The 96,370-nt window shown below is 71.1% G+C and carries 96 protein-coding genes and 4 tRNA genes; 42 read left to right on the plus strand and 58 right to left on the minus strand.

Annotated elements, in window-relative coordinates; genetic code table 11:
- Nucleotides 1-22: 22 nt before the first annotated feature.
- Nucleotides 23-1,288 (minus strand): ABC transporter substrate-binding protein, encoded by a 1,266-nt coding sequence (locus ACQXVK_RS16060; RefSeq protein ID WP_402268687.1) that lies wholly within the window; start codon nucleotides 1,286-1,288, stop codon nucleotides 23-25.
- Nucleotides 1,289-1,337: 49 nt separating this feature from the next.
- A complete protein-coding gene (locus ACQXVK_RS16065) occupies nucleotides 1,338-2,396 on the minus strand; it encodes a carbohydrate kinase family protein (protein ID WP_430854242.1) in 1,059 nt (352 codons plus the stop codon).
- Nucleotides 2,397-2,459: 63 nt separating this feature from the next.
- Here ACQXVK_RS16065 and ACQXVK_RS16070 point away from each other — a divergent pair, with 63 nt between their 5' ends.
- From ACQXVK_RS16070 to msrA, 13 genes are all read left to right on the plus strand, one after another.
- Nucleotides 2,460-3,215, plus strand: coding sequence for a DeoR/GlpR family DNA-binding transcription regulator (locus ACQXVK_RS16070; protein ID WP_031261630.1), 756 nt, complete (start codon nucleotides 2,460-2,462; stop codon nucleotides 3,213-3,215).
- Complete coding sequence (locus tag ACQXVK_RS16075) at nucleotides 3,212-4,552, plus strand: 6-phospho-beta-glucosidase (RefSeq protein ID WP_430854243.1); 1,341 nt, start codon at nucleotides 3,212-3,214, stop codon at nucleotides 4,550-4,552. Before ACQXVK_RS16070 ends, ACQXVK_RS16075 begins: the two co-directional genes overlap by 4 nt.
- A 67-nt stretch (nucleotides 4,553-4,619) precedes the next feature.
- Entirely contained in the window at nucleotides 4,620-7,706 is a 3,087-nt protein-coding gene (locus tag ACQXVK_RS16080) for an alpha-mannosidase (RefSeq protein WP_430854244.1), read from the plus strand.
- A 230-nt stretch (nucleotides 7,707-7,936) separates the two neighbouring features.
- Nucleotides 7,937-8,989: a BLUF domain-containing protein gene (locus tag ACQXVK_RS16085; protein WP_430854245.1), complete on the plus strand. Its 1,053-nt coding sequence runs from the start codon at nucleotides 7,937-7,939 to the stop codon at nucleotides 8,987-8,989.
- Between the two features lie 23 nt (nucleotides 8,990-9,012).
- On the plus strand, nucleotides 9,013-9,834 hold the full coding sequence (locus ACQXVK_RS16090; protein ID WP_430854246.1) for an aldo/keto reductase: 822 nt from the start codon (nucleotides 9,013-9,015) through the stop codon (nucleotides 9,832-9,834).
- Nucleotides 9,835-10,048: 214 nt separating this feature from the next.
- A complete protein-coding gene (locus tag ACQXVK_RS16095) occupies nucleotides 10,049-11,641 on the plus strand; it encodes an amino acid permease (protein ID WP_430854247.1) in 1,593 nt (530 codons plus the stop codon).
- A 79-nt stretch (nucleotides 11,642-11,720) separates the two neighbouring features.
- Nucleotides 11,721-12,560: an urea amidolyase associated protein UAAP1 gene (locus ACQXVK_RS16100; RefSeq protein ID WP_430854248.1), complete on the plus strand. Its 840-nt coding sequence runs from the start codon at nucleotides 11,721-11,723 to the stop codon at nucleotides 12,558-12,560.
- Nucleotides 12,560-13,255, plus strand: coding sequence for an urea amidolyase associated protein UAAP2 (locus ACQXVK_RS16105; RefSeq protein ID WP_430854249.1), 696 nt, complete (start codon nucleotides 12,560-12,562; stop codon nucleotides 13,253-13,255). The genes ACQXVK_RS16100 and ACQXVK_RS16105 overlap by 1 nt, the downstream gene beginning before the upstream one ends.
- Entirely contained in the window at nucleotides 13,252-16,926 is a 3,675-nt protein-coding gene (uca, locus tag ACQXVK_RS16110; RefSeq protein WP_430854250.1) for an urea carboxylase, read from the plus strand. The genes ACQXVK_RS16105 and uca overlap by 4 nt, the downstream gene beginning before the upstream one ends.
- Nucleotides 16,927-16,934: 8 nt before the next feature.
- The gene (gene atzF, locus ACQXVK_RS16115) at nucleotides 16,935-18,704 is read left to right on the plus strand and encodes an allophanate hydrolase (protein WP_430854251.1); all 1,770 of its coding nucleotides are present in this window, start codon (nucleotides 16,935-16,937) and stop codon (nucleotides 18,702-18,704) included.
- Nucleotides 18,705-18,727: 23 nt separating this feature from the next.
- Complete coding sequence (locus ACQXVK_RS16120) at nucleotides 18,728-19,420, plus strand: helix-turn-helix domain-containing protein (protein ID WP_430854252.1); 693 nt, start codon at nucleotides 18,728-18,730, stop codon at nucleotides 19,418-19,420.
- A gap of 57 nt (nucleotides 19,421-19,477) precedes the next feature.
- Entirely contained in the window at nucleotides 19,478-20,092 is a 615-nt protein-coding gene (locus ACQXVK_RS16125) for a biotin transporter BioY (protein ID WP_430854253.1), read from the plus strand.
- Between the two features lie 116 nt (nucleotides 20,093-20,208).
- On the plus strand, nucleotides 20,209-20,730 hold the full coding sequence (gene msrA, locus ACQXVK_RS16130) for a peptide-methionine (S)-S-oxide reductase MsrA (protein ID WP_430854254.1): 522 nt from the start codon (nucleotides 20,209-20,211) through the stop codon (nucleotides 20,728-20,730).
- 98 nt (nucleotides 20,731-20,828) lie between these two features.
- On the opposite strand, the gene ACQXVK_RS16135 is transcribed toward msrA, so the two are convergent.
- The 17 genes from ACQXVK_RS16135 to ACQXVK_RS16215 form a co-directional block, all read right to left on the minus strand.
- Complete coding sequence (locus ACQXVK_RS16135) at nucleotides 20,829-21,188, minus strand: UBP-type zinc finger domain-containing protein (protein WP_430854255.1); 360 nt, start codon at nucleotides 21,186-21,188, stop codon at nucleotides 20,829-20,831.
- Nucleotides 21,189-21,207: 19 nt separating this feature from the next.
- Nucleotides 21,208-22,209 (minus strand): aldo/keto reductase, encoded by a 1,002-nt coding sequence (locus tag ACQXVK_RS16140; RefSeq protein ID WP_022907646.1) that lies wholly within the window; start codon nucleotides 22,207-22,209, stop codon nucleotides 21,208-21,210.
- Nucleotides 22,210-22,401: 192 nt separating this feature from the next.
- Complete coding sequence (locus ACQXVK_RS16145) at nucleotides 22,402-23,409, minus strand: TerC family protein (protein ID WP_022907645.1); 1,008 nt, start codon at nucleotides 23,407-23,409, stop codon at nucleotides 22,402-22,404.
- A 78-nt stretch (nucleotides 23,410-23,487) separates the two neighbouring features.
- Nucleotides 23,488-24,510: a LacI family DNA-binding transcriptional regulator gene (locus ACQXVK_RS16150; protein WP_402268647.1), complete on the minus strand. Its 1,023-nt coding sequence runs from the start codon at nucleotides 24,508-24,510 to the stop codon at nucleotides 23,488-23,490.
- A gap of 59 nt (nucleotides 24,511-24,569) precedes the next feature.
- A complete protein-coding gene (locus ACQXVK_RS16155; RefSeq protein ID WP_430854256.1) occupies nucleotides 24,570-25,502 on the minus strand; it encodes a glycoside hydrolase family 43 protein in 933 nt (310 codons plus the stop codon).
- Between the two features lie 26 nt (nucleotides 25,503-25,528).
- Nucleotides 25,529-26,494: a hypothetical protein gene (locus ACQXVK_RS16160; protein ID WP_402268641.1), complete on the minus strand. Its 966-nt coding sequence runs from the start codon at nucleotides 26,492-26,494 to the stop codon at nucleotides 25,529-25,531.
- On the minus strand, nucleotides 26,491-27,309 hold the full coding sequence (locus ACQXVK_RS16165; RefSeq protein ID WP_402268638.1) for a carbohydrate ABC transporter permease: 819 nt from the start codon (nucleotides 27,307-27,309) through the stop codon (nucleotides 26,491-26,493). The genes ACQXVK_RS16160 and ACQXVK_RS16165 overlap by 4 nt, the downstream gene beginning before the upstream one ends.
- Complete coding sequence (locus ACQXVK_RS16170; protein ID WP_416393580.1) at nucleotides 27,306-28,262, minus strand: carbohydrate ABC transporter permease; 957 nt, start codon at nucleotides 28,260-28,262, stop codon at nucleotides 27,306-27,308. The genes ACQXVK_RS16165 and ACQXVK_RS16170 overlap by 4 nt, the downstream gene beginning before the upstream one ends.
- A gap of 61 nt (nucleotides 28,263-28,323) precedes the next feature.
- Nucleotides 28,324-29,595, minus strand: a complete 1,272-nt coding sequence (locus ACQXVK_RS16175; RefSeq protein WP_416393578.1) for an ABC transporter substrate-binding protein — start codon at nucleotides 29,593-29,595, stop codon at nucleotides 28,324-28,326.
- 45 nt (nucleotides 29,596-29,640) lie between these two features.
- Nucleotides 29,641-30,492: a family 43 glycosylhydrolase gene (locus ACQXVK_RS16180; RefSeq protein WP_430854257.1), complete on the minus strand. Its 852-nt coding sequence runs from the start codon at nucleotides 30,490-30,492 to the stop codon at nucleotides 29,641-29,643.
- Nucleotides 30,493-31,193: 701 nt separating this feature from the next.
- Nucleotides 31,194-31,997, minus strand: coding sequence for an Asp23/Gls24 family envelope stress response protein (locus tag ACQXVK_RS16185; RefSeq protein WP_430854258.1), 804 nt, complete (start codon nucleotides 31,995-31,997; stop codon nucleotides 31,194-31,196).
- A 70-nt stretch (nucleotides 31,998-32,067) separates the two neighbouring features.
- A complete protein-coding gene (locus tag ACQXVK_RS16190; RefSeq protein WP_402268624.1) occupies nucleotides 32,068-32,238 on the minus strand; it encodes a CsbD family protein in 171 nt (56 codons plus the stop codon).
- Between the two features lie 114 nt (nucleotides 32,239-32,352).
- Nucleotides 32,353-32,916: a hypothetical protein gene (locus ACQXVK_RS16195; RefSeq protein ID WP_430854259.1), complete on the minus strand. Its 564-nt coding sequence runs from the start codon at nucleotides 32,914-32,916 to the stop codon at nucleotides 32,353-32,355.
- Entirely contained in the window at nucleotides 32,913-33,488 is a 576-nt protein-coding gene (locus ACQXVK_RS16200; protein WP_430854260.1) for a hypothetical protein, read from the minus strand. The genes ACQXVK_RS16195 and ACQXVK_RS16200 overlap by 4 nt, the downstream gene beginning before the upstream one ends.
- A gap of 12 nt (nucleotides 33,489-33,500) precedes the next feature.
- On the minus strand, nucleotides 33,501-33,815 hold the full coding sequence (locus ACQXVK_RS16205; protein ID WP_416393568.1) for a hypothetical protein: 315 nt from the start codon (nucleotides 33,813-33,815) through the stop codon (nucleotides 33,501-33,503).
- Entirely contained in the window at nucleotides 33,812-34,003 is a 192-nt protein-coding gene (locus ACQXVK_RS16210; protein WP_022907639.1) for a DUF2273 domain-containing protein, read from the minus strand. The genes ACQXVK_RS16205 and ACQXVK_RS16210 overlap by 4 nt, the downstream gene beginning before the upstream one ends.
- Entirely contained in the window at nucleotides 33,996-34,448 is a 453-nt protein-coding gene (locus tag ACQXVK_RS16215) for an Asp23/Gls24 family envelope stress response protein (RefSeq protein ID WP_430854261.1), read from the minus strand. Before ACQXVK_RS16215 ends, ACQXVK_RS16210 begins: the two co-directional genes overlap by 8 nt.
- 546 nt (nucleotides 34,449-34,994) lie before the next feature.
- Here ACQXVK_RS16215 and ACQXVK_RS16220 point away from each other — a divergent pair.
- From ACQXVK_RS16220 to ACQXVK_RS16230, 3 genes are all read left to right on the plus strand, one after another.
- Nucleotides 34,995-35,774 (plus strand): alpha/beta fold hydrolase, encoded by a 780-nt coding sequence (locus ACQXVK_RS16220; RefSeq protein ID WP_430854262.1) that lies wholly within the window; start codon nucleotides 34,995-34,997, stop codon nucleotides 35,772-35,774.
- Between the two features lie 247 nt (nucleotides 35,775-36,021).
- Nucleotides 36,022-36,210 carry a hypothetical protein gene (locus tag ACQXVK_RS16225; RefSeq protein WP_430854263.1) on the plus strand — a complete coding sequence of 63 codons (189 nt, stop codon included), beginning with the start codon at nucleotides 36,022-36,024 and terminating at the stop codon, nucleotides 36,208-36,210.
- A gap of 5 nt (nucleotides 36,211-36,215) precedes the next feature.
- A complete protein-coding gene (locus ACQXVK_RS16230) occupies nucleotides 36,216-36,677 on the plus strand; it encodes a hypothetical protein (RefSeq protein WP_430854264.1) in 462 nt (153 codons plus the stop codon).
- A gap of 138 nt (nucleotides 36,678-36,815) precedes the next feature.
- Here the strand turns inward: ACQXVK_RS16230 and ACQXVK_RS16235 are convergent, their stop codons facing one another.
- Genes ACQXVK_RS16235 through hisD form a run of 6 tightly spaced genes read right to left on the minus strand, consistent with a single transcriptional unit; the run spans nucleotide 36,816 to nucleotide 43,772 of the window.
- Nucleotides 36,816-38,471 carry a glycoside hydrolase family 13 protein gene (locus ACQXVK_RS16235; protein WP_430854265.1) on the minus strand — a complete coding sequence of 552 codons (1,656 nt, stop codon included), beginning with the start codon at nucleotides 38,469-38,471 and terminating at the stop codon, nucleotides 36,816-36,818.
- Nucleotides 38,468-39,304, minus strand: a complete 837-nt coding sequence (locus tag ACQXVK_RS16240) for a nitrilase-related carbon-nitrogen hydrolase (protein ID WP_430854266.1) — start codon at nucleotides 39,302-39,304, stop codon at nucleotides 38,468-38,470. The genes ACQXVK_RS16235 and ACQXVK_RS16240 overlap by 4 nt, the downstream gene beginning before the upstream one ends.
- Nucleotides 39,301-40,125 (minus strand): carbohydrate ABC transporter permease, encoded by an 825-nt coding sequence (locus ACQXVK_RS16245; protein ID WP_430854267.1) that lies wholly within the window; start codon nucleotides 40,123-40,125, stop codon nucleotides 39,301-39,303. The genes ACQXVK_RS16240 and ACQXVK_RS16245 overlap by 4 nt, the downstream gene beginning before the upstream one ends.
- The gene (locus ACQXVK_RS16250) at nucleotides 40,122-41,078 is read right to left on the minus strand and encodes a carbohydrate ABC transporter permease (RefSeq protein ID WP_430854268.1); all 957 of its coding nucleotides are present in this window, start codon (nucleotides 41,076-41,078) and stop codon (nucleotides 40,122-40,124) included. Before ACQXVK_RS16250 ends, ACQXVK_RS16245 begins: the two co-directional genes overlap by 4 nt.
- A gap of 1 nt (nucleotide 41,079) precedes the next feature.
- Entirely contained in the window at nucleotides 41,080-42,414 is a 1,335-nt protein-coding gene (locus tag ACQXVK_RS16255; RefSeq protein WP_430854269.1) for an ABC transporter substrate-binding protein, read from the minus strand.
- Between the two features lie 2 nt (nucleotides 42,415-42,416).
- On the minus strand, nucleotides 42,417-43,772 hold the full coding sequence (gene hisD, locus ACQXVK_RS16260; protein WP_430854270.1) for a histidinol dehydrogenase: 1,356 nt from the start codon (nucleotides 43,770-43,772) through the stop codon (nucleotides 42,417-42,419).
- 72 nt (nucleotides 43,773-43,844) lie between these two features.
- Here hisD and ACQXVK_RS16265 point away from each other — a divergent pair, with 72 nt between their 5' ends.
- Together ACQXVK_RS16265 and ACQXVK_RS16270 are read left to right on the plus strand one after the other, a co-directional pair.
- Nucleotides 43,845-44,738, plus strand: a complete 894-nt coding sequence (locus tag ACQXVK_RS16265; RefSeq protein ID WP_430854271.1) for a LysR family transcriptional regulator — start codon at nucleotides 43,845-43,847, stop codon at nucleotides 44,736-44,738.
- Entirely contained in the window at nucleotides 44,735-45,631 is an 897-nt protein-coding gene (locus tag ACQXVK_RS16270; protein WP_430854272.1) for a nuclease-related domain-containing protein, read from the plus strand. Before ACQXVK_RS16265 ends, ACQXVK_RS16270 begins: the two co-directional genes overlap by 4 nt.
- A 292-nt stretch (nucleotides 45,632-45,923) precedes the next feature.
- Here ACQXVK_RS16270 and ACQXVK_RS16275 read toward each other — a convergent pair whose 3' ends face one another.
- The 4 genes from ACQXVK_RS16275 to ACQXVK_RS16290 all read right to left on the minus strand — a co-directional run bounded on the left by ACQXVK_RS16275 (nucleotide 45,924) and on the right by ACQXVK_RS16290 (nucleotide 48,165).
- Nucleotides 45,924-46,544 (minus strand): zinc finger domain-containing protein, encoded by a 621-nt coding sequence (locus ACQXVK_RS16275; RefSeq protein ID WP_430854273.1) that lies wholly within the window; start codon nucleotides 46,542-46,544, stop codon nucleotides 45,924-45,926.
- 52 nt (nucleotides 46,545-46,596) lie between these two features.
- A complete protein-coding gene (locus ACQXVK_RS16280; protein WP_430854274.1) occupies nucleotides 46,597-46,833 on the minus strand; it encodes a hypothetical protein in 237 nt (78 codons plus the stop codon).
- A gap of 589 nt (nucleotides 46,834-47,422) precedes the next feature.
- Entirely contained in the window at nucleotides 47,423-47,959 is a 537-nt protein-coding gene (locus ACQXVK_RS16285; RefSeq protein WP_430854275.1) for a hypothetical protein, read from the minus strand.
- Between the two features lie 62 nt (nucleotides 47,960-48,021).
- The gene (locus ACQXVK_RS16290) at nucleotides 48,022-48,165 is read right to left on the minus strand and encodes a hypothetical protein (RefSeq protein ID WP_171898811.1); all 144 of its coding nucleotides are present in this window, start codon (nucleotides 48,163-48,165) and stop codon (nucleotides 48,022-48,024) included.
- A gap of 1,194 nt (nucleotides 48,166-49,359) precedes the next feature.
- On the opposite strand from ACQXVK_RS16290, the gene ACQXVK_RS16295 reads away from it, so the two are divergent.
- On the plus strand, nucleotides 49,360-49,617 hold the full coding sequence (locus ACQXVK_RS16295) for a hypothetical protein (protein WP_430854276.1): 258 nt from the start codon (nucleotides 49,360-49,362) through the stop codon (nucleotides 49,615-49,617).
- A 153-nt stretch (nucleotides 49,618-49,770) separates the two neighbouring features.
- On the opposite strand, the gene ACQXVK_RS16300 is transcribed toward ACQXVK_RS16295, so the two are convergent.
- Nucleotides 49,771-49,860 (minus strand) — tRNA-Ser (locus ACQXVK_RS16300).
- Nucleotides 49,861-50,002: 142 nt separating this feature from the next.
- Between ACQXVK_RS16300 and ACQXVK_RS16305 the strand changes: the two genes are divergently transcribed.
- A complete protein-coding gene (locus ACQXVK_RS16305) occupies nucleotides 50,003-50,992 on the plus strand; it encodes an SGNH/GDSL hydrolase family protein (protein WP_430854277.1) in 990 nt (329 codons plus the stop codon).
- A gap of 10 nt (nucleotides 50,993-51,002) precedes the next feature.
- Nucleotides 51,003-52,364: a DNA repair protein RadA gene (gene radA, locus ACQXVK_RS16310; RefSeq protein WP_430854278.1), complete on the plus strand. Its 1,362-nt coding sequence runs from the start codon at nucleotides 51,003-51,005 to the stop codon at nucleotides 52,362-52,364.
- 201 nt (nucleotides 52,365-52,565) lie between these two features.
- Here the strand turns inward: radA and ACQXVK_RS16315 are convergent, their stop codons facing one another.
- Nucleotides 52,566-52,949, minus strand: a complete 384-nt coding sequence (locus ACQXVK_RS16315; protein ID WP_022907630.1) for an SseB family protein — start codon at nucleotides 52,947-52,949, stop codon at nucleotides 52,566-52,568.
- Between the two features lie 270 nt (nucleotides 52,950-53,219).
- Here ACQXVK_RS16315 and cspE point away from each other — a divergent pair, with 270 nt between their 5' ends.
- Nucleotides 53,220-53,462 (plus strand): transcription antiterminator/RNA stability regulator CspE, encoded by a 243-nt coding sequence (gene cspE / locus ACQXVK_RS16320; RefSeq protein ID WP_402268558.1) that lies wholly within the window; start codon nucleotides 53,220-53,222, stop codon nucleotides 53,460-53,462.
- Between the two features lie 183 nt (nucleotides 53,463-53,645).
- On the opposite strand, the gene ACQXVK_RS16325 is transcribed toward cspE, so the two are convergent.
- Nucleotides 53,646-54,338, minus strand: a complete 693-nt coding sequence (locus ACQXVK_RS16325; RefSeq protein ID WP_430854279.1) for a hypothetical protein — start codon at nucleotides 54,336-54,338, stop codon at nucleotides 53,646-53,648.
- 64 nt (nucleotides 54,339-54,402) lie between these two features.
- A complete protein-coding gene (locus tag ACQXVK_RS16330; RefSeq protein ID WP_022907627.1) occupies nucleotides 54,403-54,945 on the minus strand; it encodes an amino-acid N-acetyltransferase in 543 nt (180 codons plus the stop codon).
- A gap of 73 nt (nucleotides 54,946-55,018) precedes the next feature.
- On the opposite strand from ACQXVK_RS16330, the gene ACQXVK_RS16335 reads away from it, so the two are divergent.
- The 5 genes from ACQXVK_RS16335 (at nucleotide 55,019) to ACQXVK_RS16355 (ending at nucleotide 58,610) form a co-directional block, all read left to right on the plus strand.
- Nucleotides 55,019-55,471: an SRPBCC family protein gene (locus tag ACQXVK_RS16335; RefSeq protein WP_022907626.1), complete on the plus strand. Its 453-nt coding sequence runs from the start codon at nucleotides 55,019-55,021 to the stop codon at nucleotides 55,469-55,471.
- 238 nt (nucleotides 55,472-55,709) lie between these two features.
- Nucleotides 55,710-56,153 carry a hypothetical protein gene (locus tag ACQXVK_RS16340; protein ID WP_022907625.1) on the plus strand — a complete coding sequence of 148 codons (444 nt, stop codon included), beginning with the start codon at nucleotides 55,710-55,712 and terminating at the stop codon, nucleotides 56,151-56,153.
- Nucleotides 56,150-56,608 (plus strand): hypothetical protein, encoded by a 459-nt coding sequence (locus ACQXVK_RS16345; RefSeq protein WP_022907624.1) that lies wholly within the window; start codon nucleotides 56,150-56,152, stop codon nucleotides 56,606-56,608. Before ACQXVK_RS16340 ends, ACQXVK_RS16345 begins: the two co-directional genes overlap by 4 nt.
- Nucleotides 56,605-57,555 carry a hypothetical protein gene (locus ACQXVK_RS16350; RefSeq protein ID WP_430854280.1) on the plus strand — a complete coding sequence of 317 codons (951 nt, stop codon included), beginning with the start codon at nucleotides 56,605-56,607 and terminating at the stop codon, nucleotides 57,553-57,555. The genes ACQXVK_RS16345 and ACQXVK_RS16350 overlap by 4 nt, the downstream gene beginning before the upstream one ends.
- A complete protein-coding gene (locus tag ACQXVK_RS16355) occupies nucleotides 57,552-58,610 on the plus strand; it encodes a hypothetical protein (RefSeq protein WP_430854281.1) in 1,059 nt (352 codons plus the stop codon). The genes ACQXVK_RS16350 and ACQXVK_RS16355 overlap by 4 nt, the downstream gene beginning before the upstream one ends.
- A gap of 282 nt (nucleotides 58,611-58,892) precedes the next feature.
- On the opposite strand, the gene ACQXVK_RS16360 is transcribed toward ACQXVK_RS16355, so the two are convergent.
- Nucleotides 58,893-61,409: an ATP-dependent Clp protease ATP-binding subunit gene (locus ACQXVK_RS16360; protein WP_022907623.1), complete on the minus strand. Its 2,517-nt coding sequence runs from the start codon at nucleotides 61,407-61,409 to the stop codon at nucleotides 58,893-58,895.
- Between the two features lie 222 nt (nucleotides 61,410-61,631).
- Here ACQXVK_RS16360 and ACQXVK_RS16365 point away from each other — a divergent pair, with 222 nt between their 5' ends.
- Nucleotides 61,632-62,564, plus strand: coding sequence for an NAD(+)/NADH kinase (locus ACQXVK_RS16365; protein WP_416393457.1), 933 nt, complete (start codon nucleotides 61,632-61,634; stop codon nucleotides 62,562-62,564).
- 167 nt (nucleotides 62,565-62,731) lie between these two features.
- Here the strand turns inward: ACQXVK_RS16365 and ACQXVK_RS16370 are convergent, their stop codons facing one another.
- The 16 genes from ACQXVK_RS16370 to tilS all read right to left on the minus strand — a co-directional run bounded on the left by ACQXVK_RS16370 (nucleotide 62,732) and on the right by tilS (nucleotide 77,164).
- Nucleotides 62,732-63,802, minus strand: a complete 1,071-nt coding sequence (locus ACQXVK_RS16370) for a sigma-70 family RNA polymerase sigma factor (RefSeq protein ID WP_416393456.1) — start codon at nucleotides 63,800-63,802, stop codon at nucleotides 62,732-62,734.
- Nucleotides 63,803-64,143: 341 nt separating this feature from the next.
- Nucleotides 64,144-64,311, minus strand: a complete 168-nt coding sequence (locus ACQXVK_RS16375) for a hypothetical protein (RefSeq protein WP_022907621.1) — start codon at nucleotides 64,309-64,311, stop codon at nucleotides 64,144-64,146.
- Between the two features lie 63 nt (nucleotides 64,312-64,374).
- Complete coding sequence (locus ACQXVK_RS16380; RefSeq protein ID WP_430854282.1) at nucleotides 64,375-64,617, minus strand: hypothetical protein; 243 nt, start codon at nucleotides 64,615-64,617, stop codon at nucleotides 64,375-64,377.
- A 63-nt stretch (nucleotides 64,618-64,680) separates the two neighbouring features.
- A complete protein-coding gene (locus ACQXVK_RS16385) occupies nucleotides 64,681-64,884 on the minus strand; it encodes a hypothetical protein (protein ID WP_031262806.1) in 204 nt (67 codons plus the stop codon).
- A 98-nt stretch (nucleotides 64,885-64,982) separates the two neighbouring features.
- A complete protein-coding gene (gene fdhA, locus ACQXVK_RS16390; protein ID WP_430854283.1) occupies nucleotides 64,983-66,203 on the minus strand; it encodes a formaldehyde dehydrogenase, glutathione-independent in 1,221 nt (406 codons plus the stop codon).
- 149 nt (nucleotides 66,204-66,352) lie between these two features.
- A complete protein-coding gene (gene lysS / locus ACQXVK_RS16395) occupies nucleotides 66,353-67,873 on the minus strand; it encodes a lysine--tRNA ligase (RefSeq protein ID WP_430854284.1) in 1,521 nt (506 codons plus the stop codon).
- A gap of 55 nt (nucleotides 67,874-67,928) precedes the next feature.
- Nucleotides 67,929-68,621, minus strand: a complete 693-nt coding sequence (locus ACQXVK_RS16400; RefSeq protein WP_402268516.1) for a Rossmann-like and DUF2520 domain-containing protein — start codon at nucleotides 68,619-68,621, stop codon at nucleotides 67,929-67,931.
- Nucleotides 68,618-70,432 (minus strand): PH domain-containing protein, encoded by a 1,815-nt coding sequence (locus ACQXVK_RS16405; RefSeq protein WP_430854285.1) that lies wholly within the window; start codon nucleotides 70,430-70,432, stop codon nucleotides 68,618-68,620. The genes ACQXVK_RS16400 and ACQXVK_RS16405 overlap by 4 nt, the downstream gene beginning before the upstream one ends.
- Before the next feature lie 8 nt (nucleotides 70,433-70,440).
- Nucleotides 70,441-70,962, minus strand: coding sequence for a PH domain-containing protein (locus ACQXVK_RS16410; protein ID WP_430854286.1), 522 nt, complete (start codon nucleotides 70,960-70,962; stop codon nucleotides 70,441-70,443).
- 90 nt (nucleotides 70,963-71,052) lie between these two features.
- Nucleotides 71,053-71,544: a DUF3180 domain-containing protein gene (locus ACQXVK_RS16415; RefSeq protein ID WP_022907613.1), complete on the minus strand. Its 492-nt coding sequence runs from the start codon at nucleotides 71,542-71,544 to the stop codon at nucleotides 71,053-71,055.
- Nucleotides 71,541-72,101: a 2-amino-4-hydroxy-6-hydroxymethyldihydropteridine diphosphokinase gene (gene folK / locus ACQXVK_RS16420; protein WP_430854287.1), complete on the minus strand. Its 561-nt coding sequence runs from the start codon at nucleotides 72,099-72,101 to the stop codon at nucleotides 71,541-71,543. The genes ACQXVK_RS16415 and folK overlap by 4 nt, the downstream gene beginning before the upstream one ends.
- Nucleotides 72,098-72,499: a dihydroneopterin aldolase gene (folB, locus tag ACQXVK_RS16425; protein ID WP_430854288.1), complete on the minus strand. Its 402-nt coding sequence runs from the start codon at nucleotides 72,497-72,499 to the stop codon at nucleotides 72,098-72,100. The genes folK and folB overlap by 4 nt, the downstream gene beginning before the upstream one ends.
- Complete coding sequence (gene folP / locus ACQXVK_RS16430; RefSeq protein ID WP_402268501.1) at nucleotides 72,496-73,470, minus strand: dihydropteroate synthase; 975 nt, start codon at nucleotides 73,468-73,470, stop codon at nucleotides 72,496-72,498. The genes folB and folP overlap by 4 nt, the downstream gene beginning before the upstream one ends.
- A 6-nt stretch (nucleotides 73,471-73,476) precedes the next feature.
- Nucleotides 73,477-75,462 (minus strand): ATP-dependent zinc metalloprotease FtsH, encoded by a 1,986-nt coding sequence (gene ftsH, locus ACQXVK_RS16435; protein WP_430854289.1) that lies wholly within the window; start codon nucleotides 75,460-75,462, stop codon nucleotides 73,477-73,479.
- 121 nt (nucleotides 75,463-75,583) lie between these two features.
- Nucleotides 75,584-76,135, minus strand: a complete 552-nt coding sequence (hpt, locus tag ACQXVK_RS16440) for a hypoxanthine phosphoribosyltransferase (RefSeq protein ID WP_070417327.1) — start codon at nucleotides 76,133-76,135, stop codon at nucleotides 75,584-75,586.
- A gap of 9 nt (nucleotides 76,136-76,144) precedes the next feature.
- Nucleotides 76,145-77,164 (minus strand): tRNA lysidine(34) synthetase TilS, encoded by a 1,020-nt coding sequence (tilS, locus tag ACQXVK_RS16445; RefSeq protein WP_402268496.1) that lies wholly within the window; start codon nucleotides 77,162-77,164, stop codon nucleotides 76,145-76,147.
- A gap of 50 nt (nucleotides 77,165-77,214) precedes the next feature.
- Between tilS and ACQXVK_RS16450 the strand changes: the two genes are divergently transcribed.
- Nucleotides 77,215-77,706, plus strand: a complete 492-nt coding sequence (locus ACQXVK_RS16450; protein ID WP_070417329.1) for an inorganic diphosphatase — start codon at nucleotides 77,215-77,217, stop codon at nucleotides 77,704-77,706.
- 80 nt (nucleotides 77,707-77,786) lie between these two features.
- On the opposite strand, the gene ACQXVK_RS16455 is transcribed toward ACQXVK_RS16450, so the two are convergent.
- Both ACQXVK_RS16455 and ACQXVK_RS16460 read right to left on the minus strand, forming a co-directional pair.
- Nucleotides 77,787-79,205: an NlpC/P60 family protein gene (locus ACQXVK_RS16455; protein WP_430854290.1), complete on the minus strand. Its 1,419-nt coding sequence runs from the start codon at nucleotides 79,203-79,205 to the stop codon at nucleotides 77,787-77,789.
- Nucleotides 79,206-79,238: 33 nt separating this feature from the next.
- Complete coding sequence (locus tag ACQXVK_RS16460; protein ID WP_430854291.1) at nucleotides 79,239-80,510, minus strand: M23 family metallopeptidase; 1,272 nt, start codon at nucleotides 80,508-80,510, stop codon at nucleotides 79,239-79,241.
- 301 nt (nucleotides 80,511-80,811) lie between these two features.
- On the opposite strand from ACQXVK_RS16460, the gene ACQXVK_RS16465 reads away from it, so the two are divergent.
- The 3 genes from ACQXVK_RS16465 to ACQXVK_RS16475 all read left to right on the plus strand — a co-directional run bounded on the left by ACQXVK_RS16465 (nucleotide 80,812) and on the right by ACQXVK_RS16475 (nucleotide 81,092).
- Nucleotides 80,812-80,884, plus strand: a tRNA-Glu gene (locus ACQXVK_RS16465).
- 57 nt (nucleotides 80,885-80,941) lie between these two features.
- Nucleotides 80,942-81,018: transfer RNA gene (locus tag ACQXVK_RS16470), tRNA-Asp, on the plus strand.
- A 1-nt stretch (nucleotide 81,019) separates the two neighbouring features.
- Nucleotides 81,020-81,092: transfer RNA gene (locus ACQXVK_RS16475), tRNA-Phe, on the plus strand.
- Nucleotides 81,093-81,221: 129 nt separating this feature from the next.
- On the opposite strand, the gene ACQXVK_RS16480 is transcribed toward ACQXVK_RS16475, so the two are convergent.
- Nucleotides 81,222-82,232 (minus strand): aldo/keto reductase family protein, encoded by a 1,011-nt coding sequence (locus tag ACQXVK_RS16480; RefSeq protein WP_430854292.1) that lies wholly within the window; start codon nucleotides 82,230-82,232, stop codon nucleotides 81,222-81,224.
- Between the two features lie 258 nt (nucleotides 82,233-82,490).
- Between ACQXVK_RS16480 and ACQXVK_RS16485 the strand changes: the two genes are divergently transcribed.
- Nucleotides 82,491-83,072, plus strand: a complete 582-nt coding sequence (locus tag ACQXVK_RS16485; protein ID WP_430854293.1) for a hypothetical protein — start codon at nucleotides 82,491-82,493, stop codon at nucleotides 83,070-83,072.
- Between the two features lie 57 nt (nucleotides 83,073-83,129).
- Nucleotides 83,130-84,122: an NAD-dependent epimerase/dehydratase family protein gene (locus ACQXVK_RS16490; protein WP_430854294.1), complete on the plus strand. Its 993-nt coding sequence runs from the start codon at nucleotides 83,130-83,132 to the stop codon at nucleotides 84,120-84,122.
- Between the two features lie 133 nt (nucleotides 84,123-84,255).
- On the opposite strand, the gene rocD is transcribed toward ACQXVK_RS16490, so the two are convergent.
- Both rocD and ddaH read right to left on the minus strand, forming a co-directional pair.
- A complete protein-coding gene (rocD, locus tag ACQXVK_RS16495; protein WP_430854295.1) occupies nucleotides 84,256-85,479 on the minus strand; it encodes an ornithine--oxo-acid transaminase in 1,224 nt (407 codons plus the stop codon).
- Nucleotides 85,479-86,372, minus strand: coding sequence for a dimethylargininase (gene ddaH / locus ACQXVK_RS16500; protein WP_022907604.1), 894 nt, complete (start codon nucleotides 86,370-86,372; stop codon nucleotides 85,479-85,481). The genes rocD and ddaH overlap by 1 nt, the downstream gene beginning before the upstream one ends.
- 238 nt (nucleotides 86,373-86,610) lie before the next feature.
- On the opposite strand from ddaH, the gene ACQXVK_RS16505 reads away from it, so the two are divergent.
- The 4 genes from ACQXVK_RS16505 to ACQXVK_RS16520 are packed head-to-tail and all read left to right on the plus strand — an operon-like array spanning nucleotide 86,611 to nucleotide 89,037.
- Nucleotides 86,611-87,048: an Lrp/AsnC family transcriptional regulator gene (locus tag ACQXVK_RS16505; protein ID WP_022907603.1), complete on the plus strand. Its 438-nt coding sequence runs from the start codon at nucleotides 86,611-86,613 to the stop codon at nucleotides 87,046-87,048.
- Between the two features lie 10 nt (nucleotides 87,049-87,058).
- Nucleotides 87,059-87,442: a hypothetical protein gene (locus tag ACQXVK_RS16510; protein ID WP_148286984.1), complete on the plus strand. Its 384-nt coding sequence runs from the start codon at nucleotides 87,059-87,061 to the stop codon at nucleotides 87,440-87,442.
- Between the two features lie 3 nt (nucleotides 87,443-87,445).
- The gene (locus ACQXVK_RS16515; protein WP_430854296.1) at nucleotides 87,446-88,279 is read left to right on the plus strand and encodes a nitroreductase family protein; all 834 of its coding nucleotides are present in this window, start codon (nucleotides 87,446-87,448) and stop codon (nucleotides 88,277-88,279) included.
- Entirely contained in the window at nucleotides 88,276-89,037 is a 762-nt protein-coding gene (locus ACQXVK_RS16520) for a YqjF family protein (protein ID WP_430854297.1), read from the plus strand. Before ACQXVK_RS16515 ends, ACQXVK_RS16520 begins: the two co-directional genes overlap by 4 nt.
- On the opposite strand, the gene ACQXVK_RS16525 is transcribed toward ACQXVK_RS16520, so the two are convergent.
- Complete coding sequence (locus tag ACQXVK_RS16525; protein WP_022907599.1) at nucleotides 89,009-89,659, minus strand: hypothetical protein; 651 nt, start codon at nucleotides 89,657-89,659, stop codon at nucleotides 89,009-89,011. The two genes, ACQXVK_RS16520 and ACQXVK_RS16525, sit on opposite strands and share 29 nt — an antisense overlap.
- A gap of 93 nt (nucleotides 89,660-89,752) precedes the next feature.
- On the opposite strand from ACQXVK_RS16525, the gene ACQXVK_RS16530 reads away from it, so the two are divergent.
- The 3 genes from ACQXVK_RS16530 (at nucleotide 89,753) to ACQXVK_RS16540 (ending at nucleotide 91,377) form a co-directional block, all read left to right on the plus strand.
- The gene (locus ACQXVK_RS16530; protein WP_430854298.1) at nucleotides 89,753-90,751 is read left to right on the plus strand and encodes an SDR family oxidoreductase; all 999 of its coding nucleotides are present in this window, start codon (nucleotides 89,753-89,755) and stop codon (nucleotides 90,749-90,751) included.
- On the plus strand, nucleotides 90,748-91,110 hold the full coding sequence (locus tag ACQXVK_RS16535) for a hypothetical protein (protein WP_430854299.1): 363 nt from the start codon (nucleotides 90,748-90,750) through the stop codon (nucleotides 91,108-91,110). The genes ACQXVK_RS16530 and ACQXVK_RS16535 overlap by 4 nt, the downstream gene beginning before the upstream one ends.
- A 69-nt stretch (nucleotides 91,111-91,179) precedes the next feature.
- Entirely contained in the window at nucleotides 91,180-91,377 is a 198-nt protein-coding gene (locus tag ACQXVK_RS16540; RefSeq protein WP_022907596.1) for a hypothetical protein, read from the plus strand.
- 58 nt (nucleotides 91,378-91,435) lie between these two features.
- Here ACQXVK_RS16540 and ACQXVK_RS16545 read toward each other — a convergent pair whose 3' ends face one another.
- On the minus strand, nucleotides 91,436-92,167 hold the full coding sequence (locus ACQXVK_RS16545) for a tyrosine-protein phosphatase (RefSeq protein WP_430854300.1): 732 nt from the start codon (nucleotides 92,165-92,167) through the stop codon (nucleotides 91,436-91,438).
- Nucleotides 92,160-95,729: a proline dehydrogenase family protein gene (locus ACQXVK_RS16550; protein ID WP_430854301.1), complete on the minus strand. Its 3,570-nt coding sequence runs from the start codon at nucleotides 95,727-95,729 to the stop codon at nucleotides 92,160-92,162. Before ACQXVK_RS16550 ends, ACQXVK_RS16545 begins: the two co-directional genes overlap by 8 nt.
- Before the next feature lie 117 nt (nucleotides 95,730-95,846).
- Between ACQXVK_RS16550 and ACQXVK_RS16555 the strand changes: the two genes are divergently transcribed.
- On the plus strand, nucleotides 95,847-96,323 hold the full coding sequence (locus tag ACQXVK_RS16555; RefSeq protein ID WP_022907594.1) for a MarR family winged helix-turn-helix transcriptional regulator: 477 nt from the start codon (nucleotides 95,847-95,849) through the stop codon (nucleotides 96,321-96,323).
- The last annotated feature ends 47 nt before the right edge of the window (nucleotides 96,324-96,370 follow it).

The raw sequence follows: 96,370 nt of genomic DNA on the forward strand, positions 1-96,370 counted from the left end.
AGCGACGGTGCGACGGAGGCGGTCACTTCGCCGATTCCAACGCCGACTTCGCGGCCTGCACGGCGTCGGACCAGGCCTTGTCGGGGTCCTTGCCGGTCTGGACGTTCGTCAGTTCCGTCAGGTACGGGGCGGACACCTGCGCGTCGTAGGGGCTGGTGTACCTCGTCGGCATCGACTCGATGGACTTCTGGAAGACCGAGACGGTGTCCTGTCCACCGAAGAACGCGTCGCCCTTGGTGAGCGCCGACTCGTCGAGCGCCTTCGACGACGAGGGGAAGTTGCCGACCTGGCTGTACGTCGTGGCCTGCGCCGACGGTGCGACCAGGGCCTCGATCACCTTGAGGGCGGCCTTCTTGTCGGACGTCGCCGCGGGGATCGTGAGGAACGACCCACCGGCGTTGCCGGGGCCGCCGGGGGTCGCGGTGACGCGCCACTTGCCGGACGTGTCCGGTGCGGCGCTCTTGATGTCGCCGGCGTGCCACGCAGCGCCGATGACGGTGGGGAGCTTGCCCTGGTTGACGGCCGATGCCCAGTCGGGGCTGCCGTCCTCGATGTTCGCGACGATGCCGGCCCGCTCCGCCGTCACCGCGCGCTCCCACGCCTGCTTGACCGTGCTGTCGTCGCCCAGGAACTTTCCGGTCTTGCTCACGAAGCCGCTGTCGGCCTGCGCCATCGACCAGCTGAAGACGTCACCGGCGGAGACCTCGAGGGACGCACCCGTCTTGGCCTTCAGCTCCTTGCCGAACGCGAAGTACTTGTCCCAGGTGCTCGTGGCGTCCGCGACCGCGGCGGGCTCGCTCGGCAGGCCGGCCTCGGCCAGCACGTCCTCGCGGTAGAACAGGGCGGACGGACCGATGTCCGTCGGGATGCCGATGAGCTTGCCGTCCGACGTCGTGGCCTCGGCGAGCTTCCACTTCGGGAACTGGGCGAGGTAGGACGCGGGCACCAGCGACTTCAGGTCCGTGAAGAGGCTGGACTGCTGCAGGAAGTACGGCATGTCCTCGCCCTTGACGCCCGTGATCGAGGGGACGTTCGTCTTGCCGGTGAAGGTCGTCACCAGCTTCTGCTTGAAGTCGCCGCCGATGACGTTGACCTGCAGCTTGTCCGAGGCGAACTCCTTCTTCGCGCTCGAGACGACCGAGTCGCCGAGTGCGCCGGGCCACAGCCAGGCGGTGAGCTTGCCGTCGGACGCGGACGATCCGGCGGAGCAGCCGGTGAGGACGAGTGCCGCGGCGACCGCGGTGGCGAGGACCGCGGCGGTGCGGCGTCGCTTCGTGGGGGTGCGCATGGGTTCTCCTGGGTTCGGGTGGCGATCGGGGAAGTGGTGCGGTGGGACGTCAGGGTCTGGGATCCGCCGGACCGGCGGTGGCGGCCTGGAGGAACGTGGGGAGGAAGTCGTACCGGTGCGGTTGGGCCGCGGTCGGGTTGGCGGCGAGCCACGGCAGGAGTTCGTCCCGCCGCGGAGCGGTGGACGCCCCGCCGGGTCGGGAGACCGTGATCGCGGCGACGAGCGCCGCGAGGTCGACGCGTTCCCGGAGCGGTCGGTCCTCGAGGGAGGCGACGGCGAGCGCGGCACAGAACACGTCGCCGGCGCCGGTCGCGTCGACCGCCCGGACGCGCACGCCGGGGACGACGACCTCGTCGCCTGAGGCCGAGTCGACGGCGACCACGCCGTCCGCGCCGCACGTGACGACGCTGAGCGGGACGCGCTCGGCGAGGAGCCGCGCAGCGCGGACAGGGTCGTCGGTCCGTGTGTACGCCATGGCCTCGCGGTCGTTCGGGGTGAACGCGTGGGCACCGTCGATCGCGTCGAGCACCGCGGGGTCCCATGCGCCGGACGCGTCCCACCCGACGTCGGCGAACACCCGCTGCCCCCGGTCGGCGCTCGTGCGCACCCACTCCGCGGTGGACTCGTCGACGTGCAGCGCCGCGACACGACCGCCGGTCGCCGGGAGGATGTCCGGGAGGGCGACGGGCGACTCGGTTCCGCCCGTCACGATCGCCCGGTCCCCGTCGTAGCCGAGGCACGCGCTCACCGGGATCGACCACCCCGGGATGCGGGCGAGCAGGGCGGTGCCGATGCCTTCGCGGGCGAGCGCGGCACGGCAGAGGCCGCTGAGCTCGTCGTCGCCCACAGCGGCTGCGACGTCGGTGGACGCGCCGAGACGGGCCGCGGCGATCGCGAAGTTGGCGATGCCGCCGGGCGTCCACGCGAAGTGGGGCGTCCAGTGCTCCTGGCCGAGCACCGGACCGTGCGGCAGGTCGGCGAACACGGCGTCGAAGAACAGCATCCCGGCGACGAGCACGTCAGCATCGGTGCTCGGTGTCGGTCGGTCGTCCATCGCTGCCTCCATCGGTCGGCGTGTGAGGAAGTTGTAACACAGATCGATCGACATCGCGCATCTTTTTGTTTGAAAAGGTTTGCATCTTGATCGAATTTGATCGCTATGCTGATCGGTATGAAGGACATCCGTGATCTCGCCATCCTCGATCGCCTCCGTGCCGACCGCGCGGCCTCGGTGACCGACCTCGCCGAGGCCACCGGATCGAGCGTCGCGACGATCCGCCGCGACCTGCAGCGCCTCGACGACGCCGGTCTGCTGCGCCGCACCCGTGGCGGTGCGGTGCTCGCCGACGGACACGAGGGCGATGCCCCCTTCCCCGAGGTGGAGACGGTGCACCGCGACGAGAAGCTCCGCATCGCGACCGCGGCGGCCGACCTCGTCGAGGACGGCCACACCGTCGTGCTCGACATCGGCACCACGGTGCTGCAGCTCGCGACCCTGCTGCGCGGGCGTCCGGTGACCGTCATCACGGCGAACATGGCCGTGTTCGAGGTCCTCAAGGACGACCCCGAGGTCCACCTCGTCCTCCTGCCCGGCGACTACGACGCGGTGTACCACTGCGTCTCGGGCCACCTGACCACCGACTCGCTCCGGCTCATCCGCGCCGACCACGCCTTCCTCGGCGTCAGCGGGATCTCGGCGAGCGGCGACCTCCGCGACACCACGATCGCGCAGGTCCCCATCAAGCAGGCGATCGCCACCGCGTGCGACGAGGTCACCGTCCTCGCCGACAGCAGCAAGTTCCCCGGCACCGGGGCTGCGCGGATCGACCTGCCGTCATCGATCGTGCGGGTCGTCACCGACGCCGAACCGCCGGTCCCGGTCGCCGCGGCGTTCGCAGCCCACGGCGTGGAGGTCCTCGTCGCATGAAGCTCGTCATGATCGGCGGTGGCGGCTTCCGCACACCGCTCGTGTACTCCGCACTGCTCCGCGACCACGCCGACGGGCGGGTCACCCAGGTCGCGCTCGTCGACGTCGACGTCGACCGGCTGCGCACGATGGCGCGGATCCTCGCCGACCAGGCCGAGGGCGTCGCGGACGCGCCGGCGATCAGCGTGCACACCGACGTCGAGGAAGCCCTGCCCGGGGCCGACTTCGTGTTCTCCGCGATCCGGGTCGCCGGGATGGAGGGCCGCGCGACCGACGAGCGCATCGGGCAGTCGCACGGCGTCATCGGGCAGGAGACCGTCGGGTTCGGCGGCATCTCCTACGCCCTCCGCACGCTGCCCACCGTGATGGCGTTGGCGCACACGATCAAGCGACTCGCCCCAGACGCGTGGGTGATCAACTTCACGAACCCGGCCGGTGTGGTGACCGAGGCCATGTCGACGGTGCTCGGCGAGCGGGTCATCGGGATCTGCGACTCCCCCATCGGGCTCGCACGTCGGGCACTCGGCACCCTCGGCATCCAGCACGGCCCGGACGTCGAACTCGAGTACGCCGGCCTGAACCACCTCGGCTGGCTCACCGCGGTCCGCGTGGACGGCGTGGACCGGCTCCCGGAGGTCCTCGCCGACGCGGACCGGATCGAGTCCTTCGAGGAGGGCAAGCTGTTCGGGGCGGAGTGGATCCAGGCCCTCGGTGCCCTGCCGAACGAGTACCTGCACTACTACGCCTACCGACGCGACGTCCTGCAGGCCGACCAGTACGCGCCGCACACCCGGGCGCGCTACCTCGTCGAGCAGCAGGACCGGTTCTGGGTGGACGCCGCCTCGAGCAGCCGTCCGTTCCACACCTGGCAGGAGTGCCGGCACGAGCGTGAGTCGACGTACATGGCGACGAACCGCGACTCGGCCGGCATGGGCGAGCGGGACGTCGAGGACATGACCTCCGGCGGCTACGAGGACGTCGCGCTGTCCCTGATGCGGGGCATCGCGTACGACCAGCGCGCGCGGCTCATCCTGAACGTCCGGAACGCCGGTGCCCTCGCCGGGGTGGACGACGACGCCGTGGTGGAGATCCCGTGCATCGTCGACGCGACCGGTGCACACCCGATCCCCGGCGCCCGGGTGCCCGACTTCGGGCTCGGGACGGTCACCACGGTCAAGTACGTCGAACGACAGACGATCCAGGCGGCACTGCACGCCGACCGGGCCGCGGCGCTCCGCGCCCTCGCGCACCACCCGCTCGTCGACTCCGTCCGCGTCGCCCGTGCGCTGCTCGACGACGCACGGTCCTCGTTCCCGCACCTCGCCTACCTGTCCTGACCCGCGCCTCCCGGCCGACGGCGCACAGCGCTGCCGCCGCCGGCCGGCCCGTCCCGAAAGCACAGCCATGCACCAGAACCAGAAGCTCGTCGAGGCGCGCATCGAGCGCGTCCTGAACGAGCGCATCGTCCCCGCCGTGTACCAGGCACGCACCCCGGTCACCCTCGCCGCCTGGCAGGTGCCGGACGAGCCCGTGCCCGCCGCCGAGGCGCTGGCGGCCGAGTACCGTCCCTTCACGGTCGGCGACCAGTGGGGTCGGGCCTGGTCGACCTGGTGGTTCGAGGTCACCGGCACCGTCCCCGCCGAGTGGGCCGGCCGGACCGTCGAGCTCCTCGTCGACCCAGGGCTCCAGGGCGACTGGCCCGGCAACCAGGCCGAGGGGCTCCTGCACACCCCGGACGGCACCCCGGTCAAGGGCATCCACCCGCGCAACCACTACCTGCGCATCGCCGACCAGGCCGACGGTGGCGAGCAGGTCCACCTGTTCCTCGAGGCGGCCGCGAACCCGGACATCCTCGTCAACGAGTTCGTCCCGACGGCGTACGGCTCGAAGCGGACCGCGCCCGAGACCCCGATCTACACGTTCCGGACCGCCGAGCTCGCGGTGTTCGAACCCGAGGTCTGGGCCCTGCGCTTCGACGTCGAAGTGCTGTTCCAGATGGTCAAGGAGCTGCCGGAGACCGACCCGCGTCGACACGAGGTGCTCCGCGACCTCGAACGCGCGATGGACGTCCTGGCGCTCGACGACATCGTCGGCACCGCCGCCGCGGCCCGCGCCGAGCTCGCCGGGGCCCTCGCCAGCCCGGCGAACCCGTCCGCGCACCGGCTGAGCGGCATCGGCCACGCGCACATCGACAGCGCCTGGCTCTGGCCGATCCGCGAGACGAAGCGCAAGACCGGTCGGACGTTCTCGAACGTGCTCGCCCTGGCCGAGCAGTACCCCGACCTCCGGTTCGCCGCGTCGAGCGCGCAGCAGTACGCGTGGGTCAAGGAGCGCTACCCGGCGGTGTTCGAGGGGATCAAGGCCGCGATCGCCCGCGGACAGTGGATCGTCGTCGGCTCGCAGTGGATCGAGCCGGACGGCAACCTGCCCGGCGGCGAGGCCATGGTCCGGCAGATCACGCAGGGCCTCCGGTTCTTCGCCGACGAGCTCGGCGCCGACACCCACGGCATCTGGCTGCCGGACTCGTTCGGCTACACCGCAGCGTTCCCGCAGATCGCGAAGCTCGCCGGCCTCGACTGGTTCCTCACGCAGAAGCTGTCCTGGAACCAGACGAACACGTTCCCGCACCACACGTTCTGGTGGGAGGGCATCGACGGCTCCCGGATCTTCACGCACTTCCCGCCGATCGACACCTACAACTCGACGCTCGAGGGCGAGGAACTGCACCACGCCGTCCGGCAGTTCCGCGAGAAGGGCGCCGCGACGACGTCGCTCGTGCCGTTCGGCTACGGCGACGGCGGCGGCGGTCCGATCCGCGAGATGATGGAGCGGCAGCGCCGGGTCGAGTCGCTCGAGGGCTCGCCCCGCGTCGAGATCGAGCACCCGGACGACTTCTTCGCCCGGGCGCGCGACGAGTACCAGGACGCCCCCGTCTGGGTCGGCGAGCTGTACCTCGAGCTGCACCGCGGCACGTTCACGTCGCACGCCCGCGAGAAGCGCGGCAACCGCAGGGCCGAGCACCTGCTCCGCGAGGCCGAGCTGTGGTGGACGGCAGCGGCGCTGCAGGGCGCCGAGTACCCGTACGCGTGCCTCGACGAGCTCTGGCAGGCGACGCTGCTGCAGCAGTTCCACGACATCCTGCCCGGCTCCTCCATCCGCTGGGTGCACGAGGAGAACGAGGAGAGCTACCGGCGGAACCACGCCGAGATCGAACAGCTCATCGCCCGCGCGCTCACGCACCTCGGTGCGACCGGTGTGGTCGCGAACGCCGCTGACCACGATCGACACGAGCTCGTCGTCGACGACGACGGCACGCCGATCGGCGTCGTCGAGGCACGGGCGCACGCGCTCTCCCCGCTCACCGTCGTGGCACCGACGAACCCCGTCCGAGCGACGACGGACGCCGGCGGCACGGTCCTCGACAACGGCCGTGTCCGCGTCCACGTCGACCACGACGGGCTCGTGGACTCCATCCGCGACCTGGCGAACGACCGGGAACTCGTGCCGGCGGACCGCAGCGCGAACCTGCTGCACCTGCACGAGGACCTGCCGAACGCCTGGGACGCGTGGGACATCGACGCGCACTACCGGCACTCGGTGGTCGAGCTCCGCGGCGCCGAGTCCGTCGAGCTCGTCACCGACGGCGACCTCCGCGCGACCGTCCGGGTCCGCCGGCGCTTCGGCGCCTCCGAGCTCGTGCAGACGATCGCGGTGCACGCCGACGACGTGCGGGTGCACCTCGGCGTCGAGGTCGAGTGGCAGGAGCGCGAGAAGCTGCTGAAGGCCTCGCTGCCGTTCGTCGTGCACGCCCAGCACCACAGCGCCGAGATCCAGTTCGGGCACCTCCGTCGGCCGACGCACACGAACACCTCGTGGGACGACGCCCGCTTCGAGGTCATGGCCCACCGCTGGGTGCACGTCGAGGAGCCGGGCTACGGCATCGGGGTCACGAACGCCGGCACCTACGGCCACGACGTCACCAGGCGGATCGGGTCGACCGGCGAGGTCGAGACCGAGGTCCGGCTCAGCCTGGTGCGCGGGGCGCAGTCCCCGGACCCGGAACAGGACCTCGGCCACCACACCTTCTCGTACGCCGTGCACCCCGGCGCGGACCTCGACGACGTCGTCGCGAGCGGGTACGACGAGAACCTGCCGCTCCGCGCGGTGTCCGGCGAGACGGCCGCGACGACCGCGCTGCCAGCACCGGCCGTGTCCTCGTCGTCCGGCGTGCGGGTCGAGTCGGTCAAGCTCGCCGACGACCGCTCGGGCGACGTGGTCGTCCGGCTGTACGAGGCGCTCGGCGCCCGGACCGACACCGTGCTGGCGCTGCGGATCGACGCCGCGTCCGTCGAGCAGGTCGACCTCCGCGAGCGCCCGATCGACGACGCACCGCGGTCCGCCCGGCACTTCGCCTGGGACGGGGGTGGGTCGGTCGCGCTCGGCCTGCGCCCGTTCCAGGTGGTGACGCTCCGGATCCGGCCGCGTCGCTGACGTGGCCGGAGACCCACGGGAGGCGCTCGGCGGTCCGCCACGCGTCTCCCGTGGGTCGACCCCTCCGGCGGTCGGGACGAGGTGCTTCGGTGTCCCCCGAACGACGGCCAGAGAAGGCGGGCGCGGAGACCTACGCTGGGGAACGCACCCGCCGGCCTCTCCGGACACCGCTCGGTGCATGCCCCACGACCTGGCGAGCCCGACGCCGCCCAGCACGAAGGAGACGACCCGTGCGGTCACTCGTCTACACCAGCACACAGACCCGGCCGATCACCGATGCCGAACTCGCCCAGATCCTCGCGGTCGGTCGCGAGAAGAACTCCGCGCTCGGCATCACCGGGATGCTCGCGCACAAGGACGACAACTGCATCGGGATCATCGAGGGTGAGGACGACGTCGTGCACGCCCGCTTCGAGCAGGTCCGGATCGACCCACGGCACACGAACGTCCAGGTCCTCCTCGACGAACCCGTGCAGCAGCGGTCGTTCCCGGACTGGTCGATGGCGTTCCAGCCGCTCGATCCCCTCGTGCACGGCGTCCCCGGGTTCTCGGACCTCTTCCGGCCCGGCCGTCCCGCCGACCCTCGGTTCGGTGCCTCCCGCGCTCGCAACCTCCTCGACTGGTTCCGGATGCACCCGCTCGCGCCCCTCACGAACCAGCGGACGGCCGACGCCGAGGTGCCCCGCACGCGCGCCGTCAACGGCGCGATCACGGCGCTGCGCCACCGCGGCGTCGTCCAGTTCACACTGGGGTCGGCCGCGACGTGGGCAGAGATGCCCGTCGACGAGATCCGGACGCTGTTCCCGACCGAGCGCGCACTCCTCGCGGCGACCGTCGAGCGGTGGACCCGGGCGATCGCCGGCCCGTTGGAGCCGCTCGCCTCCGAGAAGGGCACGGTCGCCTACCTGCACGCGCTGCTCGTCGCCCACGCGGAGGAGCCCGCCCTCATGGAGCTGCTCGCTTCCAGTCTCGCCTCCGCGGCCGACCCGAACGTCGACGGCGCGGACTACTACCGGTCCGCCTACCGTCAGTTCCGGGACCGGATCCGGACCGGCCTCGAGACGGACGTGCGTGCCGGCCGCGAGCCCGGCACGATGGACCCGATCCGCGGAGCCGAGCAGTTGCTCGCGCTCTACGACGGTGTCCGACTCCAGGCGCTGCTCACGACGGACACCGACGTCGTCGAGGCGTTCGACCGCGCCGCCGTCCGGATGCGACGCGGCTGGGCCGAACAGTACGAGCAGCCCCGCTACTGGGACATCCCCGTCATCACCCGCCCCTGACCGCGCGGCGTACTGTCCGGTCCATGCCCGCTCTCATCGACACGTTCACCCTGTCCAACGGCCTGCACATCCCGAAGATCGGCTTCGGCACCTGGCAGATCCCGTCCGGCGCCGACGCCTACGACGCCACGAAGGCCGCGCTCGACGCCGGCTACCGACACATCGACACCGCCCTGGCCTACGGCAACGAGGCCAGCGTCGGCGAGGCCGTCCGCGACAGCGGCATCCCGCGCGACGAGCTCTTCGTCACCACGAAGCTGCCAGCCGAGGTGAAGACCGCGTCCGGTGCCCGCGAGGCCTTCGAGGAGTCCAGCCGCAACCTCGACCTCGGTCACGTCGACCTGTACCTGATCCACGCGCCGTGGCCCTGGAGCGACATGGGCTCCGACCACCGGGACGGCAACGTCGAGGTGTGGAAGGTGTTCGAGGAGCTGTACGACGCCGGACGCACGAAGAGCATCGGTGTCTCGAACTTCGCCGTCGCCGACCTCGAGGACCTGCTCGGCCGCACCGACGTCGTCCCGCACGCCAACCAGATCCGCTGGTTCATCGGGAACACGCAGGCCGAGACCACCGCGTTCGACCGCGAGCACGACATCCTCACCGAGGGGTACTCGCCGCTCGCCACCGGTGGACTGCTCGACAACGAGCAGATCGCCGAGATCGCGGCGAAGTACGACAGGAGCGTCGCCCAGGTCGCGATCCGCTACCTGCTCGAGCAGGACGTGCTGCCGCTGCCGAAGTCGACCACGCCGTCGCGCATCGCCGCGAACGCGGACGTGGACTTCGTGCTGTCGGCCGAGGACGTCGCGGCGCTCGACGCGCTCGAGGGCACGACCGACTGACCCGCCCTCGTTCACGCGACCACATGACGAAACGGGAGGCCCGTGGCGGATCCGCCACGGGCCTCCCGTCGGTCGTCGCCGTCGCGCAACGTTTACATGCCGACGACCTGCGACACGAGACCGAAACAGCCGGGCAACGGGGACGACACAGCAGCGCAGAACACTGGTCGCACTACCTGTCACCCGACAGGTACTCCGCGAAAGGTCTGCAGCCATGCGCTCTCCCGAAGCACCGCTCCACGCACCCCGCGCCACGTCCAGCGTCGATGCCCAGGGCCTCGCCCGGCTCGGCTACGAGCAGGAACTCCACCGCGGGGTCGGCTCGTTCTCGTCCTTCGCCGCCGGGTTCTCCTTCGTCTCCATCCTCACCACGGTCTTCCAGCTCTTCGGGCTCGGGTTCGGACTCGGGGGCGCGGCGTTCTTCTGGGCGTGGCCGCTGGTCTTCGGCGGCCAGCTGCTCGTGGCGCTGAACTTCGCCCAGCTCGCCGCACGCTGGCCGATCTCCGGCGCGATCTTCCAGTGGTCGAGTCGGCTCGCCGGGCCGCGGTTCGGCTGGTTCACCGGCTGGACGATGATCATCGGGCAGGTCCTCACCGTCGCGGTGGCGGCCATCGCGGTGCAGGCCGTGCTCCCGGCGATCTGGAGCGGCTTCCAGATCGTGGGCGGTGCCGGTGCCGACCCGTCGCTGGCGTCCTCGACGGGGGCCGCCAACGCGGTCGTGCTCGGGCTGGTCATGCTCGCCGTGACGACGATCGTCAACATCCTCAGCGTGCGGCTGATGGCCCGGGTGACGAGCTTCGGTGTGCTCGTCGAGATCGTCGGCGTCGTCGTGCTCATCGTCGCGCTGTTCCTGCTGCCGCACCGCTCCCCGACCGTGGTGTTCACGACCGAGGGGTACGCCGGCCCGACGAACGAGCCGTACGTCTGGGCCTTCCTGGCGTCGTCGCTGATGGCCGCGTACGTCATGGTCGGCTTCGACTCGGCGGGCGAGCTCGCCGAGGAGACGCACAACCCCCGGCGGACCACCCCGAAGACGATCATCCGCGCCCTGACGGTGTCGGGTCTCGGCGGCGGGCTGCTCATCATCGGTGCGCTCATCGCGGCGCCGAGCCTGACCGATGGCAAGCTCGCCACGCAGGGCCTCGCCTGGGTGATCACCTCGGCGCTCGGCGACGTGTTCGGCCGGCTGCTCCTCTGCACCGTGGCGGTCGCCGTGTTCGCGTGCACCCTGGCGGTGCAGACCGCCGGTGCCCGCATGGTCTTCTCGATGGCGCGTGAGCAGGCGCTGCCCTTCCACCGCACGCTCGCCCGCGTCTCGCCCCGCACGGGCACCCCGATCGCGGCGTCGATCGTCGTCGGGGTCGGCGCCGGGCTCGCCCTCGCTGTGAACATCGGGCAGTCCGCGATCTTCACCGCCCTCTCCAGCCTCTGCATCGCGATGCTCTACCTGGCGTACCTCGGCGTGACGGGCCCGCTGCTCGTCCAGCGCATCCGCCTCCGCCGCACCGGGCTGCCGACCGGGGTGGACGAGGACGGCCGGCCGCTCTTCACGCTCGGCCGGTGGGGCATCCCGCTGAACGCCCTCGCCGTCGCGTTCCAGATCGGCATGGCGGTCAACCTGATCTGGCCCCGCCCGGAGATCTACGACCTCACCGGGCACTCCTGGTGGCTGCAGTACAGCGCGCTGCTGTTCATCGGCGGCGTCCTCGTCGTCGGGTGGGCGTGGTCGTCGTGGCGGCACCGCGCACACGGGCCGATCACCCTCGCCGAGGTGCCGCACACCGCGCCGACCCCCGTCGAGGCCTGACCCCGGCGCCACCGGCGACCCCGCACTGCCTGCACCGCCAGCACCACCCGCTCCACCCGCTCCACCGGAAGGAACCACCGTGCGTGACCTGCACCAGACCGACAGCGTGATCGCCTCGCGATCGGACGCCCGCGCCCAGGGCGGTGCGACCTCCGACTGGATGCCGTACCTGCCCGCGTCGTCGTCGCCGTTCGCCCCAGCGGGCGTCGACCCGGCCGGTCTGGTGTGGGCCGAGACCGTGGCACCGGGCGGGTACACGCACAAGGTGCTCGCCCGGGGGACGCGGATCCGCTTCGACGACCCGACGGGTGACGCGTGCGCGAACGTGCTCGTGTACAACGCGCTCGAGCCGTGGGAGCGCCTCAACGTCGCGGACACGCAGAAGATCCCGTGGCAGGCGTACCTCGGCCAGGGCTCCCCGCTCCTCAGCGGCGACGGGCGGGTCCTGGCGAGCATCGTCGAGGACACCTCCGGCCACCACGACGCGTTCTGCGGCACGAGCACCGACGCCGGGAACGAGCGGAAGTACGGCGACGCAGCACCGGAGGGCCCGAGCCCGAGCGGGCGGTCGCTCCTCGCGAAGGCGGCGGCGAAGCACGGCCTGTCGAAGCGGGACCTCCCGCCGAGCGTCTCGTTCTTCCGGGGTGTCCGCGTCGAGGCGGACGGCACGCTGACGCCCACGGGGAGCGCCGGACCGGACCGACACGTCACCCTCGTCGCCGAACTGCCGCTCCTCGTCCTCGTCGCGAACGTGCCGCACCCGATCGACCCGCGACCCGACTACACGGTCGGTCCCCTGCGCGTGCACGCCTGGCGCGGCGCCCCGACGACCGCTGCCGACGAGCGCTTCACCGCGACGCCGGAGCTGCACCGCGCCTACCTGAACTCCATCGACTACGCGGAAGCACGAGGCTGCTGATGACCATCGCCACCACGACCTCCACCGTCCCGGTCGGCGCGGTCCACGCGCCGGACGTCCCCCTCGACCGGAGCGGCTCCCTCGTCGCCGGCACCGTCGTCCGCGACGACGACGTGGCCCCGCTCGCACCGTGGTCCGCCGTGGTCCGCGCGGGCGAGGTGCTCACGATCGTCGACGTCGGCGGCAACCAGAGCGCCGACTGCCTGGTCTACGACGCGCACGACCCCGACGAGCGCTACAGCGTTCCGGACACCCTCGCGGCGCAGGGCAACGCCTACGTCCGGACCGGCACCGTCCTCATGTCGAACGAGGGCCGCCCGCTGATGACCGTCGTCGGCAACGAGATCGACCGGCAGGACACCATCGGCGGCGCGTGCTCGAAGGAGTCGAACACGCTCCGCTACGGCCACCACACACAGTTCCAGCACGGCTGCCGCGAGAACTTCCTCGCCGAGGCCGGACGGCACGGCCTCGGCGCCCGGGACATCGTGTCGAACCTCAACTGGTTCATGAACGTCCCGGTCGAGGCCGACGGGGCGCTCGGCATCGTCGACGGCATGAGTGCCCCCGGCAAGCGCGTCGCCGTCCGTGCCGAGCGGGACGTCCTGGTGATCGTCTCGAACTGCCCGCAGATGAACAACCCGTGCAACGACTTCTCCTGCACCCCGCTGCGCATGATCGTGGTCCAGCCGTGACCGCCGCGCCCGACCCCACCGGGACCGACACCGTGACTCCCCCGCTCTCCACCGACACCGTCCTCGTCGCCAACCGCGGCGAGATCGCCCGCCGCGTGATCCGCTCCGCCAAGGCGCTCGGCATGCGCACCGTCGCCGTCTACTCGGACGCCGACCGCGCCGCCCCGCACGTCCGCGAGGCCGACGTCGCCGTCCGGCTCGGCCCGGCCCCGGCGCGCGAGTCGTACCTGCGGATCGACGCCGTCGTCCAGGCCGCGATCGACACCGGCGCGGGACTCGTGCACCCGGGCTACGGGTTCCTGTCCGAGAACACCGAGTTCGCCGCGGCGTGCGAGGCCGCCGGCATCCGCTTCGTCGGCCCGACCGCCGACCAGATCGTCCGGTTCGGCGCGAAGCACACCGCCCGCGAGCTCGCCGCGGCCGCCGGCGTCCCGATGCTCGCCGGCACCGGGCTGCTGGACAGCGTCGAGGACGCCGTCCTGCAGGCGGAGCGCATCGGCCTGCCGGTCATGCTCAAGGCCACCGGTGGCGGCGGCGGGATCGGCATGCAGGCGTGCGCGACGCTCGACGAGGTCCGCGAGGCGTACGCGAGCGTCGAGCGCACCGCGTCGGCCGCCTTCGGCTCGGCCGGGATCTTCCTCGAACGGCTCGTCCGGCCGGCCCGCCACGTCGAGGTCCAGCTCTTCGGCGACGGCGAGGGCCGCGTCGCCGTGATCGGCGACCGCGACTGCTCGCTCCAGCGCCGCAACCAGAAGGTCATCGAGGAGGCCCCGGCCCCGGCGCTCCCCCGCCGGGTCCGGGAGGAACTGCACGCGTCCGCCCGTCGGCTCGCCGAGAGCGTCGGGTACCGCAGCGCAGGGACGGTCGAGTTCGTCTACGACCCGGTCCGCGAGGAGGCGTCCTTCCTCGAGGTGAACACGCGGCTGCAGGTCGAGCACCCGGTGACCGAGGAGGTCTTCGGCGTCGACCTCGTCGAGCTCATGCTGCGCCTGGCCCGGGACGGGGCGGCCGGCATCGACGACGACGTCTTCGACCGCGCGTGGACCCCGACCGGGTTCGCCGTCGAGGCCCGCGTCTACGCCGAGGACCCGGCGAAGGGGTCCCTGCCGTCGAGCGGCCTCGTGACGCAGGCGGTGTTCCCCGAGCGTGACGGCGTCCGCGTCGACGGCTGGGTGGAGACCGGCTCCGAGGTCTCCGCCTTCTACGACCCGATGCTCGCGAAGGTCATCGCCACCGGCGAGACCCGGGACGACGCACTCGACCTGCTCCGGGACGCCCTCGCCGACACCCGAGTCGACGGCATCGTGACGAACGCCGGGCTGCTCCGCTCCCTCACGGATGACCTCGAGCTCCGGACCGCGACGCACTCCACCTCGACGCTCGACGAGACCGAGGACCCGGACCCCCGGATCGACGTCGTCGCCCCCGGCACCATGACCATGATCCAGGACCTGCCCGGCCGGGTGGGGTACTGGCAGGTGGGCGTCCCGCCGAGCGGCCCGTTCGACGCGGCGTCGTTCGCCGAGGCGAACCTCGTGGTCGGCAACCCCGAGGGTGCTCCGGCGCTCGAGGTCACCGCCACGGGCCCGACGCTCCGCTTCTCGGCGAGCGCCGTCGTCGCGGTCACGGGCGCACCGCTGCCGGTCCTGCTCGACGGCGAGCCCCTGGCGCTGTGGGAGCCGATCGAGGTGCAGGCGGGTCAGACCCTCGCGCTCGGCACGGCTGCCGGACCGGGACTCCGGAGCTACCTGGCGGTCCGCGGCGGCTTCGACGTCCCGACGTACCTCGGCTCCACCGCGACCTTCACGCTCGGCGGGTTCGGCGGTCACGCCGGTCGTGCCCTGCTCGCCGGTGACGTCCTGCGTCCCGGTTCCCCGGACTCGGACGTCCCGCACCCGGCCTTCCCCGCCGGTAGCCGGCTCGGCCTGGTCGGCGGTCCGACCCCCGCCGACCGGCGGACCGCGCTCACCGACACGTGGGAGGTCGCCGTCACCGAGGGGCCGCACGCGGCGCCGGACTTCTTCACCCGCGCCGACCTCGACGTGTTCTACGCCACCGACTACGTCGTGCACCACAACTCCGCCCGCACCGGCATCCGGCTGATCGGTCCCCGGCCCGGCTGGGCTCGGACCGACGGCGGCGAGGCGGGACTGCACCCGTCGAACATCCACGACACCCCGTACGCGGTGGGTGCGATCGACTTCACCGGGGACACCCCGATCGTCCTCGGGCCGGACGGCCCCTCGCTCGGCGGCTTCGTCTGTCCGGCGGTGGTCGCCAGCGGCGACCTGTGGAAGCTCGGCCAGCTCCGACCGGGTGACACCGTGCGGTTCGTCCCCGTGCGCGAGGCCCACGCGGCCGCGCTCGAGGCGAACCGCGCCTCACGGACCGTCCCCCGCACCGGCGGCGACGGCGACGACGGGGTGATCGCGCGTCTGGACGCGACCGACGCCCGCCCGGGCGTCGCGTACCGACGCGACGGCGACGACAACGTCCTCGTCGAGTACGGCGACATGACGCTCGACATCGCGCTGCGGATGCGCGTGCACGCGCTCATGACGAAGCTGCAGGAGGAGGCGCCCCGCGGCGTCCTCGACATCACCCCCGGCATCCGTTCGCTGCAGGTGCACACCGACGCGAGCGTGCTGAAGGCGAGCACGATGGCCGGCCTCCTCCGCGAGCTCGAGGACGAGATCCCGCCGACCGACCAGCTCGTCGTGCCGTCCCGCACCGTGAAGCTGCCGCTGTCGTGGGACGATCCCGCGACCCGGCTGGCGATCGAGCGGTACATGGCGGGGGTCCGCGACGACGCGCCGTGGACCCCGTGGAACATCGAGTTCATCCGGCGGATCAACGGGCTCGACAGCGTCGACGACGTGTTCCGCACGGTCTTCGACGCGAGCTACCTCGTGCTCGGGCTCGGCGACGTGTACCTCGGTGCGCCGGTCGCCACGCCGCTCGACCCCCGGCACCGCCTCGTCACCACGAAGTACAACCCGGCACGCACCTGGACGGCCGAGAACTCGGTCGGGATCGGCGGCGCGTACCTGTGCATCTACGGCATGGAGGGGCCGGGCGGGTACCAGTTCGTCGGCCGCACCGTGCAGATCTGGAACCGGTTCCGCCGCGGCGGCCTGTTCCAGGAGGACCCGTGGGCGCTCCGCTTCTTCGACCGCATCGAGTGGTACCCGGTCTCCGCCGAGGAGCTCCTCGACCTGCGCGCCGAGACCGACGCGGGACGCGGGGACTTCGAGACCGTCGACGGCGAGTTCTCGATCGCGTCCTACAACCGGTTCCTCAGCGACAACGCCGGGTCGATCGCCGACTTCCGGGCGCAGCAGGCCCGCGCGTTCGACGAGGAGAAGGAGCGGTGGCGGGCATCGGGCGAGTTCGACGTCCGTGACGAACCCGCCGTGGTGCTGCCGGACGAGGTCGTCCTGCCGGCCGGTGCGACCGCGGTGACGGCGCCGTTCACGTCGACCGTGTGGCAGGTGGACGTCCGGCCGGGCGACCGGGTGGACGAGGGCCAGAAGCTGCTCGCGGTGGAGGCGATGAAGATGGAGTCGATGGTGCACGCACCGGTGGAGGGGCACGTGTTGGAGGTCTACATCAAGCCGGGCGACCAGGTCGCACCCGGGCAGGTCCTCGCCGCGATCGGAGCCGCAGCGTGAGCGGCGGCGTGAGCAGCGTCCGGGACGGCGCGGGCCGCGGTGGCGACCACGCGGTCGCCCGCGTGCACGCCGCCTTCGACCGGATCGACGCGGTCGACCGTCCCGAGGTGTGGATCACCCTGCGCGACCGGGCCGACGTGGTCGCCGAGGCATCGGCCGTCGATCCGGCCCTGCCGCTCGCCGGCATGCTCTTCGCCGTCAAGGACAACATCGACGTCGCCGGGCTCCCCACCACCGCCGCCGCGCGCTCCTTCGCGTCCACACCCACCGCGGACGCCACCGCCGTCGCACGACTCCGGGCTGCCGGGGCGGTCGTCGTCGGCAAGACCAACCTCGACCAGTTCGCGACCGGCCTCGTCGGCACCCGGTCGCCCTTCGGCGCCGTTCGGAACGCCTGGGACCCCACCCGGATCTCCGGCGGGTCCTCGAGCGGGTCCGCCACCGCCGTCGCACTCGGGACGGTCGACTTCGCGCTCGGCACCGACACCGCCGGCTCCGGACGCGTCCCGGCAGCGCTGAACCACATCGTCGGGGTGAAGCCCACGAAGGGGCTCGTCCCGAACACCGGCGTCGTCCCCGCCTGCCGGTCGCAGGACTGTGTGACGGTGTTCGCCCGCTCGCTCGACCTCGCCCGGACCGTGGCCGAGCTGATGGCGGGGCCGGACGGCTCCGACCCGCTCGCCCGGCCGGACGCCGCACTGGCCGACGGCTCCCTCGTGGTCCTGCCCCCGGTGCCGCGCATCGCGGTGCCGCTGCCGACGCAGCTCGAGGGCCTCGCGCCCGGGTGGGCGGCGGCGTTCGACCGTGCCGTCGACCGGTTCCGCGCCCTCGGGCACGAGGTCGTCGAGGTCGACATCGCCCCGCTCCTCGACGCCGCGACGCTCCTGTACGACGGCGCGTTCGTCGCCGAGCGGTACGCGGCGGTCGGGGCCCACATCGAGGCGAACCGTGACCGGATCGGCGAGGACCTCGACCCCACGGTGGCCGCGATCGTCCTCGGCGGCGCGACGCCGACGGCCGCGGCGCTCTTCGCCGACCAGGAGCGCCTCGACGCCCTCGGTGCCAGGGGCCGCACGCTGCTCGACGGCACGACGGCGCTCCTCACCCCCACCACCACCTGGCACCCGACCCTCGACGAGGTCGCTGCGGACCCGGTCGGTGCGAACAGCCGGATGGGCCGGTACACGAACTTCGCGAACCTGCTGGACATGGCGTCCCTCGCGGTGCCGGCCGGATTCGTGGACGGGCTGCCGTTCGGCGTCATGCTGACCGGACCGGCGTTCACCGACCGCCGTCTGGCGGCACTCGCCGCGGCCTTCGCCGCCCCGACCGTCGACCTCCTCGTCGTCGGCGCGCACCTGCGGGACCAGCCGTTGAACGGCCAGCTGGTCGCCGCCGGCGGCACGTTCGTCCGCGCGGCGCGCACCGCCCCCGACTACCGGCTGTACGCCCTCGACACCGTGCCGCCCAAGCCGGGGCTGGTGCGGTCGGGCACCGGTGCTGCGGGCGGAGTGCGGTCGGAGGACGGCAGCGCGGCACCGTCCGGGATCGCCGGTGAGGTCTGGCGGCTGCCGGCCGCCGGCTTCGGCACGTTCGTCGCGGCGCTCCCCGCACCGATGGCGATCGGCTCCGTGACGCTCGACGACGGATCGGACGTCACCGGCTTCACGGTCGAGGCGCACGCCGTCGCGGGTGCCGAGGACATCACGCACCACGGCGGCTGGCGTGCGTACCGCGAGCTGGTGGCCCGGGAGCACACGGCCCGGGAGCACGCGTGACGGCCGGCTGCGAGGATGGGGCCATGTCCTCCGACGACCGGCCCACCCGACTCGGCAGGCCACGAGCGGTCCCGGACACCGCGTCCGGGCTGAGCCCCCGCGACCAGATCCTGGACGCCGCCGCGGCGCTGTTCGTCGAGAACGGCTTCAGCGCCACCTCGACCCGGGCGATCGCGGAGCGGGTCGGCATCCGACAGGCCTCGCTGTACTACCACTTCGCCGGCAAGGACGAGGTGCTCGTCGAGCTGCTCACGACCTCGGTCCGCCCGAGCCTCGACGTGGTCCGCGGCCTCGAGGAGCGGGTCCCCGGGAGCGTCTCCGCCGCCGGCGCCCTCGCCGCCCTGGTCCTCATCGACATCGACACGCTCGCACGGACGCCCCACAACATCGGCACGCTCTACATGCTCCCCGAGGTGCAGGGGGACCGGTACGCCGGCTTCCGCGCCGACCGGCAGGAGCTGCAGGACACCTACGGGCGGCTCGGTGCCCGGGCGGCGAGTGAGGACGTCCGGCGATCGGTCACGGCCGAGCGTCTGGGCGGCGTCCTCATCCAGCTCGCCGAGACGGTCATCCAGCTCCGCCGCACCCGCGACGTGGACGACCAGGACCGCGAGCTGCTCACCGACACCTGCCTCCGCGCGTGCGGGCTCGGCCCCGATGCCGTCGCCGCCGCACGCCGGGACGCCGACGCGCTGCTCGCCGCAGCCGCCGTCTGACCCCGCCAGACCGCACCCGATCCCCGACCCGCCGACCCGCTCCCCGAGGACCCGATCATGACCGCCAACGCCCCCGCACCCGTGCCGACCACCGCCCTGCGCCCGTTCGCCGACGTCCTGCTCCCCCGGACCGCGCTGGTCAGCACCGCGCTCGTCGTCGGTGGCGCGGTGCTGACCGCCGGCGCCGCCCAGGTGTCCGTCCCGCTCTGGCCGGTGCCGATCACCGGGCAGACCCTCGCCGTCCTCCTCGTCGGGAGCGCGCTCGGTTCCCGTCGCGGCGCCCTGTCGATGCTCGTCTACGCGCTGCTCGGCGTCGTCGGTCTGCCCGTCTTCGCCGAGGGCGCCGCCGGACCGGGCGTCCTGCTCGGCCCGACCGGCGGCTACGTCGTCGGGTTCATCGCCGCCGCGGCACTCGTCGGACGGATCGCCGAGCGCTTCGGCGGCCGCCGGTTCACCGCGGCGCTGCTGTCCTTCGTGCTCGGCACCGTCGTCACGTTCGGCGCCGGCACGGCCTGGCTCGCGATCGCCCTCGGACTCGACCTGCAGCACGCCCTCGCGTACGGCCTGTACCCGTTCGTCATCGGCGAGCTGGCCAAGGCCATGATCGGCGCCGGTGTGGTCGCCCTCGGCTGGCACGCGGCGGGCCGTCGTCGCGACGCGGACCAGCGCTGATCGCGCGGTCGCGTCGCGGACCAGCGCTCCGTGCACGGCGGGAACAGACCACACCCCTCGCCGGTTGCACCACACGGTGCCGCAGCCAGCGGTACTCCCGACACCAGGAGGCCACCATGACCACCACCGAAACCGCCATCCTCGCCGGCGGGTGTTTCTGGGGAGCGCAGCAGCTCCTCCGTCGCCGTCCCGGTGTGATCAGCACGCGCGTCGGCTACTCCGGCGGCGACACCCCGAACGCCACCTACCGCAACCACGGCGACCACGCCGAGGCGGTCGAGATCGTCTTCGACCCGGCCCAGATCTCCTACCGCGAGCTGCTCGAGTTCTTCTTCCAGATCCACGACCCGTCGACGAAGGACCGCCAGGGCAACGACGTCGGCCGTGCCTACCGCTCGGCCGTGTTCCCCACGTCCGACGAGCAGCGCCAGGTCGCCCTCGACACCATCGCCGACGTGGACGCCTCCGGCATCTGGCCGGGCAAGGTCGTCACCGAGGTCGAGCCGGCCGGTGACTTCTGGGAGGCCGAGGAGGAGCACCAGGACTACCTCGAGAAGCACCCGCACGGGTACACGTGCCACTTCGTGCGCCCGGGCTGGACGCTCCCGCGCCGCGACGAGACGGCCGCAGCGGTCTGATCGTCGCGGTCACGCTGATCGCGTGACCACGTGCAAGACAGGAGGCGCGGTGCCGGCTGGCACCGCGCCTTCCGTGTGTCCCGCTCGCGTCGACGGCCCTAGCGCGACCCGCCGAGCCGTTCCAACCAGTCCGCGGGCAGGCGGTCCGCCGGCCCGGGGACCGACTGGTCCACGGGGTGGCTCGTCGGCGCCTGGAGCTCGACGCCCTCGAACGTGGACCGGTCGCGGTAGTCGTACGCCCACGTCTCACCGGGCTCGTAGCTCTGGATGACCGCGTGTCCGGTCGCCTCCCAGTGCCGGGTGGCGTGGGTGTCCAGCGAGTCGTCGCAGCACCCGACGTGGCCGCACGCGGCACACCGGCGCAGGTGCACCCACCAGGACCCGGTGGCGTCGCACTCGACGCACCCGTCGCCGCTGGGCGCGACCAGGAGGTGGATCATCTCGCTGTCGTCGGTCATGTCGCTCATCCTGCCCGGCTCAGCCGCGCGGCACCAGGGCCTCGATCGCTGCGAGCTCCTCGTCCGTCAGCGGCGCACCCTCGAGCGCGTCGAGCGTCCCGTCGAGCTGTCGGACGCTCGACGCCCCGACGAGCGCGGACGTGACCGCCGGCTGCCGGAGCACCCACGTGATCGCGAGCTGCGCGAGCGTCTGCCCGCGCGACACGGCGATCTCGTTCAGGGCCCGCGCCGTCGTCAGGTACGCGTCGTCGATGCGGTCTGCGCCGAACCACCGGCCCTCGGCCGCACGCGACCCGACCGGCACCGAGCCGTCGAGGTAGCGGTCCGTCAGCAGCCCACCGGCCAGCGGGGAGAACACGATCGCGCCGGTCCCCAGACGGAGCAGCTCGTCGAAGAGGCCGTCCTCGGGCGCGCGGTCGAACATGTTGTAGCGCGGCTGGTGGATGAGCAGGTGGATGTTCTCGGCGGCGAGCGCCTCGGCCGCGGCGGCCGTCTGCGCCGGGTCGTGGTTCGAGATGCCGGCGTAGAGCGCCTTGCCGGACCGGACCGCGGTCACGAGGGCGCTGACGGTCTCCTCGATCGGCGTCTCGGGGTCCGGCCGGTGCGAGTAGAAGACGTCGACGTACTCGAGCCCGAGCCGTCCGAGGGACTGGTCGAGTGACGCCAGCATGGACTTCCGGGAGCCCCAGTTGCCGTACGGGCCGGGCCACATGTCGTAGCCGGCCTTGGTGGACACCACGAGCTCGTCGCGGAACGGGCGGAGGTCCGACGCGAGGATGCGACCGAACTGCTCCTCGGCGGCTCCGGGCGGCGGGCCGTAGTTGTTCGCCAGGTCGAAGTGGGTGATCCCGCGGTCGAACGCGTGCAGCACGATGTCGCGCTGCGTCGTGAGCGCCCGGTCGGTGCCGAAGTTGTTCCACAGCCCGAGGGAGATCCGGGGCAGCAGCAACCCGCTCCTCCCCACGCGCTGGTACGGCAGCCGCTCGTAGCGGTCGTCGGCGGGGCGGTGGACGTCAGGCATCGTTGCTCGATCCGGTTCGTGACGGTGGGGGTGATGGGTCCGGGATCGACGCTAGCGGACCGCGGACGCGACCCGGTGACGGCCCCGACCCGGTGACGGACGGGAGGGACGGTGCGGGCCCGACCCGCGCCTCCCGTCCGTCACGTGGTGCGTCCACCGCCGGACGCGCGCCGTCCGCGCGGTCGGGGACCGCTAGGCCGTTCCGGCGTCGCGGGAGACCTCGTCGTGCGCGTCGTCCTCGCGGCGGATCCGCAGCAGGCTGGCGCCGGTCGCCACGCCCATCGCCACGACGATCACGAGCAGCGACACCACCGTGCCGATCTCTGGCGCCCACTCCACGTGCTCGCCGCCGTTGATGAAGGGCAGCTCGTTGCCGTGCAGGGCGTGCAGCACGAGCTTCACGCCGATGAACGCGAGGATCGCCGCGATCCCGTACTTGAGGTAGACCAGCCGCTCGAGCAGCCCGCCGAGCAGGAAGTACAGCTGCCGCAGGCCCATCAGGGCGAAGACGTTCGCGGTGAACACGATGAACGCGCTCTCGGTGATGCCGAAGATCGCCGGGATCGAGTCGAGGGCGAACAGCAGGTCGGTCGTCCCGATCGCGATGAGGACCACCAGCAGCGGGGTGAAGTGCCGTGCGCCGTCCTGCACGACGCGGAACTTCATGCCGTCGTACGTGTCCGTGATGCGCACGCGCTTCCGGAGCAGCCGCACGATGAGGCTGTCCTTGTCGTCGTCCTCGTCCTCGCCGCGGAGCTGCTGGATCGCCGTCCAGATCAGCCATGCGCCGAAGAGGTAGAAGATCCACGAGAAGTCCTCGATCAGCCGGGCGCCGAGCAGGATGAAGACGCCGCGCAGGACCAGCGCGATGATGATGCCGAGCATGAGCACCTCCTGCTGGATCGTCTTCGGCACGGAGAACCGGGCCATGAGGATCACGAACACGAAGAGGTTGTCGATGCTCAGGCTGTACTCGGTGAGCCAGCCCGCGAGGAACTGCCCCGCTGACTCCCCGCCGGCGAAGACGAACATCGCGACGGCGAACAGGAGCGCGAGGCCCACGTAGAGGCCCACCCACACGCCGGACTCCTTGAGCGTCGGCACGTGGGGACGCCGGGCCACGACGAGCAGGTCGGCGAGCAGGATCGCCACGATGACGATCAGGGAGCCGACTTCGAACACGGCCGGGAGCTCGAGCATCCGGGGCCTTTCCTGGTTGTGCGGGAGGGGAGCCCGTCAAGCCTCGCACGCCGGGAGCACCGGGGTTCTCCGGCGGCGTCAGGTCGAGTCGCGGACGACCAGACGCGCCGGGCTCGTGAACTCGACGCGGGCGCGGTCGTCGCCGGCGATGCGCGCCACCAGCAGGTCGACCGCGGTGCGGGCCATCAGGTCGTGGTCCGGGTCGATGCTGGTGAGGGACGGCGTCGTGTAGTCGGCCTCCTCGACGTCGTCGAAGCCGATGACCTTCACCTGCCCCGGGACGTCCACGCCCGCGTCCGCGAGGCCGCGCAGCGCACCGATGGCAACCGTGTCCGTGATGCAGAAGACCCCGTCGAACTCGGTCTCGGCGGCGAGCAGCTGTGCCACCCCCGCTCGTCCGCCCGCCATCGTGAAGTCCGCTATCCGCACGTGGCGGCGGGGATCGAGGGTCAGGCCGGCGTCCTGCAGGGCCTGTCGGTAGCCGACCGCACGGAGCGCGGACACCGAGATCTCGTCGTCGCCGTCGTCACCGTCGAGGAAGGCGATCCGTCGGCATCCGCGCTCGATGAGGTGTTCGACGGCGATGCGCCCACCGTCCTGGTTCGCCATCGCGACGTGGTCGACCGGTCCGTCGAAGATCCGCTCGCCCAGGATGACGACCGGCTGGTCGACCCGGAGCAGGTCAGCGTCGGCCGGACCGAGGCCGACGGTGCTGAGGATGAGCCCGTCGTACATGCGGTTCCGTGAGCGCCCCAGGGCGTCGATCTCCCCCGAGCGCTGGGCCCCGGTCTGCTCGATCAGCACCTGGAGGTTGTGCCGGGCCGCCTCACGGATGATCCGGGCGGCGAGCTGCCCCCAGTACGGACGGTCGATCTCGGCGACCGCGAGTCCGATGGTCGACGTCCGACCGGCACGCAGGTTCCGGGCGGCGACGTTCACCCGGTACCCGAGGTCGTCCATCGCCCGGACCACCTTCGCCCGGGTCGACGGTCGGACGTGCGGACGGTCGTTGATGACGTTCGACACCGTCATCGCGGACACCCCGGCCGTGCGCGCCACGTCCTGGATGGTCACCACGTCGTCCTCCTCGTCCGGGTCCATCTTGGCGCAGTCGACCGGGACCGTGGCGACGTGGCGCCCGGTCGTGTCCGTCCGACCCGTCAGCCGGCCGCGGCGATCCCGAACGCGTCGACGAGCCGGTCGAGCTCGTGCTGGTCGATCGACAGGACGGAACCGTGCTTCACCCCGGGCGGCAGGACGGTCCCCGGGACGTGCTCCCAGCGGCCTCGGGCGGGGTCGTGGGACCGGAAGAGCTGGTACCCGCGGAAGGTGAACTCGTCGATGAAGAGCCACGCGCCGTCGCCGACCGGGTCCGCGAACACCGCCGGGCCCTCGCCACGCCGGAGCACCCCGGCGCCGATCCGGTCGACGACGTCGGTGAAGCAGGGATCGTCCCGCACGCTCCCGGACTCCTGCCGCACGAACTGCACCGCCCGCGCGGGATCATCCGTTCGGGCGTCCGCAGCGAACCGCTGCACCGACCCGCCCAGCTGCAGGAACGCGACGTCGATGACGTCGTGTCCGGGGTCGAGGTAGACCTCGGCGGGCTCGAAGGACCGGAAGTCCCGGGTGCGGGCGACGAACATGCGCTGGTGGGTCGCCGTCGTCCGGTCGCTGCCGGCCGGGTGGACCGACGACGCGAAGTACACCTGCCAGGAGCCGTCCGGGAGCGGGTACGCCTTCGGTGCCCACGCGTTGCCGGCGCCCGGGACGGCGATCGGGACGAGGTCCGGTCCGGTCCAGTCCACGAGGTCGACGCTCTCCCAGACGAGGACACCGGTGGACCCGTGGCGGACCGCCCGGTCCCAGTCGGCGGCGTCGGTGGTCCGGAGGTCCGTCGCGATGAGGACGAACCGCGCACCGTCGCGGACGAGGAACGGGTCGCGGGCACCGTGCTCGCCGACGGTGCTCGCGAGGATCGGTCGCCACCCGGCGAGGGGATGCCAGTGGGTCGGCTCGTCACCGATCGCCACCGCGAAGCGCACCTGTTCGTTGCCGTCGCGGTGGTCGTCGTCGTCGGTGAACGATGCCATGAGCCATCCGGCGTGCCGTCGGCCGGTCATGCCGCGCTCCCGGCGACGACGGCGTCGCGCGTCGGTCGGGGCACGCCGCGGTCGACCATGCCGGCGAGCGGGTGTGCGCCCACGTCGTCCCGGTCGACCACGAGGACGTCCGACTCGACGCGGACCGATGCGAAGTGGACCGCGCTCTCCCGCGTCCCCGGTCCGCCGGGGTGGGTGAAGTAGACCAGCACGCCGTGCGGCTGACCCGACGCCGCGACGACGACCGAGGCGTGGTGGCCGATCTCGGTGTCGTCCGGTGCGCGGCCGGGACGGTCGAGCACGAGTCCTCCGCCGGTCGACTGGCGAGTCCACTGCCGCGCGTCGGGCGAGCGGTGGACGGCGAGTCCACGCCACTCGTCGGTGACCATCCACCACCACCGACCGAGCCGGAACACCACGGGGCCCTCGTGCGGCGGTGTGGCCGGGACCGCGACGCCCTCGTGCGTCCAGGAGACGAGGTCGGCGCTGCTCGCGACGACCGTGCAGCTGCCCCGGTGTTCGTCCTTGGCCCACAGCCGCCACCGTCCGTCGTCGCACCGCGCCACGCAGGCGTCGATGACCCGGTCGGATCGGAGGTCGACCGTGCCCACACGTTCCCACCGCTCGAGGTCACCGCTCCGGAACTCGACCACGTGCCCGGACGCACCGTCCCAGGAGGACGGCACGCCGTCGACCACGGTGAGGAACATCCGCCACCCGTCGTCGACGCGGACCACCTCGGGCGCCCAGCAGGTGTCGGCATCGGGCAGCCCGTGTGCCGCACCACGCTCCGACCAGGTCGCGCCGTCGTCGTCGCTCGTCGCGATGCCGATGCTGCTCCCGTGCACCCACCGGACGCCGGGTCCGTCGTCGTGCGGACGACGGAGCGTCGTGAACATCCACCACTGGCCGGTCGACGGGTCGTGCACCAGGGTCGGGTCGGTCGCACCGGACTGCGGTGTCCGGAGGATCCCGGCGCTCATCCCTTCGTCGCTCCGGCCACGAGCCCGCTCACGATCTGCCGCTGGGCGACGACGAAGAAGACGACCATCGGGATGAGCACGATCACGCTCAGCGTCATGAAGACCGGCCAGTTCGTCGTGAACTGCCCCACCGCCGAGTACACCTGCAAGACGAGCGTCTGCTTCTGCGGCGAGTTGATGAAGACGTTCGGCGTGATGAAGTCGTTCCAGACCCACATGGTCTGGAAGACCCCGACCGTCACGAGGATCGGACGGATCAGCGGCAGGACGACTGACCAGTACACCCGGAACGCACCCGCACCGTCGATCCGCGCCGCCTCGAAGAGCTCCGTCGGGATGGTGCGCATGTACCCGATGATGAGGAAGTAACAGAAGATCGCGCCCGCGGCGTACATCACGACGAGCCCGTTGAGCGAGTCGACGAGCCCGGCGCCGGCGAGCATCCGGTAGAGCGGGATGAGCGTGGCCTGCCCAGGGACGAGGAACGCGATGACGAGGACCACCCCGACCACCGTGGTGAGGCGACCGCGGCCGACCAGGACCCCGAAGGCCGCCATCGACCCGATCAGGAGCATCACAGCGATCGACGCGACGGTGACGTAGAGCGTGTTGACGAACGACTGCACGATCGGCAGGGTCTGGAAGACGGTCACGTAGTTGGACAGGTCGAACGAGCTCGGGAGTGCGAGCGGGCTCTGTGCCGTCTGCTGCTGCGTCTTCAGGGTGTTGACGAGGATGTAGTAGAACGGCAGTGCCACGACGGCCGCGATGGGGATCATCACGACGCTGAGGACGATGCCTCTGCTCTGCTTCACGAGAACCGTGCCTCCAGACGGCGCGAGACAGCGAGCTGCGCCACGATGATGATGCCGACGGCGAGCAGGAACAGGACGCTGAGCGCCGACGCCCGACCGATGTCGGACTGCGCGATCCCGTTCTCGATGATCGCCTGGGTGAGGGTCCGCGTCGCGAACCCCGGCCCGCCCTTCGTCAGGGTGAAGGGCAGGTCGTAGACCTTGAGGCCACCGGTGAGCAGGAGCAGCGAGCTCACCGAGACGGCCGGGGTCAGCAGCGGGAGTGTCAGGTAGCGGAACTCCTGCAGACGACCGGCTCCGTCGATCTTCGCCGCCTCGAACAGGTCCGAGGGCATCGCCTGCAGGTAGGCCAGGTACAGCACGGCGTGCCAGCCGACCTGTGCCCAGACCGCGACGATGATCACGCTGAGCTGCGCCAGGGTCTCGTCGGACAACCACGGGATCGGAGCGGCACCGAAGGCACCGATGATCGAGTTGATCACGCCCGAGCCGAGCGGGTTGAAGATGAAGCCCCAGACGAGGCCGAGGATCGCGACGCTCGGCACCGCCGGGAAGAAGAACACCGAGCGCACGAAGTTGCGGCCGAAGAACCGTCGGTTGAGGACCAGCGCGAGCGGGATCGCCAGCACCGTGACGACGACCGTCGTCGCCACCGCGTAGAGCAGCGTGAAGCCGAGGGCCTGCACCATCGACGAGTCGTTCCAGATGCTGACGTAGTTCTTCAGCCCGACGAAGCTCGGGTTCTGGACGTAACCGTTGTAGTCGGTGAAGCTGTACCAGATCGACTGGCACATCGGCACCGCGTACAGCACGACGAAGACGAGGATGATCGGGAGCACGAACCACGTGCTCTCCATCCGGGTGAGGGCTCGCCGGAACCACCGACCGGTACGGACCGACGGGGCGGCCGAGCGGGTCTCGCGTGGCTGCGCGAGCGTTGTGACGTTGACCATGGGTACCTTCCCGAGTCGAGCCGGTGCGCGGGGCGGCCGGTCGGCCACCCCGCGCGGTCGGCTACTTGACGCTCTGCAGTTTCTGGTCGAGTCCTTCGGTCACGTCCTTCGGCGAGATCTTGCCGGCGATCAGCTGCTGCAGCAGTGCGGTCGCCTGCGTCGACATCACGTCGCTGTGGTCTGGCCAGCTGACGGCGGGCAGGTAGAAGTCGCCCTTCCGCACGGCCGAGGTCATCTGGTCCAGCGAGGCGTCGAGCTTCGGTTGGAAGTCGGCGGTCGTCGTGATCGCGGCCGTCTGCTTCTGGAAGACCTCCACGCCCTCCTTGCTCTGCAGGAACGAGACGAACTTCTCCGCGGCGACCGGATCCTTCGCCTTCGCGTTGATCGCGTAGCCGGGAGCCACGGCACCCGCCCAGTACGCCGTGCCGTCGGGGGTCGGCACCGGCCAGTACTCGAGGTCGAGGTCCGGCGCGGACTGCTGGATCCCGCCGAGCGCCCACGACCCGGTCCCGATCATGGCGACCTTGCCCTGCTCGAACTGCTGCGTCACCTGGTCACCGGTGAGACCGGCGACGCTCCGCGACTCCAGCCCCTGGTCGAAGAGCTCGCTCCACGCCTTCACGCTCGGCGTCCACGTCTTCTCGAACGTGGTCTTCCCGGACCAGATCTGGTCGTCCATCTTCCCGCCGAGGGAGGCGTTCTCCGCGCCGACGAGGGCCGCGAGCGACACCGGCATGCCGTCGCCGCCCTCGTAGAACGGGGTGATCCCGGCTGCCTTGAGCTTCTTGCAGAGCGCGAGGAAGTCGTCCCACGTGGCCGGGGCCGAGGTCGCGCCGACCTTCGCGAGCAGCTGCTTGTTCACGAGCAGGCCGCCGCCCCACGACGACGTCGCGGCACCGTAGAGCTTGCCGTCCTTCGTGTAGGTGGCCTTCGCCGCGTCGGCGAGGTTGCCGGTCCAGGACTCCTTGCTGAGGTCCTTCGCGAAGCCGCCGTTCATGATCTGCGTCTTGTTCTCCGCAGTGATGATGAAGACGTCCGGTGCGGTGCCCGAGCCGAGCAAGGTCTGGAGCTTCTGGATGTACTGCGGGACCGGGGGCGCGTAGGACAGGTTCGCCGTGTACCCGGGGTTGGCCTTCTCGAACGCTGCGACGACCGGCTTCATCGTCGCGGCGTTGTCCCACGACAGGAAGGTGACGGTCTTCGAGCCGGAGTCGGCGCTGCTCCCGGCGGAGCAGCCGGTCAGGGCCGCGGTGACGGCGCCGACGGCGAGCATCGCCGTGATGCTCCGCCGGAGCGCCCGGCGGCGGGGGTGTGTGCGGTGGACGAGCGTCATTGCTGCATCTCTCTTTCGTGTGGTGTTCGGGGCTGGAGCAGGACGTCAGACGAGCTCGATCGCTCGGCGTGACGGCGTGACCGGGACGAGGGAGCGGTCGTCCGCGTGGCGGAGTTCGTCGATGACGATCTCCCGGTGGAACCCGTCACCGTCCGGGACGGCGAAGCGGTGGTAGGCGATGATCCAGTCGTCGGAACCGGGCAGACGGAGGATCGTGTGGTGACCGGTCGCGAACACGCCGTCCGTCGGCGACTGCTCGAGCAGGACGCCGCCGTCGGTCCACGGGCCGTGCGCCGACGGTCCGGACGCCCACCGCACCCGGTAGTCCGGGTCCCTGGTGTCGTTCTCGGACCAGCTCAGGTAGTAGTGGTCGCCGCGCCGGTGGAGGTGCGCCGCCTCGCGGAAGGACGGGATCTGCCACGTGACGACCGAGTCCTCGACGATGCTCAGCCCGTCGTCGGCGAGCCGCGCGATGTTCGCGGCACCGTTCCCCCAGAGCAGGTAGGTCGTCCCGTCGTGGTCGACGAAGACGGACGGGTCGATCGCCCGCCCGGGGTACCGGCCCGCCGGGACGATCGGCTCACCGGCGTCCTCGAACGGCCCCAGCGGAGTCGGCGCGGACGCCACCCCGATGTTGTCCTCGGCCGAGAAGTACAGCAGGTAGCGGTCACCGGCGACGTGGGCCGCGGGCGCCCACGCCCGGCTCGACGCCCACCGGACGTCGGTGCCGAGCCGGAGGACCTCGCCGCGGTCGTCCCAGCGGAGCAGGTCGGTGGAGGTGAACACCCGGAACGCGTCGGCGCCCCAGTCCGGCTCGCCGTCCGTCGTCGGGTACAGGTGGAAGACGCCATCGACCACCAGGAGGGCCGGGTCGGCGAAGTAACGGGAGGGAGCCACGGTGCGTCCTCGTCATCGACGGTGATCGCAGAAACTCGGCGTTGCGAGTATCTGTATCGATACAGAAGTGTATCGATACAGATGATGCACGCCCAGTGCTCCGAGCGCAAGACCCTCCGTCGAGATCGGGCCGCGACGGGCTGGGCTGCGGCCCGTCGGAGGCGCGTGGTCACCCCGTCAGGACACGCTCCGCGCGGGTGCGTCGGCACGCTCGGCGCGGCATCGCTGCGCGGCCGGCCGTCGGACGGCCAGGAGGCGCGCACCACTTCCCGAGGCGGCGCCGGATCGCCGTGGGCGCCGGTCCGGCGCGACCGGTCGGGGTGCCAGGCGGGCACCTCGCGGTCTCCGAGCAGCGAGTGCTCCTGACGGGCCACTCAGGGCGGTGGAGCCGACCCGTCCGGTGCCGCGACGGACGGGGCGGAGGATGCCGTGCCTCCCGGCCATGGGCGCGGTCTCCTCGGGGTGGTCACTCCGCACGGCAGGAACCTACCGCAGTGGCGGAACGACCCACCGAGGCATCGGGTCTCGAGCCACCGCACGCCGACCGACGATCGCCGATCGCCGGCCCACGCGGTGAGTCCCTCTCCCGGACACAGAAGCGCCCCCGGCGGGAGCCAGGGGCGCTTCTGTCGGATCGGACCCGTCCACACCGGAGGCCGACCGCCGCGGTGTGCCGACGTGGACCGCCCCGCGGGACGAGGTCAGTTCCGGGCCTCGCCGTGGGACTCGGCATCCTCCCGGAGCGCTTCTGCGGCACGCTCGTCCACAGCGGCGTCCAGCGCAGCACCCGCGGCCTCGGTCGCGTCATCGCCCGCGGCGGAAGCGGCTCCACGAGCACGATCGGCACCGTCCCGGGCACGGTCTGCGGCCTCGGCGGCGCCGTCGCGGACTCGATCCGTGGCGTCGGCCACGGCCTCGCGCGCGGCGTCCGTGGCGTCACCGGCACGGTCGACCGCGCGGGACGCGGCATCGCGAGCCCGTTCGGCGGCGTCGGCCGCGCTCTCCTCGACGTGAGCAGCGGCCTCGGAAGCCGCGGTGCGGACCCGGTCCACCGCGTCCTTCCCGGACTCGACCGCCCTGTCGAGGGCGCTGGGCTCGTCGTCGAAGGGTCCGTGGACGTCGAGCACGCGCACGTCGACCGAGACGACGTCGAAGTTCAGCTGCGCAACCGCCTCACGCACCTGTCGGCGGACCTCGTCGGCGACCTGGACCACGGGCTCGGGGTACTCCACGACGATCGAGACGACGACGTCGAGCTCGCCGTCGGTCTCGTCGACCTGCACCCCGGTCGTCCCGGCGGAACGGCCGAACCGGGCGCGGACCGTGTCGGCGGCGCGGGCCAGGAGGTTGCCGAGGTGGTGCACACCGTGGACGCCGAGGGCGGTCTCGGCGGCCGTCCGCGCAGCGATGGTGACGGGCGAGGCGTCCGCGGGCAGGGGCTCGGTGAGCTCCTCGGGCAGGGGCACCTCGATGATCTGCGTCCTCGCGTTCGGGTCGTGCTGCATGACTTCCTCCTTGCTCCGGGACGACGGACGCCGCCCACCGTGGGCGGGCGGCGTCCGGGTCCGAGACGGGTTACTTGAAGACGTCCTTGACGTCCTCGCCGGCCTTCTTGGCGCTGGCTGCGGCCTGGTCCTTCTGACCCTCGGCGACCTTCTGGTCGTCGTCGGTCGCCTTGCCGACGGCCTCCTTGGCCTTGCCTGCGAGGTCCTGCGCGGCGTTCTTGATCTTGTCGTCGAGACCCATGACGGGCTCCTCTCGCTCGTTCGGGCGTCAGCCCGGTTGGTTGGTGGTCGCTGGTGCTGCCGGGAGGCGCGGTGCGCCTCCCGGGGTCCAGTCTCGTCGTGCAGACGGCCGGGTCTACTGCACCCGGGTCGACTTCGCGAGGACGGCGCGGGTGCCGCCGGTGAGGTGGACCAGGACCGGCACCTGCCGGCCGAGGGTGCGGTCCAGGACACCGATGGCGTGGTCGACGGCGTCGATGACACTCACCGCGTCGCCACCGCGACGGACGTTGACGCGGATCCGGGCGGCGCGTTGGCGCTTGACCAGGAACGTGTCGACCTTCGCGCCGACGACGTCGCGGACACCGTCGAGCTCGTGGTCGATGACGTCACGGACGAGCGCGACGTTGATCGTCACCTCGTCGTCGCCGGAGCGTTCGCGGACCGCGACGCTCGTGCCGCCTCGGCCGCGGGTGAACACCCACAGCAGCGCCAGGACGATCACGAGGACGCAGGCGCCGGCGACGATCCACAGCGACGCCGCCGGGACGGTGACCTTCGACGGGAACGTCAGGTACGGTGCGAGGGCATCGCGGACCGCGGGCAGGACGCCCGCGCCGACGGCGAGGCCGATGATCACGGCGACCAGCCCGAGGACGAGCAGGATGATCCTGTTCAGGGTGCGGTTGCTCTTGGTCATGCGAGGGTTCCCTTCTGCTCCACGCGGACCGTGACGCGCTTGCCGAACCGGGTGTCGAGGCGGCCGAGCCGCTCCTCGACCGCCGACCGGACCGCGGCCTGGTCGACGGGGATCCCGGACAGGGGCACGAGCCGCACCTCCGACGAACGGCCACGGGCCGACGCCTTCGCGTGGTCCTCGGGCAGCCCCGCAGCCAGGGCGGCGGCGTTCGCGGCGGTCGAGGCGAGGATGGCGGTGTCGATCACGACGGCACCCCGGTCGTGTAGGACCGCGGATCGCGGCTGCCGACCGGGCTTCAGCGCCAGGACGATGAGCACGACGCCCAGGACGACGAGCACGACCGCGATCGCCTCGGCGATCGCCACGAACGCGCCGTCGGGCTTCAGGGCCGCGTCGACGACGGTCTGCGGGTCCGCGAGCAGCGGCGCGGAACCGACTGCCCGGAGGACCGACTCGGTGCCGATCCAGGCCGCGACGAGCGCCAGGACGACGAGCGCCACCGCGACGGCACCCGACCGTGACCGGTGGATGCTCCGACGCTGGATGCGTCGTTCGAGCGAAGTCGTGCTCATGTCTTCCTCCTCTTACCGGACCCGGCCGTCGTGCTCGTGCACGATGCCGGTGAGTTCGATGTGGGCGCTGCCGACCCGACGGCCGGACAGCTCGCCGACCCGCTCGCGAACGCGTTCGGCGACGGCGACGGCCGAGCCGAGGACGTCCTGCTGCGCGCGGATCGGGCCGGTGACCTGCAGTGCGACGGCGCCCGCGTGGTCACCGAGCTGCACGCGGACCCGCCGGGCGGGCGCGCCGAGCCGTTCGGCTGCGACGGCCCGCGCCAGCGAGTTCAGCGCGCGAGCGGAGATCTCCACGCGGCCCGGCACGTCCGGGCCGCCGGTCACCGGGAGCTCCGACGTCCGGTCAGCACGTCGGTCAGGGCACCACGGTCGATCTTGCCGGACGAGATCGCGGCCACGAGGGCACCGATCGCGCCGAACACGATCACCAGGACGAAGCCCCAGAAACCGAATTGGAGTGCGACGACGGCGAGGATGGCCCCGATGAGGGCGCCGGTCAGCGTGTTACTCAACGCGCGACTCCTTCTTGTCGTCGTCGTTGTCGTCGCCCGGGATGAAGACGTCCTGGACGGTCACGTTGACCTCGGCGACCTCCATGCCGACGATCTGGGTCAGCGCACGGGCGACCGACGAACGCACGCCGTCGGCGACCTGCTGCAGGGACACCGGGTACTCGGCGACGATCACCACGTCCGCGGCGACCTGCTTCTCGCCGACCTCGACCTTGACGCCCTGACCGAAGTCACGCTGGCCGATCGCGTCGCGGATCGCGCCGATCGCACGGGCAGCGCCCGAGCCGAGCGAGTGCACGCCGTTGACCTCGCGTGCGGCGATGCCGGCGACCTTCTCGACCACGGTGTCGTCGATCGTGGTCTTGCCCGACGGAGTCGAGCCCGCGGCGTGGGTGCCGGCGGAACGGTTGCTGCTGATGGTGTTGGGGGTCGTGGTGTCAGCCATGTCGTTTCCTTCCGTTCGTCCCGCCGGGCGTTCCCAGCGGTTGCTGTTCACGGATGAGACGGGGCACCCCAGACGGAAGTCACGCCCCGACGGAATCCTTCATCGAGTTCCCAGACAAGGGCCCCGCGGGACGGATCTTGTCCCCCGATGCGGCGTCGCCGTGGGAGCAGGTTCGGAAAACGGAGGAGCAACGGCGGGGTAGTGACGAAAAGCGACTAGTTGATGCGTACCCCGATCGTGGAGAGTAGGGGCCCACGACGATCGCCGATCGGCAGCGGTCCACGAGAACGAGGACGACCGGTCGGTCACCCCGCACATCGTCACAACAGGAGGGTTCGCCATCCTCTTCACCGACCCCGCCTCCGTCTGGGTCGGAGTCGCCCTGGTCGTCCTCGGCACTGGTGCGCTCGGGCTTCTCGCCGTCGCGCGTCGCCGCGGCCGGTACTGATCACGACTTCCACCCGGACTGCGTCGTCGTAGCTGTGACCCGGCCGCCGGTCCGGGTACGGATCAGCTCTCGGTTCGGGCTGCTCGTAGGCTTACCTGGTGATTGCGCGCGTTCTCGGTTCTGGTCGTCCGCTCGTCGCCATCCACGGGTTCGGTGTCGACCACCGGATCATGCTGCCGCTGGCGGACGCGGTGCAGGACTTGCCTTGGCGGATGGTGTTCCTCGACCTGCCGTGGGCCGAAGCCGCCGCGGCGACCGCAACCGCGAAGAGTGCGGTCGACGTGGCCGACGAGGTACTCGCCGAGATCGACGACCACCTCGGCGACGAGCCCTTCGCCGTCATCGGGAACTCCTTCGGGGGCATGATCGCCCGACACGTCGCCCACGAACGCCGAGACCGCGTCCTCGGTGTCGCGACCCTGGCTGGCGTCGTGCAGCCAGCACACGCCGACCGCGCCGTCCCCGAGCGCACCGTGCTGCACACCGAACCGTCCGTCCTCGAAGCCGCTGGCGACGCGCGAGCAGCGTTCGAGGAGGTCAGCGTCATCCAGGACGCCGCCGCGTTCACAGCGTTCGAGCGGTACGTGCTGCCTGGTCTTCGTGGCGCCGACCCTGCTGTGATGGACCGCATCGCCGCCGACTACGCGCTGGACGCCGTCCCGGAGGAGCGCCACTCGGATCCGTTCACTGCTCCGGCCCTGCATCTGTTCGGTCGGCAGGACGACGTCGTCGGCTACGAAGACGGGCTCGCACTCCGGGACCACTACCCGAGAGGGAGCTTCGTCGTCCTCGACGCAGCTGGGCACAACGCGCACCTCGAGAAACCGGAGGTCACTGCCGCCCTGGTCCGTGATTGGCTCGCACGCATCGACCGGTAGCCGATCAGTTGTGATGGGTCGGTCGTACGCGTCGCCAACGCTGCGGCGGAAGACCGTTGACACCCGAGGGTGACCTGCGATCTCGTGCTGCAAGCGTTTCGGTCGCGTACATCAACAGCCGTGACTGGCTGTGCGCCGTGCGGTGTCGCGTGCCCTTCGGGGCCCTGCCACACGTCTGTTCGTTGATCGGAAAGCGCACCGCAGATGCACCAAGGACGGCTTCGTCGACGGCGTCTCGAACGGACGCGTGTACGACGGCCTGGCGAAGAAACCGGACGGCACCTACGTCGGCATCGAGATCAAGAGCGGCACCGCGTCCCGCAACGCAGAGCAACGCGCGTTCGATGGCGCGGTCAGCCCCAACAACCCAGCCACCGCGACCCTCAACGGCAGGATCATCACGATCACTGAGGTCATCGAGCAGAAAGTACCTTGACACTGATGTTCGTCATGACCGCCAACTCCGAGTCCAGCATGCGACTGACCGACGCGTTCCGCCCGTACCGGGACCAGATCCGGTTCAACCTCGGTCAGCTGGACAACCACGAGGACTGGGCCTACCAGCTCTGGTACGTCCCGGACTCGGCCGGTTGGCCCGACGCCCCCGGCTACTCGGACCACGACTGGAACAGCCGGTACATCCAAGCCGGCGGCAGCGCCGAGCGCATGAGCATCGAGATCCAGCGCGTCGAGAACGGCGAGCTCCGCCACTACGTCGTCGGACGCGAGCACGACGTGGACGAGCCACTCACGGAGACGGTGAACGTCGCAGGAACCGATCACCGGGTGCACCCAGCCGAGGTGTTCGACGCCGACGAAGCCACCGAGATCTTCTTCCACTACTTCGGCGACAGCGGCACGGTGCCCGACGGGTACGCGCTGCGCTACCTCGACCTGTCGTAGCAGCGCTCAGCTCCCTCACGCACGTTCACGCACGTCGCCAGCTTGCGCCTCGTCGAGCACCAAGGGCCCGGTGTGCTCGGGGTAGCACCGGCCGTGATGCACCGTCGCCGACGTCAGTGCCCGACCCGACGAGAAGGTTCATTCGCTCGCGCTGATCCAGACCGCTGCGTCCGGCGCCAGCAGCCCGTCCTGCACCGCATCGGGGACCGACCGGAGCACGATCGTCCCTGCTGGCAGCGTCGTCGGCGTTCCGCCGAGGTTCGCGAAGACGGTCAGCCCGCCGCTCGACCACGCGAGCACGCCGGAGTCTGCACGACCGAGGTCCTCGAGCCATTCGAGGCGACCTGCTGCCACCCCAGTCGATGCCCGGAGCGTCAGCGCCGCGCGGTACAGCTCGAGGGTGGAGTGCTCGACGCCGGTCTGCTCGGAGACGGCGAACGTCCCGAAGTCCTCCGGCTGCGGAAGCCAGGTGTGGCCCGATTCGCCGAACCCGAACGACGGCCCGTCCGGTGTCCAGGGCAGCGGGACGCGACACCCGTCGCGACCGCGGGTGGTGTGCCCGGAGCGTTCCCACACCGGGTCCTGCCGGACGTCGTCCGGCAGGGTCGTGACCTCGGGCAGCCCGAGTTCCTCGCCCTGGTAGAGGTAGGCGGAGCCGGGCAGCCCGAGCATGACCATCGTCGCGGCGCGGGCGCGGCGGAGGCCGAGTGCGCGGTCCGGCTGCGGGTCGTCGGCACCGACACCGGACTCCAGCTCGACGGGGCCGTCGTACCCGAACCGGCTCGCGTGCCGCATCACGTCGTGGTTGGACAGGACCCAGGTGGTCGGCGCTCCGACGGCGTCGTTCGCGGCGAGGCTGACGTCCACGGTCTCACGGATCGCAGCCGCGTCCCACGGCAGTGCGAGGTAGGCGAAGTTGAACGCCTGGTGCATCTCGTCGGCACGGACGATCCGTGCGGCGCGTTCCGGCGGCAGCCATGCCTCGGCGCAGAGGATGCGCTGGCCGTCGTACCCGTCGAGGATCCGGCGCCAGGCGCGGAAGACGTCGTGGATGCCCTCCTGGTCCCACATCGGCGGCATCACACCGTCGACGGGTTCGACGACGCCGTGGGTCGCGTGCGGCCAGTCCGGCAGCCCGGGGGCCTTGACGATCGCGTCGCAGACGTCGACACGGAAGCCGTCGACGCCGCGGTCCAGCCAGAACCGCAGCGTGGTCTCGAACTCGTCGTGCACGCGCTTATCGTCCCAGTTCCAGTCCGGCTGCTCGGGCGCGAACATGTGCAGGTACCACTGGCCGGGGCTGCCGTCCGCCTCGGTGACCCGCGTCCACGCGGGTCCCTGGAACATGGACTCCCAGTCGTTCGGCGGCTCGTCCCCGCCGGATCCGCGTCCGTCGCGGAAGTGGAACAGGGCCCGTTCCGGGCTGCCAGGAGGCGCGGCGAGCGCCCGGCGGAACAGCGGGTGCTGGTCGGAGCAGTGGTTGGGAACGAGGTCCACGACGACGCGGAGTCCGAGGTCGTGGGCGCGGTCGAGCAGGGCGTCCACGTCCGCAAGGGTGCCGTACACGGGATCGACGTCGCGGTAGTCGGCCACGTCGTACCCGCCGTCCGCCTGCGGCGACGGGTAGAAGGGTGACAGCCAGATCGCGTCGGCTCCGAGCGATGCGATGTGGTCGAGTCGGTCGGTGATCCCCCGCAGGTCGCCCGTGCCGTCGCCGTCTGCGTCGGCGAACGAGCGCGGGTAGACCTGGTAGATGACGGCGGTCCGCCACCAGTCATGGTCGTCGTGGGTCATGCCTGCGGTACCTCTCGTGCGTAGATCTCCGGTCGACGGTCGCCGAGCCAGTCGTTGTGCGGGCTGGTCGACTTGTCGCGGGCGAGGGTGGGGAAGACGTCAGCCGTCACGGTGGTCGCACCGGCGCGGACGGGCGCCTCGGCCACGACCCACCCGAACTGGTCGACGACGACGCTGGCTTCGTTCCAGTCCTGGCCGCGCTCCGTCCCGGCTCGGTCGCAGCACGCGATGAACACCCCGTTGCCACGTGCGGCGGCCTGGGCGGCGATGACCTCGGCGACGCGGTCCCGCTCGGGATGGCTCCCGACCGGCCAGTTCGTCGGCACGGCGATGAGGTCTGCGCCGGCGAGGGCGAGCATCCGCGGCATCTCGGGGAACTCCAGGTCGTAGCAGACGAGGACGCCGATCCGGCCGTGGGCGGTGGCGACCACCGGCGGCCCGTCGTCGCCCGGGTCGAACACGAGCGTCTCGCGGTCCCACAGGTGCGTCTTGCGGTAGACGGTCCGGACGCCTGTGGCGTCCACCACGGCGACACTGTTCCGGAGGGATCGGTCGTCCTGTTCGCAGAACCCGACGACCACGATCATCGTGCTCGCTCCGAGCTGCTCCGTCAGCCGCTCGAAGAGTGCGTGGTCCGTGGTGATCGCGGCCCGCTCCGCCTCGGCGCGATCGCTGAAGACGTAGCCGCTCGTGGCGAGCTCGGGGAGCACGAGGACGTCGACACCGTCGTCCAGCGCGCGCGTGACGGACCGGAGGATCGTCTCGACGTTGGCGGCGACGTCGCCGAGGACCGGCGCGAGTTGATCGCACCGCACCCGCGCCACGCCGCTCACTTCACCGCTCCTTCGGTCAGCCCCGTGATGAGGCGTCGTTGCAGCACGATGTACGCGATGACGATCGGCAGCGCGACGAGGACCGCGGCGGCGGCGGTCACGTCTGGCTGGGCGCCGTGTTGCGCGCCCGAGAAGAACGACAGCGACAGTGGCGCCGTCTGCACGGCCTGGTTCTGCGGGACGAGCACGAGCGCCAGGAGGAACTCGTTCCAGGTGAACAGGAACAGGATCGTCGCGAGTGTCGCCACTGCCGGCATCGCGACCGGCATCAGCACGCTGCGCAGGATGCGGAACCTGGTCGCCCCGTCGATGCGCGCCGCCTCGAGGAGCTCGGTCGGGACGGATACGAAGAACGACCGCATCCAGAAGACGCCGAGCGGGACCGACAGTCCGACCTGCGGCAGGATCAGGGCACCGTAGGTGTCGACGAGGCCCCACCCGGCGAGCATCTGGTAGAGCGGCAGCACGGTGACCTCGTAGGGCAGCACGAGGCCGATCAGGAGGAGCCCGAGGATGATCCGGCCTCCTGGTACCCGCATGTGGGCGAGCGCGTACCCGGCGAGGCAGGCGACGGCGGCGGTGACCACCACGACCGTGATCGCCACCAGCGCGCTGGACAGCAGCGCGGAACCGAACCCGCCCTGTGTCCAGGCCTCGACGTAGTTGCCGAAGCCGGCGCTGCCGGCGCCACCCGAGCCTCCAGAGCTGCCGCTCCCGCCCAGGGAGGTGACGATGACGGATGCCAGTGGGAAGGCGGCCACGAGCGCCGCGACGATGAGGACGGCGTGCGTCAGTGCGCTCTCCGAACGGGCGACCCTCATGCGCGAACCCCCTTGCCGGAGCGACGATCCGGACGCTCGCGCAGCGCGAGCTGCACGATCCCGACGACGACCAGGATGAGGACGGTCAGCACGACGGCCAGCGCCGATGCCTGCCCGAGCGCCCGGTCCTGGAACGCGTCCTGGTACACGAACACGCTCGGGACGGTCGTCGAGGTGCCGGGTCCGCCCCGCGTCGTGTTCCAGATGAGGTCGAAGTTCCGGAGGGCGAACGTGATGGTGAGGATGAGGGCGATGGAGATCTGCGGTCGGAGCGCGGGCAGGGTGATCGCGGTGAACTCGCGGAACGCTCCCGCGCCGTCGAGTCGGGCCGCCTCGTAGAGGGACCGGTCGATCGTCGCGATGCCGGCCAGGAAGAGCACCATGCAGAGTCCGTACTCCACCCACGTCCCGATCAGGCCGATCGACGGCAGGGCCGTCCCGAAGTCGCCGAGCCAGGTGTGCGTGAGACCGCCGAGACCGACCGCGCGCAGTGCGCCGTTCACGGGTCCGTCGTCGGCGAGGATGCCCCGCCAAGCGACGGCGACCACGACGCTCGACAGCACCTGCGGCAGGAACAGCACGGCCCGGAGCGTGGTGAGCCCGTGGATCCGGATCCGGGACATCGCGCCGGCGAGGAGCAGACCGATCAGGACCGGCAGCGCGGCGTAGAACACCAGGAGGACCAACGAGTGGCCGAGCGCCTCACGGAGATCGGGGTCGCTGAACACCGCCGCGTAGTTCGACAGGCCCGCCGGGGTGGCCACGCTGATGCCGTCCCAGTCGTAGAAGGAGATGCGGACCGACTGCACGATGGGCACGACGACGAACACGGCGAAGAACGCGAGTGCGGGGGCGACGTAGAGCAGCGAGGACCAGCTGGGACGGGTGGCCGACCGGCGGCGCTCTCGTGGCGCGGCCCGGACGGCCCTCCGTTCGACGACTGCGGCAGCCATGTCAGCCGTGCGCCTTCGCCCAGGTCTGCTGGACCGTCTCGGTGAAGGCCTTCGGCGTGGTCTTCCCGGCCATCACCTCCTGCAGCGCGCCGCCCATCTTCGTCAGCATGTCGGTCGTGCTCCAGTCGTAGTAGCCGACCTGTGTGCCCGCCGCGATCGTCTCCTTGAGTGCGGTGAGCGTCTGCTGCTGCAGCGGGTCCTTCGACGTGACGCCGTCGGTGACCACCGGCAGGCGACCGGTGTCGAGGATCCACTGGCCGGTCTGCGGGGTGTGCAGCATGGCGAGGAACGCGATCGCCGCGTCCTGGTGCTCCGACTTCGTGCTGATGTGCCACGGCGACGCGGTCGCGCCGACGCCGCCCGAGGTGAGCGGTGCGAGGCCGAACTGCTTCGAGTCGAGCGACGCGCCGTTCCACGACCCGCCGACGAAGAACACTCCGGTGCCCTTCGCGAAGCGTGCGATGGCGTCCTCGTTGCTCAGGCCGTCGTACCCGGTGCCGAAGTAGCCCTTCTCGGCCCAGTCGCGCATGGTCTGCGCAGCCTGCTCGTTGCCGGTGGTCTCGAAGGTGCTGCCCTGCTCACCACCGATCCAGGCGGCGATGTCCTTGGGGTCCTGCTTCGTCACGGCGATGTCGGAGAAGATGTGCGTCGCCGCGTACTGGTCCGAGTTGCCGAGCGCGAGCGGCTGTTCGCCCGCGGACTTCGCCTTCGCCAGGTCCGCTTCGAGTTCCTCGATCGACGTCGGCACCTGCAGGCCGAGCGTCTCCACCTTCTGCTTGTCGTAGTAGATGCCCTGCACCTCGCTGATCGGGGACATCCCGTACAGCGTGCCGGAGCCGAACGCGGTGCCGTCCTTGTTCCAGCGGGCCGGCCCGAGTGTCGACGCGCCCGTGCCGGATGTCCACCCGTAGACCTTCGCGACGTCGTCGATCGGCCGGATCAGGTCGCCCTTCACGAGGGCGCCGTCGACGGCGTAGCCGATGTTGCCCTGGAAGAGGTCCGGGGCGTTCGACGAGTTCGCGGCGTTGACGACCGTTGCCGTGAGGTCGTCGAAGCTCTTGTACGTGATCTTCACGTCGACGTTCGGGTACGCCTCCTCGTACGCGGGCACGAGCTTCTGCATGAGGGGTTTCTCTGCGACGTCCGCCCACATCGTGAGCGTTGTGTCACCGCCCTTCTTCACGTCGGCGGCGGTCACCTTCGCGGTGATGTCGGGCTGGTCGGCGCCCTTGGCGGCACCACCGGCGCCGGGGGCTGAGCACCCGGCGAGGGCGGCGACGAGTCCGATGACGGGGAGCGCGAGGAGGAGTCCTCGTCGACGTGCTGATGCGGTCATGATCACTTCCGGGTCGTGAGTTCGGGTTCGGGGATGGAGGTGGAGGCGCCGTGGAGTCGGTCGGTGCGGAGGGTCGCGGTCGCGCGGTGAGCGCTCATCCCCTCGCTGGTCGAGATGACGTCGACCGCGTCCGCGAGTGCGGGGGTGGCCTCGCGGGCGACGTGCTGGTAGGTCAGGGGCTTCAGGAAACGCGAGACGGAGAGGCCGGCACTGTGCTTCGCGCCGCCGGCGGTTGGCAGGGTGTGGTTCGTGCCGGCCATGCCCTTGTCGGAGTACGCGACGGTGCTCCACGGACCGATGAACAGCGATCCGTAGTTGGTGAGGTGGTCGTGGTACCAGCCGTCGTCGGCTGTCTGGACCTCGAGGTGCTCCGGGGCGAGCTCGTCCATCACGGCCACGGCGGCCTCGCGGTCGTCGACCACGATCACGGAGCCGAAGTCGTGCCAGGCCGGACCGCAGATGGCGTTCGTGGACAGGGTCGGAAGCTGACGCTCGACCTCGGCGACGACGGCTTCGCCGAGCGCGTGCGAGGTGGTGACGAGGGCGGCGGGCGAGTTCGGGCCGTGCTCGGCCTGGCCGAGCAGGTCCGCAGCGACGAGCTCCGGGTCGGCCGTCTCGTCGGCGATGACCGCGACCTCCGACGGGCCGGCGAGCAGGTCGATCGCGACGGCGCCGAACAGCTGACGCTTCGCCTCGGCGACGAAGGCGTTGCCCGCGCCGACGATCATGTCGACCGGCGCCTCACCGAGCAGGCCGTAGGCCATGGCCGCGAGCGCCTGGACACCGCCGACGACGAACAGCCGGTCGACGCCGGAGACGTGCGCGGCGTAGGCGACCGCGGCGTTGACCCCGCCGTCCGGCTGCGGCGGTGTGCAGGCGATCACCGTGGGGACCCCGGCGGCCTTGGCGACACCGACGCTCATGAACGCGCTGGCCGTCAGCGGGAAGCGCCCTGCCGGCAGGTACGCGCCGACACTGCCGACGGGGACGTAGCGCTGCCCGACGGTGAGTCCGGGAACGAGTTCGGCCTCGAAGTCGGTGAGGTGCTCGCGCTGCAGCCGGGCGAACTGCTGGGTGCGTGCGGCACCGAGCTCGATCGCTGCGCGCAGCTCGGGGGTGAGGCGCCCGCCGGTCGCGGCCAGCTCGTCGGCCGTGAGCTCGATGACGTCCGCTCCGTCGAGCTCGCGAGCGTGCCGGCGGACCGCGTCGATGCCGTCGCGCGCGATCTCCTCGAGCATCTCGGCGACGCGCTCGGCGACGGCGGGGTCACGCTGCGCTTCGGGTGCGTCGACGTCCGGGGCCTTGACGAAGGAGTACCGGTGGGCGTTCTCGGCTGCGAATCGAGGGCTGAGCTTCATGGGGACGAGCCTGGCGACACGTGCGATCAAGGACAAGGGTGAACATTCCACGAGGCGCCATAGGGTTGCCCTATGACGCTCAACCAGTTGCGCGCGTTCCTGGTCATCGCGGCTGCGGGCTCGTTCTCTGCTGCCGCCGTCCAGCTCGGCATGGCGCAGCCCTCGGTGTCCGAACTCGTCAAGCGGATGGAGGAGGCGTACCGCGTCCGGCTGTTCACGCGGAGCAGTCGCGGTCTGGTGCTCACGGCGGCCGGCGAGGCGCTCCTTCCGCACGCCAGGCTCACCGTCGACGCCGCTGACGAGGCCGATCGCGCGCTCCGAGACGTCACGAGCCTGCGCGGTGGTGTGGCGACGTTCGGTCTGCTCCGGAACGCGAACTACTACTTCCTGTCCCGGTTGCTCGAACGGTTCCACCAGCGGTACCCGGATGTCCGACTGCGGGTGATCGGCCTCAACTCGGTCGAGGTCGCCGAGGCCGTCGCCGCCGGAGAGCTCGAAGCCGGCCTCGTGGTGCTGCCGATCGATGCGGAGTCGCTGGAGGTCACTCCACTTCGCCGCGACGACGTCCTGTTCGCCTCGGCCGACCCGGGTCGGACGTCCCGACCGGTGACGATCGAGGACCTCGCGTCCACCGACCTCGTCCTGTACGACGCCCACTACGGTTGGCGCGACCCGACCCGACGTCAGCTGGCCGAACGAGCACAGCTCGCCGGCGTCACGCTCGCCCCCCGGATCGAGGTGGAGCACATCGACTCCGCACTCGACCTGGTCGCCCGTGGTGCCGGCGACACGATCGTGTCGGGCGCGGTCGCGGCGGGACGGAACTTCCCAGCCGGCGTGCACACGGTCCGGTTCGCGGAACCGCTGTACGACACGATCGCACTCGTCCAGCGAGCGGGCGTGCCGCTGTCGCCCGCGACCCGCGAACTGGCACGTCTGGCGCGACGGATGCTGCTCGAGGGTTGACGCTCGGCGCGAAGCGGCCGGATTGCGGTCGCACAGACCTGCTCGGAGTCGGCGAACCAGTCGACGGCGCAGAGCAGGGACCGCCCGCGGCGGCACGGGTGGGATGCAACCCAGCGCCAGCGACTCATTCGACGAGGGTCGTGGTGCCGATCACTGCCATCGTAAAACCGGTACGCGGCCAGCACCCGCGCCTCGCACTGGGGCTGGCGACGCGCGCTGTCGATCTGACTGGATGGAAGCCATGGGGACGAACGACACCACCGGCGCCGGCGCATCCGCAAAGCGCGAGTACGACCGCCGGCGCGCGCGACGAGGCGAAGATCCGCGAGACCTGGGGCGACGGCCGGATTGGCACGCTCGCCGTTGCGCTCTCGGGCGAGCGGCAGAGCACCGTCGCCTGGAAGTCCGGCGCGGCTGGCGAGGCCGAGGTCGGCCGGACGCTCGACGCGATCGCGTCCGAGCACGTCGTCGTGTTCCACGACCGCCGCATCCCTAGGTCCCGCGCGAACATCGACCACATCGTCATCACCCGCGCCGGCGTCTGGGTCATCGACGCGAAGCGCTACCGGAACAAGCGGCCCCGCCTGCAGGTCGAGGGCGGGTTGTTCCGTCCCCGCACCGAGAAGCTCATCGTCGGCGGCGACCGCACGAAGCTCGTCGACGGCGTGCTCCTCCAGGTGGCGCTCGTGCAGGACGTCGTCGCTCCGGCCTCCGTGCGCGGCGTGCTCTGCTTCGTCGACGCCGACTGGCCGCTCTTCGGCGGCTCGTTCACCGTGCGAGGCATCGACGTCTGCTGGCCGAGGCGGCTCTCGAGGCAGCTCACCGCGCTCGAGGGGGCGGTCGACGTGACCGCGGTCGCTGCTGCGATCGCCGCGCACTTCCCGCCCGCCTGAGTTCTGCGCTGAGCCGGGCCGAGATGGCGACAACGCCGCCGCTATTGTCACTTACCGCTGCTAAGTGACAATAGCGAGGCGGAGCACGCGGCTCTGCGCCGCTTGCCGCCCGGTCAGGACGCGCGAGGCACGTTCGCTCGCACGTCGTCAGCTTGTGCTTCGTCGAGCTCCCAGCGCTCGTGCTTCGGGTGTTCCGGGTACTTCGCGCGCAGGTACGCCCGCACGACTTGCCCCGGCCGGGACTCGTTCGTGTAACCGAGCTCAGCTGCCAGCTCTCGTGGTGTGTACGTCGTCATGAGCGCGGCCGCTTCGAGTGATTGCTGGTGGGGTTCCGCGGCTTGGTGAGCGACTTCGAGTTCGTCCGGCAGACCTCGCCGACATCGGAGCCGCAGGCGGGGCACGGGTGCGTCAGGTCCTCGGTGGCGCGCAGATCGCGTTCCATCCCGGCGTAGAACGCGTCCACTGGAACGCTGGACGAGTCGAGGATCGCCTGTTCGACGAGATCACGGTGCTTCACTAAAGCGTCGTAGAACCGCTTCGGGTCGTCTGCCGCGCGCATCACGGTCGGGGCGACCTCCCGCAGCGCCTGCTGCAGGTTGGGGAACGGTCGCGGGCCGCCGAAGTCCCCGTTGCCTACGCGGACGCCGTCCCGTCGGGCCTCAGCGATGTGCAGCATCTCGAGGTAGTGCAACTCGAGAGGCGACTCCGCCGTCGCGACGATTGTCTTGGTCAGCGTGCTGGTGCCATGCGCAGCGATCACCTCCGTCATGAAGGCGCCGCTGCCGAAGTAGCGGTCAATGTGCGCCGAGTCGAGGCGCGTGCTCTGTCCGATGTAGGTCCACGCCTCGTCGGCCGGTTCGGTTCTGAACACGTACCCGATCGCTGTCACCGGCACCCTTGCCTGATCGCTCATCGTCACCGCTTCTCCGAGGTTGTCGTCATCACGTGGCGGTAGAAGTCGCGAGTCAGTCGTCGTTCGGGAGATACCAGCCGTGCTCGCGGTGGCGCGTTGCTGGCGGGTTGGGGTGCTCTCGTTCGTATGCCTCATTCGCCCGCCGCACCATCTCTGCGTCGTACCGCCGCAGCTCGTCGTACCGGTCGTCGCCGGCGATGTGGCGCAGCCGTATCGCCTCGCGCTTCAGTGCCAGTTCGTCGTCGCTGTAGGGGCGGAGACTGCCTAGCGCTTTTGCGACGGAGTTCAAGATGCCCATTGTCAGACCTCGGGGACCCCGTGGGCGCGCGCATCCTCGTTCCACTCATCGAGCCGAGCCGAGAGCATGTTGGTTAGCTCACGAGCAGTGGTGGAATGCAGGTAGTGCTTCACACCGTGAACGGTGACTGCGATGCACTCATCGGCCTGAGGGTCGGTTATCGCGACGTCGACATGGCCGCGAGGCCAGTTCTGTGGCGTCGCTGGCTCGTGTGTCTCGGCCGGCAACGGCGCGGCTGCGCGCTCTGCTTTGAGTCTGGCTCCCTTACCCATGTCTAGATGATGACACCTCTAGTCCCCGGTCGGTAGGGAATCACGGGTGCTGGGATGAGCCGGGAGGGCAGGGGGCGATCCCGGTCCGCTAGTGGCTGTGAGACCGCCAGCGGCGAAGGTATCGGCCAACCTCCTCCTTTCTAGTCGCTCTGGCCCAGGGCGCGTCAGGCGCAACAAGCGCAGACCCTGGCACCGCCGGGAAGAAGCGCCGTGGCATATCTAAGAGACGACTACGACGCGACACCGATCTACCACTCCGTCGACTTTCCCCGACGGGGGCGCTCATGGTCCCGGCATTAGCAGTCGCGCTAGGATGTCACGGCGTCCGAAAGCGCCTGGATGGTTTCCCGCGCGAGGTTCGCCGATTCGTCGGACACCCCCTTCGAAACGCCCACGATGAGGGGGGCCAGCAGGCCGCTGATGATGCGGATCGATTTCTTGAGCTTTCCCTCGTCGGGTTCGGCCAGGGTGGTCTCTGCAAGCGCCTCTCCTGCCGTCGTCTTGAGGTCCGCCTCGTCCTCGGCGGAAAGTTGGAACGCAGCGCTGTTCGTGACGATGGTGGCTAGAAGCTGGGCTACTGTCTCGAGTCCCGGGGCAATCGTTTCAACGCGATGCTGCGTCTGGTGGACGGGGCCGGTGTTGCCCCACGCGAGCTGAGCGCCGTCTCCGTTGACGGTCACCGCCGGGCCGTGCTGGTGGATGACCGTTGGCGGTGCCGTCGCTGGCAGGTGACTTGCCGTTGACGGCTGCACCGGCACCTTGAGCGGGCGCTTGTTGAACTCTCGCTGCAGCTCCTTGGTGAGCTTGTCGAGTTGGCGTTTGTCGATTTTGAAGCCGTTTGCCATGGTGGCTATCCCTTCGTCGAGGTGGAGGCGGGCGCACCGCTGATCGGTGCGCCCGCCATCCGTTACTTGGAGCGCTTCGTTGCTGCCTGCGCCAGGGCGCTGGCCGCGATGCTGCGGGTGCGGGCAGATGACCGGCCGTCGCGAAGTGCTGCCGATGCCTTCTTCGCCACGCTCTTGCTCGTGACGCGGGTCGAGGGCTTTCCCATCTTGATCACCTCCTCCCTGAGGTGTCGTCGTGATGTAGGGCTACGGCGTCCGGAACGAACGACGGCAGGAGTCGCAGAGGACGTTGACTCCGCGGACGTAGGCGGCGATGTTCCGATGGGCGTGTCGGCAGTGCGGGCACGTGATGGTGTAGGTGCGGGTCTTCACCCGAACCGTGATCCGACGGGGCATTGCGGTCTCCTGACCAGCTGACCTCCGCGCCTGCCGTGAGGAGTCACGCGGGTGCGTCACGACGTCATCGGCGGGCTAAGCTCGTGGGTGATTCTTGGCGGAATCCACGGGCCCCTGTTGCGGAGACCGACCTCGGTCGGACTCTCCGACCAGGGGCCTTGCTCTTCACCGCCAATACTACATCTGGGGTCCGACACTGACCTTGACCACAAGATGAAGTGTTACAGCCATGTAGTTCCCGGCGCGAGTTCTCCACAAGGGGGACAGGTCTTCGTACCCCGGAATCCCGCATATTCACCAGCTGCTGGCCGGACCTATCCACAAGGCCTGTTGCGCATTCCACAGGGTGTGTAGAACTTCAGCGGGCGCGTCGGAGTGGCCAGTGCCCTGAAACTGCACTGGGTTTGCCGCCAGCAAGGCAGCGCACTCGGGGTGTGGGTCTGACGTCATCAGCTGGCTCAAAGACGGGGAAAGCTGACCGAGGCGGAGCGTTCGGAAGGGGCGCCCGGCGCCCCCCCCCTTCGACACGACGGTGCGACGGGTGTTGAACTCCCTCAGCTCGAGGTCTGCGCGTTAATCCGCCGTCGACAGCGCCTTGAAGCACTCTCTCTATGGGTGCTGTCATGTGCCGTAAGCCGGTCCGCGATCGGCCAGGCGGCGTAGTTCAACCCTCTCGCGCGCCGCGGCGTCGCAGATGCCCCGTCCGATTTGATTCTCACTCGGCTGCGCCATACGGACGCCCCACCACGGACGAGATCGCCTACTGGCCGACCGTGGATGCCGATCGGCACTGGTCCGAGCAGTCGCACGACGGCCGGCCTGCGCAGCAGCCAACTCTTCGCTCACATGCTCAGCCCCATGTCACTTCAAGGGTCACGATTCACGCCGGTGATAGTGCCTGTTATCCGAAACGGAGCACCCCCCTCGGGCGCTCGAAGACCGCGAAATCCCTCCAGAACGCCAGGCCCCGCCGGTAAACTGGACCCGTACGGAACGGAGCCGCCATGCGCCGGGCAACCCACCTGCAGGCCGTCAACGGGTCCGGCACCGCGAAGCGGCGCGAGACCGCGCCGGCACGCACCGACGCCGAGATCCAGCGCGCGATCACCCGCGCTGACGCCGCACTCGGCGCCGCCGGCCACCAGGTCACCGACGAGGAAACCCGTGAGCTCGGCAGGCAGATCGCCGCTGGCACCGTCACCGGTGACGAAGCAGCGGCTCGCATCATCGAGAAGCTGCGCGCAACTCACCATCGACCTTGAAGGGCTAACGCCAGTGGTGGCTGCGGCCCGAAGTGCGGTTGCTCACACTTGCTGCGAGAAGGTCCGTTACCGCCTGGTTACCGGAGGAGCTGACAGGTCGAATTGAAAGAGCCCCAGATCCCCGTCGTAACGGGGATCTGGGGCTCTTTGCGCTGGCGGTACCGGTGGGATTTGAACCCACGGTGGAGTTGCCCCCACACATGTTTTCGAGACATGATCCTTCGGCCGCTCGGACACGGTACCGGGAAAGAGTTTACACGATCCAGGAGGCGCGACGCACCACCCGGCGTCGACTCGCCCTCCACAGGTGGCTGGTCTGGGATGCTCGTCCACGGCTCGCTCGGGACGAATCGCGTCCCGAAGAAGTCCGCGTAACGTCCACCGCATGAGATCACGCACGCTCATCGCACTGCTGTCGTCGGTCGTCGGAGGCCTGACCATCCTCGGTGGCGCAGCGTTCGGCGCCCGGGCCGGTGTCCGCGGGCAGCAGGCGGCCGCCCGCCGGATCGGCGAGCTGCTCCCGGTGCACGCCGACTGGTGGCGGGAACGCCTGCAGCACGAGGGGCAGATCACCTACTTGGCGATCGGCGACTCGGCGGCGCAGGGCGTCGGCGCGAGCGAGCCGCACCGCGGGTACGTGGGGCTGCTCGCACGACGGATCCGGCACCGCTCGCGGTCGTCGGTGCGGGTCGTGAACCTCAGCGTGTCCGGGTCGACGACCTGGGGTGCTCGGAAGGACCAGCTCCCGAAGCTCCGCAACTACACGCCGGACATCTGCACGGTGTCGATCGGGGCGAACGACATCGCCGACTTCCACCCCGACAAGTTCGAGCGGAACATCCGCGAGATCTACGGCGCGGTGCCGTCCCACGCGATCGTCGCCGAACTGCCGTGCATGTTCGTGCCCGACCGGGAACGCAAGGTCGCGGTGGCGAACGAGATCGTGCACCGGGTGGCGGACGAGTTCGGCCTGACGGTGGCGCCGCTGCACACCATCACGAAGCGGGTGGGGCTCCGCCGGACGTTCTTCAACAGCTACGGCGACCTGTTCCACCCGAACGACCGGGGGTACGAGATCTGGGCGAGCGCGTTCGAGCCGGCGGTCGACGCACGGGTGGACGTGGTCGCGGCGATCCGGCACTACCTGTCGGCGCGAGAGGCCGAGGAGCTCGGGGCCGGTGCGGGCGCGGTGGCGACCGCACGCGCCGAGCAGGACACCGAGGGCGCCGAGGCGCTCGACCACGCGGACCGTCCGGGGCGAATCGATCGTCTGCGCCAGCGCATGACCGGTTCGGTCCCGGTGCCCGACGCGGCGGCCGATCCGCAGCCCGACGGCCCGGCCGGCCGCGCGGGTGATGTCGGCGGTACCGCCTAGCCTGACCGTCATGGCGCGCGCTCAATCCCTCTACCGCTGCACCGAGTGCGGCTGGACCACGATCAAGTGGGTCGGTCGCTGCGGTGAGTGCCAGGCCTGGGGAACCGTCGAGGACTCCTCGGCAGCGACGGCCAGCATCCGTGGCACCTCCTCGGTCGCCGTGACCGGCAACCGCGTCGCCCGCCCCATCACCGAGTCGCGTGGCACCACCGTGCAGCGGTGGCAGACCGGCATCGGCGAGTTCGACCGCGTGCTCGGCGGCGGTGTGGTGCCGGGCGCGGCGGTGCTGCTGTCCGGCGAGCCCGGCGTCGGCAAGTCCACCCTCCTGCTCGAGGTCGCGTCACGCGCCGCGGCGACCGGCAAGCGCGTGCTCTACGTCAGCGCCGAGGAATCGGTCGACCAGGTCCGGCTCCGCGCCGAGCGCACCGGGGCGATGCACGACGACCTCTACCTGGCGAGCGAGGTCGACCTCGGCGTCATCCTCGGCCAGATCGACCAGGTCCAGCCGGACCTGCTCATCGCCGACTCGGTGCAGACCATCTCGTCGAGTTCGATCGACGGCATCGCGGGCGGGACGTCCCAGGTACGCGAAGTCGCCTCCACCCTGATCCGCGTCGCCAAGGACCGTGCGCTCCCGGTCCTCATCGTCGGCCACGTGACGAAGGACGGCACGATTGCCGGTCCCCGCCTGCTCGAGCACCTGGTGGACGTCGTCTGCCACTTCGAGGGTGACCGACAGACCGCGCTCCGGTTCGTCCGTGCGCTCAAGAACCGCTTCGGCCCCACCGACGAGGTCGGCTGCTTCGACATGGCCGGCGACGGCATCCACGAAGTCCCCGACCCCAGCGGCCTCTTCATGTCGAAGAACGGCGCGCCGGTGTCCGGCACGTGCGTGACCGTCGCGCTCGAGGGGCGACGAGCGCTCCCGGTCGAGGTGCAGGCACTCGTCGTCCCGAGCTCGGCGCCCCAGCCGCGCCGCGTCGTGAACGGCGTCGACTCCTCCCGTGTGGCGATGCTGCTCGCGGTGCTCGAACGCCGAGCCGGACTGAAGCTGTCCGACGCCGACGTCTACGTCTCGACGGTCGGCGGCATGAAGCTCACCGAACCGGCCGCGGACCTCGCGATCGCCCTCGCCCTGGCGAGTGCCGCGCGCGACCGCCCGTACCCGCACACGCTCGCGGCGGTCGGTGAGATCAGCCTCGCCGGCGAGATCCGCCCAACCACGGGCACCAAGCAGCGTGCGAGTGAAGCCGCACGACTCGGGTTCACGACCGTGCTCGGGTCCGATGCGCAGCACCTCCGCGAAGCGCTGCGGGTCGCGTTCTCCCTCGCCGCGGACGAACGCGAGCGCGAACTCGACCGGGCGTTCTGATCGCGGCCGACCGACCCCACGGACAGACGGGCAGACCCACACTGGCCGACCCGACCGACCCCGACTGTCCCCACAGACGCACGGGCAGATCGACCCCGACGGACCTCCGGAACGTGCGGGCAGACCGACCCCGACGGCCCCCACCGACGCGCCGGCAGACCGGGCCCGAGGACTCGGACACGCCGAGACGCGCCCGGAGCGTCAGGCCCGGAGCGCCGCCAACAGGTCCTCCGGGGTCGCCTGCATGGTGTGCGGCCCCGCGATGTCGAAGAACACGCCCTCGAGCGAGTCCAGGTGTGCCGCGATGAACTCCTCGAGCCGCGGGCCGTCGTAGACCATGACCTGTCGGACCTTCTCGTCCGGCACCATCGCGGTGTAGGCATCGGCCGACGAGAACAGCAGCAGGATGCGCTTGTCCGAGCCTTCGCGGCCGAACACCCGCACCTGCATGTCCTTCTTGCCGGTGACGAGCCGGGGGACGATCACGATGTCGTTGCGGAGCGCGAACGCCACCGCAGCGACGTCCTGCTGCTCGAGCGCCGCCTCGAGCTGTTCGCTCCGGAAGCGCTGTTCCTTGTCTGCCATCACCCCTAGTCCACCAGATTCATGGACGTTCGGCGACTTCGGCTCTTCCCTTGTGGCCACAAGACTGTAGATTGGTACCAACCGCTTCGGCGGGAGTCCATCGTTCTTCCGGTGCACAGCACCTCGAGCGCCATCGGTCACTGGCCTTCCCCGGCCGCCTGGCCCCGAACCCGTCCCGCCGGCCCCATGCCCGCAGGACGCATCGATCTGACGACATCCGTCGGTGGATCGGCGGTAGCGAGTACCGCTTCGCAAGACAGTCGACTGCAGATGTCGACTGGCAAGAAAGTAAGGAACGCCATCATGGCATCGACCGGCACCGTCAAGTGGTTCAACAACGAAAAGGGCTTCGGCTTCATCGCCCCGGACGACGGCTCCGCTGACGTCTTCGCTCACTTCTCCGCGATCGCTGGCAACGGCTACAAGTCGCTCGAGGAGAACCAGAAGGTGGAGTTCGACATCACCGAGGGTCGCAAGGGCCCGCAGGCGGAGAACATCTCCGTCATCGGCTGATCTCCTCCAGCCCGAACGGGCCCGTCGTCCTCGTGACGACGGGCCCGTTCTCGTTGTCCCAGGCGGCCGACTCCGGCGATCTCCCGCAGGACGAACTCCCGCCGCCTTCCCGCAGGACGAACCGCCGCGGACTCTGGCAGGACGAACTCCCGCCGACCTCCCGCAGGACGAACCGCCGCGGACCTACTGCAGGATGAACTGCACCGAGGTCTTCGACGCGAGGTTCCCCACCGCCACCTGCAGGTGGTAGCTCGCACCCCCACCGGTGACCGACGGCCGTGACGAGTCGCACGTCGACGTCGACGAGCGCGTCCGGTCCCAGGCGATCGCCGGGGTGGTCAGGGTCTGCCCGGCCTTAATGGTGACGTCCTGGTTGGTGCCACCGGTCTGGCAGTCCTTCGACGACCAGTACTGCTCCTCGCCCGACGAGATCGTGAGGACCTGCTGGGAGGACCCGAGGTCCATGTGGCACGAGTTCGACCCGGTGTTCTTGATCGACATCGCGATCTTCGGGTCCTCGGTGGGTCCGTACGTGCTCTTGTCGACGACCGGGGTCAGGGCGATCTGGTCCTTGGTGCACGTCGCGCCGTCCTTGGCGGAGGCGGTCGCGGACGCCGAGGGCGATGCTGCGGCGGAGGGCGTCGCACGCGGCGACGAGGACGACCCCGAAGAAGAAGAAGAAGCAGCAGCAGCGGAAGAAGGAGCAGAAGACGCCGACGCAGCCGTCCCGGCCGGATCCGCCGAGGCCCCACCGCGCCCCACCACGATCAGCACGACGACGACCGCGATGAGCAGCAGCACGCCGATGACCATCGCTCGGCGGCGCCAGTAGACACCCGGCTTCTCGGGCCCGACGGGGTGACGGAACGACGACATGCGCACAGGGTAGACAACGGCGGGAGCGGCACGGGGGAACCCCGCCGCGCGGTCACCGAAAGCGTCAGAGGATCTTCAGCATGCGGGTGTTGCCGAGCGTGTTCGGCTTGACCCGGGCGAGGTCGAGGAACTCCGCGACCCCTTCGTCCGACGACCGGACGAGTTCGGCGTACACGTCGGGCGACACGACGCTCTCGCCGATCTCGAGGTACCCGTGCTTCGTGAAGAAGTCGACCTCGAACGTCAGGCAGAAGATGCGGGCCACACCGAGCTCGCGGGCGTCGTGTTCCAGCGCCTCGAGCATGCGGTGTCCGACGCGCTTGTGGATCCAGTCGGCGTCGAGGGCGAGCGTGCGGACCTCGGCGATGTCGTCCCAGAAGACGGCGAGCGCGCCGCACCCGATCGGGACGCCGTCGGGACCCTCGGCGATCCGGAACTGCTGGATCGAGCCGTAGAGCGCGACGTTCTCCTTGCCGAGCAGGATCCGCCGGTCGACGTAGGGCGAGATGAGCCGCTGGATGTGCGGGACGTCCGACGCCAGGGCCGGGCGCACCAGGATGCCGTGTTCGTCCCGTTCGTGGAACGCGTGCTTCCCGTGTGCTGTCATCTCCCTCACCATAGTGCGCGCGGGGGACACGGCCCTGTACGTCGCCCAGCCGCGGCCGCCTACCGTCCGGTGCATGCCTCAGATCATCGAAACCGTCGACGTCAACGTCCCCGTCGCAGCCGCCTACGGCCAGTGGACCCGCTTCGAGGAGTTCCCGCACTTCCTCGACGAGGTCGAGAAGATCGTCCAGGTGGACGACACGACCACCGACTGGACCGTCAAGGTCGCCGGCCAGGAGCGCCAGTTCCGTGCCGTCATCACCGAGCAGCACCCCGACGAGCGCGTCGCGTGGACGGTCAAGGACGGCGACACGGACCACGCCGGTGTCGTCACCTTCCACAAGCTGTCCGACGACGAGACCCGCGTGACCGCGCAGATCGACTGGGAGCCGTCCGGCTTCCTCGAGAAGCTCGGCGCCGCGGTCGGTGTCGGCGGACACGCCATCAAGAAGGACCTGCAGAACTACAAGGAGCGCGTCGAAGCGGCGCCCACCGACACCGGGTGGCGCGGCGACGTGCAGGCCTGACCAGGCCGACGCGCGAGAGCGCGACCACGGTCGAGACGGGAGGCGCGGTGCCAGCTGGCACCGCGCCTCCCGTCCGTCGTCGGCTCGCGACCACCCCACGGCGCCAGCCGCCTGTTCGGCATCCCCCCACGACATGCCGACCTGACGAACGGGCGCGCGCCTGGCAGAGTGGGTCCCGCTGGCCTCGGCGCTGGTCCAGTTTTACCATGTCTGAGACAGATGTACAGGGCGGGGAGACATGATCGAGTACACCGACGACGACGCGCACCGACGAGAACTCTCGCGGAAGCTGCAGCTCCTGATGGACGTCGTCGAGGCGAACACCGGACAGCGCCCGCCCTACAAGGAGATCGTCGCCGAGATCGAGGCGCAGGGTGCGTCGATGAGCCGCCCGCGGTGGGGCTACATGCTCGGGGGCAACGGACCGGCCGTCCGCGACCAGCGCCTCCTGGTCGCGCTCGCCGGCTACTTCGGCGTGCCGCCCGAGTACCTCACCGACGCCGCGGGCAACACCGACGTCCCGGAACGGGTGCAGGCGCAGCTCGAACTCGTCCTCGAACTCCGCAAGCGCGAGGTCGTGGCGTTCGCGACCCGGCGGCTCGGTGAGTTCGCCTCCGCGGCCGAGATCCGCGACTTCACCGAGCACGTGCGGCGCCTCGACGACTCCGGGGCGACGTCGTGAGCGGGTTCGCCGACCGCAGCGGCGCCCGCCGCCGGCAGGCCGAGGCACGGCGGAGCGTGCAGCGTCTCGGGCTCCCCCGCCGGCTGACGCTCCCCCAGCTGCTCGTCCGCGCCGAGGCGACCCTCGGCAAGCCGATCCGCCTGCGGACGACGGCGCTCCCCGGCGACCTCTCGGCGCGGCTCATCCAGCGCACCGACCACGCCCTGCTCGAGACGCGCCCCGACCTGTCCGAACGGTCCCGGGTCGCGAGCATCCTGCACGAGCTCGCGCACGTGTTCCTCGCCGACCCGGGCTGCGACCACGAGGCCTACACGGGACTCCTCACCGGGCGGACGGCGTTCACCCGCTCCCTCGACACCCCGCACGAACAGGCGGTGGAGCTCGTCGCCGACCAGCTCGCCCTGCGGATCGGGCTGCTCGACCCCGACGGGGTGCCGCGCGGGATCTTCCGGTGACCCTGCACGTCTGGGGGTCGATCCCGGTCTGGCTCATCCTGGCGGTCCTGGTCGTCCGGCTCTGGCTGGTCCGGACCCAGTCGGCGAGCGTCAGCTGGCTCATGGTGTGCTGCGCCTTCGTCGCGGTCGGGCTGAGCATCAACCAGCCCGACGTCGTGACGTTCCTCGGCGGGCTGACGCACGAGCCGAACATCGCCGACCTGCTCGGCCGCTGCCTGATGGTGTGCGGCCTGTTCGCGCTCGCGCAGTCGGTCGAGGCCGCGGCCCGGTCGGCCCGACTCCTCCGCCCGAGCCGGCTCGTCGGCATCGTCGTGGTCCTCGTCGCCCTCGTCGTGCTGTTCCTGCTGATCGACGCCCCCGAGCCCACATCGAGCTTCATGGTCGTGTACGGCGACCAGCTGCCCACGGCGCTGTACTCCGCCGTCGAGATGACGTACGTCGCCGTGGTCATCACCCGGTCGGCGCTGGCGGTCCTGCGCGGCTTCCGCGAGGGCGACGGGCTCGGCCGCACGTACTGGCTCTTCGTCGTCGGCGCGGCAGCGATGGTCCTGCTCGCGGCCATCGCGATCGCGCTCGACGCCGTGCACGTGCTCGGGCTGGACGGCGCGGTCCGGGTGCTCGGGGCGATCTACGCGCCGGTCTTCCTGACGTCGATGGTCCTGCTCGCCGTGGGCGCCGCGGGCGGGGTACTCCCCGACGCCGTCCGCGAGTTCCGCGACTGGCGGGCGACTCGGCTCCGCTTCCGGACACTCGAACCCGAACTCCGACGGCTCGAGGGCGACTCGGGCAACCGGGGGCTCTACTTCACGATCGCCTGGCAGCGTCGCCAGTGGCGGAGCCGGCTGCACCGGTTGTCCGTCGAGATCGAGGACCGCGCGCGCGAGGCCGGGCAGAGCATCCCGGCCGCCGCGACGCTCACCACCGCACGACCGGAGGAGACCAGATGACCGGCGGACGCATCGCCGCACTCGGCACCGCAGCAGGTGCCGTCGGGACGCTCGGGCTGGGCGCGTTCGTCGCGCGCCGCCTGCTCTTCCCCACCCCGTACACAGCGACCGCCACGGTCCGGCACGCGACCGCGACCGAGACCGAGTTCGTGGCCACGCGCGACACCCGCCTGCCCGGGACGTACCGGCTCACCCGCGACGGCGTGGGGCTGGGCGTGCACGAGGTCACCGGGACCGGCGACGGCACGGTGCGGCGACGCACGGACAGCGCGCCGGCACTCGGCGAGTGGGGCTGGGACGCCCTGCTGTACGACGACCTCGCGGACGTCCCCGGCGACGAGCCCGCGGATGCCCCAGGCCACGAGCCCGCGGACGTCGCCGGTGGCGACTCCACGGCTGCCCCCGGCGACGAGCCCGCGACGGCCGGCACGCACGTCGTCCACGTGCACGGCCAGTCCCTCGGCCCCCGACAGGTCCTGCGCGGCATCCCGGTGTGGCGCGCCCTCGGGGCGACGTCCGAGGTCGTCGACACGACCGACCTGCCGCTCCGCTCGCTCGACCCCGGTGCCGTCGACCGCATCGTGACCGCGGTCCGGGCAGCCCGGCGCCGCGGCGCGACCCGGGTCGTGCTGCAGGGCTGGTCGGCCGGTGCGCTCGCGTGCTCGGTCGCCGCCTCGCGGGTGGAGGTCGACGGGCTGGTCGGGATCGCACCGCTGCTCAGCGTGTCCTCGGCGCTCCGCGGCGCGGTGTCGGGCGCACACCTCCCCGCGTTCGTCGGCACCGTCGCCGCACGGATCGCGACCACCGGCGTCCTGTCACGGTTGGCCGGCGCAGCTGCTCCCGTCCAGACGACCGCGTGGCAGGCGTCGGCGACCCCGACCCTGCTCGTGCACTCGGCGGCGGACGCCCTCGTCGCCGAGGCCGACGTCGCCGCGCAGACCGCGCGTCCGGGGACCCGGGCGGTCGCGTTCCGGACCGCGCCGCACACGCTCGAGTGGAACGAGGACCCCGAGCGCTGGGAGGGCGCCGTCCGGGACTTCGCGGCCACCCTCTGACGCGGCCGTCCCGCGGGGACGATCCCGCCCGGAATGCCATCGGCCCCGGTCTGCGGAGCAGACCGGGGCCGGCGCGTCTCGACCTGTTGGGGGGAACCGGTCGAGCGCTGCGTGCGAGGTGTTGGGGGGAACCCCTCGCGCACAGACACCACCGTACCCCCGGACGGGGGCCGGTGGTACCGCGACGCGCGAACCGTCCGCGCCGCGCCGTCCGCACCACGACGTGACGGGAGGGACGGTGCCAGCTGGCACCGTCCCTCCCGTCACGTCTGCGGCTGGGTCCTAGGACTCGATCTCGCCCTGCGGAGCATCCGTCGCCTCGACGGCGGCAGCCCCGGCGAGGACCTCTTCGCGGCCCGGCTGACGCCCGGTCTCGAACTGGAACGTACCGTCGGTGAAGTCGACCTTCACGTGGTCGCCGGCGTTGAGCTCACCCTGCAGGATGTGCTCCGACAGCTGGTCCTCGACCTCGTGCTGCATCGCGCGACGCAGGGGGCGCGCACCGAGCGACGGGTCGAACCCGACCTTGATGAGCTGCTCCTTGGCGGCGAGCGTGAGCTCCACCGTCATGTCGCGGTCGAGCAGACGGTCGGCCAGGCGCTTCACGAACAGGTCCACGATCTGCAGCAGCTCGGGCTGCGACAGCTGCGGGAACACGATCGTGTCGTCGACGCGGTTCAGGAACTCCGGCTTGAAGTGCTTCTTGAGCTCCTCGTTCACCTTCGCACGCATGCGGTCGTAGCCGACACCCGAGTCACCCTCGACCTGGAAGCCCACCGGGCCACCGGCGATGCCCTGCGAACCGAGGTTCGTGGTCATGATGATGACGGTGTTCTTGAAGTCGACCACGCGGCCCTGACCATCGGTCAGACGACCCTCTTCGAGGACCTGCAGCAGCGAGTTGAAGATGTCCGGGTGGGCCTTCTCGATCTCGTCGAAGAGGACCACGGAGAACGGCTTGCGGCGCACCTTCTCGGTGAGCTGGCCGCCCTCCTCGAACCCGACGAACCCGGGAGGGGCACCGAAGAGTCGCGAGACGGTGTGCTTCTCACCGAACTCCGACATGTCGAGGGAGATCAGTGCACCCTCGTCGTCGAACAGGAACTCGGCGAGCGCCTTGGCGAGCTCGGTCTTCCCGACGCCCGTGGGGCCGGCGAAGATGAACGAGCCCGAGGGGCGGTTCGGGTCCTTCAGGCCGGCACGGGTGCGGCGGATGGTCTTGGACAGGGCCGAGATGGCCTCTTCCTGACCGATGACGCGCTCGTGCAGGGCCTTCTCCATGAAGACGAGCCGCGAGGTCTCCTCTTCGGTGAGCTTGAAGACCGGGATGCCCGTGGCCTGCGCCAGGACCTCGGCGATGATGCCCTCGTCGACGGTGCCGGACGCGGCGACGTCACCCGCACGCCACTGCTTCTCGAGGCGGAGACGCTCGCCGAGGAGCTTCTTCTCCTCGTCGCGGAGCGATGCGGCCTTCTCGAAGTCCTGCTCCTCGATCGCGGCTTCCTTCGACCCGCGGACCGTCGAGATCTTCTCGTCGAACTCGCGGAGCTCCGGCGGCGCCGACAGGATCGACAGGCGGAGGCGTGCGCCGGCCTCGTCGATCAGGTCGATTGCCTTGTCCGGCAGGAAGCGGTCCTGCACGTAGCGGTCGGCCAGGTTCGCCGCGGCCACGATCGCACCGTCGGTGATGGACACCTTGTGGAACGCCTCGTACTTGTCGCGGAGGCCCTTGAGGATGTTGATCGCGTGCGGCAGCGACGGTTCGTTGACCTGCACCGGCTGGAAGCGACGCTCGAGGGCGGCGTCCTTCTCGAAGTGCTTGCGGTACTCGTCGAGCGTGGTGGCACCGATGGTCTGGAGCTCACCGCGGGCGAGGAGCGGCTTGAGGATCGACGCGGCGTCGATCGCGCCCTCGGCAGCACCGGCACCGACGAGCGTGTGGATCTCGTCGATGAAGACGATGATGTCGCCGCGGGTGCGGATCTCCTTCGTGACCTTCTTGAGGCGCTCCTCGAAGTCGCCGCGGTAGCGCGACCCGGCGATGAGCGACCCGAGGTCGAGCGAGTAGAGCTGCTTGTCCTTCAGCGTCTCGGGCACGTCGCCCTTGACGATCGCCTGGGCGAGGCCCTCGACGACGGCGGTCTTGCCGACGCCGGGCTCGCCGATCAGGACGGGGTTGTTCTTGGAGCGACGGGAGAGGATCTGCATGACCCGCTCCATCTCCTTCTCGCGGCCGATGACCGGGTCGAGCTTGCCGTCGCGCGCCGCCTGGGTGAGGTTCCGACCGAACTGGTCGAGGACCTGCGAACCCTGCTGGGCGTTCTGCTGCTGCTCGCCGCCGACGGCGACCGCTTCCTTGCCCTGGTAGCCGGACAGGAGCTGGATGACCTGCTGGCGGACGCGGTTGAGGTCCGCGCCGAGCTTGACGAGCACCTGGGCGGCGACGCCTTCGCCCTCGCGGATGAGGCCGAGCAGGATGTGCTCGGTGCCGATGTAGTTGTGGCCGAGCTGCAGCGCCTCGCGCAGGGACAGCTCGAGCACCTTCTTGGCGCGCGGCGTGAACGGGATGTGCCCGGTCGGCTGCTGCTGGCCCTGCCCGATGATGTCCTGGACCTGCTCGCGGACGGCATCGAGCGAGATGCCGAGCGACTCCAGCGCCTTGGCGGCGACGCCCTCGCCCTCGTGGATGAGGCCGAGGAGGATGTGCTCGGTGCCGATGTAGTTATGGTTGAGCATCTTCGCTTCTTCTTGAGCGAGGACGACAACACGACGGGCTCGGTCGGTGAATCTCTCGAACATGTGCTCTCCCTTGCCGGACCGGAGCTGGCCCGGTGACGTACATCGAGACTAACCAGCGCACCCCGGGTGGTCTGCCCCTGTTCGCCGTGGGCGTGACCTCGTTGCGTCAGGCGGGCAGGCGAGGGCCTGGAGGCGCGGTGCGGGTCCGTCACGCGGTGCGCGCCCGGCGGGCGGCGGCGCCACGACCGGGGTCGTCCCGGGTCGGGTCGGTACCATCCGAGCATGGAGCAGCCCGTCGTCGGACTCGTCGTCCACCCGACCAAGAACGTGCAGGAGTCCGTCGCGACCCTGCAGCGCTGGAACGCCTCCGGCCGCGGTCGCCTCGTCGCCCGTCGGGCCGACGCCCAGCGCATCGGCGGTGGCCTCGACGTCATCGGTGACGAGGACTTCACGGAGGAGGTCGACCTCGTCGTCGCGCTCGGCGGTGACGGCACCATGCTCGGTGCGATGCGCCTCGTGGCGAAGCGCCCGGTGCCGGTGCTCGGCGTGAACTACGGCAACGTCGGGTTCCTCGTCGAGATCGAACCGCCGGAGCTCGAGGGCGCGCTCGAACGGCTGTCCGCCGGCGACTACCAGCTCGAACCGCACCACGCGCTCGAGGCCCGGCTGTCCTGGAGCGGTGCGCGGACGGACTACCTCGCGTTCAACGACCTCACGATCGTGCGGCGGCCCGGCGCGGGGCAGGTCTCCGCTGACCTCAGCGTCGGCGGCCTCGGGTACGGCTACTACCGGGCCGACGCGATCGTCGCCGCGACCCCGGCGGGCTCCACCGCGTACAACTACGCCGCCGGCGGACCGGTCCTCTCCCCCGCGCTGTCCGGCTCCGTCGTGACGCCGGTCGCACCGATGGCCGGGATCGACCGTGCCGTCGTCCTGGCCGCGCGCGAGCGCTACCGGTTCGACATCGCCGAGGGCACCCGCAGTGCGGCGCTCGAGGTCGACGGGCTCGTCGTCGGCGAGGTCGCGACGGGCGCCCAGCTCGACGTCCGCCTGCGGAAGGATGCCGGCAGCGTGGTCCGGCTCGACGCCGAGCGCCACGGCCGGACGGGCCGCGTCAAGCTCAGCCTGCTCGACCTGCCCGTGCGGCCGGACCAGCTCATCGAGCTCATCCCGCAGGACCTCCGCCAGAAGCTCGGGCGCGAGGTCGAGGAGTAGCGGCCCGGTCACTCCGCGCGGAACGGTGCGACGCGCCCCCGGGAACGTGAATGGCCCGCTCACGCCGAAGCGCGAGCGGGCCGTCCCATCACCCCACCGGATCGTCTTCCCACAGAACGACCCGGTTCCCCGTGCCGGTGTTCGCACACCGGCCGAAGTCATCCGACCTAGTCGGTCAGGTACAGCTGCATGTCCTGCGAGACCGCCTTGGCGAAGAGCCGCAGCTTGGCGCGGGACTCCACACGGCTGACCGCCTGGCGGGTCGTGTGGACGATCTTCGAGATCTCGTCGAGCGTCATCGGCTTGTCGTCGTCGAGGCCGTAGCGCATGCGGATCACGTTCGCCTCGTCGCTCGGCAGTTCAGCGACGATCGAGCGGATGTCGCGGTGGAGCAGCGTGGTCTCGGTGAGCTCGTTCGGGGACGCGGCGTCCTCGTCCTCGATGAAGTCGCCGAGTTCGCTGTCGTCCGAGTCGCCGACGACGGTGTGGATCGACACCGGCTCGTGCGAACGGCCCTTGAGGTCGACGAGTTCCTCGACGCTCATGCTGAGCTCCGCCGCGACCTCGTCGGGCATCGGCGCACGGCCGAGGTCGACGGTGAGGTCGCGCTCGGTGCGGGAGATCTTGTTGATCAGCTCGACCGTGTGGACCGGGATGCGGATGGTGCGGGCCTTGTCGGCGAGGCCACGCGAGATCGCCTGGCGGATCCACCAGGTGGCGTACGTCGAGAACTTGTAGCCCTGCGTGAAGTCGAACTTCTCGACCGCGCGGACCAGGCCGAGGTTGCCTTCCTGGATCACGTCCATGAAGGGCAGGCCACGCTGCGAGTAGCGCTTGGCGATGCTCACGACGAGGCGGAGGTTCGAGGTGATCATGCGCTCCTTGGCGCGCTCACCGTCGCGGACCAGCCAGCGCAGTTCGCGCTGCAGGGTCTTCGCGAGGCCCTTCTCGGTGTTCAGCTTCTCCTCGGCGAAGAGGCCGACCTCGATGCGGCGCGCGATCTCGGCTTCTTCCTCGGCGGTGAGGAGCGAGAGCCGGCCGATGTGGCGCAGGTAGTCACCGACCTGGTCGACCGAGGCGCCGCGGACACCCGCGAGCTGCTCGTCGGCCTCGACCTCGGTGTCGAGCGTGGTGGTCTCGACCGCGGTGACCGTGGTCTTCGCTGCCGCGGTCTTCTTGGAGCGGCGCGCGGCGGGGCCGGTGGTCGTCGTCTTCGGTGCTGCTGTTGCGATCGTCATGATGACTCCCTGCGTTCGACGGGTGATGACCTCGTTGGGGGGTGTCATGAGTAAAGCGGCCCGGAGGTGTACCCCACAAACCGATCGGATCGATTCTCAGGCTTCTCCGTGCTTCACCATGGATACCGTCCCCCGAGGGGTACAGCCTGTCGTCAGTCTGGTCCCCCTCGTCGCCGGAGAGCAAGGGGATGCCGCCGTGTTTCCGGCGTTGCATCGGTGTTTCTTGCTCGTTTCCGATCATGTACCCCGGGCGGCCGCGTCGAGTGGACACGAAAAAGGGGTACGGCGGCCCGGATCGTCGCGATCCGATCGTCGTACCCCGAAAGTCGGAGGGGTGGGGGTCACCAGGAGGGTTCGAGCCACCCCTCGCGACGCTTCGAGACCTCGAGGTCGGCGTCCCGGTCGAACTCGTCGTACTCGCTCTCGATGTCGCCGACGAGGCTGCGCCCGGTGAAGACGCCGCCGCGGTTCGCGAGGACACCACCGGTGATGATCTGCGTGATGGACATGCCGACGATGCTCGCGCCGGTGGGCGACGTCGGGGTGAACGGCCGGTGACCGTGTCCGGACGCTCAGACGTCGATGTCGTCCTCGTCGCCGTCACCGTCGGGCCACACGGTGTCGTCACGGGACGCATCGGGCACGGCGGTGTGGCCGAAGGCGTCCTCGGGGTCGAGGTCGGCGGGGTCGGCGAGGTCGGCGGGGTCGGAGCGGTCGACGAGGTCGGAGCGGTCGACGAGGTCGGCGGTCGTGTCGGATCCCGGTCCGGCGTCGACGCCGAGGTGACGGTCGGCGGGCTCCGGGTCCTGGCGCATGCGCGTCAGCGTCGCACCCCGCGGTGAACGCCGGGTGAAGTCGACCGCGCTCGGGGCGCGGGACTACTCGGCCGAGGCCGGTGCCGGCGCCGGGACCCCGTGCTCGCGCTCGAAGCGGGCGCGCTCCTCGGCCTCGACCTTGGCGTAGGCGGCACGCTCGGTGCGGTCGGCCCGCATGATGGCGCGCATCACGAACCAGAAGATGAGGCCGACCACGACGGTCGGCGTCAGGGCGAAGATGATCCCGGTCACGACTCCATGCGGCACGCGAACATGGTACGCCCTCGAACCCGTATCGCCCCCGGCAGCGAGCAGCCCGGCCGCCCGCGAACGGACGAGCCGGGCTGCCACCGGTGCGTGGTCCCTCACGCGGCGGGGATGAGCCCGTTCGGGTTGAGGACGTACTTCGTCGCCGCGCCCTTGTCGAACTCGGCGTAGCCGCGCGGGGCGTCGTCGAGGGAGATCGGCGTCGCGTTGACGTTCTTCGCGATGCTCGTCCGGTCGTGCAGGATCGCCATCATCAGCTGGCGGTTGTACTTCATGACCGGACACTGGCCCGTGGTGAACGACAGCGACTTCGCCCACCCGGTGCCGAGGCTCAGGGACAGTGCGCCCTTCTGCGCCGCCTCGTCGATGCCGCCCGGGTCGCCGGTGACGTAGAGCCCGGGGATCCCGAGCGCCCCACCGGCGGCGGTGACGTCCATGAGCGAGTTGAGCACCGTCGCCGGCGCCTCGTGGTCCGACCCCGAGCCGTGGCCCTTCGCCTCGAACCCGACGGCGTCGATGCCGCAGTCGACGAGCGGTTCACCGAGGATCTGGTCGATCTGGTCGGCGGGGTCGCCCTTGGTCAGGTCGACCGTCTCGCACCCGAAGGTCCGCGCCTGGGCGAGCCGGTCGGCGTTCATGTCCCCGACGATCACGACGCTCGCGCCGAGCAGCAGCGCTCCCGTCGCGGCGGCGAGACCGACCGGCCCGGCACCCGCGACGTACACGGTCGACCCGACCTCGACACCGGCGGTGACGGCGCCGTGGAAGCCGGTCGGGAAGATGTCGGACAGCATCGCGAGATCGAGGATCTTCTCCATCGCCTGCTCGCGGTCCGGGAACTTCAGCAGGTTCCAGTCGGCGTAGGGCACGAGCACGTACTCGGCCTGGCCACCGACCCAGCCGCCCATGTCGACGTAGCCGTACGCACTGCCGGGACGGTCCGGGTTGACGTTGAGGCAGATGCCGGTCTTGCGTTCCTTGCAGTTCCGGCAGCGCCCGCACGCGATGTTGAAGGGCACCGAGACGACGTCACCGACCTTGATGAACTCGACGTCCCGCCCGACCTCGACCACCTCGCCGGTGATCTCGTGCCCGAGCACGAGGTCCGCCGGTGCCGTCGTCCGCCCGCGGACCATGTGCTGGTCGCTGCCGCAGATGTTCGTCGCGATGGTGCGCAGCACGGCACCGTGGTGGACCTTGCGCCCGACGTTCGCCGGGTTGACCCCGGGTCCGTCCTTGAGCTCGAAGGTCGGGTACTCGGTCTCGATGACCTCGACCTTGCCCGGCCCCTTGTACGCGACTGCGTGGTTCTCCGCCATGTGGTCCTCCTCGACCTCAGGCCCACCCCGGGACGCACGGCCGACACGCGTGATCGACGCCCGCGGTCGTTCCCACGTCGTCGTGGGACGGTCCTGGAACGGGGTGGTGACCGGAGGCTACGCCTCCGGTCCGAGAACGGCGGGGCCGGCTACTTGACCAGCGGGAAGAGGATCGTCTCGCGGATGCCGAGGCCCGTGATGGCCATGAGCAGCCGATCGATCCCCATACCCATGCCACCAGACGGCGGCATCGCGTGCTCGAGGGCCCGCAGGAACTCCTCGTCGACGCGCATCGCCTCGAGGTCGCCCCCGGCGGCGAGCTTCGCCTGCTCGACGAACCGCTCGCGCTGCACGACCGGGTCCACGAGCTCGGAGTACGCCGTCGCCAGCTCGAAGCCGCGGATGTACAGGTCCCACTTCTCGACGATGCCGGGGCGGCTGCGGTGCTGACGGGTGAGCGGCGAGGTGTCGACCGGGAAGTTCATGAGGAACGTCGGACGATCGAGCGAGTCGATGACGAAGTGCTCCCAGAGCTCTTCGACGTACTTGCCGTGGGTGGCGTGCGCGACCTCGACGCCCTCGGCCTCGGCGAGCGCCTGCAGCTCGGACAGCGGCGTCTCGGGGCTGATCTCGCGACCGGCCGCCTCGGACAGCGAGCCGTACATGTCGATGCGCGGCCATTCGCCGCCGAGGTCGTAGGTCGTGCCGTCGGCCCAGGTGACCTCGAGCGAGCCGCCGGTCACCGCGCGGGCGGCGTTCTGCACGAGCTCCTGGGTGAGGTCGGCCATCTGCTCGTAGTCGCCGTACGCCTGGTAGGCCTCGAGCATCGCGAACTCCGGCGAGTGTGTCGAGTCGGCGCCCTCGTTCCGGAAGTTGCGGTTCACCTCGAAGACGCGGTCGATGCCGCCGACGACGGCGCGCTTCAGGAAGAGCTCCGGCGCGATGCGGAGGTAGAGCTCGGTGTCGAAGGCGTTCGAGTGCGTGACGAACGGCCGGGCCGAGGCGCCGCCGTGCTGGGTCTGCAGCATCGGCGTCTCGACCTCGAGGTACTCGTGGTCGGTGAAGGTCTGCCGGAGCGACGCCATCACGGCGGCGCGGGCGCGGACGGTGGCGCGGGCCTCGTCGCGGACGATGAGGTCGAGGTACCGCTGGCGGACCCGGGTCTCCTCGTTCAGCTCGTTGTGCAGGTTCGGCAGCGGCAGGATCGCCTTCGACGCGATCTGCCAGTCGTCGACCATGATCGACAGCTCGCCCCGGCGCGAGGAGATCACCCGGCCGTGCACGAACACGTGGTCACCGAGGTCGACGAACTCCTTCCAGCGGGCGAGGGATTCGTCGCCCACCTCGGCGAGGGACACCATCGCCTGGATGCGGGAGCCGTCGCCGGACTGCAGGGACGCGAAGCAGAGCTTGCCGGTGTTGCGCGAGAACACGATGCGGCCGGCGACGCCGACGACGTCCTGGGTCTCCTCGCCGGTCTCGAGGTGGGCGTACTGCGCGCGCACGGCGGGGATCGTCGTGGTGATCGGCAGGCCGGCCGGGTACGCCTCGATCCCCGACTCGAGGAGCTTCGCCCGCTTGTCGAGCCGGACCTGTCGCTGCTCGCTGGTCTCCGCGGCGGCGATCTCGTCGGCGGAGGGCTCGGTGGCGGGTGCGGTCTCGTCGGTCATGCTGGTGCGGCTCCGATGGTCGTGGGGGTCCCGGAAATCGTACAGCGCGGCCGGTCTAGAGCGTCGCCTGCCCGTCGGCGGCCGCGAGCGCGTTGTCGACCGCCGTGCGGACCAGCGCGCCGAGCACCCGCCCCGGGTACTCCACCCCGATGCCGGACAGGGTGCCGGCGGACTGGTCGACGATCGCGGTCGAGAAGCTGACGGCGGCGCGGACGGCATCGGCGTAGGCGGGACGGTCCTGCTCGGTGACGACGAACGGCTCCGCGCCCATCTCGACGACGAGCGCCTGTGCGATGGGGAGCACGGGCGCCGGCGCGGTGACGGCGCAGTACGCGTCGCGGAGCCGGACGAGGTCCACGCTGGTGCCGGTGAACGCCATCGCGGGGTGGATCGCGAGCGGGATCGCGCCGGCCGCCATCGCGGGTGCGAGGATGCCGACGCCGTGGTCGGGGCTGGTGTGCACGACGAGCTGCCCCGGCTGCCAGATGCCCGCGTCGGCGAGCCCCTGCACGAGACCCGCGAGCTGGTCGTCCGGCACCGCGAGGAGCACGAGCTCGCTCCGCTCGACGAGGTCGGGCGTCTCGAGGACCGGGGCACCGGGGAGCATCGCCTCGGCGCGGTCGCGTCCGGCATCGGACACGGCCGTCACGCCGACGACGGCGTGTTCCGCGTTCGCGAGGGCCGCCCCGAGGACCGGTCCGACGCGTCCGGCTCCGAGGACGCCGACGCCCAGTCGTCCCGCCCTCACCGCGCGGCTCCCGGCGGTGGGACCGCGCCCCACGGCGATCCGGGAGGCGCGGTGCCGGTCGGTCGCGCCGGCTCGGCACCGCCGGGGGCCGGTTCCGGCGACCACCCGTGGGGCGCGACGCCCGCGGCGGGGGCGTGCTGCGCCTGGTGGCCCGCAGGACCGTCGACCGCAGCGGGTGCGCCGGGGGCGACCCGCGCCTCCCGTTCGCGCCACCGGTGCGACGTGTCGGCCGCGGCGGCCTCGACCGCGCGGGCCGAGGTGTCCGACCACAGCCGCTGCGCGTCCCGCGCGTCCAGCGCGCCGATGCTCGCCGAGACCGGGCCCTGCACCGTCTGCACGTGTACGGACGCGAGGCGGAGCGCACGCTCGAGCGGCCCCTGCGAGACCTTGACGCTCTGCACCCGCGGCAGCGGCACGATGACGAGCGACCGCCAGACGGCACCGAGCCGGAGCAGGACGGCACCGGGGACGAACCGGTACCCGTTGCGCCGGAACGCGAACGGGCGGAGCCACGCGCCACGGCGCGGGGAGTGCACGAACCCGCCCCGGTCGCCCGTGGTGGTGAGGCTGTCGTCGACGACGTCCACCGCCACGGCCGAGCCCTCGCGCAGCTGCTCCTGCGACGCGGCGGGGCCGGCGACGGCGGTGCCGACGAGGCCGGGCAGGATGATGTCGAGGACCTCCCGCACGTCCCGCGTGGTGCCGACGGGCAGCACGATCGACGAGACCTGCTGGTTGTTCGACGCCCCGTTGCCGGCGTTCGTCGCACGGTTGATGCGGACGTCCCACCAGCCGAACGGTCGCCACAGCAGCGGCTGCGCGACGCTCACGGCGTGGATGCGACCCGGCGGCAGGGTCTCGTTCGAGGTGGACACGAGCCCGAAGCCGATCCGGATGCCGTCGCGGGTCTCGGCGATCGTGTACTGCAGCGAGCGCGAGAACTTGCGGACGTAGTAGCCGCCGGCGCCGATGACCGCCGGGAAGAGACCGAACAGGATCCCGTACTCGCCGGTGAGCGCGACGCTGACGATCATCGCCGCGACCGCCGCCAGGATGAACACGGTCGTGCCGGACAGCAGCATCGAGGCGATCAGCCGGCCGGGGTGCACCTTCACGATCCGGGTCGCGCGGACCGCGGCGGGGTCGAGCTCGGGCGAGAAGATCTCGTCGACGCGGTCCTGCAGCACGCCGTTCGAGGCGCGGGCCGGGTCGTGCTGCCGCTCGTCGTCCTTCACGCCGGAGGCCAGGACGAGGATGCGCTGCCGCAGGTCGTCCGCCGCCCGGACGCCGAGGTACGCGAGCTGCACGTTGGCGTCGTTGCCGGCCTGCGCGATCTCGAGCTTCGCGGTGCCGAAGATCCTCGGGACGAGCGGCCGCGAGATGTTGATGCCCTGGATGCGGTCCAGCCGGGCCTTGCGGTTCGTCCGGAAGAGCACGCCCGAACGGACCTCGACGATCTCGCCCGTCACCCGGAACTCGTGCATGCGCCAGGACAGGTAGAAGAGCCCGATCAGCACGACGAGCACCACCACGATGCCGAGCAGCACCCAGCCGACGACACCGTGCTCGTAGACGTACCGCACCGGGTCGCCGTCGTCCTGCGGGCCGCCGCCGGGGATGAAGAACTCGACGAGCTGGTCCCGCAGGCTGTTCAGCACGTAGCCGAGGACCACGATGAGGAAGATGCCGCCCTTGAGCAGCGGCGTCAGCGGGTGCATGCGGTGCCACTCGCCGTCGGTGAGCGGTGCGGCAGCGGCGGCGTCGCCCCGGTGCGGCGGAGCGGGCGGCGGCGGGCCGGGTCGGAACGTCATCGGACCCCCTACAGCCCGGCGCGACGGGACTCGGCGAGCTCGACCAGCCGGTCGCGCAGCTCGTCGGCGTCGGCGAAGGGGATGCCGGGGATCCGGACGTTGGTCGACGCGGCGGCCGTCACGAACTTGAGCTCGCTCATGCCGAGCACCCGGTCGAGGGGTCCGCGGTTGACGTCGACCAGCTGCATGCGGCCGTACGGGACCGCCGTGAACCGCTGCCACATCAGGCCGCGTCGGAGGACCAGGTCGTCGTCGCGCAGCGCGTACCCGATCGCCCGCACCCGACGTGGCGTCAGGACGGCGGTCACGAGGGTGACGATCGCGACGGCGATGCCGATGAGCGTCCAGACGGTGCCGGCGGTGCCGGTGAACCCGCCGCTGACGACGCCGATGATGACGCAGCCCGCGGTGACGACGGCCCCCACCAGGACGGTGCTGACGAGCTCGGTCCAGACGAGCTTCGGCGACACCCGGGTCCAGGTGGTGCCGGTCAGGCCGAGGCCCGGCTCGTCGAGTCGTTCACGCGGCATCGCGGGCCTCCTGCGGTCGGGTCGTGCTGGGTACGCCGAGTGGGTGCGCCGGCGGCGTGCCGCCCCGGTGTCCGTGTGCCTCGGTCGTGGTCAGTGTGCCTCGGTCGTGCCGCCCCGGGGGAGGTCGTCGTCGTCATCGTCCCCCGGAGGAGCGATGCACATGCGCTCGGCGACGAGTGCGCACACCGTCAGCACGAGCCCACCCCCGACCGCCACGGCGTTCGGCAGGACCGAGCCTAGCGAAGGGAACGCCGACCGGGTCAGGAGGTAGACGAGGAGGCCGGCACCGAACCCGCCGAAGAGCGCGCCGGCGATGCTCGAGGCCTTCGCGAGCACCACGACGCGGGTCGCGTAGAGCGGGTCGACCGAGCGGGCCCTGGCGGCGCCGTCGCGTGCGTGCCGCCGGACCGGGCGGGCCATCAGGACGACCGCGATGCCGATGAACGCGAGCGTCACACCGAGGGGCGTCGCGAGGAACAGCGTCGGCGCCTGGCGCGAGGCGAGGACGGCGTCGAGGGCGAAGCCGGCGACCGCGGCGACGACCGCGACGCTCAGCAGGGTGGAGGCGCGGGTGGGCTTCACGAGGCGGCTCCGGCCGCGGGGTCCGCCGCGGGCCCGGAGGCGCGGCTCAGCTCATCGAAGAGGCGCGGCTCGTCGACGCGTTCGGTGTCGTCGCCCACCTGCGCCAGCAGGTCGGCCACCGGCCCGACGCCGGGCAGCACCGCGCCCGGGTCGGCGTCGTGCCACGGCGCGAGCACGAACGCCCGCTCGCCGGCGCGCGGGTGCGGCACCGTCAGCGTGGCGGTGTCGATCGACAGGTCGTCGTAGGCCACCAGGTCGAGGTCGAGCGTCCGGTCGCCCCAGCGCACCTCGCGCGTGCGGCCGTGGGTGTCCTCGATGCCGTGCAGGGCGTCGAGGAGCTCCTGCGGCTCGAGGTCGGTGTCGACGACCACGACGGCGTTCCGGTACCGGGGCTTCGAACGGTCGGGGCCGTCGAGCGTGACGGCGATCGACTCGACCTCGCGGCTGGACGCCACCGGTCGGACACCGGGCAGCTCGGCGATCGCCGTGGCGGCGGCGCGCAGGGTGCTCCCCCGGTCGCCGAGGTTCGCGCCGAGGGCGACGACCGCCCGGCTCACTCTTCTTCCTCTACGGCGGAGCCCGCGGCCCGGACACCGCCACGGGTCCGTCGGATGCTGATCGACACGTCGGTGAACGGCACCGTGATGGGCGCCTGCGGCTTGTGCACCGTGACCTCGGTCGCCAGGGCCGCGCGGTGGGTGAGCACGGCGGCGGCGATGCGCTCGGCGAGGGTCTCGATGAGGTCGACCGGGTCGCGCTCGATCTCGGCCACGACCTGCTCGGCGAGCACCCCGTAGTGCACGGTGTTGTCGAGGTCGTCGGTCCCGGACGCGACGCGGGCGTCGACCTCGACCGCGACGTCGACGACGAAGTCCTGGCCGTCGGCGCGTTCGTGGTCGAAGACCCCGTGGTGGCCGCGTGCGCGGACCCCGGTCAGGCGGATGGTGTCCCTCATGATCGAGCTGCCCTCCAGGCGTCCCAGACGTCGAGCACGGCACGGGTCGGTGCCGGGTCGTGCACGCGCACACCCCACGCCCCGCGTTCGGCGGAGAGCAGGCTGATGGCGGCGGTGGCGAGGTCGCGGTCCTTCGGCGGGGCACCGGCGGCACTGCCGACCCCGTCCAGGAACCGCTTGCGTGAGGCGGCGACGAGCACCGGCAGTCCGATGGACGCGAACCGCTCGTACCCCGCGAGGATCTCCCAGTTCTGCACGCCCTGCTTGGCGAACCCCAGGCCCGGGTCGATGACGACCTGTTCCTGGCGGACCCCGAGGACGATGAGCTCGGCGACGCGCATCTCGACCTCGCGCCGGACCTCGTCGACGGCGTGCACGTACTCGGCGTTCCGGTACATGCGGTCGCTGTGCCCACGCCAGTGCATCACGACGAAGCCGGCACCGGTGTCACGGACGACCCGCGCCATGTCGTCGTCGGCAAGTCCGCCGGAGACGTCGTTGACGATGGCGGCACCGAGGTCCACCGACCGTTCGGCGGTCGCGGCGTTCATCGTGTCGACGCTCACCGTGATGCCCTCGGCGACGAGCTGCTGCACGACCGGGAGGACCCGACGCTGCTCGACCTCCACCGGCACGCGCTCGGACCCCGGTCGGGTCGACTCCCCGCCGACGTCGACGATGTCGGCCCCGGCGGCGACGAGCGCACGGGCGTGCTGCACGGCGGCGTCGTAGGCCTGGTGCAGGCCCCCGTCGCTGAAGGAGTCCGGCGTGACGTTGAGGATCCCCATCACCCGGGTCCGGTCGTCGGTCGGTGCGCCGCGGTCACGGTCCCGCCGCGGGCCGGTCACGATCTCCGGCACCGGGGCGGGCGCACGGAGGTCGATCGCGACCGTCGGCGGTTCGGCCGCGGCGGCCCGCGCCTGGCTCACCTCGGCGAGCCGACGCGAGCGCCTCGTCGGCAGGTCCGTCATGCCGGCCTACGCGGGGGCGATACCCGGGTTGCCGAAGGGACGGCGACGGGGCTTCGACGACTCGTGGTCGGACTGCTCGGCCGCGGTCTGCGCGGCCTTGCCCGGCACCTCGATGGCGGGCAGGTTGCTCACCGGACGCTTGTCGCTGGAGAGCCACTGCGGGCGCTCCGGCAGCTTGCGCACGTCCTTGAAGATCTCGACGAGCTCGGGGGCGTCGAGGGTCTCCTTCTCGAGCAGCTCGCCGGCCAGCCGGTCGAGGATGTCGCGGTTGTCGTTGAGCACCTGGTACGCCTCGTCGTGCGCGGCCTCGAGCAGGGCACGGGTCTCGGCGTCGACCGTCTCGGCGATGTTCTCCGAGTAGTCGCGGCTGGTCCCGCCGCTCATGTCGCGGCCGACGAACGGCTCGCTCGACCCGGAGCCGAGCTTGACGGACCCGACGGCACGGCTCATGCCGTACTCGGTGACCATCTTGCGTGCGGTGCCGGTGGCCTTCTCGATGTCGTTCGACGCACCCGTGGTCGGGTCGTGGAAGACGATCTCCTCGGCGACGCGCCCACCCATGGCGTAGGTGAGCTGGTCGAGCAGTTCGTTGCGGGTGACGGAGTACTTGTCCTCGAGCGGGAGCACCATCGTGTAGCCGAGGGCACGGCCGCGCGGCAGGATCGTGATCTTCGTCACGGGGTCGGTGTGGCGCATCGCGGCCGCGGCGAGGGCGTGACCACCCTCGTGGTAGGCCGTGATGAGGCGCTCCTGGTCGGACATGATGCGCGTGCGGCGCTGCGGTCCGGCCATGACGCGGTCGACGGCCTCGTCCAGCGCACGGTTGTCGATGAGCTGCGCGTTCGAGCGGGCCGTCAGGAGCGCGGCCTCGTTCAGGACGTTCGCCAGGTCGGCACCCGTGAAGCCCGGCGTCTTGCGGGCCAGCAGCTCGAGGTCGACGCTCGCGGCGAGCGGCTTGCCCTTCGCGTGCACCTCGAGGATCTGCTTGCGGCCGGCGAGGCTCGGCGCGTCGACGCCGATCTGGCGGTCGAACCGGCCGGGGCGCAGGAGCGCGGGGTCGAGGACGTCGGGGCGGTTCGTCGCCGCGATGAGGATGACGTTCGTCTTGCCGTCGAAGCCGTCCATCTCGACGAGGAGCTGGTTCAGCGTCTGCTCGCGCTCGTCGTTGCCGCCGCCGATGCCGGCGCCGCGGTGACGGCCCACGGCGTCGATCTCGTCGATGAAGACGATGGCGGGCGAGTTCTGCTTCGCCTGCTCGAAGAGGTCACGGACGCGGCTCGCGCCGACACCGACGAACATCTCGACGAAGTCCGAACCGGAGATCGAGTAGAACGGCACGCCCGCCTCGCCGGCGACGGCTCGGGCGAGCAGCGTCTTGCCGGTGCCGGGAGGGCCGTAGAGCAGCACGCCCTTCGGGATCTTCGCCCCGACGGCCTGGAACTTCGCGGGCTCCTTCAGGAACTCCTTGATCTCCTGGAGCTCCTCGATCGCCTCGTCGGAGCCCGCCACGTCGGCGAAGCTGACCTGCGGGTTCTCCTTGTTGTTCATCTTCGCCCGGGACTTGCCGAACTGCATGACCTTCGAGCCACCGCCCTGGGCGTTGGCGAGGAGGAACCAGAACAGGGCGCCGATGATGAGGAACGGCAGCAGGATGCCGAGCAGCGAGAGGAACCAGTTCGACTGCTGGACGGTGTCGTTGTAGCCCTTGGGCAGGTTCGCGTCGTTGACGGCCTGGATGACCTCTTCACCGCGGGGCGTCGAGTAGTAGAACTGCTCGTGCGCGTTGCCGTCCTTGAGCGTCAGGTCGACCCGCTGCTCGGTGGAGTTCACCACCACGGACGAGACCTTGCCGTCGGAGAGCTGCTGGAGGCCCTTCTGCGTGTCGATCTGCTGCGTGCCGGACTGGCTGATGACCGCCCAGCCGATCCAGATCCCCACGATCGCGATGAGCACGTAGATGTACGGCCCGCGAAGGATGCGCTTGAAGTCCATGTGATCCGGGCAGGTCGCCCGACACCTTTCTCTGCCGAAGTTGCGTGCTGGTCAGCATACGGCTGCGATTCTGTGGCGAGAATGGGTGTCCTCTGCGGGCGAACTCCACCCGCCACCAGGATCAGCTGTAGACGTGCGGCGCGAGCACGCCGACACCGCGCAGGTTGCGGTAGCGCTCGTCGTAGTCCAGCCCGTACCCGACCACGAAGGCGTCCGGGATGTCGAAGCCCACGTACTTCACGTCGACCTCGACCTTGGCGGCCTCGGGCTTGCGCAGCAGTGCGACGATCTCGACGCTCGCGGCCCCGCGGGACTCGAGGTTCTGCTTGAGCCACGACAGCGTCAGACCGGAGTCGATGATGTCCTCGACGATGAGGACGTCGCGCCCGTGCAGGTCCGTGTCGAGGTCCTTGAGGATGCGGACGACACCGGACGACTTCGTGCCGGAGCCGTACGACGACACCGCCATCCAGTCCATGCGGGCCTGCATCTTGAGGTGCCGGGAGAAGTCCGCCATCACCATGACGGCACCCTTGAGGACACCGACGAGCAGCGGGTCGCGCCCCGCGTAGTCGGCGTCGACCACCGCGGCGAGCTCGGCGAGCTTGTCGTCGATCTGCTCGGGGGTGAAGAGGACTTCGGACAGGTCTGCCTGGACGTCGGAGAGTTCCACCACCCCAGCCTAACCGGCGGTGAAGGCCAGCCGGTCGCCCGATCGCGACGCCTGCACGCCCGGCAGGTCGATCGGGCCCTGCCCGCTCCAGTCGGTGACGAGCCGGCACACCTCGAGCGTCTGCACGCGGGACAGCGTCACGCCGAACTCGCTCTCCACCGCGAGCCGCACGAGTCGCTGCCGGAGCGCCGGCGGGTTGGCCCGGAGCTCCCGCACCGACAGCGAGATGCCGGCCTCGGAGTGCTCGGCGAGGTCCTCCGCCATCTCCTCGGCGAAGTGGTCGAGCGCGGCCGAGTCCTCGCGGAGCTGGTCGGCGGTGCGGGCGAGTGCCTCGGGCACACCGGCGCCGAGCTCCCGTTCGAGCGCGGGCAGGAGCACCGTCCGGACCCGGACGCGCGCGTACGCCGGGTCCTCGTTCTGCGGGTCGTCCCACGGGGCGAGTCCGGCCGCGGCGCACGCCTGCCGCGCGGTGTGCCGCCGCAGGCCGAGGAGCGGCCGCCCGTACGCCGGGCCCGCACCGCGCCGCGACAGCGGTGCCATCCCGGACAGCGAGTCCGGCCCGCTCCCGCGGGCGAGCCCGAGGAGCACCGACTCGGCCTGGTCGTCGAGGGTGTGGCCGAAGAGCACCAGGGGCGATCCGACGTCGGACGCGACGAGCGCGATCGACGCGTGCCGCGCCTCCCGGGCCGCCGCCTCCGGACCACCAGCGGAACCGACGGCGACCCGACGGAGGGTCACCGGTGCCAGTCCCAGCTCCGACGCCTGCCTGGAGGCGCGGCTCGCCACCGCCTCGGACCCCGCTTGGAGCGCGTGGTCGACGATGACCGCGCCGGCGCGCAGTCCCTGCTTGGGCGCCTCGAACGCGGTCGCCGCGGCGAGCGCGAGCGAGTCCGGACCGCCGCTCAGCGCGACGAGCACGAGGTCCCCGGGGCGGACCACGGACGTCTCGAGCGCCTGCGCGAGCAGGACGCGGACCGCACGCCGGGTGTCGGCGACCGCAGGATCCAGCCGGGGACGCGGAGAGTTCACCCGGTAACGTTAGCCGCGCTTTCCCGCCAACCGACAGACCAGGAGCACACATGGCCGCGTACGACGTCGTCGTCGAGATCCCCAAGGGCAGCCGCAACAAGTACGAGGTGGACCACGAGACCGGTCGCGTCTACCTCGACCGCGTGCTGTTCACCTCGTTCGTGTACCCGACCGACTACGGCTTCTTCGAGAAGACCCTCGCGGACGACGGTGACCCGGTGGACGCACTCCTGCTCCTCGAGTACCCGACGTTCCCCGGCGTGGGCGTCAAGGTCCGCCCGGTCGGCGTCTTCAAGATGAGCGACGAGGCGGGCAACGACGCGAAGGTCCTCGTCGTCCCGGCGAAGGACCCGCGCTGGGCCCACATCCAGGACATCTCGGACGTCGACGAGCAGACGAAGGCCGAGATCGCGCACTTCTTCGAGCGCTACAAGGACCTCGAGCCGAACAAGTGGGTCAAGGCCGAGGGCTGGGGCGACGCCGCCGAGGCCGAGGCGATCGTCACGGCCGGCCAGGCCGCGTACGTGCCCGCCGGTCACTGACGCTCGGGCGTTCGCGCCCCGCAACGAACAACGCGCCCCGTTCCGACGGGGCGCGTTGTTCGTTCGGGGGTGCGGTCGGCCTAGAGCGAGCCGCTCGGTCGGGCCACGTAGGGCAGGAGCTGCCCGGGGGTCCAGATCGCCCGCTCGAGCACGCCGCGCTGCGGGTTCGCCGCCTCGACCATCATCCCGTTGCCGGTGTAGATCGAGTCGTGGTACGCCTCGTTGACGGTCCCGTTGTACGAGTAGAAGAGGATGTCGCCGGGCTGCCGCTCGGACATCGGCACGAGCCGGCCGATCGACTTGAAGTAGTTGTACTGCCAGACGACGTTGTGGCCGCCGGTCGCGATGCCCTGCGAGCTGTAGGCCATCATGACGAGCCCGGAGCAGTCCCAGGTGTTCGGGCCCGCGCCGCCGAAGACGTACGCGTCGCCGATCTGTGCCCGGGCGAAGGCGATCGCGCCTGCCGCCTTCGAGGGGGTGCTCGGCGCGGTCGGGGTGGTCGGCGTGCTCGGCTTCGACGGGGTGGTCGGCGTGCTCGGCTTCGACGGGGTCGTGGGCGTGCTCGGCTGGGTGCCCGTCCCGGAACCGCCGCCGGTGCTCGGCTGGGTCCCGGTGCTCGGCTGCGTGCCCGTGCTGCCGCCCGTGCTCGGCTGCGTGCCCGTGCTCGGCTGGGTCCCGGAGCCGGTCGGCGCCGTGCCCGTCGTCGTCCCGGAACCCCCGGTGTTCGACGCGAGCTCCGCCTCGGACCGCTTCGCCTGCTGGGCGGTCCAGTACGCGGCCTCGGTGGCGACGCTCGTGCCCTTGAGGTAGGCGAGCTGCTGCAGCACCTCGTCCTGCTGGGCCTGCTCCTTCTGCACACGGGCCTGGGCCGACGCCGCGGTGTCGTTCGCCTCGGCGAGGGCGGACTTCGTCTCGTCCGTCGCCTTCGCGAGGGCCGTCGTCGCCGCGGACTGCTGCGCGGCGATCGAGTCGACGGTGTTCTGGTCCGCACGGGCCTGGGCGAGCACGGTCGCGGAGCGCTCGGACAGGTGGGACATCGTGCCGACCCGGTAGAGCAGGTCCTTCGAGTCCTGCGCGTCGATGAGCATCGCCGTGGACAGGTCGCCGCCGCCGGTCCGGGACAGCTCGACGACGAGCCCGGCGACCTGCTGCGCGGAGGCGTCCGCCGTGCGCTTCGCCCGCTTCGCCTGCGCGCTGAGGTCGTCGAGCGTCGACTGCGCCTCCTGCTGCTGCGACGACGCGAGGGCGTACGTCTGTCCCGCTCGCAGCTCGGCGACCTGGGCGCTGTCGGCGGCGTCCTGCAGCGTCTGCAGCCGCGTGCTCAGCTCGTCGACCGTGGACTGAGCCTCGGCGGTGTCCGCCTTCGCCGCTCGCACGTCGTCCCAGCTCGGGGCGGACGGCGCCGCCTGGGCGGGACCGGCGACCACGACGGAGAGACCGATCCCGAGGACGGCCACCACCGCGATCCCCGAAGACAGGGTGCGAGCGGACTGCTTCATGCTTCGGTCAACGCCTCCCGGCGGCGCACGTGTTCATACCGAGATCCCCCGCGCTGCCATGAAGGGGACCGGGTCGACGGCGGAACCGTTCACCCGGGTCTCGAAGTGGAGGTGGCAGCCCGTCGACCAGCCGGTCGAGCCGACCTTGGCGATCTGCTGCCCGGCCGTGACGTGCTGACCGACCGACACGAGGGTGCCGCCGTCGACGATGTGCCCGTAGGCCGTCGAGATGCCGCCGCCGTTGTCGATGACGACCTCGTTGCCGTAGCCGCCGCCGTTCGCGGCGAACGTCACCGTGCCGGACGCCGCCGCGTAGATCGGGGCGTAGCAGGCGGGCGCGAGGTCGACGCCGGCGTGCAGCGCGTAGTTCTTCGTGTACGGGTCGAGCCGGTAGCCGTAGGGGCTCGTCTGGTAGCCACCCGTCGGCCGGACCCAGCCGGACGCGTTCGGCGACCCGCCGCCGGTGCCGCCCTGCTGCGTCTGCGCCGCCTTCGCCGCGGCCGCCGCGATCCGGGCGAGCCGGGCCTTCTCGACCTGGACGCCCTTGACGTAGCGCGCCTCGACGTCCTTCTCGCTCGTGGTCAGCAGAGTGAGCTGCGCCTCGAGCCGTTCCTTGTTTTCCGCCTGGGCGTCCACCGAGGCCTGCGCCTGGTCGGCGGCGGTCTGGGCCGCCCGCATCTTCTCCTGCGCCTGGTCGGCCAGGTCGCCCAGGGCCTCCTTGGCGCGGTCCGCCTTGTCGGCGAGCCCCTGCGCCACACCGCGGTCCTGCGACGCCTGCGCGTAGATGCCGTCGGCCTGCTCGCTGAGCTTCGACATCGCGCCGAGCTCGTAGAGCAGGTCACCCGACTTGGTGGGGTGCGTGAGGATGTCGGTCGTGACGTCGTTCGCGCTCGCCCGCCCGAGCTGTGCCGCCAGCTGACCGGCCTGCGCCTCGGACGCCGTCGCGGTCTGCTCGGCGTCGTCCGCCTGGGACTGCAGCTTCTTCTGGGTCAGGGTCGCGTCGTCGTACTTCGTCTGCGCGGTCTGGTAGGCGGTGCCCGCGGCCTCGGCCGACTTCTCTGCCGCGGAGGCCTTCGCCGTGAGGTCGGCGATGAGCCCCTTGATCTGGGTCACCTTCGCCTGCTGGGCCGACTTCGACGCCTTGGCCTTCTCGACGTCGGACCAGCTCGGGTACGACGCCGCGCTGGCCGAGGACACCGGCGCGAGGGCCGCGAGGGTGCCGGCGGTGAGCGCGACGGCGACCGCGGCGGCGATGACGCGGCGGCGGGGACGGGGACGGGGTGACAGCGAGTGTGAGGTCGACATACATCTCGATTTCGTAACAGCGCGGCAAGGCTCACGCACGTAACACTGTTAACAAGCGCAACAGTAACAACAGGTGTCGCACCCGCACACCCCCTCGCACGAGGGGTACGGGACCGACGACGATGCTCCCACCGGAGGATCGACAGCACGAATCGGGGCCTGCTGCCCCACGGTGAGTGAAGCCCTGCGGACCGGGCCCGCCCCCGCGACACGCCGGGGATTCCGCGGTGGAGCGCCTCGATTTGTGAAACCTGCGGGGCATCCGTATGCTTGTCCATCGGTAGCGCGAAGCACCGCTTGCGGCCCTATCGTTTAGTGGCCTAGGACACCGCCCTTTCACGGCGGCAGCACGGGTTCGAATCCCGTTGGGGTCACTCTTCGCAGAGTGAGCAAGCAAGCAGAGCGAGACCGGCAAGACAGTAATTCAACATGGCCCTGTAGCGCAGTTGGTTAGCGTGCCGCCCTGTCACGGCGGAGGTCGCGGGTTCAAGTCCCGTCAGGGTCGCCACGGCTGGATAGCTCAGTTGGTAGAGCGTTCGACTGAAAATCGAAAGGTCCACGGATCGATGCCGTGTCCAGCCACCGGTGAAGGCCCCCTGCTTCGGCAGGGGGCCTTTTCCGTTGTCTGAACGGTGTGACGCCGGTCACCGCGACCGTGTCCAGGAGGCGCGGCGCGGGTCGGACCCGCACCGCGCCTCCTGGGACGGGCGGCTAGGCCTCGCGGGTCTTCGGGCTGCTGTCCTCGGTCTTCGCCGGGTCACGCTCGATGACCGAACCGAGGGCGTCGTCGATGCGCGACAGCAGCTCCTCGGGGATCGTCACCCCGGCCGCGCCGGCGTTGTCGTGCACCTGCTCCGGACGCGAGGCGCCGATGATCGCGGACGCCACGTTCTCGTTCTGCAGCACCCAGGCCACGGCGAGCTGGGCCATCGTCAGGTCGAGCTCGTCGGCGATCGGCCTGAGCTCCTGGACGGCCGAGAGCACCTCGTCGCGCATGAACCGCTCGATCATCTTCGCGCCGCCCTTGTCGTCGGTGGCTCGTGACCCCTCCGGCAGCGGCTGGCCGGGCTGGTACTTGCCGGTGAGGACACCCTGCGCGATCGGCGACCAGACGATCTGCGAGATCCCGAGCTCCTCGGACGTCGGGACGACCTCGCCCTCGATGACGCGCCAGAGTGCCGAGTACTGCGGCTGGTTCGAGATGAGCTGAACGCCGAGGTCGTCGGCGAGCTCGTGCCCCGCACGGAGCTGCTCGGCGGTCCACTCGCTCACGCCGATGTAGAGCGCCTTGCCCTGCCGGACGACGTCCGCGAACGCCATCATCGTCTCCTCGAGCGGCGTCTCGTGGTCGAAGCGGTGCGCCTGGTAGAGGTCGACGTAGTCGGTCTGTAGCCGCTCGAGCGAACCGTTGATCGACTCGAGGATGTGCTTGCGGCTGAGGCCGGTGTCGTTGTGCCCCTTGGGTCCGGTCGGCCCGAACACCTTCGTGGCGATCTCGAGGGACTGGCGCCGCTCCCCCTTCAGCGCCTCGCCGAGGACGGTCTCGGCGCCGGTGTTGGCGTAGACGTCGGCGGTGTCGAACGTCGAGATGCCGACGTCGAGCGCTGCCCGGACGCAGGCGATCGCGGCGTCGTTCTCGACCTGGGAGGCGTGGGTGAGCCAGTTGCCGTAGGTGATCTCGGAGACCTTGAGGCCCGAGTTGCCGAGGTAGCGGTACTCCATGTGCGTGTCACTCCTGTCGTGGGACGCGTCGGTGCGGCCCGAACCGTGACGGTAGTCCTCGTGACCTCCGTGCGGACCGGTGACTGTACGCTGATGTTTCAGGAGCGACGGGGGAAAGACGAAACCCCGGCGATGTGGCCTGGGCCAGGGATCGTTCCGGGGTCTTCGTCGTCAACGGTAGCAGATGGGTCAGTGATGCAGGAAGACGAACTCGCGCGCTTGATCACGGCCGACCGGCTCGGATCGTACGCGGAGCGGATGAGGACCACGCCCGGTGCGTTGCGCCTCTACGAGTGGAACATGCGAGCCGCGGCATCGGTCATGGAGCTCACCGGCATCGTCGAGGTGGTCGCTCGCAACGCACTCGACCGAGAACTCCGCGTCTGGGCGGCGGGCCGCACCCGAGCGCCGTGGTTCGACGTCGCCCCGCTGGACGTGCGCGGGCGCGCCGATCTGGCGAAGGCCCGGGCACGAGCGAGTCGCAACGGACGTCTCGTCGAAGTCCACGGCCGGGTGATCGCCGAGCTCACCTTCGGGTTCTGGCGGTACCTCGTCGAGTCGCGGTACCACACGTCGCTCTGGGTGCCGGATCTGCACCGGTCCTTCCCGTACGGCCCGAACAACCTCCGCGTGCGGCGACGCGAAGTGACGCGGCGACTGCAGCAACTGCACTTCGTACGGAACCGGGCTGCGCACCACGAACCGATCCACGCGCGTGACCTGCAGCGGGACCACGACTACGCGCTCGAACTGCTCGGCTGGATCAGCCCGCACGCGGAATCCTGGGCACGGGACACCACCTCGCTCCGAGCCGTGCTCCGCGCCCGCCCTGACGGGTAGGTGCAGGATCGAGGGAGTGCGGCACGCAGCGGTGCCGCCGGGAGCGAAGGAGCGTCCATGTCGGGAGCGAGCGTGCTGTTCATCGGCGGCAGCGGGGTGATCAGTGCCTCCTGTGTCCGCGAAGCCGTCGAGCAGGGGTTCGACGTCACCGTGCTCAACCGGGGGACCACCGGGGGCAGGCCGATCCCGGAGGGTGTGACGCGCCTCCAGGCCGACGTGTCGGACCGGAGCGCCCTGGCGGACGCGATCGGCGACCGCCACTGGGACGTCGTCGTGAACTGGATCGCCTTCACGCCGGACCAGGTGCAGGCCGACGTCGAGTTCTTCGCCGGGCGGACGCGGCAGTACGTGTTCATCTCGTCGGCCTCGGCGTACCAGACCCCGGCGACGCACCTGCCGATCACCGAGTCGACGCCGCTGAAGAACCCGTACTGGCAGTACTCGCGGGACAAGATCGCGTGCGAGGAGCTGCTGATGGCCGCCTACCGCGAGCAGGACTTCCCGGTCACGATCATCCGACCGTCGCACACCTACGACGAGACCAAGCTGCCCCTCACGGGCGGGTGGACCGCCGTCGCGCGGATGCGTGCCGGCAAGCCGATCATCATCACCGGTGACGGCTCGTCGCTGTGGACCCTCACGCACAGCCGGGACTTCGCGGTCGGGTTCACGGGGCTGCTCGACAACGCCTCGGCGATCGGGGAGCCGTTCACCATCACGAGCGACGAGGCGCCGACCTGGAACGCCATCGCGCACGAGATCGCGGCCGCCGCGGGGGTGGACGACCTGCGGATCGTGCACGTGCCGGCTGATGCCATCAACGCCGTGGACCCGGAGTGGGGTGCGGCGCTCCTCGGCGACAAGGCGAACTCGTCGGTCTTCGACAACAGCAAGGTCCGGTCGCTCGTGCCCTGGTACCGGCCGCGGATCCCGTACCGGCAGGGTGTCCGCGAGGTCATCGCCTGGTACGAGGCGCACCCGGAAGAGCAGGTCGTCGACGAGCGGCTCGACGGGCTGATGGACGAGCTGGCGGCGCGCTGGGCGGTGTGAGTGGCGGGGCGCTGCGGCGCCGCCGTGCTTGGTGAGCAGGAATGGTCGGGTGCCCTGGGGCGACCCGACCATTTCTGCTCACGAAGCGAGCGCGGGGCGAGCGAAGCGAGCGCGGCGCTCAGCGCCGAGCGCGTCAGGCGCGCGCGGCCAGCACCTCGGCGAGGGCGCCGATCGCGAGGCGCACCTCGTCGTCGGTCACGACGAGCGGCGGCGCGAAGCGGATCGTCGACCCGTGCGTGTCCTTCACGAGGACGCCCCGGTCGGCCATGTCGTGCGCGATCTCCTTGCCGGTGCCGAGCGCGGGGTCGATGTCGATCCCGGCCCAGAGTCCGGCGACCCGGTGGGACACGACGCCGTTCCCGACGAGGTCGTCGAGGAGCCCGCGCAGCAGCGGTTCGCCGTCGAGCGCCCGCTGCTGGAACGTGCCCTCGTCGAGCATCGCCACGACCTCGGACCCGACGGCCGCCGCGAGCGGGTTCCCGCCGAAGGTGGAGCCGTGCTCGCCCGGGCGCAGCACACCCAGCACGTCACGCCGACCGACCACGGCGGACACGGGGACGATGCCGCCGCCGAGCGCCTTGCCGAGCGTGATGAGGTCCGGCGTGACCCCGACGCGCTGCACGGCGAGGGTGTGGCCGGTGCGTCCGAGCCCGGACTGGATCTCGTCGGCGACGAACAGCGCGCCGAACTCGTCGCAGATCGTGCGGACGTCGGGGAGGTACGACGCCGGCGGGATGACCACGCCGCCCTCGCCCTGGATCGGCTCGAGCAGCACGGCGACGACGGTCTCGTCCATCGCCTCGCGGAGGGCCGCCGCGTCGCCGTACGGCACGGTGCGGAAGCCTGGTGTGAACGGCCCGAAGTCGTCGTGCGCCGACGGGTCGTCCGAGAAGGAGATGATCGTCGTGGTGCGGCCGTGGAAGTTCCCCGAGGCGACGATGATCGTGGCGCGCTCGGCGGGGACGCCCTTGACGCGGTAGCCCCAGGCACGGGACACCTTGATCGCGGACTCCACCGCCTCGGCGCCGGTGTTCATCGGCAGGACCATGTCGGTGTCCGTGAGCGCGGCGAGCGCCGACGCGAACGGTCCGAGTCGGTCGTTCACGAACGCCCGCGACGTCAGGGTGACGCGGTCGAGCTGCGCCCGGGCGGCGTCGAGGAGCCGCGCGTTGCCGTGCCCGAAGTTCACGGCGGAGTACGCGGCGAGGCCGTCCAGGTAGCGCTTGCCGTCGACGTCCGTGACCCACGCGCCGTCTCCCGATGCGATGACGACCGGCAGCGGGCTGTAGTTGTGGGCGAGCGAACGGTCCTCGACGGCGAGCGCCGCGGCGGTGCGGGACCCGAGGGAGGTGGACATCAGCGTGCCACCGAGGTCCCGGTGCCGACCGGGTGCAGGTCGAGCGTGCAGCACTTCACGCCACCGCCGCCGAGCAGGAGCTCGGACAGGTCGACGCCGATCGGGTTGTAGCCCTTCTCCCGGAGCTGCTCCGCGAAGGTCGTGGCGCGCGAGGCGATCACGACGTTGAACCCGTCGGAGTAGGAGTTCAGGCCGAGGATCGCCGCGTCCTCCTCGGTCGCGATGATCGCGTCCGGGAAGCGCTCGCGCAGGATCGCCAGGGAGGGCTCGTCGAACGCGCTCTCGAGGTAGGCGATGTTCGACGTGCCGTCGGCGGCGGGCTCCGGGTCGAGCACGGCGATGGCGGTGTCGAGGTGGTAGAAGTTCGGGTTGATCAGCTTGAGGGTGACGACCTCGCGGCCGTAGATGCGCGCGAGCTCCTCGTGCGAGGTGCTGTCCGAGCGGAAGCCGGTGCCGGCGAAGATGGTGTTCCCGATGAGGAGGAAGTCACCCTCGCCCTCGTTCGTCTCCTCGGGCTCGGCGACGGTCAGGCCGGCGCTGCGGAACCAGTCCATGTAGGCCGGGCCCTCGGGCTGGCGCTCGGGGTACTGGAACTTCGCGCCGTACGCGACGCCGTCGAGCACGAAGCCGCCGTTGGCCGCGTAGACCATGTCCGGCAGGCCCTCGATCGGTTCGATGTACGAGATGTCGAAGCCGAGCTGCTCGTAGACGGCCACGAGGGACTGCCACTGCTCGACGGCCTTCGACGTGTCGGTCGGGTCCTCGGGGTGCATCCACGGGTTGATCCGGTAGCTGACCGTGTAGTGCGTCGGCTTGCACATGAGGATCGTGCGCTTCGTGGCGACACGGGCCGGGGTGGCGACGGACTCGGGGGCGGGTGCGGTGTTCGACATCAGTCCTCCTGGAGGGACCGGGGCCCGAGCCTGCCAGGAACCACCACTGAAGAAGAGCTCCGGTGAGATGCAGGCTCACTCACCGCAGCGGACCAGGTCGACGCCGCGTCGATCCTCGCACACACCGTCCGGGGAGTGCAGTCCCCCACTGTGCGGGTCGGTGGCACCCGTTCGGGTGACGCACGTTTCGTGCGCGGAACCCACCTGACGTGCAAGAAGTCCGCGTACCATGGGTCCAATGGATTCGCTCGACCACCGCATCCTGGATCAACTCCGGGACAACGCCCGCGCCGGCTACGGCGACATCGGGTCGGTGGTCGGGCTCTCGGCCTCCGCCGTCAAGCGTCGCGTCGACCGGCTGGTGGGCGACGGGGTGATCCAGGGCTTCACGATCAAGGTCGACCCCGCGGTCGAGGACCGTGGCACCGAAGCCTGGGTCGAGCTCTACTGCCGCGGGACGGTGTCGCCGGACGAACTCCGGACCCTGCTCGACAGCGTTCCGGAGGTCATCGACGCCGGCACCGTCACCGGCAGCGCCGACGCCGTCGTGCACATGCGGTCGAAGGACCTCTCCGCGCTCGAGGAAGCCCTCGACAAGGTCCGCCTCGCACCCCAGGTGGACCACACGCGGTCCGCCATCGTGCTCTCCAAGCTGGTCAGCCGGGAGAGCGCGTAACGTCGCGCCCGTGCGACGGACAGTGCAGGCCTGGAGGCGCGGCTCGGCCCCCACGGGTTCGCGCACGGCCCGCCGTCTGGTCGCCGCCGCGAGCGTCGCGTACGTCGCGAACTGCGCGTGGGGAACGGCCGTCGCCGTGCGGCTCGTCCGGACGAGGAAGCTGCGGGTCGTCCACCACGGCCTGTTCGTCGTCACCGCCGCGCTGACCGGCGTCGCCGCGACCACCCCGGTGTGGACCCGCGGACGGTCGGCGCTGTTCCTCCTCCCCGCGCTCGTCCCGCTCGCGGTCGCGCCACGCACGGACCCGCGCTCCGGAGCACACTGGCAAGTCGCGGTCGCCGCGGCACCGTCCTACCTGGGGGCGTTGCTCGCCGGCCGCCGAGCAGGAAGGTGAGCCGTGGAACTCTTCGAGGCGATCAGACGGCGGCGGACGACCAACGGCCCGTTCCTGCCCGACCCCGTGTCCCCCGAGCACCAGCGGCTGCTCATGGAGCTGGCCGGCCGTGCCCCGTCGCAGCTCAACAGCCAGCCGTGGCGGTTCGTCCTCGTCGAGGAGCGCGCGACGATCGACCGCGTCGCCGAGATCAGCGGCTCGTCGATGACCCGCACCATGGCCGAGGGCACCTTCTTCGAGCGGTACAAGCCGTACTTCCGGTTCTCGCAGGCCGAGATGGACGCCCGGCGCGACGGCATGCTGTTCGACAAGCTCCCCGGTCCCCTCAAGCCCTTCACGAAGCAGGTGTTCACGAAGCGCGGCCAGCTGCTCATGAACACCCTGCGGGTGCCGCACACCCTCGGTGAGGAGAACCGGAAGCTCGTTGCCGGGTCGCCGCTGCTGCTCGGGGTGCTGCTCGACCGGCACGAGTACCGGAAGGAGGAGCTCTCGGGCTTCTACTCGGTGTTCAGCATGGGCGCGGCGATGGAGAACATCTGGCTCGCCACCACGGAGCTCGGCCTCGGGATCCAGTTCGTGTCGTTCCCGATGGAGACCCCGGGCGCCTGGGAGGAGATCGAGAGCCTGCTGCACGTGCCGGACTCCCTCGAGCTGATGGCCGTCTACCGGATCGGGTACCTGCCGCCCGAGCGCCGGCGTCCCGCGATCGACTGGACGTCGAGCGAGCGGAAGCGCCCGTCGCAGTACGTGTTCCGCGGGACCTGCGACACCCCGCAGCAGGGATGGGACGACGCGCCCGTCGCCCCGCACATCGAACCGGAGGCGACCCCCTCGTGACCGACAGCCGACCCACGCAGGCCGCGCCGCGCCTCCCGGACCACGCCCCGGGACTGACGGGCCGCCCCTGGATCTCGCAGGACTGGCTCGACGTCGTCTTCGTGCACTGGCGCGTCGACGTGTCGGCGGTGGCGCCGCTGCTGCCCGCCGAGACCCGGCCGGACACCCTCACGGCGGACGGCACCGACGACGGGGCGACCACGTGGGTCGGCCTCATCGGGTTCCGGTTCGAGGACACCCGGTTCCCGCCGATCCCGACGGGGAGGATCGGGGACTTCGTCGAGGTGAACGTCCGCGTCTACACGATCGACGACCAGGGACGACACGGCGTGGTCTTCCTGTCGCTCGACGCCGGCAAGCTCCTGCCGACGATCGGCGCGCGCGTCGCGACCGGTCTGCCGTACTGGTGGGCCGACGCCGAGACGCGGAGCGGCGACGGCCGCGTCGGGTACGCGATGCGGCGACACGGGACGCACCTGCGGTCGCTCGTCGACGTGCGGGTCGGAGCGGCCGTGACGGAGCCGACGGCCCTCGAGACCTTCCTGACCGCACGGTGGGGCATGCACGTGCACCGAGCCGGCCGGACCCGGTTCTGGCCGAACGAGCACGAGCCGTGGCCGCTCCACCGAGCCTCGGTCGTGTCGCTGCGGGACGACCTGATCGGGGCGGCCGGGCTCCCGTTCGGGCTGGCCTCGCTCGAACCGGACTCGGTGCTCTACTCGCCGGGGGTCACGACGCGCTTCGGTCGGGGGCGCTGAGCGGCGGCGCCACCGCTGCCCGCTCGGCGACGGCGAACTGCACGACGGCCATCACCACGGCGAGCGCCGCGAAGAGCGATCCCGGGCCGATCCAGACCGCCGCGAGACGATCCGGTACGGCGGGGACCGTGAACCCCGCGACGGACAGGCCCGTGCACACCACGGCGACGACCACGGACGCCCACGCCACGAGCAGTCGGTCGACACGGGGCACCGACCGGGCCGAGCGGAACGTCATCGGGATCCAGCCCACCGCGCCGAAGAGCACGCCGAACGGGAGACCGACGACGAGGCTGCCGATCGCGACGATCGCTGCCGTCGTCACCCCGACCGTCATCCGGACGACGTGCAACCGCCAGGACGCCGTCGTGGTCTGCTCGTCGTGGGCGGACCACCCGGCGGCGGCCAGGGCGATCGCCCCCGCGGTGACGACGGCCGCGCTCGCCACCGCGACGACCGCGCCGAGTGGCTCCCCGAAGCGGGCGGCGGCGAGGACGAACAGCGCCGCCAGGAGCAGCAGCAGGACCGGGAGCGTCCAGACCTCGTGACGTCGTGTCGGGGTGCTGAGGACCCAGCCGGGTGGCGGCGTCTCCTCGGCGGTGTCCTCGTCACGGGTCTGCACGAGCCCATCATGCTCGTGGCCGACGCCACCCGCATCCGTCCGGGGGACGTCGGCTGGGTGGGGTCGGTGGTCACCGTCGGTAGAACGGGAGTCATGACACGTGTGGCAGTGGTGACCGGTGGTTCGGCTGGACTCGGACGGGCGACGGTGCGGGAGCTCGCCGCGCGGGGGTGGGACGTGGCCGTGCTCGCGCGGGGGCGGGACGGGGTCGACGCCGCGGTCGCCGAGGTCGAAGCAGCCGGCCGACGCGGGCTCGCGCTCGTGGCGGACGTGGCCGACCGCGAGGCCGTCGAGGCAGCGGCGGACCGGGTCGAACAGGAGCTGGGCCCGATCGACCTCTGGGTGAACGGCGTCATGGTCGGCGTGTTCGGTCGGTTCCTGGACACCGCACCCGAGGACTTCGAGCGGGCACTGCACGTCACCTACCTCGGCTTCGTGAACGGCACCCGGGCCGCACTGTCCCGGATGGTGCCGCGCGACCGCGGTCAGGTCATCCAGGTCGGTTCGGCGCTGGGGTTCCGCGGCATCCCGCTGCAGGCCGCGTACTGCGGGGCGAAGCACGCGATCGTCGGGTTCACCGAGTCGGTCGTCTCCGAGCTCCTCGAGCAGGGCAGCAGGGTGCAGGTCTCCCGCGTCGACATGCCGGCGCTCAACACCATCCAGTTCCAGTGTGTGAAATCGAAGCTGCCGCACCAGCCGCAGCCGGTCGCGCCGATCTACCAACCGGAGGTCGGCGCACGGGCGATCGCCACCGTCGCCGAGCGGCCCCGTCGACGCACGTGGGTCGGGGAGTCGACCGTCTACACGATCCTCGGCAACCGGATCAGCGGCCGGTTCGCCGACTGGTACGCCGCGAAGACCCTGGTCTCCGGGCAGCAGGCCCCGGCGAAGGACGGCGCGGCGATCGGCGTGAACCTGTACGAGCCGGTGCCGGGTGACCACGGGGCGCACGGCGTGTTCGACGACACCGCGCACGCCTGGTCGCCGCAGACCTGGTGGGTGGAGCACCGACGGCTCGGGAACGGGATCGTCGGTGCGGTGCTGGCGGGGGCCGCCGGTGCGGTCGCCCTGGCAGCGGGACGACGACGATGACGGCGCGGGCGTCGGCGCGCGGCCGTCGTCGCGGCACCGGTGTCGAGGCGTTCCGCGCCGCTGTGGGCGTCGGGCACGCCGTCCGGGCGGGCCGGGGCGGCGGGCAGCCCGTGCTCGACGCCGTGCTCGCCGTGCGGCAGGTCGTCCAGGCGGCACTCGTCGCGCGCGCCGGGACCTCCGACGCGCACACGGTCAGCGCGGTCGTGGACACGGTGCACGGTCTGACGATGGTGCCGCTGGCCGTCGTCGGGCGCCGGCGACGGTTCGCGCTCGGCCAGCTCGGGATCGCGCTGGTCCTGGTCGTCGCCGAGTGCGCCGCGGTGGGCACCGGGCGCCGGACGGGCCGCGGCGGTCGGTAGCGCACCGGGTCGGCCGGGATGCGCGGGCTGTCGCCGGTCGCCCACGGAGCGCGGCGTAGCGTCCGGGACATGAGCGACAAGGAACAGACCGAGCCCGTCATGGACGGCGCCACCGAGGCCACGAACCACGAGAAGCTGCGCGGCCTCATCGAGCAGGTCGACCACGACCACGCGGGCGAGGGTGCCGGCGCGATGGCCGACCACCTCCGCGACCGGATGGACGAGACGGGCGTCGTGGACGAGGAAGCCGGCGACACCGAGGACTGACGCGTGCACGCCGGGCGATCGCGCTCACCCGGCGGAGCCCCCGGACGGCCCCGTCGGCTCAGGAGAGGTGCGCGCGGAAGGTGCGCAGTGCCTCCAGGTCGGCGGTGTCGAGGCCCGAGCGCTCGACGAACCGCTCGACGTCGAACCCGTCGAGCGCCGCGCGGAACGCACCCTCGACCGTGGTGCCGTGCTCTGCGCAGAGTGCCTCGATCTTCCCCTCGGTCGACGGGACGCCGATGGAGGCGAGCAGGGCCGGGGCGTTGTCGACGGTGACCAGGTGATCGGCGACGATGGCTTCGGGTTCGACCCCCGCGATCGTCAGCAGGGCGAGCGCGACGATCCCGGTGCGGTCGCGTCCGCCCGCGCAGTGGAACAGGACGCCGCCGGGTTCGGCGCGCGCGATCGCCCGCAGCGCCCAGCCGGTGCGTTCGGGCAGCTCGGCGAGGTGTGGGCCGTAGTACAGCGGCGTACCGACGAGCCCGGTCTCCCAGTACGCCTGCCAGAAGACCGGCGCAGCATCGAGCCCGTCGTGGTCGATGACCACGGTGGTGAGCCAGTCCGGCCGGGCGCCGGTGTCCTTCTCGGTCTCCCACGGTGCGCGCAGGTCCACCACCGTGCGGACCCCGGCGTCGTGCAGCGACCGCCAGCCGTCGGAGGTCAGTCGGTCGACGCTCTCGGACCGGAAGACGCGCCCGGACGGAGTCGTGCCGCCGTCCACCTGGGGGAGCCCGCCGAGGTCACGGGCGTTGTGCAACCCGTCGGCGTGCAGGGTGCGGTCGACGTCAGACATGCAGCTCCGCGAAGTCGGGATCGAGGTCGCCGAAACGGTGCGCGGTGATCGACACCGTCTGTTCGCGGAGGAACGGCAGCATCTCGATCATGCCGGCCTCGACCACGGGGGCGTCGTGGATCGCCACGTCGACGCCGGCGCCGAGGGCTTCCTCGAGCGCGAGCGGGTCACCGCCGATCAGCCGGATCCGCGCACCGGGGCCGCCGAAGGCGGTGTGCGTCGGACGGTCCTGCCCCTGGGCGAGCACCGCCTCGAGCGCGTCCTGCGGGGCGTCGTCGCCCGAGGACCAGTCCGGCCGGAACAGGTCGCCCGTGGTCGCGCGGCGGAGGAACTCGTCGTCCGACTCGACGAGGTGGTCGACGACGCGCAACGGCGAACGGCTCGAGGCGAGGAGCTGCGTGAGCGGTCCGGGGAGCGGCCGGGCCGTGCTCACGAGGAGGTCGGCACGGGCCGCGGTCGCGGCGACCAGCACCCGGACGAGGTCGCCAGCGGGAGCGCCCTCTGCGTGCCGGACGATGACGGACTGCGGTCGCCAGCGGAGCACGTTCCGCTCGACGACGAGCCCCGCCGGGTCGTGCGTCACGCCGAACTCGGACTCGCGGGCACGGACGTCGCTGAGCGCACCCGCGCGGACCTGGTCGAACTCCTCGAAGGACAGCCCGCTGCGGGCGGCCTCGATGACGGCCGTGACCCGCGGCGGCAGGCCGTGCAGCTGGATGCTCTTGTGGACGGTGCGGGGCGTCGGTTCCCACCGGCCGAGCGTCGCGACGTCCATCGGGCCGCCCGGCTTCGTGCCGGTGCCGACGGACGAGCGCTTCCACCCGCCGAACGGCTGCCGGCCGACGACCGCACCGGTGGTGCCGCGGTTGACGAACAGGTTGCCGGCGCGGACCCCGGCGATCCAGTCCGCGACCTCGTCGGGGTCGAGGGAGTGGATGCCGGCGGCGAGACCGTGGTCCGTGTCGTTCTGGATCGCGACGGCCTGGTCGAGGGTCTCGGCGCGCATGACGCCGAGCACCGGCCCGAGGTGTTCGGTCCGGTGGAAGTCGCTGCCCGGGCGCACGCCGTCGCGGATGCCCGGCGACCACAGTCGTCCGGAGTCGTCGAGCGGGACGGGCTGCACGAGCCAGGACTCCCCCGGCGCGAGCTCGGTCAACCCGGCGCGCACCGTGCCCTCGGGTTCGGCGATGAGCGGCCCCATCTGCGCGGACGGGTCGTCCGGCCAGGCGACGCGCAGGGTGCGGGTTGCGTCGACGAGCTGCCGACGGAACCGTTCGCTGTCGCCGACGGACCCGACGAGGACCACGAGCGAGCACGCCGAGCGCTGCTGTCCGGCGCGTCCGAAGGCCGACCGGACGACGTCCTGCACGGCGAGGTCGAGGTCGGCGCTCGGCGTGACGACGATCGCGTTCCGCCCGCTCGTCTCGGCGGTGAGCGGCAGCCCGGCCCGCCACCAGCGGAACGATCGAGCGGTCTCCGCCGACCCGGTCAGGACGATCCGGTCGACCGTCGGGTGCGCGATGAGGTCACGGCGGAGCTGGTCGTCGTCGAGGTCGACGAGCTGGAGCAGGGAGTGCGGCACCCCGGCGTCCCAGAGGACGTCGGCGAGCACCGCGCCGGACCGCTCGGCCTCGGGTGCGGGCTGCAGGACGACCCCGCTGCCGGCGGCGAGGGCGGCGACCACGCCCGCGGCCGGGTTCGCGACCGGGGCGCTCCACGACGACACCACCACGGTGAGCCGGGGCGGCACGTACCGGGCGCCGTCGCCGTCGAGCACGGCCAGCCGCCGGGCGCTGTCGGCGGCGTGGTGGGCGGAGTCGATCGCGGCGCTCACGTCGGAGTCGGCCTCGGCGAGGGTCGTGCCCGTCTCCGCCGCCGCCACCTCGACGAGGTCCGCACGCCGCGTCTCGAGCTCGTGCGCGATGAGGTCGAGGAGCTCGGCGCGGTCGGACGGGTCCTGTCGTCCCCAGTTCACGCCGGCCTGCGCGGTCCGGGCGACGATGCGCTCGAGCTTCGAGCGGTCGGCGACCCTCGCCCCGCGGATGGTCTGGGCGCCGAGCTTCGACCGCGGTACGCGGCGGAGCACGTCCGTCGCCCACGCACGGTTGGCCGCGGTCGACGGATCGGTGTCCGGCGCGTTCGCGAAGGCGTCCCGGTGCACGGGTTCGCCGATCGGGGCGCGGCGGTCCTGCGTCCGGTGGGTGGCCGGCACCGGATCCGTTGCGTCGAGGGCCGTGACCGCCGCGAGCCACCGGCCGCGTTCGCGCTCGAAGACGCGCTCGTCGTGGCCGATGTCGGCGGCGCCGGCGACGAAGCCGTCACCGCTGGCGCTCTCCTGCAGCCGCCGGGCGAGGTACGGGATCGCCGAGTCGAAGTGGTCCGGGTGCACGACCGGCGCGGCGAGCAGCACCGGACCGACGTCGGCGCGGACGGCGTCGAGGTGGCCTGAAGCCATCCCGAGGAGCACCGCGACGTGCACGCCGTCGGTGACCCCGCGGCGACCGGCGAGGGTCCACGCCGTCGCGAGCGTGAAGAGGTTGTGGCTCGCGACGCCGATCCGGACCGCGTCGATGCGCTCCGGCGTGAGCGCTGCGTCGAGCAGCCGGAGGTACGCGGTGTCGGTCTCGACCTTCGAGCCCCACGTGGCGAGGGGCCACCCGTGCAGGACCGCGTCGACCCGCTCCGTGGCGAGGGACGCCCCCTTGACGAGCCGGACCGTGATCGGTGCGCCGCCGCGGGCACGTCGCTGCTGGGCCCAGGCGGTCAGGGACTCGAGGGCGCCAGCGGTGTCGGGCAGGTACGCCTGCAGCACGATCCCGGCTTCGAGCCCGAGGAACTCGTCCCGGTCGAGCAGGGTGCGGAAGGCGGCGAGGGTGACGTCGAGGTCGCGGTGGTCCTCGGCGTCGAGTGTCACGGACTTCGCCACCGGCGACCCCGCGGCGAGGCGGTACAGCGGCACCAGGCGGTCCACCACCCGTTCGACGGTCTGGTCGAAGGCCCACGGGGACAGCTGCGGCACGACCGAACGCACGCCGATCGACACCTGGTCGACCTCGTCACGGGCCAGCAGGTCCATCGTCCCCTGCAGCCGTCGGTCGCTCTCCGCGGTGCCGAGGACCGCGTCGCCGAGCAGGCGCACGTCGAGGCGCACACCGGGGCCGCCGACCTTCGCGAGCGCTGCGCCGAGCTTCGCGTCGGGCGCGTCGACCACGAGGTGCCCGGCCATCCGCCGCAGGATCCGCCGCGCGGTCGGGGCCACCGCCCACGGCGCCATCGTGGCGAACCCTCCGCCGAAGGTCACCGCGCCGCGCAGGGACCAGGAGAGGAAGTCGGGGACGTCCTGGCTGACCTTCTCGAGGTTGCGCGCCACCACGCGGGGGTCCTCGGGACGGACGACCTTGTCGATGAGACCGCGGGTGAAGTCGAGCCCCTGTCCGTCCCGCAGGGCCTCGGACAGGCGCACGGCACCGGCGTCGGGCTTCGTCCCCGCCGACGCCGCGAGCCAGCGGCGCACGAGGGCGACGGCGTCGTCGGTGCAGTCCTGCAGTCGGGCGCTCGGCATGCTCCGATCGTATGCTGCGCCACCGACCCCACCTCGGAGCGAGCCGTGTGCCGGCGGCGAGTCATCCGAGCGGATGATCATGCCGTCGAACCGTGTCGAGGTCGATACGCTGGCGCCATGTCGATCGAGGGCGCCGAAGGCCACGACTGGGCCACGTGGGACGCCTACCACGACGTCTGGCGGCGACTCGACCGGGCACTCGACCAGGCCGTGCAGCACGGTGCCGGGATCTCGATCCCCGAGTTCGAGATCCTCATCGGGCTGCAGCGCGAGCCGGACCACCGGCTCCGGGTCCGGGACATCGCGGCCGGCATCGGCTGGGAGAAGTCGCGCGTCAGCCACCAGGTCACGCGCATGGTCGCGCGCGGGCTGGTCGAGCGTGCGGACTGTCCCACCGACGGACGGGGCAGCTGGGTGGAGATGACCCCGGTCGGCCGCAGGGCGGTGCTCGCCGGGATCCGTGCGCACACCGGTGCGCTCGAGGAGCTGTTCTGGAGGCCCGTGGGGACCGATGCGGACACGCTGCGGTCCGTCAGTGCTCGCGTCGACGACGCGATCGGCCCCGTCGAGACGGAGCCGGACACCGCGCCCTGAGACGACGACACCCCCGTCCCGGGACGGCCGGGGCGGGGGTGTGACGT

The sequence above is a fragment of the Curtobacterium sp. AB451 genome (genome assembly GCF_050585845.1).
Taxonomy (GTDB): domain Bacteria; phylum Actinomycetota; class Actinomycetes; order Actinomycetales; family Microbacteriaceae; genus Curtobacterium.

Coding starts and splice junctions, on each gene's coding strand:
- ACQXVK_RS16380 (WP_430854282.1), bottom strand. CDS start 64,617: ATGCGCCAGGACCCGGAGCCCGCCGACCGTCACCTCGGCGTCGACGCC.
- ACQXVK_RS16295 (WP_430854276.1), top strand. CDS start 49,360: ATGCGCCGGGCAACCCACCTGCAGGCCGTCAACGGGTCCGGCACCGCG.
- ACQXVK_RS16325 (WP_430854279.1), bottom strand. CDS start 54,338: ATGTCGTCGTTCCGTCACCCCGTCGGGCCCGAGAAGCCGGGTGTCTAC.
- ACQXVK_RS16535 (WP_430854299.1), top strand. CDS start 90,748: ATGACGGCGCGGGCGTCGGCGCGCGGCCGTCGTCGCGGCACCGGTGTC.
- ACQXVK_RS16245 (WP_430854267.1), bottom strand. CDS start 40,125: ATGAGGGTCGCCCGTTCGGAGAGCGCACTGACGCACGCCGTCCTCATC.
- ACQXVK_RS16155 (WP_430854256.1), bottom strand. CDS start 25,502: ATGGCATCGTTCACCGACGACGACGACCACCGCGACGGCAACGAACAG.
- ACQXVK_RS16125 (WP_430854253.1), top strand. CDS start 19,478: ATGACCGCCAACGCCCCCGCACCCGTGCCGACCACCGCCCTGCGCCCG.
- ACQXVK_RS16545 (WP_430854300.1), bottom strand. CDS start 92,167: ATGTCTGACGTCGACCGCACCCTGCACGCCGACGGGTTGCACAACGCC.
- folP (WP_402268501.1), bottom strand. CDS start 73,470: ATGACGGACCTGCCGACGAGGCGCTCGCGTCGGCTCGCCGAGGTGAGC.
- ACQXVK_RS16315 (WP_022907630.1), bottom strand. CDS start 52,949: ATGGCAGACAAGGAACAGCGCTTCCGGAGCGAACAGCTCGAGGCGGCG.
- ACQXVK_RS16265 (WP_430854271.1), top strand. CDS start 43,845: ATGACGCTCAACCAGTTGCGCGCGTTCCTGGTCATCGCGGCTGCGGGC.
- ACQXVK_RS16080 (WP_430854244.1), top strand. CDS start 4,620: ATGCACCAGAACCAGAAGCTCGTCGAGGCGCGCATCGAGCGCGTCCTG.
- ACQXVK_RS16105 (WP_430854249.1), top strand. CDS start 12,560: ATGACCATCGCCACCACGACCTCCACCGTCCCGGTCGGCGCGGTCCAC.
- ACQXVK_RS16405 (WP_430854285.1), bottom strand. CDS start 70,432: ATGACGTTCCGACCCGGCCCGCCGCCGCCCGCTCCGCCGCACCGGGGC.
- ACQXVK_RS16550 (WP_430854301.1), bottom strand. CDS start 95,729: ATGCCGAGCGCCCGACTGCAGGACTGCACCGACGACGCCGTCGCCCTC.
- ACQXVK_RS16285 (WP_430854275.1), bottom strand. CDS start 47,959: ATGGCAAACGGCTTCAAAATCGACAAACGCCAACTCGACAAGCTCACC.
- ftsH (WP_430854289.1), bottom strand. CDS start 75,462: ATGGACTTCAAGCGCATCCTTCGCGGGCCGTACATCTACGTGCTCATC.
- ACQXVK_RS16140 (WP_022907646.1), bottom strand. CDS start 22,209: ATGCCTGACGTCCACCGCCCCGCCGACGACCGCTACGAGCGGCTGCCG.
- ACQXVK_RS16060 (WP_402268687.1), bottom strand. CDS start 1,288: ATGCGCACCCCCACGAAGCGACGCCGCACCGCCGCGGTCCTCGCCACC.
- ddaH (WP_022907604.1), bottom strand. CDS start 86,372: ATGTCGAACACCGCACCCGCCCCCGAGTCCGTCGCCACCCCGGCCCGT.
- lysS (WP_430854284.1), bottom strand. CDS start 67,873: ATGACCGACGAGACCGCACCCGCCACCGAGCCCTCCGCCGACGAGATC.
- rocD (WP_430854295.1), bottom strand. CDS start 85,479: ATGTCCACCTCCCTCGGGTCCCGCACCGCCGCGGCGCTCGCCGTCGAG.
- ACQXVK_RS16070 (WP_031261630.1), top strand. CDS start 2,460: ATGAAGGACATCCGTGATCTCGCCATCCTCGATCGCCTCCGTGCCGAC.
- ACQXVK_RS16170 (WP_416393580.1), bottom strand. CDS start 28,262: ATGGTCAACGTCACAACGCTCGCGCAGCCACGCGAGACCCGCTCGGCC.
- ACQXVK_RS16095 (WP_430854247.1), top strand. CDS start 10,049: ATGCGCTCTCCCGAAGCACCGCTCCACGCACCCCGCGCCACGTCCAGC.
- ACQXVK_RS16120 (WP_430854252.1), top strand. CDS start 18,728: ATGTCCTCCGACGACCGGCCCACCCGACTCGGCAGGCCACGAGCGGTC.
- ACQXVK_RS16375 (WP_022907621.1), bottom strand. CDS start 64,311: ATGTCCATCACGCAGATCATCACCGGTGGTGTCCTCGCGAACCGCGGC.
- ACQXVK_RS16505 (WP_022907603.1), top strand. CDS start 86,611: ATGGATTCGCTCGACCACCGCATCCTGGATCAACTCCGGGACAACGCC.
- cspE (WP_402268558.1), top strand. CDS start 53,220: ATGTCGACTGGCAAGAAAGTAAGGAACGCCATCATGGCATCGACCGGC.
- ACQXVK_RS16290 (WP_171898811.1), bottom strand. CDS start 48,165: ATGGGAAAGCCCTCGACCCGCGTCACGAGCAAGAGCGTGGCGAAGAAG.
- ACQXVK_RS16540 (WP_022907596.1), top strand. CDS start 91,180: ATGAGCGACAAGGAACAGACCGAGCCCGTCATGGACGGCGCCACCGAG.
- ACQXVK_RS16090 (WP_430854246.1), top strand. CDS start 9,013: ATGCCCGCTCTCATCGACACGTTCACCCTGTCCAACGGCCTGCACATC.
- ACQXVK_RS16075 (WP_430854243.1), top strand. CDS start 3,212: ATGAAGCTCGTCATGATCGGCGGTGGCGGCTTCCGCACACCGCTCGTG.
- ACQXVK_RS16455 (WP_430854290.1), bottom strand. CDS start 79,205: ATGAAGCAGTCCGCTCGCACCCTGTCTTCGGGGATCGCGGTGGTGGCC.
- ACQXVK_RS16065 (WP_430854242.1), bottom strand. CDS start 2,396: ATGTCGATCGATCTGTGTTACAACTTCCTCACACGCCGACCGATGGAG.
- ACQXVK_RS16355 (WP_430854281.1), top strand. CDS start 57,552: ATGACCGGCGGACGCATCGCCGCACTCGGCACCGCAGCAGGTGCCGTC.
- ACQXVK_RS16215 (WP_430854261.1), bottom strand. CDS start 34,448: ATGGCTGACACCACGACCCCCAACACCATCAGCAGCAACCGTTCCGCC.
- ACQXVK_RS16450 (WP_070417329.1), top strand. CDS start 77,215: ATGGCCGCGTACGACGTCGTCGTCGAGATCCCCAAGGGCAGCCGCAAC.
- folB (WP_430854288.1), bottom strand. CDS start 72,499: ATGAGGGACACCATCCGCCTGACCGGGGTCCGCGCACGCGGCCACCAC.
- ACQXVK_RS16255 (WP_430854269.1), bottom strand. CDS start 42,414: ATGACCGCATCAGCACGTCGACGAGGACTCCTCCTCGCGCTCCCCGTC.
- ACQXVK_RS16330 (WP_022907627.1), bottom strand. CDS start 54,945: ATGACAGCACACGGGAAGCACGCGTTCCACGAACGGGACGAACACGGC.
- ACQXVK_RS16490 (WP_430854294.1), top strand. CDS start 83,130: ATGTCGGGAGCGAGCGTGCTGTTCATCGGCGGCAGCGGGGTGATCAGT.
- radA (WP_430854278.1), top strand. CDS start 51,003: ATGGCGCGCGCTCAATCCCTCTACCGCTGCACCGAGTGCGGCTGGACC.
- ACQXVK_RS16230 (WP_430854264.1), top strand. CDS start 36,216: ATGTTCGTCATGACCGCCAACTCCGAGTCCAGCATGCGACTGACCGAC.
- ACQXVK_RS16530 (WP_430854298.1), top strand. CDS start 89,753: ATGACACGTGTGGCAGTGGTGACCGGTGGTTCGGCTGGACTCGGACGG.
- ACQXVK_RS16145 (WP_022907645.1), bottom strand. CDS start 23,409: ATGCTCGAGCTCCCGGCCGTGTTCGAAGTCGGCTCCCTGATCGTCATC.
- ACQXVK_RS16340 (WP_022907625.1), top strand. CDS start 55,710: ATGATCGAGTACACCGACGACGACGCGCACCGACGAGAACTCTCGCGG.
- ACQXVK_RS16160 (WP_402268641.1), bottom strand. CDS start 26,494: ATGAGCGCCGGGATCCTCCGGACACCGCAGTCCGGTGCGACCGACCCG.
- ACQXVK_RS16150 (WP_402268647.1), bottom strand. CDS start 24,510: ATGGACCCGGACGAGGAGGACGACGTGGTGACCATCCAGGACGTGGCG.
- ACQXVK_RS16235 (WP_430854265.1), bottom strand. CDS start 38,471: ATGACCCACGACGACCATGACTGGTGGCGGACCGCCGTCATCTACCAG.
- ACQXVK_RS16185 (WP_430854258.1), bottom strand. CDS start 31,997: ATGCAGCACGACCCGAACGCGAGGACGCAGATCATCGAGGTGCCCCTG.
- ACQXVK_RS16200 (WP_430854260.1), bottom strand. CDS start 33,488: ATGAGCACGACTTCGCTCGAACGACGCATCCAGCGTCGGAGCATCCAC.
- ACQXVK_RS16410 (WP_430854286.1), bottom strand. CDS start 70,962: ATGCCGCGTGAACGACTCGACGAGCCGGGCCTCGGCCTGACCGGCACC.
- ACQXVK_RS16485 (WP_430854293.1), top strand. CDS start 82,491: ATGAGGACCACGCCCGGTGCGTTGCGCCTCTACGAGTGGAACATGCGA.
- ACQXVK_RS16175 (WP_416393578.1), bottom strand. CDS start 29,595: ATGACGCTCGTCCACCGCACACACCCCCGCCGCCGGGCGCTCCGGCGG.
- ACQXVK_RS16305 (WP_430854277.1), top strand. CDS start 50,003: ATGAGATCACGCACGCTCATCGCACTGCTGTCGTCGGTCGTCGGAGGC.
- ACQXVK_RS16250 (WP_430854268.1), bottom strand. CDS start 41,078: ATGGCTGCCGCAGTCGTCGAACGGAGGGCCGTCCGGGCCGCGCCACGA.
- ACQXVK_RS16135 (WP_430854255.1), bottom strand. CDS start 21,188: ATGACCGACGACAGCGAGATGATCCACCTCCTGGTCGCGCCCAGCGGC.
- hisD (WP_430854270.1), bottom strand. CDS start 43,772: ATGAAGCTCAGCCCTCGATTCGCAGCCGAGAACGCCCACCGGTACTCC.
- msrA (WP_430854254.1), top strand. CDS start 20,209: ATGACCACCACCGAAACCGCCATCCTCGCCGGCGGGTGTTTCTGGGGA.
- ACQXVK_RS16335 (WP_022907626.1), top strand. CDS start 55,019: ATGCCTCAGATCATCGAAACCGTCGACGTCAACGTCCCCGTCGCAGCC.
- ACQXVK_RS16370 (WP_416393456.1), bottom strand. CDS start 63,802: ATGACGATCGCAACAGCAGCACCGAAGACGACGACCACCGGCCCCGCC.
- ACQXVK_RS16190 (WP_402268624.1), bottom strand. CDS start 32,238: ATGGGTCTCGACGACAAGATCAAGAACGCCGCGCAGGACCTCGCAGGC.
- ACQXVK_RS16480 (WP_430854292.1), bottom strand. CDS start 82,232: ATGGAGTACCGCTACCTCGGCAACTCGGGCCTCAAGGTCTCCGAGATC.
- ACQXVK_RS16195 (WP_430854259.1), bottom strand. CDS start 32,916: ATGACCAAGAGCAACCGCACCCTGAACAGGATCATCCTGCTCGTCCTC.
- ACQXVK_RS16555 (WP_022907594.1), top strand. CDS start 95,847: ATGTCGATCGAGGGCGCCGAAGGCCACGACTGGGCCACGTGGGACGCC.
- ACQXVK_RS16365 (WP_416393457.1), top strand. CDS start 61,632: ATGGAGCAGCCCGTCGTCGGACTCGTCGTCCACCCGACCAAGAACGTG.
- ACQXVK_RS16275 (WP_430854273.1), bottom strand. CDS start 46,544: ATGAGCGATCAGGCAAGGGTGCCGGTGACAGCGATCGGGTACGTGTTC.
- ACQXVK_RS16460 (WP_430854291.1), bottom strand. CDS start 80,510: ATGTCGACCTCACACTCGCTGTCACCCCGTCCCCGTCCCCGCCGCCGC.
- ACQXVK_RS16360 (WP_022907623.1), bottom strand. CDS start 61,409: ATGTTCGAGAGATTCACCGACCGAGCCCGTCGTGTTGTCGTCCTCGCT.
- fdhA (WP_430854283.1), bottom strand. CDS start 66,203: ATGGCGGAGAACCACGCAGTCGCGTACAAGGGGCCGGGCAAGGTCGAG.